Source organism: Paenirhizobium naphthalenivorans (assembly GCF_007992095.1).
GTDB lineage: Bacteria > Pseudomonadota > Alphaproteobacteria > Rhizobiales > Rhizobiaceae > Allorhizobium > Allorhizobium naphthalenivorans.
In genome coordinates this window covers 1-114,332 of record NZ_BJZP01000007.1, presented here as the reverse complement: position 1 = coordinate 114,332, position 114,332 = coordinate 1, and the positions used below count along the sequence as shown (strand labels likewise).

Annotated in this window: 105 protein-coding genes, 7 tRNA genes and 1 pseudogene (1 of these 113 running past the window's edge); 39 read left to right on the top strand and 74 right to left on the bottom strand. The window is 60.9% G+C overall.

Annotated elements, in window-relative coordinates; translation table 11 throughout:
* The 9 genes from bamA to RNA01_RS09330 all read right to left on the bottom strand — a co-directional run.
* Positions 1-1,877: the 5' portion of an outer membrane protein assembly factor BamA gene (gene bamA, locus RNA01_RS09370; protein WP_147179735.1), read on the bottom strand. The gene continues 478 nt to the left of window position 1, outside the view; the window shows 1,877 of its 2,355 coding nt (coding positions 1-1,877); its start codon is at positions 1,875-1,877; its stop codon lies off the left edge, out of view.
* 215 nt (positions 1,878-2,092) lie between these two features.
* Positions 2,093-3,226 (bottom strand): RIP metalloprotease RseP, encoded by a 1,134-nt coding sequence (rseP, locus tag RNA01_RS09365; RefSeq protein WP_147179733.1) that lies wholly within the window; start codon positions 3,224-3,226, stop codon positions 2,093-2,095.
* Between the two features lie 31 nt (positions 3,227-3,257).
* A complete protein-coding gene (locus RNA01_RS09360; RefSeq protein WP_147179731.1) occupies positions 3,258-4,091 on the bottom strand; it encodes a phosphatidate cytidylyltransferase in 834 nt (277 codons plus the stop codon).
* Between the two features lie 8 nt (positions 4,092-4,099).
* Positions 4,100-4,843 (bottom strand): isoprenyl transferase, encoded by a 744-nt coding sequence (locus RNA01_RS09355; RefSeq protein ID WP_147179729.1) that lies wholly within the window; start codon positions 4,841-4,843, stop codon positions 4,100-4,102.
* A gap of 49 nt (positions 4,844-4,892) precedes the next feature.
* Positions 4,893-5,453 carry a ribosome recycling factor gene (gene frr / locus RNA01_RS09350; protein WP_147179727.1) on the bottom strand — a complete coding sequence of 187 codons (561 nt, stop codon included), beginning with the start codon at positions 5,451-5,453 and terminating at the stop codon, positions 4,893-4,895.
* Between the two features lie 53 nt (positions 5,454-5,506).
* Positions 5,507-6,229 carry a UMP kinase gene (gene pyrH / locus RNA01_RS09345; RefSeq protein WP_147179725.1) on the bottom strand — a complete coding sequence of 241 codons (723 nt, stop codon included), beginning with the start codon at positions 6,227-6,229 and terminating at the stop codon, positions 5,507-5,509.
* A gap of 101 nt (positions 6,230-6,330) precedes the next feature.
* Positions 6,331-7,257, bottom strand: a complete 927-nt coding sequence (gene tsf, locus RNA01_RS09340) for a translation elongation factor Ts (protein WP_147179723.1) — start codon at positions 7,255-7,257, stop codon at positions 6,331-6,333.
* A 264-nt stretch (positions 7,258-7,521) separates the two neighbouring features.
* Positions 7,522-8,289 (bottom strand): 30S ribosomal protein S2, encoded by a 768-nt coding sequence (gene rpsB, locus RNA01_RS09335; RefSeq protein ID WP_147179721.1) that lies wholly within the window; start codon positions 8,287-8,289, stop codon positions 7,522-7,524.
* Between the two features lie 198 nt (positions 8,290-8,487).
* Positions 8,488-9,312 carry a cell envelope integrity EipB family protein gene (locus RNA01_RS09330; protein ID WP_147179719.1) on the bottom strand — a complete coding sequence of 275 codons (825 nt, stop codon included), beginning with the start codon at positions 9,310-9,312 and terminating at the stop codon, positions 8,488-8,490.
* Between the two features lie 118 nt (positions 9,313-9,430).
* On the opposite strand from RNA01_RS09330, the gene RNA01_RS09325 reads away from it, so the two are divergent.
* Genes RNA01_RS09325 through RNA01_RS09310 form a run of 4 tightly spaced genes read left to right on the top strand, consistent with a single transcriptional unit; the run spans position 9,431 to position 12,321 of the window.
* Complete coding sequence (locus RNA01_RS09325; RefSeq protein WP_147179717.1) at positions 9,431-9,901, top strand: RidA family protein; 471 nt, start codon at positions 9,431-9,433, stop codon at positions 9,899-9,901.
* Positions 9,898-10,626 carry a glycerophosphodiester phosphodiesterase gene (locus RNA01_RS09320; RefSeq protein ID WP_147179715.1) on the top strand — a complete coding sequence of 243 codons (729 nt, stop codon included), beginning with the start codon at positions 9,898-9,900 and terminating at the stop codon, positions 10,624-10,626. Before RNA01_RS09325 ends, RNA01_RS09320 begins: the two co-directional genes overlap by 4 nt.
* A 10-nt stretch (positions 10,627-10,636) precedes the next feature.
* Positions 10,637-11,836: a GNAT family N-acetyltransferase gene (locus RNA01_RS09315; RefSeq protein ID WP_147179713.1), complete on the top strand. Its 1,200-nt coding sequence runs from the start codon at positions 10,637-10,639 to the stop codon at positions 11,834-11,836.
* 59 nt (positions 11,837-11,895) lie between these two features.
* Positions 11,896-12,321: an HIT family protein gene (locus RNA01_RS09310; protein WP_147179711.1), complete on the top strand. Its 426-nt coding sequence runs from the start codon at positions 11,896-11,898 to the stop codon at positions 12,319-12,321.
* Between the two features lie 81 nt (positions 12,322-12,402).
* Here RNA01_RS09310 and RNA01_RS09305 read toward each other — a convergent pair whose 3' ends face one another.
* The 9 genes from RNA01_RS09305 to cysE all read right to left on the bottom strand — a co-directional run bounded on the left by RNA01_RS09305 (position 12,403) and on the right by cysE (position 19,991).
* Positions 12,403-13,257, bottom strand: coding sequence for an urea carboxylase-associated family protein (locus RNA01_RS09305; protein ID WP_147179709.1), 855 nt, complete (start codon positions 13,255-13,257; stop codon positions 12,403-12,405).
* 107 nt (positions 13,258-13,364) lie between these two features.
* Positions 13,365-13,700 (bottom strand): AzlD domain-containing protein, encoded by a 336-nt coding sequence (locus RNA01_RS09300; RefSeq protein ID WP_147179707.1) that lies wholly within the window; start codon positions 13,698-13,700, stop codon positions 13,365-13,367.
* Positions 13,697-14,455 (bottom strand): AzlC family ABC transporter permease, encoded by a 759-nt coding sequence (locus RNA01_RS09295; RefSeq protein WP_147179705.1) that lies wholly within the window; start codon positions 14,453-14,455, stop codon positions 13,697-13,699. The genes RNA01_RS09300 and RNA01_RS09295 overlap by 4 nt, the downstream gene beginning before the upstream one ends.
* A 118-nt stretch (positions 14,456-14,573) precedes the next feature.
* Positions 14,574-14,990 carry a nuclear transport factor 2 family protein gene (locus tag RNA01_RS09290; RefSeq protein WP_147179703.1) on the bottom strand — a complete coding sequence of 139 codons (417 nt, stop codon included), beginning with the start codon at positions 14,988-14,990 and terminating at the stop codon, positions 14,574-14,576.
* Between the two features lie 206 nt (positions 14,991-15,196).
* Positions 15,197-17,671 (bottom strand): ATP-dependent Clp protease ATP-binding subunit ClpA, encoded by a 2,475-nt coding sequence (clpA, locus tag RNA01_RS09285; RefSeq protein ID WP_147179702.1) that lies wholly within the window; start codon positions 17,669-17,671, stop codon positions 15,197-15,199.
* Between the two features lie 9 nt (positions 17,672-17,680).
* Positions 17,681-18,028 carry an ATP-dependent Clp protease adapter ClpS gene (gene clpS / locus RNA01_RS09280; RefSeq protein WP_147179700.1) on the bottom strand — a complete coding sequence of 116 codons (348 nt, stop codon included), beginning with the start codon at positions 18,026-18,028 and terminating at the stop codon, positions 17,681-17,683.
* A 253-nt stretch (positions 18,029-18,281) separates the two neighbouring features.
* Positions 18,282-18,626 (bottom strand): phasin family protein, encoded by a 345-nt coding sequence (locus RNA01_RS09275; protein ID WP_147179698.1) that lies wholly within the window; start codon positions 18,624-18,626, stop codon positions 18,282-18,284.
* Positions 18,627-18,819: 193 nt separating this feature from the next.
* Complete coding sequence (locus RNA01_RS09270; protein ID WP_147179696.1) at positions 18,820-19,023, bottom strand: DUF3126 family protein; 204 nt, start codon at positions 19,021-19,023, stop codon at positions 18,820-18,822.
* Between the two features lie 146 nt (positions 19,024-19,169).
* Positions 19,170-19,991, bottom strand: coding sequence for a serine O-acetyltransferase (gene cysE / locus RNA01_RS09265; protein WP_147179694.1), 822 nt, complete (start codon positions 19,989-19,991; stop codon positions 19,170-19,172).
* 73 nt (positions 19,992-20,064) lie between these two features.
* Here cysE and RNA01_RS09260 point away from each other — a divergent pair, with 73 nt between their 5' ends.
* On the top strand, positions 20,065-20,868 hold the full coding sequence (locus RNA01_RS09260; protein ID WP_147179692.1) for an enoyl-CoA hydratase-related protein: 804 nt from the start codon (positions 20,065-20,067) through the stop codon (positions 20,866-20,868).
* A 33-nt stretch (positions 20,869-20,901) separates the two neighbouring features.
* On the opposite strand, the gene RNA01_RS09255 is transcribed toward RNA01_RS09260, so the two are convergent.
* The gene (locus RNA01_RS09255) at positions 20,902-21,687 is read right to left on the bottom strand and encodes an alpha/beta fold hydrolase (protein ID WP_147179690.1); all 786 of its coding nucleotides are present in this window, start codon (positions 21,685-21,687) and stop codon (positions 20,902-20,904) included.
* Positions 21,688-21,851: 164 nt separating this feature from the next.
* Here RNA01_RS09255 and RNA01_RS09250 point away from each other — a divergent pair, with 164 nt between their 5' ends.
* Positions 21,852-22,097, top strand: coding sequence for a zinc-finger domain-containing protein (locus tag RNA01_RS09250; protein WP_147179688.1), 246 nt, complete (start codon positions 21,852-21,854; stop codon positions 22,095-22,097).
* Between the two features lie 29 nt (positions 22,098-22,126).
* The gene (locus RNA01_RS09245) at positions 22,127-23,293 is read left to right on the top strand and encodes an FAD-dependent monooxygenase (protein WP_147179686.1); all 1,167 of its coding nucleotides are present in this window, start codon (positions 22,127-22,129) and stop codon (positions 23,291-23,293) included.
* A gap of 32 nt (positions 23,294-23,325) precedes the next feature.
* Here RNA01_RS09245 and RNA01_RS09240 read toward each other — a convergent pair whose 3' ends face one another.
* Entirely contained in the window at positions 23,326-24,516 is a 1,191-nt protein-coding gene (locus RNA01_RS09240; RefSeq protein ID WP_147179684.1) for a cystathionine beta-lyase, read from the bottom strand.
* 358 nt (positions 24,517-24,874) lie between these two features.
* Here RNA01_RS09240 and RNA01_RS09235 point away from each other — a divergent pair, with 358 nt between their 5' ends.
* From RNA01_RS09235 to RNA01_RS09220, 4 genes are all read left to right on the top strand, one after another.
* Entirely contained in the window at positions 24,875-25,903 is a 1,029-nt protein-coding gene (locus RNA01_RS09235) for an amino acid ABC transporter substrate-binding protein (protein WP_147179683.1), read from the top strand.
* 98 nt (positions 25,904-26,001) lie between these two features.
* Positions 26,002-27,213, top strand: a complete 1,212-nt coding sequence (locus RNA01_RS09230) for an amino acid ABC transporter permease (protein WP_147179682.1) — start codon at positions 26,002-26,004, stop codon at positions 27,211-27,213.
* Between the two features lies 1 nt (position 27,214).
* Entirely contained in the window at positions 27,215-28,369 is a 1,155-nt protein-coding gene (locus tag RNA01_RS09225) for an amino acid ABC transporter permease (protein ID WP_147179681.1), read from the top strand.
* A 15-nt stretch (positions 28,370-28,384) separates the two neighbouring features.
* Entirely contained in the window at positions 28,385-29,158 is a 774-nt protein-coding gene (locus tag RNA01_RS09220) for an amino acid ABC transporter ATP-binding protein (RefSeq protein WP_147179680.1), read from the top strand.
* Positions 29,159-29,313: 155 nt separating this feature from the next.
* Here RNA01_RS09220 and RNA01_RS09215 read toward each other — a convergent pair whose 3' ends face one another.
* From RNA01_RS09215 to RNA01_RS09190, 6 genes are all read right to left on the bottom strand, one after another.
* A complete protein-coding gene (locus tag RNA01_RS09215; protein WP_147179679.1) occupies positions 29,314-30,072 on the bottom strand; it encodes a nuclease in 759 nt (252 codons plus the stop codon).
* Positions 30,073-30,267: 195 nt separating this feature from the next.
* A tRNA-Arg gene (locus tag RNA01_RS09210) sits at positions 30,268-30,344 on the bottom strand.
* A gap of 61 nt (positions 30,345-30,405) precedes the next feature.
* Positions 30,406-30,711, bottom strand: a complete 306-nt coding sequence (locus tag RNA01_RS09205) for an ETC complex I subunit (protein WP_147179678.1) — start codon at positions 30,709-30,711, stop codon at positions 30,406-30,408.
* A gap of 302 nt (positions 30,712-31,013) precedes the next feature.
* A tRNA-Pro gene (locus RNA01_RS09200) sits at positions 31,014-31,090 on the bottom strand.
* 195 nt (positions 31,091-31,285) lie between these two features.
* Positions 31,286-31,732, bottom strand: coding sequence for a DUF192 domain-containing protein (locus RNA01_RS09195; protein WP_235916541.1), 447 nt, complete (start codon positions 31,730-31,732; stop codon positions 31,286-31,288).
* Between the two features lie 40 nt (positions 31,733-31,772).
* Entirely contained in the window at positions 31,773-32,351 is a 579-nt protein-coding gene (locus tag RNA01_RS09190) for a cold-shock protein (protein WP_147179676.1), read from the bottom strand.
* 185 nt (positions 32,352-32,536) lie between these two features.
* On the opposite strand from RNA01_RS09190, the gene gloA reads away from it, so the two are divergent.
* From gloA to RNA01_RS09170, 4 genes are all read left to right on the top strand, one after another.
* Positions 32,537-32,977, top strand: a complete 441-nt coding sequence (gene gloA / locus RNA01_RS09185; protein WP_147179675.1) for a lactoylglutathione lyase — start codon at positions 32,537-32,539, stop codon at positions 32,975-32,977.
* Positions 32,978-33,117: 140 nt separating this feature from the next.
* Positions 33,118-33,885, top strand: a complete 768-nt coding sequence (locus RNA01_RS09180; protein WP_147179674.1) for a hypothetical protein — start codon at positions 33,118-33,120, stop codon at positions 33,883-33,885.
* Between the two features lie 248 nt (positions 33,886-34,133).
* Positions 34,134-34,208 (top strand) — tRNA-Glu (locus tag RNA01_RS09175).
* A gap of 212 nt (positions 34,209-34,420) precedes the next feature.
* Positions 34,421-34,495: transfer RNA gene (locus RNA01_RS09170), tRNA-Glu, on the top strand.
* 62 nt (positions 34,496-34,557) lie between these two features.
* Here the strand turns inward: RNA01_RS09170 and recJ are convergent.
* From recJ to RNA01_RS09150, 5 genes are all read right to left on the bottom strand, one after another.
* Positions 34,558-36,360 (bottom strand): single-stranded-DNA-specific exonuclease RecJ, encoded by a 1,803-nt coding sequence (recJ, locus tag RNA01_RS09165; RefSeq protein ID WP_147179673.1) that lies wholly within the window; start codon positions 36,358-36,360, stop codon positions 34,558-34,560.
* A gap of 143 nt (positions 36,361-36,503) precedes the next feature.
* Positions 36,504-36,674 (bottom strand): hypothetical protein, encoded by a 171-nt coding sequence (locus RNA01_RS23665; protein ID WP_170253405.1) that lies wholly within the window; start codon positions 36,672-36,674, stop codon positions 36,504-36,506.
* Between the two features lie 166 nt (positions 36,675-36,840).
* The gene (locus RNA01_RS09160; protein ID WP_147179672.1) at positions 36,841-38,160 is read right to left on the bottom strand and encodes a homoserine dehydrogenase; all 1,320 of its coding nucleotides are present in this window, start codon (positions 38,158-38,160) and stop codon (positions 36,841-36,843) included.
* A 63-nt stretch (positions 38,161-38,223) separates the two neighbouring features.
* A complete protein-coding gene (locus tag RNA01_RS09155) occupies positions 38,224-39,441 on the bottom strand; it encodes an LL-diaminopimelate aminotransferase (protein WP_147179671.1) in 1,218 nt (405 codons plus the stop codon).
* 229 nt (positions 39,442-39,670) lie between these two features.
* Positions 39,671-40,081, bottom strand: coding sequence for an SHOCT domain-containing protein (locus tag RNA01_RS09150; RefSeq protein ID WP_235916539.1), 411 nt, complete (start codon positions 40,079-40,081; stop codon positions 39,671-39,673).
* A 115-nt stretch (positions 40,082-40,196) separates the two neighbouring features.
* Here RNA01_RS09150 and RNA01_RS09145 point away from each other — a divergent pair, with 115 nt between their 5' ends.
* From RNA01_RS09145 to sthA, 5 genes are all read left to right on the top strand, one after another.
* Positions 40,197-42,089, top strand: coding sequence for a PHA/PHB synthase family protein (locus tag RNA01_RS09145; protein WP_147179670.1), 1,893 nt, complete (start codon positions 40,197-40,199; stop codon positions 42,087-42,089).
* Positions 42,090-42,134: 45 nt separating this feature from the next.
* Positions 42,135-42,893 (top strand): DNA/RNA nuclease SfsA, encoded by a 759-nt coding sequence (gene sfsA, locus RNA01_RS09140; RefSeq protein ID WP_147179669.1) that lies wholly within the window; start codon positions 42,135-42,137, stop codon positions 42,891-42,893.
* Complete coding sequence (gene map, locus RNA01_RS09135) at positions 42,894-43,730, top strand: type I methionyl aminopeptidase (RefSeq protein ID WP_147179668.1); 837 nt, start codon at positions 42,894-42,896, stop codon at positions 43,728-43,730.
* A 3-nt stretch (positions 43,731-43,733) separates the two neighbouring features.
* Positions 43,734-44,588, top strand: coding sequence for a RadC family protein (gene radC, locus RNA01_RS09130; protein WP_235916537.1), 855 nt, complete (start codon positions 43,734-43,736; stop codon positions 44,586-44,588).
* Positions 44,589-44,725: 137 nt separating this feature from the next.
* Positions 44,726-46,129: a Si-specific NAD(P)(+) transhydrogenase gene (gene sthA / locus RNA01_RS09125; RefSeq protein ID WP_147179667.1), complete on the top strand. Its 1,404-nt coding sequence runs from the start codon at positions 44,726-44,728 to the stop codon at positions 46,127-46,129.
* A gap of 308 nt (positions 46,130-46,437) precedes the next feature.
* Here the strand turns inward: sthA and RNA01_RS09120 are convergent, their stop codons facing one another.
* The 5 genes from RNA01_RS09120 to RNA01_RS09100 form a co-directional block, all read right to left on the bottom strand.
* Positions 46,438-47,757, bottom strand: coding sequence for a hypothetical protein (locus RNA01_RS09120; RefSeq protein WP_147179666.1), 1,320 nt, complete (start codon positions 47,755-47,757; stop codon positions 46,438-46,440).
* Between the two features lie 228 nt (positions 47,758-47,985).
* On the bottom strand, positions 47,986-49,467 hold the full coding sequence (gene tig, locus RNA01_RS09115) for a trigger factor (protein ID WP_147179665.1): 1,482 nt from the start codon (positions 49,465-49,467) through the stop codon (positions 47,986-47,988).
* A 183-nt stretch (positions 49,468-49,650) separates the two neighbouring features.
* Positions 49,651-49,735, bottom strand: a tRNA-Leu gene (locus RNA01_RS09110).
* 321 nt (positions 49,736-50,056) lie between these two features.
* Entirely contained in the window at positions 50,057-50,659 is a 603-nt protein-coding gene (locus RNA01_RS09105) for a GDYXXLXY domain-containing protein (RefSeq protein ID WP_147179664.1), read from the bottom strand.
* The gene (locus RNA01_RS09100) at positions 50,656-51,759 is read right to left on the bottom strand and encodes a DUF2157 domain-containing protein (RefSeq protein ID WP_147179663.1); all 1,104 of its coding nucleotides are present in this window, start codon (positions 51,757-51,759) and stop codon (positions 50,656-50,658) included. Before RNA01_RS09100 ends, RNA01_RS09105 begins: the two co-directional genes overlap by 4 nt.
* Before the next feature lie 644 nt (positions 51,760-52,403).
* Here RNA01_RS09100 and RNA01_RS09095 point away from each other — a divergent pair.
* The 3 genes from RNA01_RS09095 (at position 52,404) to trmFO (ending at position 54,503) form a co-directional block, all read left to right on the top strand.
* On the top strand, positions 52,404-52,550 hold the full coding sequence (locus tag RNA01_RS09095) for a DUF1127 domain-containing protein (RefSeq protein WP_147179662.1): 147 nt from the start codon (positions 52,404-52,406) through the stop codon (positions 52,548-52,550).
* Positions 52,551-52,796: 246 nt separating this feature from the next.
* On the top strand, positions 52,797-52,940 hold the full coding sequence (locus RNA01_RS09090) for a DUF1127 domain-containing protein (protein ID WP_147179661.1): 144 nt from the start codon (positions 52,797-52,799) through the stop codon (positions 52,938-52,940).
* Between the two features lie 147 nt (positions 52,941-53,087).
* The gene (gene trmFO / locus RNA01_RS09085) at positions 53,088-54,503 is read left to right on the top strand and encodes a methylenetetrahydrofolate--tRNA-(uracil(54)-C(5))-methyltransferase (FADH(2)-oxidizing) TrmFO (RefSeq protein ID WP_147179660.1); all 1,416 of its coding nucleotides are present in this window, start codon (positions 53,088-53,090) and stop codon (positions 54,501-54,503) included.
* A gap of 6 nt (positions 54,504-54,509) precedes the next feature.
* On the opposite strand, the gene RNA01_RS09080 is transcribed toward trmFO, so the two are convergent.
* The 5 genes from RNA01_RS09080 to yajC all read right to left on the bottom strand — a co-directional run bounded on the left by RNA01_RS09080 (position 54,510) and on the right by yajC (position 59,309).
* The gene (locus RNA01_RS09080) at positions 54,510-54,968 is read right to left on the bottom strand and encodes a hypothetical protein (RefSeq protein ID WP_147179659.1); all 459 of its coding nucleotides are present in this window, start codon (positions 54,966-54,968) and stop codon (positions 54,510-54,512) included.
* Between the two features lie 83 nt (positions 54,969-55,051).
* Positions 55,052-55,915, bottom strand: a complete 864-nt coding sequence (locus RNA01_RS09075; RefSeq protein ID WP_147179658.1) for a phytoene/squalene synthase family protein — start codon at positions 55,913-55,915, stop codon at positions 55,052-55,054.
* A gap of 8 nt (positions 55,916-55,923) precedes the next feature.
* Positions 55,924-56,328 carry an Mth938-like domain-containing protein gene (locus RNA01_RS09070; RefSeq protein ID WP_147179657.1) on the bottom strand — a complete coding sequence of 135 codons (405 nt, stop codon included), beginning with the start codon at positions 56,326-56,328 and terminating at the stop codon, positions 55,924-55,926.
* A 3-nt stretch (positions 56,329-56,331) separates the two neighbouring features.
* Positions 56,332-58,890, bottom strand: a complete 2,559-nt coding sequence (secDF, locus tag RNA01_RS09065; protein WP_147179656.1) for a protein translocase subunit SecDF — start codon at positions 58,888-58,890, stop codon at positions 56,332-56,334.
* A gap of 71 nt (positions 58,891-58,961) precedes the next feature.
* A complete protein-coding gene (yajC, locus tag RNA01_RS09060; RefSeq protein WP_147179655.1) occupies positions 58,962-59,309 on the bottom strand; it encodes a preprotein translocase subunit YajC in 348 nt (115 codons plus the stop codon).
* 210 nt (positions 59,310-59,519) lie between these two features.
* Between yajC and RNA01_RS09055 the strand changes: the two genes are divergently transcribed.
* Positions 59,520-60,392 carry an ATP-binding protein gene (locus RNA01_RS09055; protein WP_147179654.1) on the top strand — a complete coding sequence of 291 codons (873 nt, stop codon included), beginning with the start codon at positions 59,520-59,522 and terminating at the stop codon, positions 60,390-60,392.
* Between the two features lie 56 nt (positions 60,393-60,448).
* Here the strand turns inward: RNA01_RS09055 and RNA01_RS09050 are convergent, their stop codons facing one another.
* The 14 genes from RNA01_RS09050 to RNA01_RS08985 all read right to left on the bottom strand — a co-directional run bounded on the left by RNA01_RS09050 (position 60,449) and on the right by RNA01_RS08985 (position 76,687).
* Complete coding sequence (locus tag RNA01_RS09050) at positions 60,449-62,011, bottom strand: LysM peptidoglycan-binding domain-containing M23 family metallopeptidase (protein WP_147179653.1); 1,563 nt, start codon at positions 62,009-62,011, stop codon at positions 60,449-60,451.
* 142 nt (positions 62,012-62,153) lie between these two features.
* On the bottom strand, positions 62,154-62,795 hold the full coding sequence (locus tag RNA01_RS09045) for a protein-L-isoaspartate(D-aspartate) O-methyltransferase (RefSeq protein WP_174824543.1): 642 nt from the start codon (positions 62,793-62,795) through the stop codon (positions 62,154-62,156).
* 8 nt (positions 62,796-62,803) lie between these two features.
* A complete protein-coding gene (gene surE, locus RNA01_RS09040; protein ID WP_147179651.1) occupies positions 62,804-63,577 on the bottom strand; it encodes a 5'/3'-nucleotidase SurE in 774 nt (257 codons plus the stop codon).
* Positions 63,578-63,593: 16 nt separating this feature from the next.
* A complete protein-coding gene (gene serS / locus RNA01_RS09035; RefSeq protein ID WP_147179650.1) occupies positions 63,594-64,877 on the bottom strand; it encodes a serine--tRNA ligase in 1,284 nt (427 codons plus the stop codon).
* 105 nt (positions 64,878-64,982) lie between these two features.
* Positions 64,983-65,801, bottom strand: coding sequence for a twin-arginine translocase subunit TatC (gene tatC, locus RNA01_RS09030; RefSeq protein WP_147179649.1), 819 nt, complete (start codon positions 65,799-65,801; stop codon positions 64,983-64,985).
* Positions 65,798-66,448 (bottom strand): Sec-independent protein translocase protein TatB, encoded by a 651-nt coding sequence (gene tatB, locus RNA01_RS09025; RefSeq protein ID WP_147179648.1) that lies wholly within the window; start codon positions 66,446-66,448, stop codon positions 65,798-65,800. The genes tatC and tatB overlap by 4 nt, the downstream gene beginning before the upstream one ends.
* A gap of 150 nt (positions 66,449-66,598) precedes the next feature.
* Entirely contained in the window at positions 66,599-66,796 is a 198-nt protein-coding gene (locus RNA01_RS09020) for a twin-arginine translocase TatA/TatE family subunit (protein ID WP_147179647.1), read from the bottom strand.
* 5 nt (positions 66,797-66,801) lie between these two features.
* The gene (locus RNA01_RS09015; RefSeq protein WP_147179646.1) at positions 66,802-67,935 is read right to left on the bottom strand and encodes an ABC transporter ATP-binding protein; all 1,134 of its coding nucleotides are present in this window, start codon (positions 67,933-67,935) and stop codon (positions 66,802-66,804) included.
* Between the two features lie 94 nt (positions 67,936-68,029).
* Positions 68,030-68,692, bottom strand: a complete 663-nt coding sequence (gene scpB, locus RNA01_RS09010; RefSeq protein ID WP_147179975.1) for an SMC-Scp complex subunit ScpB — start codon at positions 68,690-68,692, stop codon at positions 68,030-68,032.
* 79 nt (positions 68,693-68,771) lie between these two features.
* Entirely contained in the window at positions 68,772-69,635 is an 864-nt protein-coding gene (locus RNA01_RS09005) for a segregation and condensation protein A (RefSeq protein WP_147179645.1), read from the bottom strand.
* Positions 69,635-70,663, bottom strand: coding sequence for a beta-N-acetylhexosaminidase (gene nagZ / locus RNA01_RS09000; protein WP_147179644.1), 1,029 nt, complete (start codon positions 70,661-70,663; stop codon positions 69,635-69,637). Before nagZ ends, RNA01_RS09005 begins: the two co-directional genes overlap by 1 nt.
* A gap of 120 nt (positions 70,664-70,783) precedes the next feature.
* Positions 70,784-73,582 carry an SPOR domain-containing protein gene (locus RNA01_RS08995; RefSeq protein WP_147179643.1) on the bottom strand — a complete coding sequence of 933 codons (2,799 nt, stop codon included), beginning with the start codon at positions 73,580-73,582 and terminating at the stop codon, positions 70,784-70,786.
* A gap of 66 nt (positions 73,583-73,648) precedes the next feature.
* The gene (gene argS, locus RNA01_RS08990; protein WP_147179642.1) at positions 73,649-75,409 is read right to left on the bottom strand and encodes an arginine--tRNA ligase; all 1,761 of its coding nucleotides are present in this window, start codon (positions 75,407-75,409) and stop codon (positions 73,649-73,651) included.
* 60 nt (positions 75,410-75,469) lie between these two features.
* Complete coding sequence (locus tag RNA01_RS08985; protein ID WP_147179641.1) at positions 75,470-76,687, bottom strand: deoxyguanosinetriphosphate triphosphohydrolase; 1,218 nt, start codon at positions 76,685-76,687, stop codon at positions 75,470-75,472.
* Positions 76,688-76,892: 205 nt separating this feature from the next.
* Here RNA01_RS08985 and erpA point away from each other — a divergent pair, with 205 nt between their 5' ends.
* Positions 76,893-77,225, top strand: coding sequence for an iron-sulfur cluster insertion protein ErpA (erpA, locus tag RNA01_RS08980; protein WP_147179640.1), 333 nt, complete (start codon positions 76,893-76,895; stop codon positions 77,223-77,225).
* 65 nt (positions 77,226-77,290) lie between these two features.
* On the opposite strand, the gene RNA01_RS08975 is transcribed toward erpA, so the two are convergent.
* Complete coding sequence (locus RNA01_RS08975) at positions 77,291-78,793, bottom strand: nucleobase:cation symporter-2 family protein (protein WP_147179639.1); 1,503 nt, start codon at positions 78,791-78,793, stop codon at positions 77,291-77,293.
* Between the two features lie 207 nt (positions 78,794-79,000).
* On the opposite strand from RNA01_RS08975, the gene xth reads away from it, so the two are divergent.
* The gene (gene xth / locus RNA01_RS08970; protein WP_147179638.1) at positions 79,001-79,789 is read left to right on the top strand and encodes an exodeoxyribonuclease III; all 789 of its coding nucleotides are present in this window, start codon (positions 79,001-79,003) and stop codon (positions 79,787-79,789) included.
* 12 nt (positions 79,790-79,801) lie between these two features.
* Here the strand turns inward: xth and exoR are convergent, their stop codons facing one another.
* From exoR to RNA01_RS08935, 7 genes are all read right to left on the bottom strand, one after another.
* Positions 79,802-80,629, bottom strand: a complete 828-nt coding sequence (gene exoR, locus RNA01_RS08965; RefSeq protein ID WP_284727905.1) for an exopolysaccharide production regulator ExoR — start codon at positions 80,627-80,629, stop codon at positions 79,802-79,804.
* A 509-nt stretch (positions 80,630-81,138) separates the two neighbouring features.
* Positions 81,139-82,308 (bottom strand): OmpP1/FadL family transporter, encoded by a 1,170-nt coding sequence (locus tag RNA01_RS08960; protein WP_147179637.1) that lies wholly within the window; start codon positions 82,306-82,308, stop codon positions 81,139-81,141.
* A gap of 417 nt (positions 82,309-82,725) precedes the next feature.
* Positions 82,726-85,566 carry a valine--tRNA ligase gene (locus tag RNA01_RS08955; protein ID WP_147179636.1) on the bottom strand — a complete coding sequence of 947 codons (2,841 nt, stop codon included), beginning with the start codon at positions 85,564-85,566 and terminating at the stop codon, positions 82,726-82,728.
* 116 nt (positions 85,567-85,682) lie between these two features.
* Entirely contained in the window at positions 85,683-86,519 is an 837-nt protein-coding gene (locus RNA01_RS08950) for a PopZ family protein (RefSeq protein WP_147179635.1), read from the bottom strand.
* 146 nt (positions 86,520-86,665) lie between these two features.
* Complete coding sequence (locus RNA01_RS08945) at positions 86,666-88,000, bottom strand: TolC family outer membrane protein (protein WP_147179971.1); 1,335 nt, start codon at positions 87,998-88,000, stop codon at positions 86,666-86,668.
* Positions 88,001-88,307: 307 nt separating this feature from the next.
* The gene (locus RNA01_RS08940) at positions 88,308-88,979 is read right to left on the bottom strand and encodes a protein-L-isoaspartate O-methyltransferase family protein (RefSeq protein ID WP_147179634.1); all 672 of its coding nucleotides are present in this window, start codon (positions 88,977-88,979) and stop codon (positions 88,308-88,310) included.
* A 142-nt stretch (positions 88,980-89,121) separates the two neighbouring features.
* Positions 89,122-89,448 carry a hypothetical protein gene (locus RNA01_RS08935; protein WP_147179633.1) on the bottom strand — a complete coding sequence of 109 codons (327 nt, stop codon included), beginning with the start codon at positions 89,446-89,448 and terminating at the stop codon, positions 89,122-89,124.
* 234 nt (positions 89,449-89,682) lie between these two features.
* Between RNA01_RS08935 and RNA01_RS08930 the strand changes: the two genes are divergently transcribed.
* Positions 89,683-89,982: a hypothetical protein gene (locus RNA01_RS08930; RefSeq protein WP_147179632.1), complete on the top strand. Its 300-nt coding sequence runs from the start codon at positions 89,683-89,685 to the stop codon at positions 89,980-89,982.
* Between the two features lie 14 nt (positions 89,983-89,996).
* Here RNA01_RS08930 and RNA01_RS08925 read toward each other — a convergent pair.
* The 3 genes and pseudogenes from RNA01_RS08925 to RNA01_RS08915 all read right to left on the bottom strand — a co-directional run bounded on the left by RNA01_RS08925 (position 89,997) and on the right by RNA01_RS08915 (position 91,771).
* Positions 89,997-90,070: transfer RNA gene (locus tag RNA01_RS08925), tRNA-Cys, on the bottom strand.
* A 340-nt stretch (positions 90,071-90,410) separates the two neighbouring features.
* Positions 90,411-90,617: pseudogene (locus RNA01_RS24430) on the bottom strand (DapH/DapD/GlmU-related protein); the annotation flags it as partial.
* An 866-nt stretch (positions 90,618-91,483) separates the two neighbouring features.
* Positions 91,484-91,771, bottom strand: coding sequence for a hypothetical protein (locus tag RNA01_RS08915; protein ID WP_147179630.1), 288 nt, complete (start codon positions 91,769-91,771; stop codon positions 91,484-91,486).
* Between the two features lie 160 nt (positions 91,772-91,931).
* Between RNA01_RS08915 and RNA01_RS08910 the strand changes: the two genes are divergently transcribed.
* Together RNA01_RS08910 and RNA01_RS08905 are read left to right on the top strand one after the other, a co-directional pair.
* A tRNA-Asn gene (locus RNA01_RS08910) sits at positions 91,932-92,006 on the top strand.
* Between the two features lie 148 nt (positions 92,007-92,154).
* Positions 92,155-92,379 carry a hypothetical protein gene (locus RNA01_RS08905; protein WP_147179629.1) on the top strand — a complete coding sequence of 75 codons (225 nt, stop codon included), beginning with the start codon at positions 92,155-92,157 and terminating at the stop codon, positions 92,377-92,379.
* Positions 92,380-92,551: 172 nt separating this feature from the next.
* Here the strand turns inward: RNA01_RS08905 and RNA01_RS08900 are convergent, their stop codons facing one another.
* Positions 92,552-93,433: a diguanylate cyclase gene (locus RNA01_RS08900; RefSeq protein ID WP_147179628.1), complete on the bottom strand. Its 882-nt coding sequence runs from the start codon at positions 93,431-93,433 to the stop codon at positions 92,552-92,554.
* A 318-nt stretch (positions 93,434-93,751) separates the two neighbouring features.
* Here RNA01_RS08900 and RNA01_RS08895 point away from each other — a divergent pair, with 318 nt between their 5' ends.
* The 4 genes from RNA01_RS08895 (at position 93,752) to sseA (ending at position 98,647) form a co-directional block, all read left to right on the top strand.
* Positions 93,752-95,212 carry a cryptochrome/photolyase family protein gene (locus tag RNA01_RS08895; RefSeq protein WP_284727904.1) on the top strand — a complete coding sequence of 487 codons (1,461 nt, stop codon included), beginning with the start codon at positions 93,752-93,754 and terminating at the stop codon, positions 95,210-95,212.
* Positions 95,213-95,409: 197 nt separating this feature from the next.
* On the top strand, positions 95,410-96,450 hold the full coding sequence (locus tag RNA01_RS08890) for a cysteine synthase A (protein WP_147179626.1): 1,041 nt from the start codon (positions 95,410-95,412) through the stop codon (positions 96,448-96,450).
* Between the two features lie 5 nt (positions 96,451-96,455).
* The gene (locus RNA01_RS08885) at positions 96,456-97,193 is read left to right on the top strand and encodes an alanyl-tRNA editing protein (RefSeq protein WP_147179625.1); all 738 of its coding nucleotides are present in this window, start codon (positions 96,456-96,458) and stop codon (positions 97,191-97,193) included.
* 20 nt (positions 97,194-97,213) lie between these two features.
* Complete coding sequence (gene sseA / locus RNA01_RS08880) at positions 97,214-98,647, top strand: 3-mercaptopyruvate sulfurtransferase (protein WP_147179624.1); 1,434 nt, start codon at positions 97,214-97,216, stop codon at positions 98,645-98,647.
* 41 nt (positions 98,648-98,688) lie between these two features.
* Here sseA and RNA01_RS08875 read toward each other — a convergent pair whose 3' ends face one another.
* A complete protein-coding gene (locus RNA01_RS08875; protein ID WP_235916532.1) occupies positions 98,689-99,534 on the bottom strand; it encodes a DUF4344 domain-containing metallopeptidase in 846 nt (281 codons plus the stop codon).
* A 169-nt stretch (positions 99,535-99,703) separates the two neighbouring features.
* Here RNA01_RS08875 and RNA01_RS08870 point away from each other — a divergent pair, with 169 nt between their 5' ends.
* Positions 99,704-100,177, top strand: a complete 474-nt coding sequence (locus RNA01_RS08870) for a DUF1203 domain-containing protein (protein WP_147179623.1) — start codon at positions 99,704-99,706, stop codon at positions 100,175-100,177.
* Positions 100,178-100,291: 114 nt separating this feature from the next.
* On the opposite strand, the gene ald is transcribed toward RNA01_RS08870, so the two are convergent.
* Positions 100,292-101,410 (bottom strand): alanine dehydrogenase, encoded by a 1,119-nt coding sequence (gene ald / locus RNA01_RS08865; RefSeq protein WP_147179622.1) that lies wholly within the window; start codon positions 101,408-101,410, stop codon positions 100,292-100,294.
* Between the two features lie 154 nt (positions 101,411-101,564).
* Between ald and RNA01_RS08860 the strand changes: the two genes are divergently transcribed.
* The 3 genes from RNA01_RS08860 to RNA01_RS08850 all read left to right on the top strand — a co-directional run bounded on the left by RNA01_RS08860 (position 101,565) and on the right by RNA01_RS08850 (position 104,625).
* Positions 101,565-102,026, top strand: a complete 462-nt coding sequence (locus RNA01_RS08860; RefSeq protein ID WP_147179621.1) for an Lrp/AsnC family transcriptional regulator — start codon at positions 101,565-101,567, stop codon at positions 102,024-102,026.
* Positions 102,027-102,140: 114 nt separating this feature from the next.
* The gene (locus tag RNA01_RS08855) at positions 102,141-102,476 is read left to right on the top strand and encodes a PilZ domain-containing protein (protein WP_147179620.1); all 336 of its coding nucleotides are present in this window, start codon (positions 102,141-102,143) and stop codon (positions 102,474-102,476) included.
* A 154-nt stretch (positions 102,477-102,630) separates the two neighbouring features.
* Positions 102,631-104,625, top strand: coding sequence for a bifunctional 2',3'-cyclic-nucleotide 2'-phosphodiesterase/3'-nucleotidase (locus tag RNA01_RS08850; protein ID WP_147179619.1), 1,995 nt, complete (start codon positions 102,631-102,633; stop codon positions 104,623-104,625).
* 41 nt (positions 104,626-104,666) lie between these two features.
* Here RNA01_RS08850 and RNA01_RS08845 read toward each other — a convergent pair whose 3' ends face one another.
* A complete protein-coding gene (locus tag RNA01_RS08845) occupies positions 104,667-105,635 on the bottom strand; it encodes a LysR family transcriptional regulator (RefSeq protein WP_147179618.1) in 969 nt (322 codons plus the stop codon).
* Positions 105,636-105,778: 143 nt separating this feature from the next.
* On the opposite strand from RNA01_RS08845, the gene RNA01_RS08840 reads away from it, so the two are divergent.
* Positions 105,779-106,396 (top strand): FMN-dependent NADH-azoreductase, encoded by a 618-nt coding sequence (locus RNA01_RS08840; protein ID WP_147179617.1) that lies wholly within the window; start codon positions 105,779-105,781, stop codon positions 106,394-106,396.
* Here the strand turns inward: RNA01_RS08840 and RNA01_RS08835 are convergent.
* The 4 genes from RNA01_RS08835 to ilvA all read right to left on the bottom strand — a co-directional run bounded on the left by RNA01_RS08835 (position 106,393) and on the right by ilvA (position 112,759).
* Positions 106,393-107,661 (bottom strand): GGDEF domain-containing protein, encoded by a 1,269-nt coding sequence (locus RNA01_RS08835; protein ID WP_147179616.1) that lies wholly within the window; start codon positions 107,659-107,661, stop codon positions 106,393-106,395. The genes RNA01_RS08840 and RNA01_RS08835 overlap by 4 nt on opposite strands.
* A gap of 1 nt (position 107,662) precedes the next feature.
* Positions 107,663-110,881 carry an ammonium transporter gene (gene amt, locus RNA01_RS08830; protein ID WP_235916530.1) on the bottom strand — a complete coding sequence of 1,073 codons (3,219 nt, stop codon included), beginning with the start codon at positions 110,879-110,881 and terminating at the stop codon, positions 107,663-107,665.
* A gap of 234 nt (positions 110,882-111,115) precedes the next feature.
* Positions 111,116-111,439, bottom strand: a complete 324-nt coding sequence (locus RNA01_RS08825; protein ID WP_147179615.1) for an HlyU family transcriptional regulator — start codon at positions 111,437-111,439, stop codon at positions 111,116-111,118.
* A 69-nt stretch (positions 111,440-111,508) separates the two neighbouring features.
* Entirely contained in the window at positions 111,509-112,759 is a 1,251-nt protein-coding gene (ilvA, locus tag RNA01_RS08820) for a threonine ammonia-lyase (RefSeq protein WP_170253404.1), read from the bottom strand.
* Positions 112,760-112,857: 98 nt separating this feature from the next.
* Between ilvA and RNA01_RS08815 the strand changes: the two genes are divergently transcribed.
* Positions 112,858-114,312: a TrkH family potassium uptake protein gene (locus RNA01_RS08815; RefSeq protein ID WP_147179614.1), complete on the top strand. Its 1,455-nt coding sequence runs from the start codon at positions 112,858-112,860 to the stop codon at positions 114,310-114,312.
* Positions 114,313-114,332: the final 20 nt, after the last annotated feature.

The window sequence follows — 114,332 nt, the reverse complement described above, 5'->3', positions numbered from 1 at the left end:
ACACGGCCGTAGACCTTGTAATACTCGGAATCACCACCGATCCCAGCGTATTCATGCGTGAAGCTGGCGTAAATGCCTTCGCGCGGCATGGTGCGGTCATCGAGCGTGTTGTAGACCACAGAATGACCGATGATCGACTGCCTCCAAGGGCTGCCCTCGATCAGATCGATATAAGGAGCCGACATGCTGTCGTCGCCGGTATAGGGCAGACCGTCCGCACCGTAGGCACCGTCTTCCGTGTACTTCAATTCCTTATAGGTGTAGCGAACAGTCGTCGCCAGCTCTTCGGTGATAGGCGCCGTTACGCGCACCGTTCCACCGGTCTCCTCATATTTATAGTCAGAGTTGCTGCTGGTCTCGTTGCGGAATAGATCGAAGCCCGCGGCCAGACGATAACCGAGGAAATAAGGCTCAGTGAACGAGAAGTTGTAGGTCCGGCTGCTCTGCAGACCGCCACCAACGGCAACGCGGATAAACTGACCGCGACCGAGGAAGTTCTTCTCTTCGACAGAAGCCTCCAGCATGAGACCGTCGCCACCGACCGAGTAGCCTGCACCGACACTGAAAGCGCCTGTCGGCTGATCCACGACATCAACGACAACCACGACACGATCCGACGCACTACCCGGCGCAGTCGAGATATTGACCGAGGTGAAGTATCCCAGAGCCTCAAGACGTCGCTTGGCGCGGCTAATGGTTTCCTGGTTGAACGCATCACCTTCGGAAATGTCAAACTCGCGGCGAATGACATAGTCACGAGTACGCGTATTGCCACGGATCTCGATACGCTCGACGTAGGCGCGCTCGCCCTGATCGACCATATAGGTCACGCCAATCGTATTGTTCTCGAAGTTGCGATCGCCACGCGGAACCACCCGGGCGAATGGATAACCTGCGGAAGAAACACGCCGAGAGATAGCCTCCATCGACTTCTGAACGTCGCGAGCGCTATAGGTATTACCCGCGCGCGTTTCGACCAAACGCTCCAAGTCGGCACCATCAACACCTTCAACAGTGGATTCGACCGAAATATTGCCAAACTTATAGCGCTGCCCCTCATCCACCGTAATGGTGATGGCATATTCGTTACCCGACGCATCCAAGGCCACATCCGAAGAGATGACACGGAAGTCGGCGTAGCCGTGATTGTAATAGAACTGGCGCAACGCCTCTTCATCAGCGCGGAGCTTGTCCTCGTTATAGACATCCTTGCGAGTCAAGAAGGACAGCATGTTAGAGCGCTTGGTCTGAATGACCGAAGCCAGACGGGTGTCGCCATAAGCACTATTCCCGACGAAGGTGATCTTGTCGATCTTGGTGCGGTCACCCTCATTGATGACAAACGCCAGATTCACGCGCCCCTCAGCCACAGTAACAACCTGGGTCGTAACCTCAACGTCGCTACGACCAATGGCGGCATACGCCTCTTTGATACGCGCGATGTCGGCCGACACCAGACTTTCGCTATACGGACCCATCGGTTGCGTCTGCACGAAACCGCGAAGCTTATCATCCTTGATCTTACGGTTGCCGTTGAACACAACCTGATTGATCAATTGGTTCTCGGACACGCTGACAACGAGCGTACCACCAGACACGGAAATGCGCACATCCGAAAAGAATCCGGTCGCGTAAAGACGCTTCACCGACTCGTCGATATCGGCATTGGAAAAGCTCTGACCAGGCTTGATGGTGATGTTGGAGCGCACCGCATCGACACCGACACGCTGGGCACCGCGGACCTCAATACGCTGGATCACGGCAGCTTCGGCAACTGCGGCCGATGCGAGTACAGCCATGCCTGCGCCCGAAGAAACGACACCAGCAGACAGCGCGACCGCCGATACCGCGTTCAAAAATCTTGAACCAGCCTTCATGTGTATTCTCAACCTTTTTCCATTGCCCCGCAGTCGCAGACGACTCCGGCCCTGTGTGGTTTTAACGGCTTTTATCCTACAAGCAAGTACGGAGGTTAAATTCCATTTACTTCATTTACAGGCGTGACCCAATCGCCACTGTGACTTTGAAACATCGTAAACAAATCCTCTCCAACGCAACAAACCGACCTCGTCTGCGGCGCTCGCACCCTGGCCTAGCCGATTAACCGGCTGATATCGTTCCAGGTTGCAAACACCATAAGCGACAGGATCATGACCAGGCCAATGCGAAAGGCGATTTCCTGAGCGTTCTGCCCGACGGGCTTGCCGCGAATTGCCTCAAGCGCGTAGAGGACTAGATGGCCGCCGTCAAGGACCGGAACTGGCATCAAATTGAGCAGCCCCAGGGAAACCGAGAGAACGGCCGCGAGATTGACCAGCGCGACGATGCCCAAGCTGGCCATCTGGCCCGAGGCCTGCACGACCCGGACCGGACCGCCCAGCTGATCCGCATTCATCCGCCCGGCAATCAGATTCGAGAGATAGTCAAAGGTGCCGGTGACGATATGCCAAGTCTGTAACACGCCCTCGCCGACCGCCTCCACCGGCGTCAGCTCCACAATGCGGAAATTACCGCTCTGCTGGTTGGTGACGATGCCGATCTGGCCGACTTCCATCTTGTTGCCGAACCGGTCGGTGGTCACTGTACGGCGCGGCACCATATCGAGCGCGATCTCACCGCCATTGCGCCGGACCGTCACGACTACCGGGATCTCTGGCCTCATACTGATATAGCGCACGACGTCGTCGAACGTCTCGATGTGGCTGCCGTCAAGCGCCACAAGAAGGTCGCCCGGCTGAACGCCGGCTTCATATGCGGCGCTGTCAGGCTTCACCTCGGCGACAACAGGATCGGCGACCGGCTTGCCCTGAGTGCCGAACATGACAGCGAAAATGGCGATCGCGGCGATGAAGTTGGCGATCGGACCTGCAGCTACCGTGACCGCGCGCTTCCATAGCGCGGCGCCGGCCAGAGTCTGCGCACGCTGTTCCGGCGTCATCACCGCCAGTTCGTCGCCGTCGGACAGGCTCGCTGCATCGGCGTCCCCATAGAAACGCACATAGCCGCCGAGCGGAACGGCGGACAGTTTCCAACGCGTTCCGTGCTTGTCGGTAAAACCGGCAAGCTCAGGGCCGAAGCCGATCGAGAACGCGACAATGCGGATTCCCGACCAGCGTCCGGCAAGATAGTGGCCAAGCTCGTGCACAAAGACGAGTAGAGACAGCACCACAACATAGGGAAGGATATAGCCGGCGAGAAAGCCGAAGAAGGCAGAAACGTGATCCATCATTCGATCCTATTCATGGCGCCAGCCGGCCCTAGAAGCCGAAAAAGAAAGCACCGAGAGAGTCGACAGCCCCCATGCCGACAGCAGAGAAGCCTATCGCAAGAAAGAATGCGGCGAAACAGGCAAATACGAGTGCATCGACCCGGTCCATCACCCCGCCGTGACCTGGAATGAGGTGACTTGAATCCTTCACGCCGAACCGGCGCTTGATGAAGGATTCAAACAGGTCACCGATCTGGCCGGAGACCGAGAGGAAAAAGGCGAGAAAGGGTACCCAAAGATCGATCGACTGGAAAAAGGACAGTGCCACTGCAGTGCCTCCCAGCACGCCGGCAACCGTTCCGCCGATTGCGCCCGACCAGGTCTTGCCCGGCGATATGCGCGGCGCGAGCTTCGGGCCGCCGATGGCGCGTCCGACGAAATAGGCGAGGATATCGGTAGACCAGACGACCGCAAAAACGAAGATCATCGCCGCGAGACCGAGTTGATCGTCGCCACGGATCGCCGAAAGCGCGATCGCGCTCAGCCCCGAGTAAAAAATGCCGCCGGGCTGCCACCAACTCCAATGGCCGGTCAGCGCCGGCAGCACGGCTGTCAATGCAAGACCGGCAAAGAGCGGAACGGTCAGATCCGGTGCACCGAACAGCATGTTGGCGACAATCGCGGCGAGAGAGAGCCAACCGAAAGCGTGGCCCCGCATGCTCCGCTCGGCCAGTTTGGTCATCGACGACCATTCGTAATAGACGAGCAAGCCGATAGCGCCCGCCAGGATTCGAAAGGCCAGGCCGCCGAACCAAGTCGCCGCCAGAACGACAATGACCATGACGATGGCGGAATAGACGCGGAGTGTCAGTTCACGGCTCATGATTGCGCCTACGATCCCAAGGCCACTGCCGTGGCCGACAGACCGCCGAAACGACGGTCGCGGGCACTGAAGCGCTCGAGGGCGGCGAAAAACACCTCGCGGCTGAAATCTGGCCAAAGCTCGGGCACGAACATCAACTCGGAATAGGCCGCTTGCCACAGCAGGAAGTTCGACAGGCGCTCCTCGCCGCTGGTGCGGATGATCAGATCCGGGTCGGGAATATCGGCCGTATCGAGGTTTTCGTCGATCATCTGCGCGTCAATCTGCCCGGCCTGCAACCGACCGGCAGCGACTTCGCCCGCAAGTCGCGCCGCAGCCCGAGCGATCTCATCACGGGCGCCGTAGTTGAAGGCGATCACCACCGTCAGTCCGGTATTGTCACGTGTCGTCTCTTCCGCCTCGAGCAGAAGGGAGCGAATGTCGTCGCGCAGAGTGCTGCGGTCACCGATGATGCGAATACGCACGTTCTCCCGGTGCAGTTCGGCGAGGTCGCGGCGAATGAAGGTCTTCAGCAGGCCAAAGAGATCGTTGATCTCGGACTCCGGCCGGCGCCAGTTCTCCGAGGAGAAGGCAAACAGCGTGAGATAGCGAATACCGACCTCAGCCGCCGCCCGCACCGTTTCGCGCACCGCCTCGACGCCCTTGCGATGGCCGAAGGTCCGCGGGAGCCCACGCGCACTTGCCCATCGCCCGTTGCCATCCATAATGATCGCAACATGCTCGGGTACGGCGCGGTTCTCAGCTGTCGACATATTCGGTCCGGTTCAAGGCATCCAGGGCGGGCAAAACGAAACGCGCATGCTAGATCTGCATGATTTCCTTTTCCTTCTCGACGAGCAAGCGGTCGATATCGGAAATCGTGTCGTCGGTCATCTTTTGCACCTTCTCGGAAGTGGCGCGGCTTTCGTCCTGACCGATTACGCCGTCTTTCTCGGCCTTTTTAAGGCCGTCCATGCCGTCACGGCGAACATGGCGAATCGCCACCTTGGCCTTTTCGGCATATTCGTGGGCGATCTTGACCAGCGACTTGCGGCGCTCTTCGTTCAGTTCCGGCAGCGGGATGCGCAGGTTCTGGCCGTCGACGATCGGGTTGAGGCCTAGATTGGCTTCGCGGATGGCGCGATCGACGGCGTTGACCATCGACTTGTCCCAGACAGAAATGCCCAGCATACGCGGTTCCGGCACGGTGACATTGGCGACCTGGTTCAGCGGCATCCGCGAACCGTAGGCCTCAACAGTTACGGGATCGAGAATATTGGCGGACGCACGGCCGGTGCGCAGCGACGCGATGTCATGCTTGAACGCATTGATCGCGCCATCCATGCGGCGCTTGACGTCGTTGAGATCGATACCTTCGCTCATGATGAACTCCTCTTTGTGTCCGGACTACAGACCGATGCGCCGGTCGCCTGCCCTCAATTGTCGCTGACGATGGTCTTGCAACCACCGCCCGAAAGGATTTCGCCGAACCCGCCCTTCTCGTGAATAGAGAAGACGATGATCGGGATGGAATTTTCGCGCGCCAAAGCCACGGCCGCGACATCCATCACAGCCAGCCCCTTCTCCAGCACCTCGCTATGGGTGAGATGGTCGAAACGTGTGGCCGTCGGATCCTTCTTCGGGTCGGCCGAATAGATACCATCGACCTGAGTGCCCTTGAAGATGGCCTCGGCGCCAATCTCGGCGGCGCGCAATGCCGCGGCGGAATCGGTTGTGAAGAACGGATTGCCGGTGCCACCAGCGAAAATCACCACGCGACCCTGTTCCAGATGGTGGAGGGTACGCAACTGGGTGAAGCTCTCGCAGATCTCCGGCATGGCGATGGCCGACAGCACAACGGTGTCAATGTCGAGCTTGCGCAATGACGTCGCGAGCGCCAGCGCATTAATGACGGTCGCCAGCATGCCCATGTGATCGCCGGTCACGCGGTCGCCGCCCTTGGAGGCGACGGCCACGCCGCGGAAGATGTTACCGCCGCCAACCACGACTCCAACCTCCACGCCCATCGCCCGTGCTTCGGCGATATCGCTGGCGATCCGATCGGCGACCGCAACGTCGATGCCGAAGCCCTGACCGCCCATCAGGGCTTCGCCGGAGGCTTTGAGAAGGACGCGTTTATAGAGTGGCTTGGAAGTCATGCTGTATCCTCGATAATTCTGAAGCCGGATACACGAAGGGCACCGCGTTGTCACGCGATGCCCCGACTTTTCCCTAACAAGGTCGTTCGATGAAAGAACGATCAGCTTTTGGCGACAGCCGCAACTTCGGCAGCGAAATCGCTCTCTTCCTTTTCGATGCCTTCACCGAGCAGGAGGCGTGCCATGCCGGTTACTTCGATCGACGCGCCGGCGAGCTTTTCAGCGTCCTTGACGGCCTGACCTACGGTGATGTCAGGGTTCATGACGAATGCCTGCGACAGCAGCGCGACCTCTTCGAAGAACTTGCGCATGCGGCCTTCGACCATCTTCTCGATGATGGCGTCCGGCTTGCCGGAAGCGCGTGACTGCTCGATGAACACGTTGCGTTCGCGCTCGGCGACAGCTGCGTCAACTTCTTCCGAACGGATGGCGAGCGGGTTGGTCGCAGCGATATGCATGGCGACCTGCTTGCCGATAGAGGTCAGGACTTCCTTGTCACCAACCGACTTCAGCGCAACCAGAACGCCGAGCTTGCCAAGTCCGTCGCCGGCGGCGTTGTGGACATAGGTCGCGACGACACCGTGGTCGACCTCCAGCAGAGCGGCACGACGCAGGGACATGTTCTCGCCGATGGTGGCGATTGCGTCCTTGATGGTGTCGGCAACCGACTTGCCCGAAGCCGGGTAGGTGGCGGCGGAGATCGCATCAACCGAACCGTCGGTGGTCAGCGCAACAGAAGCAACGCCACGGACGAGATCCTGGAAGGCGTCGTTGCGGGCAACGAAGTCGGTTTCGGAGTTGACTTCGACGACGACGGCCTTGTGGCCGGCGCTGGCAATGCCGATGAGGCCTTCAGCAGCGGTACGGCCAGACTTCTTGTCGGCCTTGGCGATGCCCTTGGCGCGCAGCCAGTCGATCGCGGCTTCGATGTCACCGTCGTTCTCGGTGAGCGCCTTCTTGCAGTCCATCATGCCTGCGCCGGACTTTTCGCGCAGTTCCTTAACCAGTGCTGCAGTGATTTCAGCCATTGTGTGCCTCTTGTCTGTTCAGGCGGTGCCAGTCATCCGCGGGATGCCTGGACTGCACCCTGTTTGGGGGACGAAATGTACCCGGAAATGTGACAGCGTGATGAAGCAAAGCCATCACGAAAAACGATCTGCCGCCTTGTTGACCCGGCAAGCCTGGGCGGCCGAGCATCAAGGGGGCAAGGCCGCCGGGAAGCTCAAGGCCTCCAGGCGGCCGATCCCAATCGGGAAAACCGGCCGGGCCAAAGGCCCAGCCGTGCGGCACCCTTAGGCGCCGGCTTCTTCTGCAAGCGCCGGCTCGACCGGAGCTTCGGCCGAGGCGCCGATGTCACGGCCCGAAGCGCCCTGCTGGCGTGCGATACCGTCGATGGCGGCGCGGGCGATCAGGTCGCAGTAAAGCGAGATGGCGCGCGAGGCATCGTCGTTACCCGGGATCGGATAGTCGATCAGGTCCGGATCGCAGTTCGAATCGATGATGGCGACGACCGGGATGCCGAGGCGCTTGGCTTCGTCGATCGCGATCTTTTCCTTGTTGGTGTCGATGATGAACATCAGGTCCGGGGTGCCGCCCATGTCACGGATACCGCCGAGAGCCTTGTCCAGCTTCTCGCGTTCACGCTCGAGGTTCAGGCGCTCCTTCTTGGTGAAGCCAGAGGCTTCCGAGTTCAGGATCTCATCGAGCTTGCGCAGGCGCTGGATCGAATTCGAGATCGTCTTCCAGTTCGTCATCATGCCGCCGAGCCAGCGCGAGTTGACATAGTACTGGGCCGAACGCTTCGCCGAATCGGCGATCAGTTCGGAAGCCTGACGCTTGGTGCCAACGAAGAGCACGCGGCCGCCACGGGCGACGGTGTCAGACACGACCTGAAGGGCGCGCGACAGCATCGGAACGGTCTGAGCCAGGTCAATGATGTGAATATTGTTACGATCGCCGAAGATGTACGGCTTCATCTTCGGGTTCCAGCGGTGCGTCTGGTGGCCGAAGTGAACGCCAGCTTCCAGAAGCTGACGCATGCTAAAATCAGGCAATGCCATGCCTTTTCTCCTTTTCCGGTTTAACCCCCGCGAGACAAACAGCACCTCTTTCGAGGATACCACCGGCGGAACCTCCCGGATTTCTCCCGGTCGATCCCAAGCCTCGCGTGTGGAATGAGGCTGGCCATATAGCGACTTCCAAGGGAAATCAAGGGAATTTCGGCCAAAATCTGGTTTCAGCCGACCGCCTCGTTGTTTTCAGCGGCAGTCGCCCGAACCAAGCACCTCCAGCTTCGTCAGTTTACCTGTCAGCACGAAATCCCCGTAGTCGAGCGTCAAATCGCGGGAGACACCATTCTCGTAAAGCTTGAAGGACTGGGTGTAGATCGGGAGGACGTCGCCTGTCGCCTTCTCGTCAAAATAGGCGATCGATACCGGCCAATAGGCCTCTCCCGCAAGGAGACCCACGGACTTGTCCGCCGCCTCGACAGCAGTCGGCTTGTGCGACGGACCAACGACGGTCGTCGTCAGATAGCTCTTGTCGCCGTCTTCCGAGCCATCGAAGATGCGGGCCTCGAACAGCGCCTTGCCATTGCGCGCATTGTCGATCAATTCCAGCATGTGCTCGGCCGGGAAACGGCTGTCGGCCAGTTCGACCGCCCGCGGTGTCGGCTCCTCGATCTCGATCTTGACCTTGCCGTTTTCGTCGGCTGCCGCCCCGCTCACGTCCTTGTCCATCTTGTCATCGGTAAAGGACTTGGTTTCGAAGCGGAACTTGCCAGCGACCAGATCCTCGAAGGTCATGCTCTGCTGATCCGTAACGCGAACCTGCTCGCCGGTGTCGATGCGGGTGACAAAGCGGAAATTCGTCGTGTAGCCGTCACATTTCGAACCGCTGAACTCGTAGACCATGCGACCATGCATGCCCTCGATGCCGGATCGTTCGGAGGCGCGTTCGAGCTGGATGTCGTAGACCGCCCTATGCGGAACGAGACCGCCGGCTGCCGCCGCATTGGCAGTGGCGGCCGTCAGGCCGACGGCGCCACCGGCTACCAAAAGCACGGCTAAGCTCGAACGAAACATCGACATCCTCCTGTTGCACATGGCCGCGATGTTATAAGAACAGTTCCGGCAAAAGCGAGACAAGCTTTTGGTCGCAACAAGATTCTCTCAATTATTTTATGCAGACCGGGAAACGCACATGTCCGATACGATAGACGGCCGCCTCAAGACCATGGGTATCACCCTGCCGGAAGCGGCAGCACCCGCCGCCAATTATGTCCCTTACGTGATCAGCGGTAACCTTCTCTATCTGTCCGGCCAGTTGCCGATCGAAGGCGGCAAGATCGCCGTCACCGGGCTCGTCGGTACGGACGTCGCCCTGGCCGATGCCCAGCGCGCCGCAGAACTCTGCGCCATCAATATCCTTGCCCAGGCCAAGTCCGCCCTTGCCGGCGATCTCGGCCGGATCGCGCGCGTCATCAAGCTCAACGGCTTTGTCGCCTCGGCTCCCGGCTTCACCGAACAACACTTGGTCATCAATGGCGCCTCGAACCTGATCGCCGGCGTTCTCGGAGATGCCGGCAAGCATGCGCGCGCTGCCGTCGGCATGGCCGCGCTTCCGCTCAACGCCTCGGTCGAGATCGATGCCATCCTGGAGATCAGCCTGTGAGCGACGCCAGTTGGATCAAGGATCGTCCGGTCGCCCATCGTGGCTTCCACGACATGAACAAAACGGTATGGGAGAACACGCTCTCTGCCTTCCAGCGAGCCATAGACGCCGGATTTGCCATCGAATGCGACATCCAGCTTTCGTCCGACAGCGTACCGATGGTGTTCCATGACCATGACCTGCAGCGTCTGTGCGGCATTGCCGGCGAAGTACGCGAGCGCACCGCCGGCGAACTTGGCCTGCTCTCCATCGGTGGCACCGGCGACAAAATCCCGACGCTCAAGAAGGTGCTCGCACTGGTCAAAGGACAGGTGCCGCTGGTGATCGAACTCAAGGGCATCAATGCCGAACAGGACGACGGCCTTGCCGAAGCCGTGCTCGAGGTGCTGGAAGGCTATCAGGGCAAGGTGGCGCTGATGAGCTTCGACTATTGGCTGCTGCGGCAGCTTAAGGCACTGAATTGCCCTTACCCCGTCGGTCTGACGGCTGAAGGCGTCAAGCCGGAGCAGTTCACCGCGCATGAGGAGGCGATGCAGCTTGGCCTTGATTTCATCTCCTACTGCGTACCGCACCTTCCCAACAGCTTCGTTACGGCGCAGCGGGAACGCGGAATTCCGGTGATTACCTGGACGGTCAGGGATGAAACCATGCGTGCGCATACCTATACTTATGCGGACCAGATGACCTTCGAGGGTTTCGACCCCCGTGAGGTCGCCAGCGTATAACGAGAGCAGTATGCCGGGAGACATGACGATCCGGATTGAAGGATCCTTTTGCCAGATTGCTCCTGGACGCTGGGCCATGCTTGGTGGAGGCAGCCGCGGCGCGGACGGCTACAATCCGTTCGCCTCGCACGCCTTCCTGTCATCCCTTGAGGACTCGGGCTCGGCCGTGGCCGAGAGCGGCTGGCTCGGTCATCATCTTCTACTCGAAAACGACGCCGGCGAATTGCTCGGCGCTATTCCCTGCTACCTGAAGAGCCATAGCCGCGGCGAATATGTTTTCGACCAGGGCTGGGCCGACGCCTTCGAGCGGGCCGGCGGGCGTTACTATCCGAAACTGCAGAGCGCCTTCCCGTTCACCCCTGCAACGGGGCCGAGATTGATGGTGGCGCAGGGCCATGATCCTGAGAAGATCAGGCCATTGCTCGCGGCAGGCCTGCGCCAGGTGACCGACGAACTCGGCGTGTCTTCCGCGCATGTCACCTTCCTGCCGCAGGACGAGTTGCCAGCCTTTGCCGCCGGCGGTTATCTGCATCGCACCGACCAGCAGTTCCATTTCCTCAATCCCGGATACCGCGATCACGACGATTTCCTCGACACGCTCGCCTCGCGCAAGCGCAAGGCGCTGAAAAAGGAACGCCGCGCGGCGCTGGAGAACGGTATCTCGATTGACTGGCTGACCGGCTCCGACCTCACGGAGGACATCTGGGACCAGTTCTTCGCCTTCTATATGGACACCGGCAGCCGCAAATGGGGCAAACCCTATCTGACCCGGGACTTCTACTCGCTGATCGGCGAGCGCATGGCCGACGACATTTTGCTGGTGATGGCCAGACGCGAGGGACGCTATGTGGCCGGCGCAATCAACTTCATCGGCGCCGACGCCCTTTACGGCCGGCACTGGGGCTGCATCGAGGACCACCCCTATCTGCATTTCGAGGTCTGCTATCATCAGGCGATCGACTTCGCCCTGTCGCGCGGACTGAAGCGGGTCGAGGCGGGCGCGCAGGGCGAACATAAGCTGGCGCGCGGCTACCAGCCGGTCACGACCCATTCAGCGCATTATATTGCCCACCCAGGCCTGCGTCAGGCCGTGTCCGATTATCTCGCGCAAGAACGGCGCGAGGTCGAGCAAATGGCCGAGATCCTTGGCGAACATACTCCGTTCCGCCGCGGCGAACGGCAGCAACGCGATGGCGAGAGCGACGAATAGGCCGCTTGATCATCGCGCGCCCGCTGCCTTAACTACGGTCAAACCTCAGGAGATTCCCTATGACCAGCCCCGCCTATGATCCGAACAACATCTTCGCCAAGATCCTGAAGGGCGAGATCCCGTCCGTGAAGCTCTACGAGGACGACGACACACTCGCCTTCATGGATGTCATGCCCCAGGCGACCGGACATCTTCTGGTCATCCCGAAGACCGGATCGCGCAACCTGCTCGACGCCGATCCGGCGGTCCTCGTCAAGCTGATCCCGGTGGTACAGAAACTCGCCAACGCCGCCAAGCAGGCCTTCGAGGCCGACGGCGTTTTCGTCGCCCAGTTCAACGAAGCAGCAGCCGGCCAGACCGTCTACCACTTGCATTTTCACGTCATCCCGCGCCACGAGGGTGTGCCGCTCAAGCCGCATTCCGGCAAGATGGAAGACATCGAGGTGTTGAAGGCCAACGCAGAGAAGATCAAGGCAGCGCTCTAAGCGCGAGCCTGCCCCGCCTTCCCCACCACTCAAGAGTCGCGGAAGGCGGCGAAATCCCCTTAACCGTGACCACTCCTTACCTCACTCCGGATCGCGATAGCCGTTGCGCTCCGGGAATGGCCAGTCCTTCAACAGGTCCATGTCCGGCCTGAAAACCTCGACCTTCAGCGGATAGCAGATGGCGGTATCACTCGAGTGCTGGGCGCTGCAATCGCCGCCCGGGCACGCCGACAGGCCACCCAAGAGATCGATTTCGGCGAAGAACTCGATGTAGTCACCCGGACGCACCGGGCTTGCCTTCATGAAGTACTGGTGCGTGTCAGCAGTAAACCCCGTGCACATGAAGACATTCAGCACGTCGTGCACCAAGGGCTCTGCCTCCGCGAATGACATGCCTTTTGCACCGGCCAGCGCGCGGGTCAGGTTGGAATGGCAGCAATGGTGATAATCTCCGCCCGACAGGAGCCTGCTGGTGTAGGGATCGCAGCGGGTGCCGATCACGTCGTGAACACTGCCGCCAAATTCGTCGAAACCGTACCAGCCGAGTGTGTCGTGCGTGATCGTCGCCATCGGACGCAAATTGGGCAAAGTGCTCCACAGGCGGTTTCCGGTTGTCACATGCGTGGCATGCAGCGCCCGTGTCTTGCCGCTGAAGAAGCGTTCGGTCAGATCATCGGCGTTCCACAGATTAAGGTCGCCGACCTGGGGACCGTCGATACTCAGAATGCGAAAGAAATGCCCCTTGGGGACAGAAAAGGTCGCGCCCTCGCGCGGCGGCACCACGATATCGCCGATCTTCTCCAGCGTGGTACGCAAGCGATCGATCAGATCCATATCAGGCTCCGGCAGCGTTCCGTTCGGATAGCAGATCACGGGCTTGACCGCGCGGCGTTCGGCGGCATCGGCGGGGGCTTCTAAAGGCCTGGACGACGACATGGCATTTCCTGTGGTTGCCGAATTCACTTTATCTCACCACCATGACATGGGCGGGATCGCAGCACGCGTTCGATTGCGTCTCGCGCCTTGCCCCACAGCGGCGGCAGTCAAAGAATCGCCAGCCCGAACGAGAGCAAAGCGAGTGGCACAACCACACCAACCACAACCTTCTGGCCGCTAACCAGAAAGGCGGCAAAACCGATGATCGCTGCGCCAAGGCGCAGCCAGAGTGGGGAGTCGGCCAAGCTTCCAGTCGGGAAGACGATCAGCTTGGCGGTCACGGCCATGACCAGCGCGGTGGCGACCGCCCTCACCCAGCTCAACGCCTCCGAGCCTTCGGCGAGACGGTTTCCGACGAGGACGCCGAGCCAGCGCCATAGATCGGTGGCAAACCACCCGGCGAACAGGATGACGCCATAGGGCCAGAGATCGGCGGCGGTCATGGCTCATCTCCCTTCCCTGCGCCGGTAAACACGCGCCGGCGCATCACGTAGCGGTCAATCAGATAGGCAAGCGTTCCGCCGCCGATGCCGGCGATCAGGATATCTATTCCGGGGGTGAGAACAGCGAGCAATGGCCCTGCCAAGACGCCGATAACAAAGGCGACCCTCACCACGGAATGGCGGGCAGAAGCCCAGATGGAACCGACGAAATAAACCGGCGTCAGGAAGAACAGGACGCCGGCGACAGCCGGCGGGAAGGTCGCGACCAATCCGTAGCTCAAACCGACAAGGATGGTGTTGGCGGCAACGAGCGTCAGGCCGAAACCGGCGAAATAGGCGACGCGCGCCGGACGCGGAACGTTCTTCAGCGAGCCCGTGGCAAAGACCCAGGCCGTAATGGCGACGAAATGCGACAGGACCAGCAAAAGCCAGGTCGGAGTGCGAGGGCCGCGCAGTTCCGGCACAAGCGAGGCGACCATGGGCATCATGCGGATGGAAGAAAGCGTGACCGCCAGAAACATCGCCAGGACATTGGCGCCGCTCGCCATCATGCCAATCAGGATCATCTTTGCCGGCAACGCCCAGATCATAGCCGTCATGAACATGGCCTCGCTGCGACTGATACCCGATTCGAGCGCAAAGGCGCTGAAGCCGACAAAGGAGGTCATCAGGATGAAGGCCGGCAGGGAGAAAATGCCGCGCGCACCCGCAAGGAACCAGCGCAAGGAGGCGACATCGGTTTGGGATGATGGCATCGGCAGATCCGGCGCAGGAGGTAACGGGACGGCCAGACGACCGGAATGACTAAGAGACAGGACGTATACCGCCGATATCCGGCTCGATACAGAGGCTTTCGCTACCGTCCGGATGTTGCTACCGCATTCCGTCCGGCCCGCCGCTGACGGTGATCATCAGCCAACCATTGCCTCGACGCTTGTAGACCTCGGTCCAACGTCCGCCGACGTGCCTTGTGGTTCCGTCGTCCGCTTCCACATCGGCCTCGTAGCTGTAGTGGACAACGCCGACCTCCTGGTCGAAGATCGTGATTTTCAGCGGCTTCAGCCGATAGCGCAGCACGCGCGGCGTCCCCGGCCCGACCGAGGCGACCGCAGCCTCGTAATCGTGGACAAGGTCGAGGCCGGTCACCCAGCCCGAATAATCGCGATGCAGCAGCTTGCGGACAGGACCTGCCTCCCGGCGGCGTGCGATTTCCCAAAGCTCCGTCACATGCTCCCAGAGGTCACGCTCATCCTGCGAAAAGTGTTGCGCTCCCTGTTCCTTGATATCCATCCTGCCACCCCGCTTTATCAATTCTCCCTGGTCGAACGCTAGCGCTGCGCCGATGCTTGTCGCAAGGCCGATGGATCCCATTCGAGGAACATTCACGAGAACGTCACCATCAAATGGAAAACCCCTCGCGGCATAGCCGCGAGGGGGCATCTATCAATCTTGTCAATGAACGAAAAAGACCCGCCGCAAGCTCGCGGCCAAGGCGCCTACTTCTTCTTCGGCACCTTAGGCACGGAGCTGCGTTTGGCCACCGTCTTTTCGGAGGTCGCCTGGTCCGCACCGCTGGCTGCTTTCGGCTTGGACCTGGCCTTACGAGGCTTGGCCGAAGCCTCGCCTTCGCTCTCGACCAGTTCGGCCTCGGGCTTCGGCTTGACAGGAACGGCATCGGAAAGCGCCTCGAGATCGAGCACGTCCGCCCCGTTCTCGTCCTTCTTCACGCCGACCTTGACCAGGCCGCCCTTCTTCAGCTTGCCGAACAGGATCTCGTTGGCGAGCGGTTTCTTGATGTACTCCTGAATGACCCGCGACAGCGGCCGGGCGCCCATCTTCTCGTCGTAGCCCCGCGTCGCAAGCCATGCGATCGCCTCCTCGGAGAGGTCGAACGTGACATTGCGCTCGGACAACTGAGCTTCCAACTGCATGACGAACTTCTGCACGACCTGATGGATGACCTCGGTCGGCAGCGGCGCGAACTGGATGATCGCGTCGAGACGGTTGCGGAATTCCGGCGTGAACAGGCGGTTCAGCGCCTCCTCGTCCTCACCGGTACGCTTGGACGAGCCGAAGCCGATGGCGGCCTTGGCCATTTCCGCAGCGCCCGCATTGGTCGTCATGATCAGGATGACGTTGCGGAAGTCGATCTTCTTGCCGTTGTGGTCGGTCAGCGAGCCATGGTCCATCACCTGCAACAGGATGTTGTAGATGTCCGGATGGGCCTTCTCGATTTCGTCGAGCAGCACGACACAATGGGGATGCTGATCGACGCCATCGGTCAAGAGTCCTCCCTGATCGAAGCCGACATAGCCGGGAGGTGCGCCGAGCAGACGCGAAACCGTATGCCGCTCCATGTATTCCGACATGTCGAAGCGCAGGAGTTCAACGCCGAGCGAGGCAGCGAGCTGTTTGGCGACTTCCGTCTTGCCAACACCGGTCGGGCCGGAGAAGACGTAGGAACCAATAGGTTTGTTCGGTTCGCGAAGGCCGGCGCGGGCCAGCTTGATCGCTGTCGACAGCGCCTCGATCGCCGCGTCCTGGCCATAGACGACCGAACGCAGTTCCTTATCCAGGTTGGCGAGAACCATCTCGTCGTCCTTGGAAACGGTCTTGGCTGGAATGCGGGCCATCGTCGCGATGGTCGCCTCGATCTCCTTTTCGGTGATCAACTTGCGGCGCTTTGACGCCGGCAGCAGCATCTGCGCCGCACCAGTTTCGTCGATCACGTCGATCGCCTTGTCCGGAAGCTTCCGGTCGGAAATGTAACGGGCCGAGAGCTCGACCGCCGACTTGATCGCCTCGTTCGTGTACTTCAGCTTGTGATAGTCCTCGAAATAGGGCTTCAGGCCCTTCATGATCTCGATCGCATCCTCGATGGTCGGCTCGCTGACGTCGATCTTCTGGAAACGGCGAACGAGGGCCCGGTCCTTCTCGAAGAATTGGCGGTACTCCTTGTAGGTGGTCGAACCGATGCAGCGGATCGCACCCGAAGAGAGCGCCGGCTTCAGCAAGTTCGACGCATCCATGGCGCCGCCGGAGGTGGCACCAGCGCCGATCACGGTATGGATCTCGTCGATGAACAGCACGGCGCCCGGATAGTCCTCAAGCTCCTTGACGACCTGCTTCAGACGCTCCTCGAAGTCGCCGCGATAGCGGGTGCCAGCCAGTAGCGTGCCCATGTCGAGCGAGAAGATCGTCGCGTCCTTCAGCGCGTCGGGAACCTTGCCCTCGACGATGCGCTTGGCCAGACCCTCGGCGATCGCCGTCTTGCCGACGCCCGGGTCGCCGACATAAAGCGGATTGTTCTTGGAACGGCGGCAAAGCACCTGGATCGTCCGGTTGACCTCGTTGTGGCGGCCGATCAGCGGGTCGATCTTGCCGTTCTTGGCCTTCTCGTTGAGGTTCACGCAATAGGCCTTGAGAGCTTCCTGCTTGGTCTTGGTGCTTCCCTCATCCTGCTCCCGGGCCTGCTTGGCCTCCCCCTCGCCTTCCTCGCTGCCACGGGGCGGACGGGTTTCCGAGGTACCGGGACGCTTACCTATCCCGTGGGAAATGTAGTTTACCGCATCATAGCGGGTCATCTCCTGCTCTTGCAGGAAGAAGGCTGCATGACTTTCACGCTCTGCGAAGATGGCGACCAGCACATTGGCGCCCGTTACCTCCTCGCGGCCGGACGACTGGACGTGGATCACCGCACGCTGGATGACACGCTGAAAGCCGGAGGTCGGCTTGGAGTCCTCGTCGTAGCCCGTCACCAGATTGGCGAGTTCGTTGTCGACATAGTCGGCCACCGTCTTTCGCAAGACGTCGAGATTGACATTACAGGCGCCCATTACGGCGGCGGCATCCGCGTCGTCGATCAAGGCCAGCAGCAGGTGCTCAAGCGTGGCATATTCATGATGCCGCTCGTTGGCGTAGGTTAGTGCCTGGTGCAGCGCCTTCTCGAGGCTGGGAGAAAATGTTGGCACGTCAGTTCCTCACTTCTTTTCCATGACGCATTGAAGCGGATGCTCATGCTGCCGGGCGAAGTCCATCACCTGGCTTACCTTTGTCTCGGCGACTTCATAGGTGAAGACACCGCATTCCCCGACACCATGATTATGCACATGCAACATGATGCGAGTGGCTGCCTCCCTGTCCTTCTGGAAGAACCGCTCCAGTATGTGGATCACGAACTCCATCGGGGTATAGTCATCGTTGAGAAGCAGAACACGGTACAGGTTGGGCTTCTTCGTCTTGGGCTTGGTACGCGTGATCACCGAGGTGCCACGATTGGCATTATCCCCGTCCCGCTGGCTTTGCATGACGACCGGCTTGGCGATCATTTCTGTTCATTCTCCACTTGTCCGGCCGATATGCCGAAGACGCAACGCGACGGACAAACACTCAGCTCTGTAAGGTAGTTCATAATTCGGTGATTTTAAGCCCCCCCGCGCATAGCGCAAACAGATTTGCGCAGCAGTGGGGCGAAGCAGGCTCAAAAAGGTGCATGAGGCTTATACGAGCCCGTACAAATGGCAAGACCGGCCGCGCAAGCGCGGCCGGTCTTCAAGCATTCAGGAATATGGAAGCCGGAGATCAGGCTGCGGTCGACATGCCCGTCGCCTTGGCGACCGGTGCCTCATAAGGTTTGTAGACCGTCTTGCCGAGGTCGGCATACATTTCGCTCATCTTGGTCGCCTCGGCGACGAAGCGCTCGTAGGACGACTTCATGAAATTGGATTGCAGTTCGAAGGCGGTTTCGATGCTCTTGGCGCCCGACAGCGCTTCCATGAAGGCGCTGACGTCTTCGAAGGACTTCTTGGAGTATTCCGATGCTTCTGTCGCGATCGTCTGAAAACCTTTGGCCACTTCCGAATAATTCTTCAACATGGCGTCCATGGCTTCCTTGCCCTTCTTGTTGGCTTCGTCGAGATTGATCATGCCAGTGCTCCTTCGGGTCCGTTTCATTCGGTGCCCACATACATAGCAGCTGCACAAAATTACTCAAGTGTCTTGTGCGGCGCGACATATCGTTATGGTTGCAATCGAAAACAAAAGAAAGGCCGACCGGACAACGGTCGGCCATGCTTCCTTGAAAAGGAAAACATATATCAGCGCGCCTGCAACCGCTGGCTTAGAGATCGACGTCGAGGATCGCCATCGAAAAATTATAGGACAAATCGCCGTCCTCGTCGTCGCGGAAAACCACGCCGAGAAACTCATCGCCGGCATAGACTTCGGCCGAGTCGTCCTTGCGGGGACGAGCCTTAACCACCATGGCCGGGTTGAACATCCGCTTGAAATAGGCGTCGAGTTTCTTGATTTCTTCGGGCTTCACGATCCAGTCTCCATCGGGGGTCAAATTCGGCCCGCTTGTCGCATGCGCCGTCCGCCGCTGTAAAGACGCAAAGGCCATTCTTTGCCAAGCAGTATCCGACAGACGTAATGGGCAGGTGCCCGCGGCGTTGCAGACACCCGGGCAAATCAATCGGCGGCCAGCATCTGGTCCATCGAGCGCGCCGGCTCGGCGCAGCCTGCCTCACCGACGACACGTGCCGGAACGCCTGCCACCGTCGAACCGCGCGGCACAGGCTTAAGCACCACCGAGCCGGCGGCGATGCGCGAGCAGCAGCCGACCTCGATATTGCCGAGCACCTTGGCCCCTGCTCCGATCAGCACGCCGTCGCCGATCTTCGGATGGCGTTCCGCGCCTTCCTTGCCAGTGCCGCCGAGGGTAACGCCATGGAGGATCGAGACATTGTCGCCGATCCGGGCAGTCTCACCGACCACAAGGCCAGTCGCGTGGTCGAGGAAGATCCCCTTGCCGATCCGCGCGGCCGGATTGATGTCAGTCTGGAAGACGCTCGAGGCGCGGCTCTGCAGGTAGAGGGCGAAATCCCGGCGGCCATGGTTCCACAGCCAATGGGCCAGACGATGAGTCTGGATCGCGTGGAAACCCTTGAAATAGAGGACCGGCTCCATGAAACGGGTGCAAGCCGGATCACGGTCGTAGACAGCCTGGATATCGACGCGCATGATCGAGCCCCACTCCGGCCAGTCGCGCAGCATCTCGTCAAACGTCTGCCGCAGCAGGATGGCCTGCAAATCGGGATGATCGAGACGTTCGCAGATCCGGTAAATTACGCAATCTTCGAGCGAGCGGTGGTTCAGCACCGTCGAATAGAGGAACGCGGCCAGCAACGGATCATGGTCAGCCGCGGCCCGCGCCTCAATGCGCAGACTGTCCCAGATCGGATCCATGGACTGCACATGTTCTCTCTTGAGGATTTCGCCTTTTGCGGCCATTGCCGGTCTCCTCGTTTCCTGTTCGAACGCATTATATAGTCGATCCGTGAATCAACATAAATGGGCCTCCCTAATGAAACGCACCCACGACTTCGCCTCCGGCAGGATCCGCGTCGCCAGCCAGGCCGGCACCGGCCTCTTGCTGATCGACAATCCAGAACGGAAGAACGCCGTAACCGCCGCGATGTGGCGGGCCATTCCGGACGCAGTTCACTGGCTCTGCAACGAGGGGGAGGCAAGGGTCATCGTGATGATGGGCGCCGGCAGTAAGGACTTCAGCGCCGGCGCCGACATTTCTGAATTCCCGACCGTACGAAAAGACACCGCGACAGCCAGGCTCTACGAGAGCGAAAACAGCAAAGCCTTTGCGGCGATCCGCAACGCCCGCGTGCCGGTGATCGCCGCGATTCGCGGCATCTGCTACGGCGGTGGATTCGGACTTGCCGCCGCCTCCGACCTGAGGATCGCAGCAGAGGGAGCGGCCTTTGCTGTTCCGGCCGCCCGGCTTGGCCTCGCCTATCCGGCCGATGCGATGCAGGATTTTATCCAGTCCCTCGGCGCGCAACTGGCGCGCAAGGCGCTCTATACCGGCGCCCCCATGGGCGCCGACGAGCTTTTCGCTCGTGGCTTCCTACTTGAGGTCACCGCCCCTGACGCGCTCGAGCCGGCAGCACTGACGCTCGCAGAGACGATTGCCGGCAACGCACCGCTGTCGGTGCAGGCATCCAAGCTTGCCATTCGCGCAACAGGCCAGCAGGACGAAGACCTGATGCGCGAAGCGGAAGTGATCGGCGCAGCGACCTTCGATAGCGCCGACTATGCCGAGGGTCGCGCCGCTTTTGCACAGAAGCGGCGGCCGCAGTTCACCGGCCGCTGACCGCCAAGGCAGAACGCAAGGCGACGCGCCTTCTCAGCCGTCCGAAAGATTCCGATAGAAGTCGATGACTGCCTTCTTGAACACCTTGTCGCCGACGGCAAGCATGTGATCGCGGTTGGGAATGTCGATCGCGGTCGCATTGGGCATCAAGGCCGCCAACGCCTCGGGCGAGCCGGCAATGTCGTCCTTGGTGCCGACCGCGATCAGCGTCGGCACATCGACCTTGGCGATGTCGGCGCGCTCGACCAACACCCGCGACGTCTTGATGCAGGCGGCAAGCGCAAAGCGATCAGAATGGGTCTGGTCGGCGAAGGCGCGGAACATGCGGCCACGCGAATGGGTGACATCCGAGATAGAAGGCGCCAGCAGCGCCTCGGCGATCGGATCCCAGTCGCCGACGCCATCGCAAAGCCCAATGCCGAGCCCACCGAGCACAAGCGAGCGGACGCGATTGGCATGCTCGATGGCGAGGAAGGCCGAGATACGCGCGCCCATCGAATACCCCATGACGTGAGCCTGCTCGATGCCCAGGTGGGTTAGAAGCGCCGCCGCATCACCGGCCATCAGCGACGGGTGATAGGCATCCGGGTCATGAGGCCGGTCGCTGGCGCCATGGCCGCGATTGTCGATGGCGATCACCCTATAGCCCGCCTCGCCGAGCGTCTTCAGCCAGCCGGGATAGACCCAATTGACGCTCGCCGTCGAGGCGAAGCCATGGATCAGCAGGACAGGATCGCCCGCCGGATCGCCTTCGTCGAAGTAGGCGAGTTGAAGACCATCGTGGTACAGAAGCGAAAATGGAGGGGCGTCGAGATTCATCAGTTTTTCCTTGCGGCATCGGGTTTGCGCCACACTATAAAATGCGTACGACCGGTCAAACCCGATCCGTCGATTTTCTGTGGGCGGCCGGCGCGTTTGGCTCTACACATTCTTGTCGAACGGCGATATGGTCCGCCGCGTTGAATGGCAGAGCGGAGACGAATATGGCCGGGCACAGCATTCCCCATTTCCAGAACGACGGCGGTCATCAGGTGATCGAGATCGGCGTGAAGGAATTCATGTGCACGGGCGCGTCCGCCCCTTTCGATCATCCGCATATCTTCATCGACATGGGACATGACAACGAGAAGGTCTGCTCCTACTGCTCGACGCTCTACCGCTACAATCCCTCGCTCAAGGCCGAGCAGACCAACCCACCGGGCTGCGTCTACCATTTCAAGGCTGCGTAATCCGTCCTCCTCCATGATCGGATAGAATCATGTCGATCAAGAGCGCCGCCGTCATCGGAGCCGGGATGGCTGGGTTGACGGCCGCCTTGTCGTTTGCGCGCCATGGGATCCGCAGCGAGATCTTCGAGCAGGCTCCGCAGATCACCGAAGTTGGCGCCGGCCTGCAGATTTCTCCCAATGCCGCGCGCATCCTCGCCAAACTCGGCGCGCTGCCCGAGATCGAACGTCACTGGTGCGAACCAAACGAAGTGCGTCTTGCCTCGGGCGTGACGCTAAAACCGCTCGCGGCGGTCGCCACCGGGGCGTTCGCCCGCAAGCGCTGGGGCGCTCCCTACGGTGTCCTGCATCGCTCCACGCTGCAGCAGGCATTGCTGACGCAGGTCCTGCACAATCCCCTCTGCCGCCTCCACCTCGGCTGCCGGCTTGAGCAACCGGATGCAGAGACAATCGGGCGAATGACCGGTTCGCCGCCCGAACTCATTGTCGGGGCGGACGGGGCATGGTCGACTGCGCGCAAGCTGGTAGCAGGCAGCCCACAAATCCGTTTTTCCGGCAATATCGCCTGGCGCTTCACCGTGCCATCCGCTGGCGCGCCGTCCTTCCTCGACCCAGTCAACGTCACCGCCTATCTCGGACCGAATACGCATCTGGTCGCCTATCCACTCAAGGAGATCGACGGCTTCAACATCGTCGCGATCGCGGCTGGAAACGACCCCGGTGAAACCTGGAGTGCCGTGGGCAGCGCGGCCCAGCGCGCGCTGTTGCTGCGCCAGTTCGCCGGTTGGAACATTGAAATTTGTACCCTGCTCGCCTCGTTCGGAAATGCGACTTTCTGGCCTCTCTACGAGGCCTTGGACGGTCGCTGGCAGAATGGCCGAGACACCGTGCTGATCGGTGATGCGGCTCATGCGATGATGCCGTTTTCAGCCCAAGGCGCCGCCATGGCGATAGAAGACGCTTTCGAACTCGCCGGAGAAGTGTCGGGCGCCCTGCCTCTGCCCGAGGCGCTTGCCCACTTCGAGACGAACCGCAAAGCACGTGCGGCCCGTGTGCGCCAACGCGGCGCCTTCAACAAGTTCGCCTATCACGCCCGCGGACCGGTGCGGCTCGGTCGCGACATCGTTTTGTCGCTACGCTCGCCGCAGAGCCTCGCCGGTGATCTCGACTGGCTTTACGGCTATCGCGCCAAGGGCTGAGGCCTCAAACACTGAGGCCTCAAAGGCGCCGCTCAAACAGCGGCGGCGGCCTTGAAGCCCCGTTCGAGGTCGGCGACGATATCCTCTATATTTTCCAGTCCGATCTGCAGGCGAATGACCGGCCCTTCGGTTGGCGCTTTGCGGATCTTGCGATCGTCGAGATTGACCATGACCGCCAGGCTCTCGTAGCCGCCCCAGGAATAGCCGAGCCCGAACAGCGACAATTCATCGAGGAAGGCGCGCGCCTTCGGCTTGAACTTTTCCGGTGCATCAGCGGAAAGCACGAAGGAGAAGATGCCGCTAGCGCCCTTGAAGTCGCGCTTCCAGATGTCGTGACCGGGAAAACTCGGCAGCGCCGGGTGCAGCACCCGCGCCACGTCATGACGACCCTCCAGCCACTGCGCCACGGCAAGGGCGCTGCGGCCATGGTGTTCGAGCCGCAGGTTCATCGTCCTCAGACCGCGCAGGATCATGTAGGAATCATCGGGCGAACCGCATACGCCCAGCGTGATGGAGGCTTCCTTCAAGCGCTCCCAATGGGCCGCATTGGCGGAAACCGTACCCATCAGGATATCGGAATGGCCTGACGGGTACTTGGTCGCGGCATGCATGGAAATGTCTGCACCGAAATCCAACGCCCGGAAATAGAGCGGCGTCGCCCAGGTGTTGTCGATCGTCACGACGCAGCCGTGCTTGTGTGCCACATCAGCTATCGCCCGGATGTCCTGCATTTCGAAGGTGTTCGACCCCGGAGCCTCAGTGTGCACCAGCTTGGTGTTCGGCCGGATCATCTGCTCGATACCAGCGCCGAGCTCCGGATCGTAATACTCGATCTCGACACCGAGCCGCACCAGCATGGTGTCGCAGAAATGGCGGCAGGGCGAATAGACCGAATCCACAATCAGCGCATGGTCGCCGGCCGAAAGATAGGCGAGGAAAGGTACGGTGATCGCGGCAAGGCCCGTCGGCACAAGAATAGTGCCGGCCGAGCCCTCAAGCTCGTCGATCGCCTCGCACAAAGCGTCCGTCGTCGGCGTGCCGCGGGTGCCGTAAGTGTATTTCTGGCCCCGTGTCTCCATGGTGTGAACGTCGGGAAACAGCACGGTCGAGGCATGCACGACCGGCGGATTGACGAAACCGTGAAAACTCGAGGGGTCATGACCGATATGGCAAAGCTTCGTATCCGTGCCAGCTGCCGCCAGCATGTCTTTCCTGTCCTTCATGAAACCTCTAGCTCTCTGATTGTGCACTCGTTAGTGGCGAGTTTTGAAGACAGTGCGCTTTGCGGTCAAGCCGAGTTTTGTCACCCGGCCATTGTTGGAAAACGAGATCCAAAGCGTTTGCAGACGATCCAATTTTAATCACTGACTGACCGCAAACGGGCATTTGTGCCTGTTTTTCCAGCTAGATTAGCGAATTGCCGCTTTTCGCCGCAATTTGCGACCTCAAGACTTGACCGTCGATCCATTTAAGATTGTGATAGCTTGGCTCGCACCGGGAGGCCTGTGGGCCGGCCTGCTGCGCCAATCATGTGGCGTGCGGCGGTCGAGAGGAAAAGAAAACGGAAAAAGGTTGGGAAAAATGAACAAGAATCTTCTGTCAGTCGCACTGGGCGCTGCAGTCCTGGGACTTGGTGCGGCAGCGGCATCTGCCGGCACGCTCGATGACGTGAAGGCCAAGGGTTTCGTCCAGTGCGGCGTCAACGGCTCTAATCTCGCCGGCTTCGGCGCGCAGGATTCCTCCGGCAATTGGACCGGCCTAGACGTCGACCTCTGCAAGGCCGTCGCGGCTGCCGTCTTCGGTGACGCAACCAAGGTAAAATACACTCCGCTTTCCGCCAAAGACCGCTTCCCTGCCCTGCAGTCCGGCGAAATCGATATGCTCGCTCGCAACACCACGTGGAGCACGAGCCGCGATTCACAGCTCGGGTTCGACTTCCGTGCCGTCAACTACTACGACGGCCAGGGCTTCATGGTGAAGAAAGAACTCAACGTGAAGTCGGCGCTTGAACTCAGCGGCGCTTCGATCTGCGTTCAGTCCGGCACCACGACCGAACTCAACCTCGCCGACTATTTCCGTGCCAACAACATGGAATTCAAGCCTGTCGTGTTCGAAGCCCAGGATGAGGCCGACGCAGCTTACAATGCCGGCCGCTGCGACGCCTATACCACCGACGCCTCGGGCCTCTACTCGATCCGCCTGAAGATGGCCAACCCGGACGACCACATGGTTCTGCCGGAAATCATCTCGAAGGAACCACTCGGCCCGGCGGTTCGCCAGAACGACTCCAAGTGGTTCGACGTCGTCAGCTGGTCGCATTACGCCATGGTCGCTGCTGAAGAATTCGGCATCACCCAGGCCAATGTCGAGGAAATGAAGAAGTCTGAGAACCCGGACATCAAGCGCTTCCTCGGCGAAGAGGAAGGCTCCACTCTCGGCGCAGATCTCGGCCTGCCGAAGGACTGGGCGGTACAGATCATCAAAGCCGTCGGTAACTATGGCGAGGCCTTCGAGCGCAACGTCGGCCAGGGTTCTCCGCTCAAGATCGCGCGCGGCCTGAACGCCCTGTGGAACAAGGGTGGCCTGCAGTACGCTCCGCCGATCCGCTGATATAAAATCCGAAATCCGAGAAGGCGGCGAAATCCGCCTTCTCCTTTCAGTCGAGAACACCCAGCCAAAAGGGTGGACGAAAGACAGGGGAATTATCGATGACTGTCACCGATGCCCGAACCCAGGGCGGTGATGACCGTCCGAAGGTGTCACTTCTTTATAATCAAGCCTTCCGACGCGTCGTCTATCAAGTACTCACAGTTCTGGTCATCGTTTGGGTGATCTATTTTGCCTGGACCAACGCCGCGCAGAACCTCGCCCGCGCCAATATGACGTCCGGTTTCGGCTTTTTGAGCAGTCGCGCAGGGTTCGACATTGGCCAAGCGCTGATTTCCTACACGAGCGACTCGACCTATTTTCGCGCGCTGGAGGTCGGCCTGATCAACACCCTGGTCATCGGCTTCTTCGGCATCATCACGGCAACCATCGTCGGCCTTCTGGTCGGTATCGGCCGGCTGTCGCACAACTGGCTGATTTCGCGCCTCAGCACGGTCTATGTCGAAATATTCCGCAATATTCCGCCGCTGCTCGTCATCTTCTTCTGGTATCTCGGCGTTCTCGCGCTGTTGCCGGCGATCCGCACGATCTTCCAGCACGTCAAAGACAATCCCGGTGCGATCTTCTTCATTTCGAATCGAGGCATCTATATGCCCGCGCCGGTATTCGCGGAGGGATCCGGCTATGTGGTCGGCGCGCTTATGGCCGGCATTGTCGCGGCGATCGTCTACACGATCTGGGCTAACCGACGCCAATTGGCGACCGGCATACGCCCACCAGTTCTCTGGGTAAACCTCGCGCTGGTTGTTGCTCCGCCACTTGCGGCTTTCTTTCTGCTCGGCGCGCCGGTCTCGCTCGACTATGCCATTCCGGGATCGTTCAACATGCGTGGCGGCATGGTCATCGGACCGGAATTCCTGGCCCTTTATCTCGCCTTGTCGCTCTACACCGCTTCGTTTATCGCCGAAATCGTACGCGCCGGTATTCGTGGCGTCGCCAAGGGCCAGACCGAAGCAGCCTATGCGCTTGGCCTCCGACGCGGACAGACGACCCGTCTGGTTGTCCTGCCACAGGCGCTGCGCATCATCATTCCGCCACTCACCTCGCAGTACCTGAACCTGATCAAAAACTCCTCACTCGCGGTCGCGGTCGGCTATGCGGACCTCGTCGCGGTCGGCGGCACCATCCTCAACCAGTCCGGCAAAGCCGTGGAAATCATCGCCATCTGGATGATGATCTATGTGACCATCAGCCTGCTGACGTCGCTGTTCATGAACTGGTTCAATGCAAAAATGGCCCTGGTGGAGCGCTGATATGGATACACTCCCCTCCTTCGTCCGACACGACTTCCTGCCCGCAGCGCCAGCACCGCGCAAGGAATCGACCGTGATCGGCTGGCTGCGCAAGAACCTCTTCGCTTCAGCAAGCGATACCATCCTGACGATCGTGGCGATCGTCACCATCGTCTACTTCCTGCCGGGCCTCATAGACTGGCTGTTTGTCTCCGCTGTGTGGACCGGTGCCGACCGTTCGGTCTGCACCACCGCGGTCCAGGGCGGCATCCAGCCGGACGGCTGGAGCGGCGCCTGCTGGGCCTATGTCAACGATCGCTTCGTACAGTTCATGTTCGGCTCCTATCCGCGTGGAGAGCTCTGGCGACCGCTGCTGGTGGCCCTGCTCTTCATCGCCACACTGATTCCGTTCCTGATCCCCAAGGTTCCGCGCAAGGGCCTCAACGCATTGCTTCTGCTGATCGGCTTGCCGCTGGTCGCCTACGTGCTTGTACTCGGCGGCTGGTTCGGCCTGTCCTATGTGGAAAGCTCACTCTGGGGCGGGCTGATGGTGACGATGATCCTGTCTTTCGTCGGGATCGCCGTCTCGTTGCCGCTCGGCATTCTTCTGGCGCTGGGACGGCGTTCGGAAATGCCAATCGTCAGGACCGCGTCTGTCGTCTTCATCGAGCTTGTCCGCGGTGTGCCGCTGATTACGGTTCTGTTCATGGCCAGCGTGCTTCTGCCGCTGTTTCTGACACCAGGCAATAATATCGACAAGTTCCTGCGCGCGCTGATCGGCGTTTCGATCTTTGCCTCGGCCTATATGGCCGAAGTCATTCGCGGCGGGTTGCAGGCCATTCCGAAGGGCCAGTACGAGGCAGCCGATGCGCTTGGTCTCGGCTATTTCCACAAGATGACCTTCATCATCCTGCCGCAGGCGATCAAGCTGGTCATACCCGGCATCGTCAATACTTTCATCGGTATCTTCAAGGATACATCGCTCGTCACCATCATCTCGATGTACGATCTGCTCGGCATCGTGAAGGCCTCGTTCGGTGATTCGGGCTGGCAAACGCCGGTGACGCCGCTCACAGGTCTGATCTTCGCCGGCTTCATTTTCTGGGTTTTCTGTTTCGGTATGTCCCGCTATTCGGGCTTCATGGAACGGCACCTCGATACCGGCCACAAAAAATAACGACAGGGGAAAAAAATGGCTGAAGTCCAACCCACAAAGATGACCGTCTCAGACACCGACGTGGCGGTCGAGATCGTCAACATGAACAAGTGGTACGGGGATTTCCACGTGCTGCGCGACATCAACCTGAAGGTCATGCGCGGTGAGCGCATCGTCATCGCCGGGCCATCCGGTTCCGGCAAGTCAACCATGATCCGCTGCATCAACCGGCTGGAAGAGCACCAGAGCGGCCATATCTCGGTCGACGGGATCGAGCTGACCAACGACCTGAAGAAGATCGACGAAGTGCGCCGCGAGGTCGGCATGGTATTCCAGCACTTCAACCTCTTCCCGCATCTGACGATCCTCGAGAACTGCACGCTGGCGCCGATCTGGGTGCGTAAGATGCCAAAGAGGAAGGCGGAGGAGATCGCCATGCACTTCCTCGAGCGGGTCAAGATTCCTGAGCAGGCGAACAAATATCCCGGCCAGTTGTCCGGTGGCCAGCAGCAGCGCGTGGCAATCGCCCGATCGCTATGCATGAACCCGAAGATCATGCTGTTCGATGAGCCAACGTCGGCACTCGATCCTGAAATGATCAAGGAAGTGCTCGACACCATGGTGGGTCTTGCCGAAGAAGGCATGACAATGCTGTGTGTCACTCACGAAATGGGCTTTGCCCGTCAGGTGGCCAACCGAGTGATTTTCATGGACCAGGGACAGATCGTCGAGCAGAATTCTCCGGCCGAATTCTTTGACAACCCGCAGCACGAGCGCACCAAGCTCTTCCTCAGCCAAATCCTGCACTAGGATCGGCGAGACCACGCCCATGACGAAAGCCCGTGCGGTCTACGCCTCGCAGGCTTTTCCTTTGAGACAGACCGCTTTGAAGCACCAGCTTTGGCACTCTCGCCGTCCGCCCGGTCGGCGTTGGGCCCATGGCTCCGAAGCAGACTTTCAGGCGCTTAGGGACACCAGCTTTGCCGTTTGCCGAAGCGCGGCTGGGCGAGGCCCTCCGAGACCAGCACCGCCCCAAGCGAGCGGCCATCGCGCGTGACGACGCGCATCAGCGGACCTATGGCCGGCACATTCTGCCCCTTCAGCTCGGAGAGATCAAAGCGCCCGGCGTTGAGCAGTTCACGCAGCCGGACCTTGGCGGCGAACCCCTTGTCGCGCTCCTGCTGGCATTTGGCCTCCTCGGTCCCCGGAGCCACGACATCAGCGAGCAAGATCCGGCCCTTGCGGAACCAGAAGCTGTCACCTGAGGCGACACAATTGTCGAGACCGGAGGTACCGCAGAAGTAAAATTTTCCGGTGAAGCCCTTGCCGTCCTCGGACGGATCGCCGGGACGACCGCCGGGCACGGGCACCGCAGCGGGGGGCGTGACCGCCGTAACGCCGATCGGTGCCGGCGGGACCGGCCCAACTTCTCGCTTGTCCACTGGCTTCGACGGCTTGGCCGTGGCGGGCTCGGTCCTGGGTTGCGGCGTGACAGACCTGGCGACGACGGCATCCGCCGGCCTGTTTGCCGCACGCTGCGGAGCTTTCGGCAGATAGCTGGCGATCAGGCCCGGCAGATGCTGGCGATTGTCATAGGCAACGATCACGCCGGCGACGACCACCAGCGCGACCAGCCACGGCCAAAGCCCCCCAGCGGAAGATTTCTTGCGGGCTGGGCTGCTGCGCTTGCGCGGCTTGCGCCTGTTATTGCCGGTAGTTGCCATGGAAAGCCCTCTTATCGACGGCTGCGAATTGCCTCGGGGACTCGAGTTGGCAGCCACATTATCGAGGCCGCCGGACGAATCCCGCAGCGCGAATCATGCTCGACCAGCGATAGCCGATTTCGCCATCGAAATGCCAGTCGTGAGTGGATTCAGGGGCGACCCGTAAAACGGGTCTGGTATGGACAAAAGGAAGATTGGCGACCCCTGCAGGACTCGAACCTGCGACAACCTGCTTAGAAGGCAGGTGCTCTATCCAGCTGAGCTAAGGGGCCTTGTCGGCCATGGAGCGATCGCCGGCAATGGCTGCCGTGCGGTCGCCGGCCGCTTTTCCGATCAGTGGGTCCAGGGCTGCTGTCGGCTGAACTTGAAATTATCGGTGTAGGACACGACCTGGCGCTTGGCTTCCTTCGGCTGAAGGACCCGGTATTCGATACCCTCGCGCTGCGCATAGGCCTCGGCCTGTTCCTGCGTCTCGAAGGTCAGCTTGACCTGCTGACGGGTATCGGCCGAGCTCGTATAGCCCATCATCGGGTCGATCTTGCGCGGAATGGCCTGGTCGAATTCGAGAATCCACACATGCGTCTTCGCCTTGCCGGACTGCATCGCGGTCTTTGCGGGGCGGTAGATCTTCGCAGACATGTCGCATCCAACTCCAAAGGGACGGTCAGGAAGGCCCTGCCCCGTCGAGATCATGGCACGCGCCACGGCATCGCCGTGGCAGAAACTGGTTTGAAGCGGCGCCTGCGCGCCTGCTCCCGCCGACCGACGCAGTGCCGGAAGACTGTCTCCGTCGTAGCGACGATCGTCGCAATTTTCAAGCGGAACATCCCGGATGAACGCGCTATCCGCCTTCATCAAGGCAGCCTCGGCAACAGAGACGGATCATAGGTATGGGAGACGCCGAAGGAAAGGCTCAACCGAATCCTCGGTTGCTATTACCATGGTCGGAGTGGAGAGATTCGAACTCCCGACCCTCTGGTCCCAAACCAGATGCGCTACCAGGCTGCGCTACACTCCGTACCGGTAATGGCAGCGGAATACACGGTTCGACCGGAAGCCGCAACAGCAAAAAGGTGTTTTCCAACGTGGGCGCGCATGCGCAGGTCATCCTAGAGCGCCGTACATCTTTTTCAGACAGGACGATGACATTCTAACACTTTGAAATAACGCATCATTCCAGAAGAAAAACGATTCAGTTTTTCTGGCCGGTGCGCTAGTCGGAGATGCCCTTCGAGGGTGTCAGCGCAACCATCGCCCCTGCGCCGATACCGAGTTCCTCGGCGCGGCCGCCACGGATTTCCAGCACATAGCGCACAGGCGAACGCGATGCGATGATCGCCTCGGAATAGGGCGAGGTTCGGCTCACGACGCGCATTACGCGCCCGTCCGGAGCGATGAACAGCATATCGAGCGGCAAAGGCGTGTTCTTCATCCACATCATCACCTCGCGCGCCATGCCGAAGTCGAAGATCATGCCCTGATCGGCATCCAGATGCTCGCGGAACATAAGCCCGTGTTCACGCTGATCCGGCGTGATCGCCCATTCGATATCGAGCGTAACGTCCTTGCCCGCGGTCGTGCGAATAGTCAGCGGCGCGCGGTCGAAATGCGGTGCTTCAGCGGCCGCCGGCCAGACAAAAGTCCATAAAAAAAGCGCCATAAAAGCGCTTTTCATTCTTCGAGCGATCATCGCCAAGGTCTCAGTGCGCCCGGACCGAAGGGGCCGGATTGTCGGGATGGATTTCAGCCGCCATCAGCCCCTTGTCACCCGGTCCGAAGCGAACCAGAACAGTCTGGCCCGGACGAAGCTCGGTCAGACCGAATCGGCGCAGCGTTTCCATATGGACGAAAATATCCTCGGTCCCTTCGCCGCGCGTCAGGAAGCCGAACCCCTTGGTGCGGTTGAACCATTTGACCAAGGCTCGTTCGAGACCACTGGTCGGCGTCACCTGCACATGGGTACGCACTGGCGGCAGCTGCGAGGGATGCACCGCAGTCGACTGGTCCATGGAAAGGATGCGGAAGGTCTGGTAGCCACGCTCACGCTTCTGGATGAGCGCGACGATGCGGGTCCCTTCCAGAATGGTCTGATAGCCGTCGCGCCTGAGGCAGGTGACATGCAGCAAAACGTCCTGCATGCCGTTGTCAGGCACGATGAAGCCGAAACCCTTGGCGATATCGAACCATTTGACGACGCCGGTGATCTCGATCAGGTCGACAGCTTCGCTGGAAAGGTCTTCGAACCCCGCGAGCCCTTTCGGTGAAATCCTGTCCGCCATTTCCCAAAGCCCCTCGAAACGCGTCACATTGCAGAGTTAATTGATTCTTGACTAGAAGATTAACATTCGAGCAATGGATCAACGCAAGTCCTAGTTTCAAATATACCCAAATGCTTTCTGCCCCTGCAGGCTTGCTCGAAACTGTCGGCTGCCCCATATCGGTGTGAAACCAAAGGAGGACCTGCATGCGCTATCTTCACACCATGGTGCGCGTCAAAGATCTCGACGCCTCGCTCAACTTCTACTGCAATATCTTCGGTCTGACCGAGATCCGCCGGATGGACAGCGAAAAGGGACGCTTCACGCTGGTCTTCCTTGCCGCGCGTGACGACATAGAAAGGGCCCGCGCCGAGATGGCACCCTGCCTCGAGCTGACCTACAATTGGGATGCGGAGGACTACACGGGCGGGCGCAATTTCGGTCACCTCGCCTACGAGGTGGATGACATCTACGCCATCTGCCAGACGCTGATGGCTGCCGGTGTAACGATCAACCGACCGCCGCGCGATGGCCATATGGCATTTGTCCGTTCGCCGGACGGAATCTCGATCGAAATCTTGCAGAAGGGCGAAAGCCTGCCCCCCGCAGAGCCCTGGGCTTCCATGCCGAACACCGGCGCCTGGTAGCCCCCCCGCCTCGCGCAAGATTGCGGCGCTAGACCCATGCAACACGAGCCCGCCGGCCTGCGGCGGGCGGCAGGCTCAGTCCGTGGCCAGACTCATCCGGCTCGACTAACGCCCGTCATCGGAAATGCAAAGGTCAGCCTATGTCGCGCAGCATCCAGTTCATCCGGGGCGGTTCGATCACCCGTCTGGCGCTTCCCGCCGTCGCCACCCTCGTGCTCGCCTCGTGCCAGACCACGGCCCCGAACAATACCGCCGAGGGCGATGCTGCACTGCCAGAGATCGCGACTGCCGCCGGCCCCAATACACAGCGTAATACCGACAAGGTCTATAGCGATCCGCTGGTCGTCAGCGCAGCAACATCCGGCGCCCAGACGGCGGGACGGTCAGCGGCCCAGGCACCGGGCGCTTCGGGTGCTGATTCGACACTTGCGGCCTATGCTCCCGCCGATCTCAGTCAACTGACCATGCAGCCGACCGCCGTTAACGCCAGTCGCAACAGCCTGTTTTCAACAGCCCCTGCAGATGCCGCCGGCATCGCGGATGACCAGACGACGGCTAGCGCAGTAACCAGCACCTCCGCCAGCATCGTCGCCACCGCTGACCTGCCAACGCGGCAGGTCAGTCCGATGCGCAAAAGCCTGTTCAGCGCCGAACTGCGTCAGCCGGCGCCACCGGAGATCGACCCGGCGGCCCTGCCCGTCGAATCAGCCGCCGAGCAGCCCATCTATTCCGCCGAGAATCAGCCGATCTACAACCAGTCCGCCACGGACGGGTCCTTGCCGGCGAGCCAGCCGCAGACAACACAGGCGCAGCCTGCGGTCGCTTGGGATCCAGCGGAACCCGAACAGCCCCAAAAGCGCAAGTGGCTGGCGTCACTCAAGGAAATGTTCGGCAAGAAAAAGGACTAGGCGAACGGTTTCTACGGCGCCTCGGCGCACTCCGTTCTTGCTCGCAAAAGCCGCTAATCAGGCGAAAATGGCGGTCATACGACATTCCCGCAGATCTTTCCATTCTTACACAAGCACCTGAATTCCTTACTCTATCGCAGAAATTCACCGACTGGCTCAGGCGCTGTCACATTTTTTGCAAGAAAACAGAAATTGCCGCTTGCGGGAATAAAAACAGCTGACTATAAGGGCGCCACAACGAAGCGCAGGCGCCCTTCGTCTATCGGTTAGGACACCAGATTTTCATTCTGGTAAGAGGGGTTCGACTCCCCTAGGGCGTGCCACTTCTTTCTTATTTCTCTCCATTCAGATTTATGCAAACCACGACCGGCAGAGCGTTCATTGCGTTTGCTCGCGCCTTTCGCCGCGCTGTTTCGGCCGCTACGGCCGAGTTTTCCACAGCCCGAAGAAATTCGAAATTGGAATGAAAAAACAGCAAGATTCCGCTTGCGGGTTTTCCGCACCCTGACTATAAGGGCGCCACAACGAAGCGCAGGCGCCCTTCGTCTATCGGTTAGGACACCAGATTTTCATTCTGGTAAGAGGGGTTCGACTCCCCTAGGGCGTGCCACTTCTCCTTAGGTGAACTTTCCACACAATTTACCTTACGTTAGCTGCACCGCCGACTGGCGTTCAGAACGCCTTGGCCGCGTCGAGCACCCGCATCTGCACGCGCCGCGTTCCCTGCCAGTGATCGGCACTCAGCGTACCGGCGACATGGATTTGTGTTCCGCGTCCGTTGAGCAGGAAATCACCAAGCGCCGTCTCGGCGGCACGGAAGGCTATGCCTTCGAGTCTGGCGCCATCGGCCGCCTCCAGCGTGATCTTCACATGCGTTGTCCCAACCGGCCTGGCATCTCGCAAGCGATGTGCCGGCACAGCAAAGACCGGCTGCGGATGACCGGAGCCAAACGGCCCCGCTTCCTCCAACTGATCGATCAACGCGATCGTTGCGCCCGAAGCGCCCAGCGCACCGTCGATCTTCAGCGTCTGATTGGCCGCAAGGGCCGCCACCTGTGCGGCGGAAGTCTCGTCGAAGAAGGTTCGCAGGCGGCCGAGACTGGCCCGCTCGACGGTCAGGCCCGCCGCCATGGCGTGGCCGCCCCCTTTGATCAATAGCCCCGAATCAACCGCCGCCCGGACCATGCGGCCGATATCGAATCCGCTGATCGACCGCCCTGAGCCCGAGCCCTTACCATTTAGATCAAAGGCGATAGCGAAGGCCGGTCGCTTGAACCTTTCCTTCAGCCGCGCGGCAAGCAGGCCGACAATGCCGGGGTGCCAATTGTCGCGCGCGGTGACGATCACGGAGGCGCCCTCACCGTCGCCATATTCGGCCAACGCCTCAGCCTCGGCTTCGGCCAGCATGACCTGCTCCATGGCTTGGCGTTCGCGATTCAACTCATCGAGTTTGTGGGCGATTTCTTCCGCCTCTGCGGCGTCGTCGAGGGTCAGCAACCGGCTACCGAGCGCCGCGTCGCCGATACGCCCGCCGGCATTGATGCGCGGTCCGACAAGGAAGCCGAAATGATAGGGCGTGACCGGACCACCGATGCCGGCAACCCGCAGGAGCGCCGCAAGACCGACATTCTGCTGATGGCGCGCCGCGATAAGCCCCTTCGTCACATAGGCACGGTTAAGGCCCTTCAACGGCACAACGTCACACACGGTCGCCAGCGCCACGAGATCGAGCCAGGCGAGCAAGTCGAGCGAACGGGCCTGCGGATGGCCATTCTGCCGCAAAAGACGCAGCGTCGCGACAAGTACGAGATAGACGACACCGGCCGCACAGAGATGCCCCTGCCCCGACAGGTCATCCTCGCGATTCGGATTGACCAGCGCAAGGCATGGCGGCATTTCGTGGCCCATCTGGTGGTGATCGATCACCACGACGTCGATGGCGCGCTCCCTGGCGACGGCTAGCGCCTCCAGACTGGTCGAGCCGCAGTCAACGGTGACGATCAGGCGGGCGCCGCGATCGATCAGTTGGCCGATCGCGGCGGGGTTCGGTCCGTAGCCCTCGAAAATGCGGTCGGGAATGTAGATCTCCGCATTCAAGCCGAAGTGATGGAGAAAGCGCCACAGAAGCGCCGACGAGGCCGCGCCATCAACATCATAGTCGCCAAAGATCGCCACCTGCTCGCCGCGGCGAATCGCCTCGACCAGCCGTTCCGCCGCCATCTCGCAATCGGTGAGGCGATAGGGATCAGGCATGAGATTGCGAAGGGTTGGATCGAGAAAGGCCGGGGCGTCGTCGACCGCGACCCCGCGACCCGCCAGGACCCGTGCCACGAGTTCCGGCAGACCATGCAATTGGCTCATCGCGAGCGCGCGGTTCTGACCGGCCTGATCCAGTCGCGACACCCAGCGCTGCCCCGAGACGGAACGGTCGACGCCGAGAAATGCGCGGGGAACGGGATCGACGGGTTCTTCCATGCGTGCCTATCTGTCCTTAAAGCCTCATTTCCTTCTACAGATCCCAGGCTAAATGAACAGCCCCGCAGCGCGCAGACGGAAAGGGCTGCGACAGGAATTGAGGTAGGGCGCGACCAATCTTCACGTCCACCCAAATCAACCACTCAGGACAAAAGCCAGGCGACGAGCACAAAGGGCACGGGCATCAGAGAGACATAGAGCAGAATCACGGCCCAGTTACATGTGCCCTCAGCATCGTCACCACCCAGCCACCAGCGTTCAATGCCGGCACGGCCATGGCCGCTAGTGAGGTCGCATTCGCCCTTTGGGATCATCAAGCCCCTCCCGAACTCAAAACCGCCGATAGCATACAATACACGCTTCGCGGAAAGGATGTGAGGGGCGCACTGGAAAATCTCTGCCAGAATTCACACTAAACAGTGAAAATGATCCTCTCCGGGGCACCGCTCCAAAGACCAGCCTCCCCGAAGCACGATAAGATCAGGCGGTTTTTGGGCGCTCGATGCGGATGATCTGGGGCTCGCCGACAAGATAACCTTCGCCCTTGATCGCCGCCACGGCCTTGCGGACCGCGTCTTCCATCGTCGCGTGCGTGACGAGAATAATGGTGACCGGCGCACCGGCTGCCCCGTTCTCCGAGCGCTGCACGATCGATTCCAGCGAAATATTGTTGTCCGCCATCTTGGTCGCGATGCTGGCGAAGACGCCCGCGCGGTCGACGACCGTGAGGCGGATGAAATATCCGCCCTCATGACTGCGCATCTGCGCCTGGCGGTAGGGTTCGAGCAGATGCGCCGGGCGGCCGAGCACCGGTACTTGCTGGGCGCCCGGACGGCTCTTGGCGATGTCGGTAATGTCTCCGAGCACGGCGGACGCCGTGGCGTTGCCGCCGGCACCGGGGCCAACCATCAGCAGTTCACCGAGAATGTCGGATTCAAGCGCCACCGCATTGGTCACGCCATCGACCTGCGCGATCACCGAATCGAGCGGCACCATGGTCGGATGGACACGCTGCTCGATGCCGGTCTCGGTACGCTGTGCCACGCCCAGGAGCTTGATGCGGAAACCCAGATCACGGGCTGCATGAATGTCCTCGATCGAAATATTGCTGATGCCCTCGAGATAGATCTCATCGACAGCAATCTGGCTGCCGAACACGAGCGTCGTCAGGATCGACAACTTATGCGCTGTGTCATTGCCCTCGATGTCAAAGGTAGGATCGGCCTCGGCATAACCGAGCCGCTGGGCCTCCTTAAGGCAGTTCTCGAAGGTCAGGCCTTCCTTTTCCATTCGTGTCAGAATGTAGTTGCAGGTTCCGTTCATGATGCCATAGACGCGGGAGAAATTATTGCCCGTCAGACTTTCGCGAACGGCCTTAATGACCGGAATGCCACCGGCAACGGCTGCTTCGTAATTGAGCAGCAGGCCTTTTTCCTCGGCAAGCTTGGCGAGTTCGACGCCATGGCGAGCGAGAAGCGCCTTGTTGGCGGTGATGACATGCAGGCCGCGCTTGAGCGCCGCACGGACCGAATTGTCAGCCGTGCCTTCGGCACCACCGACGAGTTCGACGAAAACGTCGATATCACCCTTTTCCGCCATTTCGACCGGATCGTCGAACCAAGTGATCCCGCTCAGATCGACGCCGCGATCCTTGTTGCGATCGCGCGCCGATACCGCGGTGATCCGGATGGCGCGGCCGCAGGACACGGCCAGCTCGTTGCTGCGCTGCTGGAGAATACGAGCCAACGATGCACCCACGGTGCCGAGCCCCGCAATGCCAATCTTAAGGGCATCAGCCATAAATCAAATCCTGCCATTTCTAAATCGGAAGAAAGGCGGCCACGAACGGGCCGCCTCGGAAAATCAGCGATGCGCGTTGAGCGGGATCACGTTGTGCAAGGTCTCGTCGGCGGTCGACATGAACTTCTTGATGTTGCGGGCCGCCTGACGGATACGATGCTCGTTCTCGACCAGCGCCAGGCGAACATATTCGTCGCCCATCTCGCCGAAGCCGATCCCTGGAGCGACCGCAACGTCAGCCTTTTCAACCAGCAGCTTGGAGAATTCAAGCGAGCCGAGATGACGGAACTTTTCCGGAATCTTCGCCCAGGCGAACATGGTGGCGGCCGGCGGTGGAACTTCGAATCCGGCCTTGCCGAAGCTGTCGACCATGACGTCACGACGACGCTTGTAGATGTTGCGCACTTCGGCGATGTCGGTCCCATCGCCGTTGAGGGCATGGGTCGCAGCCACCTGGATCGGCGTGAAGGCGCCGTAGTCGAGATAGGACTTGACGCGGGCCAGCGCAGCGATCAGCCGCTCGTTGCCGACGGCAAAACCCATTCGCCAGCCGGGCATGGAGAAGGTCTTGGACATCGAGGTGAACTCGACCGCCACATCCATGGCGCCCGGAACCTCGAGCACCGACGGCGGCGGGTTGCCATCGAAGTAGATCTCCGAATAGGCAAGGTCGGAAAGCACGATCAGCTCATGCTTCTTCGCAAAGGCGATGACGTCCTTATAGAAGTCGAGGCTCGCGACGCGGGCTGTCGGATTGGACGGGTAGTTGATGATCAGCGCCAGCGGCTTCGGGATGGAGTGACGCACCGCGCGCTCGAGCGGCGGAAAGAAGGTCTCGTCCGGCTCGACCGGGATCGACCGGATGACACCACCGGTCATCAGGAAGCCAAAGGCGTGGATCGGATAGGTCGGGTTCGGGCAAAGGATAACATCGCCGGGCGCTGTGATCGCCTGGGCCATGTTGGCAAAACCCTCCTTCGAGCCGAGCGTCGCCACCACCTGGGTATCGGGGTTGAGCTTGACGTTAAAGCGGCGGGCGTAATAGCCCGCCTGGGCACGGCGCAAGCCGGGAATGCCCTTTGACGCGGAATAACGATGGGTACGCGGGTCCTGGACCGCCTCGCAGAGCTTGTCGACGATCGCCTGCGGCGTCGGTAGGTCGGGATTGCCCATGCCAAGGTCGATGATGTCCGCGCCCGCCGCTCGCGCGCTCGCCTTCAAACGATTGACCTGTTCGAAAACGTATGGCGGCAGACGCCGGACTTTATGAAACTCTTCCATCTTCAACCTCTGGAACCGCGCGGACTTGACCGCGGCAGGCGGGTTCGTTTTGCCTGTTGAAAGCCCGTCCCGCAACGAACCGCATAACCGGGACGGGCAAAGTATAACGCATGGAGCAGGATCGCGGCAAATCTTGGCGCAAATGCGCCCACACCGACATGAACCCGCAGAGGAAACCTCCTGTCCCACCTATTGTTGCTTTGCGTAAAAAGCCGGGCAAAGGCAAGCGCTATTTGGCGATCTGCGCCTGCACGTCGGCGCCATGCTCCACCGCAAGTTTGCGCAAGGCGATGAGCCGGCGCCGGTATTCGGCTTCTGAGATGGTGCCGGCCTTACGCGCCGCGCCGAGCGCCGAAAGCTTGGCCTGCAGCGCGGCAGCCTCCTCATTGCCCATCTGCACATTGGCGGCGGTGAGCGAGCCGGAGAAATCCGGATAGCCATCCGGCGAGCGCGAAAGGGCCGATGCAGCGGCCGGCGCATCAGGATCGGCAACGGTCACCTCGAGACTGGCCACGCGGGCCGGAGCCACGGCGGCAGTACCGGCCGGTGTCGTGCAGCCTGAAAGACCGGCGAGAAAGCCAAGCATGGCAAGCCCATGCAGCGTTCGCGTTGGCGCCATTACCCAAGTATCAGCGATCATTATCGAATCCAGACGCCGGCAATTCGCCCGGCATGCTCAAGCCATCGTATCGTCACATGGTCCATGTCAGACTATGCTTTCGTAACTATGGAACTTGTAGTCGTTTTCATGCAGGATGCGCAATTGCAAAAGACAGCACGAGAATGATCCTGGGGAGGACGTTTTGACCAGCACAGGCGAAGGCGCGGCACAGGGTGGCACGAAGGCAGCGGGCTTCGATCCAAGTTTAATCGAAGCCTATGTCGTCAAGGACCCGCAAGCCCTGACGATCAACGTGGCGAAGGCGCTGGAGAACCTCGGCAAGGCGGCCTCGATCTGGCTAGAGCCACGCGAACGCGGCGAACTCGTCGACCCCGTTTCCGAACCCATGGCCGAACTGGTCAAGACCATGTCCAAGGTTGCGGAATACTGGATGTCCGACCCCAAGCGGACACTCGAGGCTCAGACTCAATTGCTCGCCGGCCTATTCGGCATGTGGACAAACTCGCTTGCGCGATTCTCCGGTGAGGCCGACGCCCCCCCCGCCCCACCGATCAAGGACAAACGCTTCACCGACGAGGACTGGCAGCGCAATCCCTTCTTCGACTTCCTGCGGCAGGCCTATATCATCCTTTCAGACTGGGCCGAGAGAATGGTGACGCAGGCAGAGGGGCTCGACGAGCACACCCGCCACAAGGCGGAATTCTATATGCGCCAGATCACCTCCGCTCTGTCGCCGAGCAATTTCGTCATGACCAATCCGCAGCTCTACCGCGAGACGGTCGCCAGCCACGGCGCAAATCTCGTCAAGGGCATGCATATGTTGGCCGAGGACATAGCCGCCGGCGGCGGCGACCTGAGAATCCGCCAGACAGATACAAGCAAGTTCAAGGTTGGCGAGAACATGGCGGTGACGCCGGGCAAGGTGATCGCCCAGAGCGAGGTTTGCGAGATCATCCAGTACGAGGCAGCAACAGACACCGTGTTGAAGCGACCGCTGCTGATCTGCCCGCCATGGATCAACAAGTTCTATATCCTCGACCTCAACCCGCAGAAATCCTTTATCAAATGGTGCGTCGAGCAGGGGCACACCGTATTCGTGATATCCTGGGTCAACCCGGACGAGCGGCACGCCAACAAGGACTGGGAGGCCTATATCCGCGAAGGGGTCGATTTCGCCCTCGACGCGGTGGAGAAGGCGACGGGCGAAACCGAGGTCAACGCCATCGGCTATTGCGTCGGAGGCACGCTGCTTGCCGCCGCACTTGCCCTGCATGCGCAGGAAGGCAACAAGAGGATCGCCAGCGCCACATTATTCACCACCCAGGTGGATTTCACCTATGCCGGCGACCTCAAGGTCTTCGTCGACGAGGGACAAATCGGCAGCATTGAGGACCGGATGAAACCCTCCGGCTATCTCGACGGCTCGAAGATGGCAGCCGCCTTCAACATGCTGCGGGCCTCCGAGCTGATCTGGCCGTATTTCGTCAATAATTATCTGAAGGGCCAGGATCCCATGCCCTTCGACCTGTTGTACTGGAATTCCGATTCGACCCGCATGGCGGCGGCGAACCATTCCTTCTACCTGCGCAACTGCTACCTCAACAACACACTCAGCCAGGGCAAGATGCAGCTGGCCGGCAAGACGTTGTCGCTCAAGGACATCAAGATCCCGATCTACAATCTCGCCACCCGCGAGGACCATATCGCCCCGGCGAAATCGGTCTTCGTCGGCTCCAGCCTGTTCGGCGGACCGGTCGAATACGTGCTTTCGGGCTCGGGGCACATCGCCGGCGTCGTCAACCCGCCCGACAAGCAAAAATACCAGTACTGGACCAATGGCGCGGTCAAGGGCTCCTACGAAGACTGGGTGGCAGGAGCCAAGGAAACCCCCGGTTCCTGGTGGCCACACTGGCAGCGCTGGATCGAGGCGATGGACGACGCGCGCGTTCCCGCCCGCAAGCCGGGCGGCGAGGCGCTCAACGCCATCGCCGATGCGCCAGGCTCTTATGTACTTGCCCGTGTCTGAGGCAAAAACCTTGCGCCGCTCGGCAAAGAGCGGCACAAGCCGGCCATGATCTTCGATCCTCCCCTTATCCCCGCCCGGCTGGTCCGCCGCTACAAGCGCTTCCTGTTCGACGCAGTGCTCGACGACGGCCGGGAGATCACCGGCTTTTGCCCCAACACCGGCTCCATGCAGGGGCTCACGGCACCGGGCTCGCGCATCTGGCTTTCGGAGCACGACAGTCCGAGCCGCAAATACGCCCACGCCTTCGAGCTGATCGAGGCGGAGGGCACCGTGGTCGGCGTCCACGCTGCGATGGCCAACCGGCTGGCGGAAGAGGCAATGCGCGGCGGCCTTGTCGCCGATCTATCCACCTATCCGACTCTTGCCCGCGAACAGCGCTACGGCGCCAAGTCGCGAATCGATTTCCTGCTCTCGGCGCCCGACCGGCCGGCGGCTTACGTCGAGGTGAAAAACGTCCATTTCGTCCGCCAGGCGGGTCTTGCCGAATTTCCCGATACCGTCACCAGCCGCGGCGCCCGACATCTGGAAGAACTGATCGAGATCGTGCGTGGCGGGCAAAGGGCGGTCATGCTCTACCTGGTACAGCGCGACGACTGCGAGGCCTTGCGTATCTGCGCAGATCTTGACCCGACCTATGCGGCGGCATTTCGCCGCGCGACGCAGGCCGGCGTCGAGGCCTATGCGGTAAAATGCCGGGTAACGCCCACGGAAATCGTGCCGCTCCGGTCGATCGTCATGGACGAACCGGGCCTTGCTGCATTATGTACGACAAAGACAGCATTTCCCACGACCGAAAGCGGATAAATGGTAACCTATATCGAAGCGGCGACCGCCCCGCTCAAGAACACCGGCGCGATCAGGCTCTATAACGCTGAGGATTTCGCAGGCATGCGCAAGGCCTGTCAGCTGACGGCGCGTTGCCTCGACGAACTCGCACCCATGGTCAAGCCGGGTCTCACGACCAATGCGATCGACCGTTTCGTCTTCGAATTCGGCATGGACAACGGCGCGCTTCCGGCGACGCTGAACTATCGCGGCTATACCAAATCGGTCTGCACCTCGATCAATCATGTCGTCTGCCATGGCACTCCCGACGACAAGCCGCTGCGCGAGGGCGACATCGTCAACATCGACGTCACCTATGTGCTGGACGGTTGGCATGGCGATTCGAGCCGCATGTATCCGGTCGGTGAGATCAAGCGTGCCGCCGAGCGCCTGCTCGAAGTCACCTATGAATGCCTGATGCGCGGTATCGCCGCCGTACGCCCCGGCGCCCGCACCGGCGCCATCGGTGAAGCGATCCAGACCTATGCCGAAGCCGAGCGCTGCTCGGTGGTACGCGACTTTTGCGGTCACGGCGTCGGCAGACTGTTCCACGACAGCCCGAACATCCTGCATTACGGCCGCGCCAATGAAGGCCCTGAAATGAAGGAAGGGATGATCTTCACCATCGAGCCGATGATCAATCTCGGCCGCCCGCATGTGAAGGTGCTGGCTGACGGCTGGACGGCGGTCACCCGCGACCGGTCGCTGACGGCGCAATACGAACACGCTGTCGGCGTCACCGCCACCGGCTGCGAGATTTTCACCCTGTCGCCGGGCGGCTTCGACCGACCGGGTCTGCCGCCGCTCAAGGGCTGATTGATGGCAAAGCCCCCTGCTCCCGGTCCCCGCGACGACGAAGACGAGATCGCCTTCGACCTGCCGGGGCCGGAGGAAGGGGACGATGCCGGGCCAGACGATGAACGCGGCTTTTTCGCCGAGCAGGCGGGGAAATCCGGAGCGATCAGGAAACGCCCCACAGCGACCGACACGCCCGAGGGCGGAGATGCCCACTATCACGGCCACCGCGAGCGCCTGAGGCAACGCTTCCGCGAGAGTGGCGATACGGCCCTTGCCGATTACGAAATCCTCGAACTCCTGCTCTTCCGGCTTATCCCCCGGCGAGACACCAAGCCGATCGCCAAGGCGCTGATCGCCCGCTTCGGTTCACTCGCCGGTGTCTTCGGCGCCCAGTCGGCACTGTTGCAGGAGGTGAAGGGCGTCGGCGAGACGGTGGCACTCGAGCTGAAGCTGATCGCCAGTGTCGCCCAACGCATGCTGAAGAGCGAGATTCGCGGCCGCCAGGTGCTATCCTCCTGGTCCTCTGTCATCGATTATTGTCATAGCGCCATGGCCTATGAATCGACCGAGCAGTTCCGCATCCTCTTTCTCGACAAGCGCAATGCGCTGATCGCCGACGAGGTGCAGGGGCGCGGCACGGTCGACCATACGCCAGTCTATCCGCGCGAGGTGGTCAAGCGCGCGCTCGAGCTCTCGGCGACCGCCATCATCCTCGTCCACAACCACCCCTCCGGCGACCCGACCCCCTCGCGCGCCGACATCGACATGACCAAGATGATCATCGACACGGCCCGACCCTTGGGAATCACCGTACACGACCACATCATCATCGGCCGTGACGGCCATGCGAGCCTCAAGGGCCTCCGGTTGATCTGAGCCGGGACAGCTCAGCCGTTCCCTTGCCGCACCGCAACAAACGATAACGAAACGGTTAGGATGGCCTGTTAGTCTCGCCGCCGGGGCAGATCGCGCGGGGCGACCAGACTTGCGCCCGACATTCGGGGACTTCAGGCATGAACCAATATGATTTCGTCGTCATCGGCAGCGGACCGGCGGGACGCCGCGCGGCCATCCAGGCCGCCAAGCTGAACAAGAAGGTTCTGGTGATCGAAAAGGGCACGCGGGTCGGCGGCGTCTCGGTCCACACCGGCACCATCCCCTCCAAGACCCTGCGCGAGACGGCGCTCAATCTGACCGGCTGGCGCGAGCGCGGCTTCTACGGCCGTTCCTACCGCGTCAAGCAGGAGATCTCGGCGGAAGACCTGCGCCGTCGCCTGCTGATCACGCTGGACCACGAGGTGGACGTGCTCGAACACCAATTCGCCCGCAACCGGGTCAGCCAACTGCGGGGAGCGGCCCATTTCATCGACAAGAACACCATTGAAGTGGTGAAGGACGACGGCGAGATCATCCGGGTCGAGGCCAATGCCGTGTTGCTGGCCGTCGGCACCCGCCCCTATCGCCCCGCCCATATCCCCTTCGATGGCGTATCGATCATCGACAGCGACGAGATTCTCGAGATCAAGGAGGTGCCGCGCTCGATGGTGGTGATCGGCGCTGGCGTCATCGGCATTGAATATGCGACGATCTTTTCCGCCCTCGACACCGTCGTCACCGTGGTCGAGCCGCGCGACAGCATGCTCGAATTCCTCGACAAGGAGATCGTCGAGGACTTCACCTACCAGCTGCGCGACCGCAACATGAAGCTGATCTTCAGCCAGACGGTGGAGAAGGTCGAGAAGGAGCCGGGCGGCAAGTGTCGTGTGACGCTGGCCAACGGCCGCGCCATGATCGCCGAAATGGTGCTGTTCGCCGCCGGCCGGGTCGGTGCGACCGACAGCCTCAATCTGTCAGCCTGTGGCCTGGAGGCAGACAGCCGGGGCCGCATCAAGGTGGATGCCGGCACCTTCCAGACCGCCGTTCCCGGCATTTACGCGGCCGGAGACGTGGTCGGCTTTCCGTCGCTGGCGTCCACCTCGATGGAACAGGGCCGCATCGCCGCGCGCCACGCGGTCGGCGCGCCGGCGCACGAGCCGCCGCAATATTTCCCCTACGGCATCTATGCCGTGCCGGAGATCTCGACCTGCGGCTTGACCGAAGAGGAAGTGCTCGAGCGCGGCATCCCTTACGAATGCGGCGTCGCGCATTTCCGCGAGACCTCGCGCGGCCATATCATGGGCCTCGACAGCGGCCTGTTGAAGATGATCTTCTCGCTGAAGACCCGCCGCCTGCTCGGCGTCCACATCGTCGGCGAAGGCGCGACCGAACTGGTCCACATCGGTCAGGCGGTGCTGAACCTCAAGGGCACGGTGGAATACTTCGTCGAGAACACCTTCAACTATCCGACGCTCGCGGAAGCCTACAAGATTGCAGGTCTGGATGCCTGGAACCGGATGGGGGAATTGAAGGGGGCGTGAGGGATGGGGGGCCACTTGGGTTTTGTTGGCGCCACGACGGCTGTTACTCAGGAGCGGACATAAGCGAGGCAGAGCAACGTGGCGGGTTCGCGCCTTCATCTCGGCCATTAGAGCTTGCACTTGTGACGAACGCTGTGATTTGTTCGAACTTAAGATCGGCCAATCCTGCTCTGGCACGACGTCCATGGCGCTGTAGCAGTTGTCTCACCACACCTCTGGAGGGCACGGGCCGCTTCTGGCCCGAGTCACAGGATCCAGGGAGTTTGCGCCACCGTCTCACCTAATCGCTGGCTTCGACTGTGCCGCGTCTAATCTCGAAACGCCTCGAATACCCCCCCCTTTATGCCGCCAACAAAATCCTCACGTGATAATGAGACACGACCGTAGGGGATTTCAGCCTCGAATGTTTCAAGCTTCGCGATACTCGCCTTGAGTCGCACGACGGCGTTCAGGCTTATGGCTTGCTCAAGCAAATGCATAGCGTACACGATGAACATATCCTCGGCCTCGCCCGCTTCGCCAGGATTGTTGACATTCAGCTTGACCTTTAGAGTTGTGGCTGCGTGCTCGGTGCCTTCAACATAGTAAGCTAAATTGTTCGGAAGGTTCAGACCGCTCCCGATCTCCCTCATAGAGCTGGCTGCGAACCATTCGTCGTCAAAGCTGTGTTGATAGTGCCCAGTGGCCACGCCATAATCAGCAAGGAACTGCATCGCCAAATAGGGTGACCAGCCGAAATTGGGCTGCACGACCGGCGGAGCAGCCTCTCTCTCCTTCAAGGTCAGAAGAGCGTCCAATGAGTGTTTTAGTTCGGCCCGATCCCTTGGCCGGGAGGCTTGCATCGCCTTGCGCCAGCGCTCCAGCAGTTCGAGGTCGCCCCTTATGCGCGAGATAGCCAGCCATCGTGCGTAAGGCACAAGGCTTTTGTCGATGCCAAAGACCGAGATTGTCGCGAATGCATCCGAATAAGCGATGTACGCTCGCCATGTGTAAAGGAATGGAATGAACCCCAGCGACAACAGGATTGGGATTGCAAGCTCAAGAGCATTCGCGAGCGTCGCGGTCTCACTCCAGAGTTGATACGTCTTCCAAAGGCTAAAACTTATATACGAGAAACCGACAAGCGCACTGATGCTTGCCATCAATCTAGCAACTGGGGCATGCTCGGCCTTTTGATTTGCCATCATGCCCAAGAGCGCGATCACGGTAACAAACGGGAGGGCAACTACCTCCACCCAAAGTGGAAAGCTATAGAGTTCGGTGATGAAGGTGAGCAGGCCCGCAACTGATAAGATCTCAGCGGTGAATTTGCCAAGTCCGGCTTTGCGGCCTTTGGCCATGGCCGCCTCGAACATTGTGACGAATGCAAATGTGAAGAGCCACACGATTGTCGTCTTAAGATTGGCGACCGACCACCATCCCAAGCGCTCCAGCAGATATATCTCGGCGGCCGCATAGGCAGCCCCGGTCGCCAACGGGATCAGCAACATGGGCTTGAGGATTGCCTGAAAAACGCTGCCGAGACTTTCTCGCGTTGACTTCTGAATCAACACAACCACGAGAAAGACGGCCAGCCAGATCGCAGAGGCAATCTCGCGTGTGGTGATCGAAGCGATGGCGGTGTTCATGTCTCGATTGGACACAATCTTAAGATGGATGGCAATCTGTCTTTACAACGATATTCTTTCGAAGTGCGACGGCGTAAGGGCTGGCTCCGCCCACACCAGTTGCGCCTGCTTTCCCGGATACTCACGCCGATCCGCCAGTCCGCTCCCGGCCCCATGGCCGCCCCCCACCACGCAAAAAGGCCGCCCCACCGGGCGGCCTTTCCACATGTCCAATCTACAATCCGAAGCTTACTCGGCGTCGCCTTCGGCGGCCTTCTTCTTCGGGGCAGCCTTCTTCTTCGGAGCGGCGTCTTCGCCTTCAGCGGCGTCGTCGGCCTTGGCGGCTGCCTTCTTCTTCGGGGCTGCCTTCTTGGCCGGCTTGTCGCCGTCTTCGGCTTCGTCGTCGGCCAGCAGCTCTTCCTTGGAGACCGGCTTGTCGGTTACCGAGATCTCGCCCAGCAGCTTGTCGATGACCTTCTCTTCGAAGATCGGAGCGCGCAGCGAGGCGGAAGCGCCGGGGGTGTTGCGGAAGAAGTCGAGAATCTGCTTCTCCTGGCCCGGGAACTGCTGCAGCTGGGCGTAGAGTGCGCGCTGCATTTCGTCCTCGGAGACTTCGACTCCACCCTTTTCACCGATTTCCGAGAGAACGAGACCCAGACGAACGCGGCGCTCGGCCAGCGTGCGGTATTCGGTGCGGGCTTCTTCTTCGGTCGTGTCTTCATCGGCGAAGGTCTTGCCGGACTGGGCGAGATCGGTGTTGATCTGGCGCCAGATGTTCTCGAACTCGGCCTCAACCAGCTTTGCCGGAGTCTCGAACTTGTAGAGCTCGTCCAGCTGGTCGAGGATCTGACGCTTGACCTTCTGGCGGGTGACGTTGCCGTACTGGCTTTCGATCTGGCCGCGGACGATTTCCTTCAGCTTGTCGAGCGATTCGATGCCAAGCTTGGAGGCCAGCTCATCGTTGAGCTCGATAGCTGCAGGTGCTGCGACGTCCTTGACGGTGATGTCGAAGGTGGCTTCCTTGCCGGCGAGGTTCGCGGCCGGGTAATCGGCCGGGAAGGTCACGGTGATGACCTTTTCGTCACCGGCCTTGAGGCCGACCAGCTGCTCTTCGAATCCGGGGATGAAGCGGTTCGAACCGATGACCAGTTCGGCGTCCTCGTCCTTGCCGCCGTCGAAGGCAACGCCATCGACCTTGCCGAGGTAATCCATGGTGACGCGGTCGCCTTCGGCGGCCTTGCCTTCCTTGGTTTCAAACGAGCGGGCGCTTTCGGCGATCTTCTCGATCTGCTCGACGACTTCCGCATCGGTGACTTCAACCACTTCGCGGGTGACCTTGATGCCGTCGACCGGCTTCAGTTCGATCGGCGGGATGATCTCGTAGGACAGCGTGAACTCGAGGTCGGCCTGGGCGGACAGGATCTTTTCGGCTTCGGCCTCGTCCTCGGTCATGGCGATTTCCGGCTGGGTCGCCGACTTTTCGCCGCGCTCCGACAGGATCTCGGTCGGCTTGTCGCGGATGATCTCGTTGACCAGCTCGGCCATGATCGACTTGCCATACATCTTCTTCAGGTGACCGACCGGAACCTTGCCCGGACGGAAGCCGTTGATACGGACCTTGTCCTTGGCGTCGGCCAGGCGCTCGTTCATGCGAGCTTCCATGTCCTTGGCCGGAATGACGACCTTGATTTCGCGCTTCAGCCCTTCAGCGAGCGTTTCGATAACCTGCATGTTCTTACCTTCATGTCGTGGCGGCCGTGCTCGGACAGCCGGTTGTTTCCCTGAGCACGACGCCGGAATCTTCTGTTCCCGGACGTGGCTTCGGCGCAATCGTCAAGCATTCCTGCCAAGCAAACGGTGAAAGGAGTGGCGGGGCTTACCCGGTCCGTCTCGCACCGACCCGCTCGGCAAATCTGGTGCGGGTAGAGAGACTTGAACTCCCACGCCTTGCGGCACCAGAACCTAAATCTGGCGTGTCTACCAATTTCACCATACCCGCGTCCTAAGAAATGCATGCAGCTGTTGCGCATGCCCCTCCGGAGCGCGCGTCTCTATATCACCCGTTTTTGCCCACGCAAAGGAAAAATGACAGTGCGTCGGCCAGACAATCAGCGGCTATGTCTCCAACCTCTGTCCAATGGTCGGCGTCGCGCCGCTCGATACCGAAGGCGAGATCGCCGCGCTTGCCCCTCCCAATCGAAGGTGTGGCGACCTGCATGGATGCCACCCGAGCGCCAGGGTGCCATTCAAGAGCCGGCGCTCGCGTGGGCAAAGGCTCACCCGCTTGCGGCTTGCATGACAAGTCCGGCCCTGAGGGCGCCTAGTAAAGCGCCTCCTGAAAAAGGGGCTCACCGTCGATCCTGAGTTCGCGGATCTGGCTTTGACCTCCCTCGCCTACCCGGACGGCGACCGAAACCTCACCATCGTTGCGCGCCGTCTCGATCGCCCCGCCCTCGCCTTCCGGCACGTAGAAGCGCTCGATGCCATAATCGACCCGCAGGCTCGCGGCCCCCTCGGCGGTCAGGTCTGCGGCGCCGAAATAGCGAAAACGCTGGGTCTGAAGGACGACGCTGCCCTGCTGCGCACCCAGCGGCCCGAAGGAGGCTTCGTCCACAACCCAGTATCCGTCCGCACCCGGCCTGACTCGCACCCACATAGACTGCCATCCGGCTTGCGCCGGGCGCGGACCGGTGATGCGCGACACGGGAATGGTGGAAATATCGTAGGCCAGAATCACATAGTCACCGCGCAAGAGGTCACGCGGATCGACCGGCGCCGTTTTCAGCACGATCTCCTGCCCGGACCGCAGAAGGTTTGCCCGATTCTCGACCATCGAGCCGAGCACCGCGGTCTGCGCCAGCGCCAGGCCGAGACCGATCGCCAGATAGCGCCAGCCGGTCACGCTCTTTTTCCCCACGCTCATGGCCGCACCTCCGTCACCCGCTTGGCAAACAGTTTCTCCAGGCGCACCACGACCCCGGCCAGCACGGCGACCACGAGGCCCGCGAGCAGGAAAAAGGCCGATGTACCGAGCATGGAATCAATCGTAACGAAGGAAAGATAGAGGACCTCGCAGGCGAAGGCCGTATAGGCCAGATAGCGGACCGCGCCATTGTCGCGCCCATCAAGCGCCAATGCCAGCAGCGATACGGCAATGGTGACGAGGCCGAGACCCGCAAGGGCACGTCCCTCCGTCCAGTCGAGATGCAACAGGCAAAGCCCCATCAGCGCCAGTACGAAGGCGTAAAAGGCGGGTGCCGCACCCTGGCGACGAAGGGCATCGGAAACAGGTGACAACGGTAGGGTCGCAGCCAGGAAGAGAACCATTCCGCCCGCCGCATAGGCGGCTGCGGTTTCCACCTCCGGCCACAGCGCGTAGATCCAGCCGAGCCAGGCGATGAGCAGCAAATAGACAAAATGACCGGCCCGTCCGGCGCCGGTCCAGCGGCTGAGAACGCCGAGGACGAGGCTGGCCAGCAGCGGCCACCAGCCGAACAGCACGTGCCACTCCGCATCGAATTCATCAAGATAGGCGCCAAAGACGGCGAAGGCGAGAAAACCGGCCATGACCGTGAGCGCGCTGGAGCGGAACGCCGCCGCCGACAAAACGGTCATGGCGAACCACAAGAGCATGGCGTCGAAAGCGTCACCCGACAGGTGATAGAGTTGGCCGATCAGCGCGATGGCACCGCCGAAACAGGCACTTCCCAGCACCAACAGCGCACCACCGAAACGATCCGCGCCGCGACCAAAGGCCAGCGCAGCGCTCCCATGGAAGATCCAGATCAGCGCGACGATGCCGCCGACTTTGGCCAATCGGGGAATCTCCTCCCAGTTGGCGGCGATAAGGAGCAGGATCGACGCGGCCACAAGCACCGCGGCGAGGATCATCAGAACGCCGCCGACACTGAAGGACGAGCGTCGAGAATCGACGTCACTCAGCAGCGCATCGGCCACCCCCTGATCAATCAGACCTTTATCGACCCACAGATTGAGATCCCGCTTCAGTTTTCCGCGATACATGCCGTCTCCGTCTCCCGAGGGCCAGCCCGCCGCGACAAAATCACCGGCCAAACTGAGCGCCCAATCCGCTTTCTAACTATTGGCTTCTGTTTCAGCAAAAGACAATCGGGCGGACCGGCACAGCGACGGTGACAGTGACGCGCCCTCCTTTATGCACTTCACGCATAGCTTCCATGACGATATTGCACTGCACAAGAGCAACAATTGAGCCTAATGTGAACTTCAACAGAGCGCGAGGGAAATTACTTCTTCTGCTCAAGCGGCGGGCTTTCGCCGATATGACCTTCGACCCTGCGCACTCCTCCTCCCAGCGCAGCGTCGATTTGACTGACGGCACTCCTCCTCCCAGTCGTCAGTCTGTCAAAATGACGCTCACCGGATCCTCCTCCCCCGGTGAGCGTTATTTTTTTGCCCTTACTTCATGTCAGTGCCCTCACGAGCGCTCCGGACCGAACGGCGGCGTAAAGTGCCCTCTCGTGCCGCAAATTGCGCCACTCTGCTGGACATTAGCCACGCCCCATGCGCCTTTCGCATAGGTGTCATACGATGATGGGGCTACCGCCCCTTCGCACCGCAGCATATATTCAGATCATCGAATTCAGGCAGGCTCCCAAGGGAAGCCGCCACCAGAAAGGAGTAAGACCATGAACATCGCTCGCTCACTCAATAACTGGCGCAAGTATCGTCAGACCATCACCGAACTCGGCCGCATGTCGGACCGAGAGTTGCGCGATCTCGGCATTGGCCGCGATGATATCCGTCGCGTGGCACGTCACGCCATCACCGGCTGATCTCCGGCTTCATCACCGATCAAAAGGCCTCCCCCCTGCGGGAGGCTTTTTTTTGTAAACTCTGCGCAATAACGACTGCCCATTTCCTCGCCACTGCCGCTTAATGCGCCATTCTATGCACAATTGCATGGCAGTCGCCTATATTTTGCACTGCACATTATTGTTTTACGGGCGTATAAAACAGTCAATCGCTGATGTGGAAGAGACCACGGGATCAGCGCAAAGAATTAATCTGAGGAAACGACCATGAACCCGATGCGCATTGCCAAGAACTGGATGAGCTACCGCCGTACGATGGCTGAACTGGGCAACCTGTCCAATCAGGCCCTGTCCGATATCGGCATCACCCGCTACGAAATCCGCAATATCGCCGCTCGCTCCTTTCGCTAATCGCAAGGGTTGAGCAACCGGTGATCAAAGACGGCGCCACGAGGCGCCGTTTTTTTGTTTTCAGGCTTGAGGATCAGGCGCTTGTTCAAGCCCCTTGCCGGGGGGAAAGGATTGGCCAGTCTTCGGTCCCATGATAAGCAGCACGCCATGATGAAAACCTCTCTCTCCCCCATTCATGTCGTTGGCGGCGGCCTTGCCGGTTCGGAGGCTGCCTGGCAGGCGGCCGAGGCCGGCGTTCCGGTCATTCTGCATGAGATGCGCGGCGTGCGCGGCACAGAAGCGCACAAGACCGACAGCCTAGCCGAACTCGTCTGCTCCAATTCCTTCCGGTCCGACGATGCGACCTCCAATGCCGTCGGCGTCATCCATGCCGAAATGCGGCTCGCCGGCTCACTGATCATGGCCTGCGCCGACAAACACCAGGTTCCGGCCGGCGGCGCCTTGGCGGTTGATCGCGACGGCTTTGCCGAGGCGGTCAGCCAGTCGATCGAAGCTCACCCGCTGATTACCGTGGTGCGCGAAGAAATTACCGGTCTGCCGCCCAAGGACTGGGGGCTTACAGTCATCGCCACCGGCCCACTGACCTCACCTGACCTGGCCGACGCGATCCGTGGCGAGACCGGAGAGGATGCTCTGGCCTTTTTCGACGCCATCGCGCCGATTGTCCATCGCGATTCGATCAACATGGACGTCTGCTGGTATCAATCGCGCTACGACAAAGTAGGCCCTGGAGGTACCGGCAAGGACTACATCAATTGTCCACTCGACGAGAGCCAATATAATGCCTTCATTGACGCGCTGATCGCCGGCGATGCGGTCGGCTTCAAGGAATGGGAGGGTACGCCCTATTTTGACGGCTGCCTGCCGATAGAGGTCATGGCCGAGCGCGGTCGCGAAACGCTTCGCCATGGGCCGATGAAGCCGATGGGCCTGACCAATGCCCATAATCCCACCGTCAAGGCCTACGCCGTCGTGCAACTCCGTCAGGACAATGCGCTCGGCACACTCTACAATATGGTCGGTTTCCAGACCAAGCTGCGTTATGGCGCGCAAGCCGAGATCTTCCGGATGATCCCCGGCCTCGAGAACGCCGAGTTTGCTCGCCTCGGCGGACTGCACCGCAATACTTACATCAACTCACCCGTACTGCTCGACCCGTCACTGCAGCTGAAGAGCCGGCCTGGTCTGCGCTTCGCCGGTCAGATCACCGGTTGCGAGGGCTATGTCGAGAGCGCTTCGATCGGCCTTCTGGCCGGGCGATTCGCCGCCGCCGACAGCAAGGGCGAAGTCGTCTCGCTGCCGCCGGAAACGACGGCCATGGGCTCGCTATTGCGCCATATCACCGGCGGCCATATCGTCAGCGACGAAGAACCCGGCAAGCGCTCGTTCCAACCGATGAACATCAATTTCGGGTTATTCCCGGAGCTTTCGCCCGGATCGATAGTCAAACCGGAGGGTATCAAGCGCTTCCGCGGCAAGGACAAAACGATCATGAAACGTCAGTTGATGTCCGAGCGGGCGCTCGCCGACTGCAAGGCCTGGCTGACCTCCGGCCTCGCGTGAGGCGGCTCAGACGGTTGGGACGGCGCCGGGTGGCGGGTCAAGCTCGGCACTGTTCACATAATTACCGAGCAACCACAGAGAAACTTCTGCCGCTTCCATCGGCGTCGCGAAGGTGAATTCGCCGTTGTGGAAGGGTGCGTCGAGGAATTCTATGGCGAAGCCGCGACCGCTCGGCAGGTCGCGGACCCGCACCGTCCCCGGCTCGATCATATGGCATGCGTAGTGGCTGCGCATGTTACGCATGAAGCCGGCCTTGTTGTCATGCAGCCGCACGAACACTGCCCGACCATCCGCCGTCGTATGCAGGCTGCGGATCGCCTCTTGCGGGAAGGCGCGACCGAACTCGACAATCGCCAAACCTGAATCATGCAGATCCTCGTCCTTCGCCCGCTTGGCCATACGGGTCGCATAGAAGGCAAACACCGCCAGCAGCACTAAAATCACGATCCAGGTAATCGAAGCCACGCCTTGTCTCCTGCTGTAGCCGGATGCCGCCGGCCCCTTCCGGAAAAATGGATAGCAACCGAGCCTTGCGCGAATGTGGCGCCTTAAAAACTGCCCTTTACGCTGGCGCTGAGCATCCGCAACTGACGCCGCCATTGCGGCTGGCGCAAGCCGGCATCCAATACATCGGCGCCGCGCTTTTGCGCGGCAAGAAGAACCCCCTCGGCCAGGGCCACGGTCAGATAGGCCGGCACCAGACTGCGCGGCGGTGGACCGGCGTCGCGCGCCTTGCGCAAATGATCGCGCCCGAGCCCGGCGAAGGCCTCGACGGCCGCGGAGATGCGCACCTTGTCCTGTCCGGCCAAAAAGCTGTCTCGATCAAGCCCGACCGCCGACAGGATCTCCAGCGGCAAGTAAAGCTGGCCGCGCGCCCGATGCGTCGGCAGCAACAGCAAAGCACCGGCAATCGCCTGCGCCACACCGGCATGCCCCGCCACCGTCGCCGTCCCGGCTGCTGCCTCAGGATCGAGGACCACGCTTGCCAATTGTATCAACGCCGCCGCCGTTTCGCCGGCATAGCCCTCGAACATGGCGCTGGCTTCCATCGGGTCATCATAGAGATCGAACACCCTCGCATCCAGCATACCGTTCAGGGCGGATACCGGCAGATGATGGTGATGGATCGCCGCCAGCAGCGCGGCTGCAATCGGATTTGCCTCGGTCGCGCCATGGGCGGCTCCCGCCAGCAGATCGCGCCAGTATTGCAGGCGCACCTCACCTGGCAGTGGTTCACGGACAAGGTCACGGATCCGGGCAATCTCGGCATTGAAGGCATAAAGCGCCGCCACCGCGTCGCGCCGGTCCGCCGGCGTCAGCAGGCAGGCAAGATAGCGGTCGCGATCCGTCTCGCGCAGGCCCGACAGTTCAAGAACCCCGCCTCCAGTCTTGGCATCAGTCACGGCATTCATCCTGTCGTTCAGACGGCGATCACTGCGGCAGCGACAGCCCGCTGTTCGGCGAGCATAATGTTGAACGTCCGCACGGCGGCCCCTGTTCCCATCGGATCGCTGGCAATGCCCCTGGCCTTGAGCACCGCCTTGAGTTCGGCCGGCAAGGGCCGTAACTGCTTGCCTGTACCGACGAGAAGAACCTCGATCTCAGCCGCGTCGTCCAGCACTCGGGCGAACTTCGCGACCGTCAGCGGTTCCGTCTCCTCCATCTCCCATCCATAGATCCCGGAAGGCAGCAGAAGCAGCGAGCCGCGATGCGACATGTCAGCAAAGCGGAACCCGCCATTGCCGTAGGCGTCGATCGGAGCCCGGCCGGGGAAATGCGCCTGCCGGACCACAATCCCCTTGCCGCTGGGCGCGAACGACGACATCGCTTAAGCCTCGACCTTGCCCGAAACCGGTCGAGCCGCTTCGACTTCCGCATCCCGCTCCTGGAAGGTCTCCGGACGCAGTTTGAAAGCGATCAGCACCGGACCGGCAATGTAGATTGACGAGAATGTACCGATCATCACGCCGAAGAGCATCGCCAGCGTGAAGGATGCGATCACCTCGCCGCCGAAGAAGTAGAGCGCCAGAAGCGCAAGCAGCGTCGTCGAGGCGGTCAGCACGGTACGCGACAGCGTCTGGTTGATCGAGGTATCGATCAGCACGTCAAGCGGCATTTTCTTGTACCGCCTCAGGTTCTCGCGCATTCGGTCGTAAACGACGACGGTATCGTTGAGCGAATAACCGATGATCGTCAGAATCGCCGCGATACTGGTCAGGTTGAACTCGATGCCGAGGAAGACATAGAGACCAAGCGTCAAAATCACGTCGTGCAATGTGGCGATGATCGCTCCGAGGGCAAACTGCCATTCAAAGCGGAACCAGATGTAGACCAGGATGGCAAGCAGAGACGCGACAACGCCAATGGTTGCGCTCCACGTGAGGTCGGCCGAAACGGCCGGACCGACGACTTCCACACGCCGGAAATCGTAAGCCTCCTCGAGTTCACCACGCACAAGCGAGATCGCCGACTGCTCGGCGTTCTCGCCACCCTCCTGCGCCTGGATGCGGATCAGCACGCTCGCCGGATCACCGAAGCCTTGGGCCTGCACTTCGCCGAGATTAAGTTCACTCAGACGATCACGAATGTCGGAAATATTGGCCTGTCCCGAACGGGCCTTCACCTCGATGATGGAGCCACCCTGAAAGTCGATGCCAAGGTTCATACCCAGCGTCGTGAAGCCTATCAGCGAAGCAAGTGCCAACACACCGGCGCCGGCGAAAACATAACGCCGGATCGCCATGAAGCGAATGTTCTGTGTATCGAACATGGCGGTACGCACGCCCTTCGGCAGATGCTTCGGCCGCTGCCAGCGGAACCAGAAAGCCATCAGCCAGCGCGTCATGGTGAAGGCCGTGAAGACGGTCGTAAGAATACCGATCGCCAGTGTTACGGCAAAACCCTTGACCGGGCCGGAGCCGAGGAAGAACAGCACGGCGGCGGCAATCAGCGTCGTCAGGTTGGCGTCAACGATCGTGGCGAAGGCCTTATTGAAGCCGACTTCGATCGCCTGGTGAAGCGGTCTTCCGCTCTTGGCCTCCTCACGAATGCGTTCATAGACGAGCACGTTGGAGTCGACGGCCATGCCCATGGTGAGCACGATACCGGCGATACCAGGCAGCGTCAGCGTCGAACCGAGCAGGGACAGAAGCGCTATGATCATAACGATATTGGCAGTCAGAGCGATATTCGCCATGACGCCGAACGAACCGTAAAAGCCGAGCATGAAGAGAACGACGAGCAAAGCGCCGATCGCGCTGGCAATCATACCGGCATTGATCGAGTCCTGACCAAGGCCCGGGCCGACGGTGCGCTCTTCGACGACGGTCAGGGTCGCCGGCAGAGCACCCGCACGCAGCAGCACCGCGAGGTCGTTTGCGCCCTCAACCGAGAAATTGCCGGAGATCTGACCTGAACCACCGATAATCGGCTCGCGAATGACCGGAGCAGAGATCACCTGGTTGTCAAGAATAATGGCGAAGGGACGGCCGACGTTCTGCTGGGTCGCCTGAGCGAAACGCTGAGCGCCCTTGCTGTCGAAACGGAAAGTGACGACGGGTTCGTTGGTCTGCTGGTTGAAGCTCGCCTGCGCATCGACGAGGCTTTCACCCGACACGAGCGCGCGCTTCTCGACCAGATAAGGAACGGCCGGATCGTCCATTGAATAAAGGACCTCGGCGGTTGCCGGCGGGCGCCCGTTGATCGCCTCCTCTACCGGCATGCTCATGTCGACCATATGGAAAGAGAGCTTGGCGGTCTGGTTCAACAAGGCCTTGAGGCGCTGCGGATCGGTGAGGCCCGGCACCTGAACGATGATACGATCACTGCCCTGACGCTGGATCAGCGGTTCGGTCGTGCCGAGTTCGTCGACACGGCGGCGCACCACCTCCATCGACTGAGTGAGCGCCGAACTCGTGCGATAGTCGATCCCCTCCTCGGTCAGGTTGAAGCGCAGCAACGTGCCATCTTCCTGCAACGCCACTTCGTGGATCGTGCCGCCCGTCAGCCCGCCTACGCTCACGGGAGCTGTGAGGTTGGAGAGAGCCTCCTTGGCTGCCTCGACTTTGTCGGCATCGCTGATGCGAACCTGGACCTGCTGGCCAACGCCGGAAAGGCCGGTGTAGCGGATACCGGCATCACGCAGGGCCGCGCGAATATCGCCCACCGTCGTCTCCAGCCGCTCCTTGATGATGTCAGCCTTCTCGATCTTCAGCATGATATGGGAACCACCCTGAAGGTCGAGTCCAAGGGTGACCTTCTTGGCAGGCACCCAGGAAGGCAAGGCCCGGAGCTGCTCGTCGCTGAAAAGATTGGGCATGGCCACAAGCACGCTCACCAGGACGGTGAACCAGATGAAGAACGTCTTCCAGCGCGAAAAATACAGCATGAAACTCTCGGGGTCGGATGGTTCGGCAAAGCAAAACGACCGGCGGAGCCGGCCATTTATAGAGTGTGATATCAGGCCGCGGTTTCGGTCTTTACCGGCTCGCCCTTGACCCGCACTTCGGCGATGTAGCTGCGCATCGCGCGGACCTTGACGCCCTCGGTGAGTTCCACTTCGACTTCATTGTCGTCAACTACCTTGCTGACCTTACCGATCAGACCACCACCCAGCACAACCTGGTCGCCGCGACGGATCGCCGAAAGCGTCTCGGCGCGCTTCTTCATCTGCTGGCGCTGCGGACGGATCAGCAGAAAATACCAGATCAGCATGAGCGGGGCGAAGAGGAAAAGCATTTCAAGGCCGGAACCGAATACACCACCGGCGGCGGCGCCGTCCTGAGCGAAGGCTTGCGTGAAGAACATGGAAAACTCCCTAGACTGCGATGTTCGCGGGCAGCCTTGCCCCCCGCTTCAGGTCGCCGGAATATAGTGACCGGCCTTTCGATTGCAACAGAAACAGCGCTTCTCAGTACCGTTTTACAGCCTCTTACCCTTTCGGCTGCGAAAAGGCCATGCTACCGCCAGGCAAATCGCTGTCAGCTGGTCTGACGGCCTCTGCCGAGGAGACTCCTAATGTCTGATGAATTGAACCAGCAACTGCTTCTCGAATTGCGCCGGCTGACAGTTGCGGTCGAACGCCTCGCCGGCCCGGCGCCAGCGGAGAACGACTGGTCAGCTGCCGATTGCTTCGTCTGGGCGCCGCTGCGCAGTCACCTGCAACCGATCCAGCGACCAAACCGTGTGGCCCTGTCACTGATCCGCGGCGTCGATCATGTGCGCGACATCCTGCATGAGAACACGCTGCGCTTCGCCGAGGGCTACCCAGCCAACAATGTCCTATTGTGGGGCGCGCGTGGCATGGGCAAGTCCTCCCTCGTGAAGGCCGTGCACGCCGACATCCGCGCCCAGACGGGCGTGTCGTTGAAGTTGGTCGAGGTGCATCGTGAGGACATTGCGTCACTGCCCGAACTGATGGATCTGCTGAAGGAAACACCACACCGGATCATCCTGTTTTGCGACGACCTCTCCTTTGACCATGACGACACAGCCTACAAGTCGCTCAAGGCAGCGTTGGATGGCGGCATTGAGGGGCGCCCGGACAATGTTCTCTTCTACGCGACATCAAACCGCCGACACCTTTTGCCGCGCAATATGATGGAGAATGAACAGTCGACGGCAATCAACCCGTCGGAGGCGGTCGAGGAAAAAGTCTCGCTGTCCGACCGTTTTGGCCTGTGGCTCGGTTTTCACAAGTGCAGCCAGGACGACTATCTGGCGATGGTCGATGGCTATGCCGCGCATTTCAGCCTGCCACTCGAACGCGACGAGCTTCATCACGAGGCGCTGACATGGGCAACCACCCGCGGCGGACGCTCGGGCCGCGTCGCCTGGCAGTATATCCAGGACCTCGCCGGCCGGCTCAGGATCACGATGGATCGCCCCTGAACGAGAAAAGGCCCGAGAATACCGGACCTTTTCACCGCTTGCCTGGGACGCAATACCTATTCCAGGTAAGTGATCGGATTGACTGGGGTCGCATCCTTGCGAACCTCGAAGTGCAGCATCGGGCGTTTGACGTTGCCGCTCATGCCGGAGGTGGCAAGCTGCTGGCCGCGCTGAACCTTCTGGCCCCGCTGGACCGAGAGCGCGTCGGCGTGACCGTAGACAGTGACCGTGCCATCGTCATGACGGACAAGGACGGTGTTGCCGAGTTCCTTCAGGCCATTGCCGGCATAGATGACCACACCGTTCTCTGCCGCCTTGACCGGCGTGCCCTCAGGAACGGAGATGTCGATGCCGTCATTGCGCTTGCCGTCGACATTGGCGCCATAGCCGGCGACGACCGCTCCGCGCACAGGCCAGCGATACTTGCCGATGCCGGTCGCCTCAGGCGCGGCTTCCTTCGGATCGACCGACGCCACCTCACCAACCGACTGCGTCGTGGCTGGTGCTTTGTATACGGCCGGTGCATTACCCTTGGCGTCCGCCTTTCCAGCCGGAATCGTCGCGGTTTTGAGCGGGTCGGTGGCGGCCGCGGGGGCTGCGGACGCGATCTGGCTCGAGGCACCTCCGGCCGGAATCTTCAGCGTCTGACCGATACGGATATTGGCCGAGGTGAGCCCGTTGGCAGCCTTCAGTTTGTCGATCGGGGTGCCGGTCACCTTGGCGATCTTGGTGAGAGAATCCCCCGGCTTCACGACATAGCCCCCCGGAGCGAGCCCTTCGCCAGCGCCGGCAACTGCCTTGCCGGTGGCACTGGAGGCACCGGTTATCGACTTATCGCGCGGACTGGGCGCCGTCGGCAGCACTGCGACCTTCTGCTCGGGCCCTGACGGCAGGCTCGGCTTCTTGCCGCCATTTGGCAGAACCGAAGCGTCAGCCGCCGCGCGGGCGGCGTTCGCCTGGTTGGTATAGCTCGGGATCAGTACCAGTTGGCCGGAGGCGGCATCGCTCGCATGTGTCAGGCCGTTGGCCTTGAGGATCTCCTTCTCAGGCACACCATAGCGCTTCGAGAGCGTGGCGATCGTCTCGCCTGGCCTCAACGTCACGCGTGCCGCATTGCCCTTGCCCCAGCCGCTGCTGGCCTGGGTCGCCCCTGTGGTGAGCCCGTCGCTGGCAGTGGGCGCAGCAAGAACCGCGGCCTGCCTCTGCGCAGGTGCACTGGGGAAAGGCTGGGCAAGCGCTGCGGCGCGTTCCGCCGAGGCCGAGGAGCCAGCGGGGGCGGCAAGCTCCGCGCGCTGAACTGCGACCGGCGCGGCAGCCGCGCGTGCCGCCGACGACGGCGTATAGGCAGGCTGCCTCGGATAAGGTTGCGAAAGTGCCTGCTGACGGTTTGTATAGTCAGGCTGACTTGTCGCCGACATACCGCCGACATTGGCATAGGGCACCGGCGAGCCGCCGATATTGCGGCGAGGAATAGAGGCCGTCGTCAGATTGTCGGTTGAGAAGACCGCACTGAAGCGCGAGGCATCGGAACTGCAGCCTGTGGCAGCGCTGGCAAGCAACATCGCCACAAGGATACGGGCGACTGGCATTCCGGATTTCGGCGATACACTCATACGCATAACTCGACCCACATATTACGCAACTTGATGTGGGTATAATTAAAGCGCGTTAGTGTTACTGGCCGGTTAACCCCATGGAATCGTCGTGAACTATTTTCGAAAAGCTGCACATGCGCCGGAGACGATCCCCCTGGGCCCGCCGTCAGAGGAAGGACGCGACCTTCGGCACCAGCGGCAAATACGGCACCTCGAACAGGTCTTCCCGGTCGAAACGGCTCCCTGTCTTGGTCAGCCGCACCATGGTGCAGGTCTCCTCCCCGGTCATCAAGGGTGCGAGCAGAACCCCGCCGGAAACCAACTGTTCGGCAAGGAAGCGCGGCATACTCGGAAAGGCCGCGGTTGCCAAGATCCGGTCAAACGTCCCCTCCCCGGTCAATCCGTTGCTTCCGTCCGCCTGCCGCAAAACAACGTTGCGCAGGGCCAGACTGTCCAGCCGGCGTTGCGCCGCGCCGATGAGCATCTTGTAGCGATCGATCGACATGACCCGCTCGGAAATGCGGCCGAGCACAGCTGCAATGAATCCGCTGCCCGTGCCAATCTCGAGAACCCGCTGACCGGGCTTGACATGGAGATTGGCGAGCAGGCGCACCGCCAGGTCAGCGCCCTCGATGAAGGCGCCGCACTCAATCGGAATGGAGCGGCTCGAATAGGCCTGTTCGGCAAATTGCGGCGGAACGAAAAGCGAGCGCGGTGTCTGCTCGACCGCTGTCAAAAGGTCAAGGTCGGAAATCCCCTCGGCCCGCAACCTCAGCACCAAGGCCGCAAAGCCCTCTTTCTCCACCATTCCGGGCTTCAATCAGCAGCCCCGAAGCCGAGCGCGCGGGCAATGCAGTCCTGCGCGGCATAATCGGTCATGTCGAGCTTCAGCGGCGTCACCGAGATTTTATCCTCCTTCAAGGCCTGAAGATCTGTCCCTTCGCGGAACTTGTTGCCGCGATCACCGAAGCGCAGCCAGTAATAGGGAAAGCCGCGACCGTCGGCGCGCTCTTCGACCTCGAGACCGAAATCGAGCTTGCCCTGTGACGTCACCTCGATACCTTTGACTTCGGCCGGAGCGCAGCGAGGGAAGTTGACATTGAGAAACGTCCCCGGCGGCAGTTCGGCCTTGACCAGTTGGGCAAGCAGCTTGGGCGCGAGCGTCTCGGCCACTTCCCAGGGGATGATCCTGCCGCCATTGTCATATTCGTAAAGCTGGCTGAGCGAAATCGAGCGGACGCCCTGCAGTGTGCCTTCGATCGCGCCGGCCACGGTGCCTGAATAGGTCACATCGTCGGCCACATTGCCCCCCGCATTGATGCCGGACAAAACAAGGTCCGGCTTTTCCGGCATGATTTCGCGGATCGCCATGATGACGCAGTCGGTCGGCGTACCACGCAGGGCATAGCGCTTACTGTCGATCTTGCGCAGCCGCAGCGGCTCCGACAGCGTCAGCGAATGGGCAAGGCCGCTCTGGTCGGTTTCAGGCGCGACGACCCAGACATCGTCCGAGAGTGTTCGGGCGACACGCTCGAGAACCGCGAGCCCCTCGGCATGGATGCCGTCGTCATTGGTCAGGAGAATACGCATAATATAACTTTTTGCCTCAAGCCGCTTTTTCAATCTTCTTCAGACCGCCCATGTAAGGCAGCAAAACGTCTGGGACGGAGATCGAGCCATCCTCGTTCTGGTAGTTCTCCATGACCGCGATCAGCGCCCGGCCGACCGCCGTGCCCGAACCGTTCAGCGTGTGAACGAAAGTCGTACCCTTGCCGTCCTTGCCACGATAGCGTGCGTTCATTCGGCGGCCCTGGAAGTCGCCGCAAACCGAGCAGGACGAGATTTCGCGATAGGTATTCTGTCCCGGCAGCCAGACTTCGAGGTCATAAGTCTTGCGTGCGCCGAAGCCCATGTCGCCGGTGCACAACGTCATGGTGCGGAAATGCAGGCCGAGGCGCTTCAGCACCTCCTCGGCGCAGGCAGTCATCCGCTCATGCTCGTCGATCGAGCTTTCCGCATCGGTGATCGATACAAGTTCGCATTTCCAGAACTGGTGCTGGCGCAGCATGCCACGCGTGTCGCGACCGGCCGAGCCGGCCTCAGAGCGGAAGGACGGCGTCAGGGCCGTAAAGCGCAGGGGCAGCTTTTCCTGTTCGAGGATCTCCCCCGAAACGAGGTTGGTCAGCGTCACCTCCGCCGTCGGAATCAGCCAGCGGCCATCGGTGGTCTTGAACAGGTCTTCGGCAAACTTCGGCAACTGGCCGGTGCCGAACATGGCCTCATCCTTCACCATCAGCGGCGAGGAGACTTCGGTGTAGCCGTGCTCGCTGGTGTGCAGGTCGAGCATAAACTGGCCGATCGCCCGTTCGAGTCTGGCCAGCGGACCGGTCAGAACCGTAAAGCGCGAACCGGAGAGCTTGGCGGCACGCTCGAAATCCATAAAGCCGAGGGCTTCACCCAGTTCATAATGTTTCTTGGCCGGATGGTTCCAGCCGGGCTTCTGGCCGACAACGCGCTTGACCACATTGTCATGCTCGTCCTTGCCGACCGGCACGTCGTCGAGAGGAATGTTCGGGACACGCGACAGCTGGTCTGCGAGTTCGGCCGTCAGTTGACGCTCGTCCTCTTCCGCGCCCGGCATGACGTCTTTCAGATGGGCGACCTCGGCCTTGAGCTTTTCGGCCAGCTCCATATCCTTGCGGCCCATGGCCGCGCCGATCTCCTTGGAGGCGGCATTGCGGCGGGCCTGCATGTCCTGCAGCGATTGCACGACAGAGCGGCGCTTTTCGTCGAGGGCGATCAGGCTGGCGGCCAGAGGCTCTGCACTACGCTTGGCCAGCGCCGCATCAAGGGCTTCGGCATTTTCACGGATCCATTTGATATCAAGCATCGTCGTTCCAGGTCATCTCTCGTGATCGTCGGATCGGACCCGGCGGGCGCCCTGTCCGGCCCCATGGATGCATGCTCGGGAGTGGAGGAGAATGAACGGCGCGGCTCAGGCGCTGTCCTGCTCGTCCGCCTCGTCCGCAACAACCGAAGTTTCGGCGGCCCGGCGACGCTCCACGAGTCGCGCAGCATAGATGGCTACCTCGTAGAGAAGGATCGTCGGCAAAGCAAGACCGATCTGGGAGACCGGATCGGGGGGAGTCAGAACCGCCGCGATGACGAAGGCCACCACGATGAAATACTTACGCTTCTGCGCCAGCCAGGCGCTCTCCAGGATGCCGACCCGAGCCAGCAGCGTGGTGACCACCGGCAACTGGAAGACAAGACCGAAGGAAAAGACCAGCGTCATGATCAGGCTGAGATATTCCGACACCTTTGGCATCAGCGAGATCGCCACTTCTCCTTCACCCGGCGCCTGCTGCATGGCGAGGAAGAACCACATGACCATGGGCGTGAAGAAGAAATAGACCAAGGCGCCGCCGAGCAGAAAGAGGACCGGCGAGGCGATCAGGAACGGCAGGAAGGCCTGACGCTCGTTCTTGTAGAGACCGGGCGCCACAAACTTATAGATCTGCGCGGCAATCACCGGAAAGGCGATGACCAGCGCACCGAACATGGACACTTTCACCTGGGTGAAGAAAAACTCCTGCGGCGCGGTATAGATCAGCTCGGCTTTGCTAAGATCGAGACCGGCCCAGAGCACTGCCCACTTGTAGGGCACAACCAGCAGATTGAAGAGCTGCTTGGCGAAGGCGAAGCAGACAATAAAGGCCAGGAAGAATGCGGCCAGCGCCCACATCAGGCGGGTGCGCAGTTCGATCAGATGCTCCAGCAAAGGCTGCGGCTTGTCGTCGATGTCGCCGCTCATGCGGGCTCCTCGCTCTTCGGCTTACGGGGCTTTTTCGGCGCGGCCGGCTTCTTTTCCCCGGCGTCGGTGGAGGCAGGCTTGGCGCGGCTCGCCTTGGCCGGCTTTTCTCCTGCAGCCTTTTTCACCGACTGAACAGCGTCGCCTGGAGCCTTGGCCTTCGCCTTGCGAGGCGTCACCGTCTTGGTGGGCTCGATGGTCGGGGCCGCGGTCGGCGCGGGATCGGGCATCGGATGGGCGAGTTCGTCAGGCAGGCCGGCCAGCGGTGACGGCATTTCGGGGAATGATGCAGGCGGCGTTGCCTCGGACTCGGGAGAGGTTATGCCGGCAGCGGCCTTCGCGTCCGCTGTCGTCGCCTTCTTCAGGTCCGATTTGATCTCATTGCCCATCTGCCGCAGCGGATTGATCACGTCGCGCAAAGCGCTCTTCGGATTGAGGCCACGGACATCCTCGACCGATTTGCGCAGGTCATCGAGCTCGGCCTCGCGCAGCGCCTCGTCGAACTGAGCGCGGAATTCACCCGCCGTACGACGCAGCCGCGACGTCATCTTACCGAAGGCCCGGATCATCGGCGGAAGGTCCTTCGGACCGACCACCACAATCAGGATCACCGCGATGACAAGCAACTCGGTCCAGCCAATATCCAGCATTCAACGGGCTCCTGAAGCCTTTTCCGGGGCCGCGCATCATGACCGACGCGCTCTCCACCCCCTATCCCGCCTCCCGGTCCCCTTCCCTCTCGGCCTTGCCGACACGGATGGGGATCGACCAGACCGGCCGCCTGGCGGCCGATTAAGGGCTTACTTCGTTTCGTCGGCCTTGTGATCGACGGTCTTCTTCGGTTCCGAAGCATCGGCATCGTCGTCCGACATGCCCTTCTTGAAGCTCTTGATACCCTTGGCAACGTCGCCCATCAGTTCCGGGATCTTGCCACGACCGAACAACAGAAGAACAATGGCCAAGACGATCAGCCAATGCCACATGCTAAAAGAACCCATACCCGTCACTCCATGATTTTCGTTTCCCCGATGTAAGGGGTTTCGGAGTCTTTTTCAAACACCAAAATGTCTTGTGGATCGACCGAGATCCTCGCATCGCGCAATCCAGTCGGCAGCATGTCGGCGCGGATGCGCGCTCGCACCGGACGCTCGCTGCCGGGTATGGCAAGTTCCAGCAGTTCGACCACTCCAAGAAAGCGGCGCGAGACAATGCGCGCCGGGATGACGCCCCGCTCCACGCTCACATTGACACCGGAAAGCCGGACGGCGACCGCAACGGCCCTGCCATCCGCCAGCCCGGCCGCATCCGCGACGCCGAGGGGCGTTTCCACACGGCCGTTACGGACCACGCTGGAGAACTCGTTGATCTCCGAGAAAAAGGAGGCGGCAAAAATATCACCCGGCCGGCGATAAAGATCATCGGAAGTCCCGACCTGGACCAGCTTTCCGTCGCGCAGAAGCGCGATCCGGTCTGCCATGCGCATCGCTTCCTCGGCATCATGCGTGACCACAACCGCTGTCGCCCGTGTCTCCCGCAAGATTGCCAGCGTATCGGCGCGGATGGTATCCTTCAGGCGGGAATCCAGCCCGGAAAACGGCTCGTCCATTAGCAACACGCCCGGGCGCGGCGCCAGTGCACGGGCAAGCGCCACGCGCTGCTGTTCGCCACCCGAAAGCACGTGCGGAAATTTGTCGGCGTAGTGATCGAGCCCGACCCGCTCCAACGCCGCCATGGCTTCTGCGCGCGCCTCGCGTGCCGACATGGCCGTCAAACCGAAGCGGACGTTCTCCACGACGCTCATATGTGGAAAGAGCGCGAAATCCTGAAACATCAGACCAATGCCGCGCTGCTCCGGCGGGACGAAAACGTCGGGACCGGCCACTGCGCGGCCATTGAGCAGCACGCGTCCAGAAGACTGCGCCTCGATGCCCGCAGCGATTCGAAGAAGGGTCGTCTTGCCCGAGCCGGACGGACCGAGCAGACAAAGCACTTCGCCGGCCTCAGCCGTCAGCGACACCCCCCGCAGGGTCTCACGGCCGTGGTAGCCGTGGCGAATATCCTCGAAGCTCAAACGGGCCGCGAAGGTGACGCCAGCGGTCCGCCTCGATTTATCGCTCTGCGTCGTCTGCACGCTCATTCCAATATCCGACTGGCCAGTGACGAGGAATGCTGGAGCCCGGAAACGCCCGCAGCAGATCCGGACATCGCCGGGTTACCATTTAAACCTGAAGCTATTCGTCTGGTTCTCCACCCGGAGTCAAGAGGCCAAGCTCCTCAAGGTCGAGCTGGGTGATCGGATCCTCATCCTCAGAAAGATCATCGTCGGTAAGCGGCAGCGGAATGCTGAAGTTCGCCGGAATGCGTCCAGACAAGAGTCCTGCCCCCTTCAGCTCATCGAGACCCGGCAGGTCGCGCAGCTCCTCGAGGCCAAAATGATCCAGGAAATCGCGGGTCGTGCCGAGCGTGACAGGCCGGCCCGGCGTACGGCGGCGGCCGCGAAAGCGGACCCAGCCAGCTTCCATCAACACGTCGAGCGTGCCCCTCGAAGTCTGCACGCCGCGGATCTCCTCGATTTCGGCCCGGGTCACCGGCTGGTGGTAGGCGATGATCGCGAGGATCTCAAGCGCCGCCCGCGATAGTTTCCTGACCTCTGTTTCATCCCGACGGATGGCAAATGAGAGATCGGCAGCGGTGCGGAAAGCCCAATAATCATCGACCTGCACGAGGTTCACGCCGCGCGGGGCATATTCCGCTTTTAGCTGGCGCATGATCGCACCAACATCCATGCCGCGCGGCAGGCGCTCGGCGATGAAAGTCTCCGACACCGGCTCGGCCGAGGCAAAGACCAGTGCCTCGGCTACGCGGACCGCCTCACGCTCGGCTCGCTCACGCATGGGATCGCGCACTTCGGGCTCCGCCTCGCCCTCGTTCTCGGGAAAAAAATCCCCGTCCCGCGTCGCGCCCATCATCTCTTTACTCCACAGCCTCCGGTTCGCCGGCTCGCGGGCCGCTGCGCAAATATATCGGCTCGAAGGCGCTTTCCTGACGGATTTCCAGTCGGCCCTCGCGCACGAGTTCTAGCGAAGCAGCAAACGCGCTGGCGATCGCGCTCACCCGCTCGACCGGCGTCGTCAGATAACGCAAGAGAAACTGGTCGAGTGCCGTCCAGTCGCCGATATCGCCGATCATACGTGTCAGGATTGCGCGTGCGTCGGCGAGCGACCAGACGCGACGGCGGGCGATCGTCACCTGCGTCGTCGCCTGACGCTGACGCAGTGAGGCGTATGCGGTCAGCAGATCGTAGAGGGAGGCCTCGTAGGCGTTGTCGACACGCGTCGGCACATGCTCCGGCGCACCGCGCGGATAGACATCGCGGCCGAGCCGGTTGCGATTGATCAGCCGCGTCGCCGCCTCACGCATCGCTTCCAGCCGCTTCAGCCGGAAAGCCAGCGTCGCCGCCATTTCCTCGCCCGAAGGACCTTCGTCCTTGGCTTGCTGCGGGATCAGCAGCCGTGATTTCAGATAGGCGAGCCAAGCCGCCATGACCAGATAATCGGCAGCCAGTTCCAACCGGATGCGCCGGGCGCTCTCGATAAATTCAAGATATTGCTCGACCAGCGCCAGCACCGAGATCCGCGCCAGGTCGACCTTCTGGTTACGCGCCAGGAACAGCAGGAGGTCGAGCGGCCCCTCGAATCCCGCAACGTCGATCACCAGCGCCGGCTCGCCGGTCAGTCGTTCGGCACCCGCCTCTTGCCAGAGGCTGTCCATCGGCGTTGGCGCGCTGACGCCGCCAGGCTTCGACGGAGATTGGGGAATGCCGACCGGGGGCGCCATCAGGCTGTCGCTCGCAAACTGTCGAACTCGGCGCGGATCGCTGCCTCCTCTGCCGCGTCGGTGGTGCCGAACGCCGCCTCGACCGCATCGGCGCGCGCCCGCGCCTTACCGGCGAGCAGCGGCACTTCGGCCGCCACCGCGCGCATCTCGCCCATCAGACCGTTGCAATGAAGCACAACATCGCCGCCGCCGGCGACAATGGCAGCAGTACGCTCCCCAAGCGTGCCCTTCAGGGCGTTCATCGACACATCGTCCGACATCAGCAGCCCGTCAAATCCGATAGATCCACGAATGATCTGGTCGATCACTATATTAGACGTCGACGCCGGATGATCCGGATCGATGGCCGAGTATACCACATGCGCGCTCATCGCCATCAGTTCGTTGTGGAGCCGCTTGAACGGCGGGAAATCGTGCGCTTCCAGTTCTGCAAGCGGCGTGTTGACAACCGGCAGCTCGTGATGTGAATCCGCCATGCCGCGACCGTGCCCCGGCACGTGCTTCATCACCGGCAGGACGCCGCCGGACTTGAGGCCCGCCGCGGCCGCCTCGCCCATAGCCCCGACGGTCTCCGGGTCATTGCCATAGGCGCGGTCACCGATGACGTTGCTCGCGCCTTCGACGGGGACGTCGAGTACTGGCAGACAATCGACATTGATGCCGAGGCGGATGAGATCGAACGCATGGAGACGCGACATCAGCCAGGCGGCTCGCAGACCTAACGTACGGTCGCGTCGATAGAGCTCGCCAAGCTCGGCGCCGGATGGATAGCGAGGCGCGATCGGCTCCCTGATGCGCTGGACCCTGCCGCCTTCCTGGTCGATCAGGATCGGGGCATTGCGTCCGCCGACCGTGTCGCGCATCTCGGCCACCAGATCACAGATCTGCGCCGGTTCCTGCAAATTGCGGGCAAAGACGATGAAGCCCCACGGCTGTTCGTCGTGATAAAAGGCCTTCTCTTCGGCCGTCAGCGAAAGGCCGCTACAGCCGAGGATCATTGCTTTTGCGGGCATGGGTGTCTGGGTCATGGGCGAATCATAAGAGGGCTAGGATTAAAGCCGAAGCGGCGGTTTTGGCTCATACACAGGAAAAGAGGCGGAAACCGTTGGTTCCCGCCTCTTTTTTCGCTTTTGCGCGGCGCTGGCGCCCTACTTCGCCACGAGGCAACTGCCGCCAGCCGCCTTGTAGCGCTCGCACAGTGCCTGCGCCTCGGCCTTTGTCCCGGCCGAGATGCGCACCCGGTAGTAGGTTCCCTTCCCGGCGATATCGGCCTGCTTGATCTCGTGGGCCCGACCGCCGATGACGCTGGCGAACTTGGCGGACACATTCTTGTACGACTTCTCCGCTTCCGCCTGCGACGGCAAAGAAGCAACCTGGATATAATAGCCGCCCGCAGCGGGGGCCGGCTGAGTTGTCGCGGATTCGCTCGCCGCCGGAGCGGCGGCCGGGGCCGCCTGGACTGGCGCGGTCTGGACCTGAGCGGCAGGGACCGGCTTTGGCTGCACGGCAGCTTGGCTCGATGCAGGCGTTGCAGGCCGTGCCATCGGTATAGGACCGGTCGGAGCATCGGCCGGTGCCACGATGCTCGCAGGTTCCCCAGTTGTCGACGGTGCGGCAAGGGCGGGTTTATCGGCTCTGGTCGTTGTGGCTGGCGCCGTTTCGGCCGGGGAATTCAGCGTCGGCGCCGGAGCCTCTGGCGCTTCCTGAGCCACCAGAGTGCCGTCCGGACGGACGATCATCGTGCGCACCTTGCGCGGAGTGATCGTCGCTGGCTGGTCGGTCGCCGCCGGCGCCTGCTCGGCTCCGCCCTGGTCAGGCAGGAGCCGCGGATCTTCGGTCTCGCCGACCGGCGTGCCAAGCGCCTCGGCCCCAGTGTCGGATTCGCCCTCAAGCGGCAGGTTTTCCGGGATCAGCGTCTTTTGCACGACGTCGACCGGCTCCTCGCTCGCGGAAATCAGGCTCTCCTGTTTCGGATCGGCGACGGGAGCGCCGGCGACGCGGTCATAGACCGCCTTGTCCTGGTTTGGCACAGACTTACCGCCGGGATTTTCCGGCACCATCTTGACCGGGTCCTTGTCGGCCAGGATCACCGGCGGCTCGCCGGAGGACATCATCGAGCCGGTGGAGCCGCTCAGCCAGTAGTAAAGCGCACCACCGCCCAGAAGCACGGCCACAGCGGCACTGCCCGCCATCAGCATGTTGCGCCCGCCAAGGCGCGACAGGCCCTTCGGCTCCATCGGAATGGCGATACGGCCGGTACTGCTGGCGGGATAATCGGAGGGACGGTCCAGTGTGTGTCGGAAATCCTCTTCAAGGGCACGCTCAAAAGCGTCGAAGTCGTCCATCGGCGGCAACCCGCCATTGGCGCTCTTGGCCGCCTGCGGCTGGGACGCAGCCGGAGCGGCCGCAATCGAAGCCGGTGAAGGCTGCGCGGCCGCGACAGGTGTAGCCACAGGCTTCTGCGGTACTGCAGCGGGCGCGACAGGCGGCTGTTCGAACAAATTCGCCAGTTCGCCGTCGAGGTCGAGATCGTAATCGTGCGTATAGGAGGCCTGGGCCGGCTTGCTCTCAGGCACCGGCACTTCGGGCACGTCCATATGGGCGATCGCCTCGACGTGTTCCTCCTGCTCCGAAATCTCTGACGGATCGAAAGCCAGCGGCTCGTCGGCAAAATCGAACTCGGGCAAGGCCGGAGCGGCCGGCGGCGCCTTGGCTTCAACAGCCACTGGACGCGCCACGGGCGGCGCTGCCGCGACCGACGGCATGGCCGGGGCAGACACAGCAACAGGTGTCGGCGCAAGTGCCGCAGGGGTCGCCAGCGAAGGCACAGGCTGCTTGACGACCGGCGTCAACGGAGCGGCAGGCTCTTCGAAATCCACTTCGATCTCGGAGAGATCAAGTTCGAGATCATCGAGGTGAAGATCGAATTCTCCATCGACGAAGGGGTCAAACTCCTCCTCCGCGAGCGGCGGGCGAACATCAGCGAGCGGCTCCAAGCGCCCGACGGGCTCAGAGACCGCAGCAAGCCGAGACGCCGCCAACGGGGGCTCGGCGGAAACCGGCTCATCCTCGCTGACAGCGAGATCATCAGCAAAAGAGAAATTGAACGGCGGGTCGGAGCGCACGGCAGATTCCGGTGCCGCAGACGAAAGCTCCACCGAACGCTCGGCAGCGTTCGCAACAAGATCATCAAGACCGAACGGATCGACGCCCCGATGCGCGGGAGCGGCCGGCACGACCGACGATGGACCGGACACATTGTTGCTCCATTCGAAGCCTGCGTCGGCAAAAAAGGCATCCTCGGCCGAAGCCGCTTCACCAACAGCGGCCGCCGCAGCGACTTCGACCTGTGGCTCCGGTTGCGGCTCTGGCGCGACAAACTGTGGCTCGCTCCGGACCGCAGGCTGGGCGGAAAAATTAGCCAGCGGCAGGCGTAGCCTAGGCTCGGAGACGGGCTCTGCAACCGGCCAGCGCTGCGATTCCTGAGGCTCGGAAACGGCAAGCTCCAGCTCGTCGGCGAGATCAGTGGACAAGAAGGACTCGGCCGGCGCCTCAAAAGTCGGCTCCGTCGGACGCTCTGGCTGGGATTGTGGCTCGGCAGGCATCGCCTGGACTTGCGCGACCGGCTCGACAACCTGTTCGGGATAGAAGACGTCTTCCAAGTCCTCGATGTCGTCGAGCGGCGCGGGCGACAGGGTGGCGGCAGATTCAGCGGCGAACGATCGCTCGTCACCGCGTACCGGCGCATCATACACTTCAAACTCGCGAAGCAGTTCATCCTCGAGATTGAAAATCTCGGCCTCGGGCTCTGCAGGGCGCGTCGGCGCGGCATCACGCTCAACGGGCGACTCGAAGCCGACGATCCGGGCAAGTTCCGCCAACGGATCGTCGTCAGCGAAACTATCACTCCCCAATCGACTGCTGAATGCGGCCTGTTTTTGTACCATTACTTGATCCACTCACCCTACGCGACTCGACGCTTGCCAGTGCATTGTGGGCAAATGGTGACGTTGCTATCGCATTTCTACCGGAGCTGTAGTGCCCGTGATGGACAAACCGGACTTCAAAACGGAGGCGACAGCACGCACCAGCCCAAGCCTGGCGAGCGTCAATTCTCTATCTTTATCGTTAACAAAGCGTAATTCGGGAAAATCCTTACCCTTGTTCCAGTGACCGTGGAAGGAACTTGCCAGATCATAGAGGTAGAATGCCAGACGATGCGGCTCCTGCGACTGGGCTGCACCCTCGACCACACGCGGATATTCTGCGAGCTTGGCAACCAACTGAAGCTCCGCCGGATCCGAGATCTTCCCCGCCACGGCAGCGGCCAAATCAGCGCCATCGACGTCCAGATCAGGGAAAGCCTCCCTTGCCTGCCGGAACACCGACATGCAACGCGCATGGGCATATTGCACGTAGAAGACCGGATTGTCCTTCGACTGTTCTGTCACCTTGGCGAAGTCGAAGTCGAGCGGCTCGGAACTCTTGCGATAGAGCATCATGAAGCGGACCGAGTCGCAGCCGACCTCTTCCACCACCTCACGTAGCGTGACGAAGTCGCCAGAGCGCTTAGACATCTTCACCGGCTCGCCATCGCGGTAAAGCTTGACCAACTGGCACAGCAGCACGGTCAGCTTGGTCTTGCCTTCAGATACAGCCCGCGCCACAGCTTCCAGCCGCTTTACGTAGCCGCCATGGTCGGCGCCGAGAACGTAGATCATCTCCGAATAGCCGCGGTCGAACTTATCCTTGAAATAGGCGACGTCGGCGGCGAAATATGTATAGCTTCCGTCCGACTTCACCAGCGGCCGATCAATATCGTCACCGACCTCGGTCGAGCGGAACAGAGTCTGTTCTCGATCCTCCCAATCCTCCGGCAGCTGCCCCTTCGGTGGCGGCAGCGTACCGCGATAGACATGCCCCTTGAACGTCAGATCATTGATCGCGGTGCGGATCTTTGCAGCGCCGTTGGCATGCAGCGTGCGCTCTGAGAAGAAAACGTCGTGATGAACGTTGAGCGTCGCGAGATCGTCGCGGATCATCGCCATCATCGCGTCGATGGCGCGTTCCTTGACGATCGCCATCCACTCGTCTTGCGGCATGGCGCGCAGCTTGGTGCCATATTCCTTGGCCAAGACCTCGCCGACCGGAACGAGATAGTCGCCCGGATAGAGCCCCGGCGGGATCTCGCCGATCGCCTCGCCGAGCGCCTCGCGGTAGCGCAGGAAGACCGAACGCGCCAGAACCTCGATCTGCGCGCCGGCATCATTGATGTAGTATTCCTTGGTCACCTCATAACCGGCGAAAGCCAGAAGGTTGGCGAGCGCATCACCGACAACGGCGCCACGGCAATGACCGACATGCATCGGACCGGTCGGATTGGCCGAGACATATTCAACATTGACCTTGCGATCCTTGCCCAGAGCCGAGCGGCCGAAATCCGAGCCTTCGGCGATCATCGTGGCGAGCAAGCGCTGCCAGTAGCCGGTCGAAAGACGGATGTTGATGAAGCCGGGCCCGGCCACGTTCACCTCGGCAATGTCAGTGTCTTCCTTCAGCTTGTCGCCGATCACCTCCGCAAGCGCCCGAGGATTGGTGCCGAGGGCCTTGGCCAGCACCATGGCTGCATTGGTCGCGGCATCACCATGACTCGGATCACGCGGCGGCTCCACGACGATGCGACCGAAATCGAGGGAGGAGCGCTTCTCCTTGATGCTGTCGATCTGCTCGAGCGCGTTTTTGATTCTCGTTTCGAAGTCGGCGAAAAGATTCATGTCCTGATACCCGCGCAAGCAGTTCGATAGCCCGCAAATGGAGTGGAATTTCTGCGCTGCCTATCGCAAATCGGGAGTCTGGTCAAACAACTCGCTGTGGGTGCGCACCGCATAGGTGTCGGTCATCCCCGCCAGGAAGTCGCCCACATGGCGCGCCTTGGCCGGCTCGCTCAGGCCCGCGATGTGGTTGACCCAGTAGTGGCTCTTCATCAGCGCAGGGTCTGCCATGTAGGCCTGGAACAGATCGGTGACGATTTGCGCGGCTCCGGCGCGGATGCGCATTATGTCGGGATGGCGATAGATGCGGCTGAACAGCAGCGCCTTGATCTGCCGATCGGTCTCGGCCATCTCCTCGGAGAAGGTGGCGATGGTGTGATCGGCACCGCGGATGTCGGCGGCATTCCGCGGCTTCAAGTGGGCAAGCCGTTCCTGCGCCACGCCAATCACATCCTCGACCATGCGTGTGATCTGTCGGCGCATGATCTCGTGGGTGAAGCGGTCCGGGTCGAGATGCGGATAGCGGTCGCGCACCTCCTTCATAAGCCCGGCGAGGAAAGGCACCCCCTCCAGCATGTCGAAGCTCAGATAGCCGGAGCGCAGGCCATCGTCGATGTCATGGGTGTTATAGGCGATGTCGTCGGCGATCGCCGCGACCTGGGCCTCTAGCCCGGCATAGCTCGCCAGTTCGAGATCATGGATTTCGCAATAGTCGAGGATCGGCTGCGGCACCGGTCCGCGCGCGCCCTCGCCTGTCTTCGTCAGCAGCGGGCCATTGTGCTTGACCAGCCCTTCCAGCGTCTCCCATGTGAGGTTCAACCCGTCGAAATCGGCATAGCGCCGTTCAAGCTTGGTGACGATCCTGAGCGACTGGGCGTTATGATCAAAACCGCCGAACGGTTCCAACACCTCATGCAGGGCATCCTCACCGGTATGGCCAAACGGCGTGTGGCCGAAGTCGTGGACCAGTGCCACGCCCTCGGCGAGATCCTCGTCGAGTTTCAGCGCACGCGCCAAGGCCCGGGCGATTTGCGCCACTTCGATCGTATGGGTGAGCCGGGTGCGGTAATGGTCGCCATCCGGACCAATGAAGACCTGGGTCTTGTGCTTCAGCCGGCGAAAAGCGGTGGTGTGGACGATGCGATCACGGTCACGCTGGAAATCCGATCGGGTCGGGCTGCTGCCCTCGGGGAACAGCCGGCCGCGCGTAGACCAAGGATCAGTCGCGTAGATCGCGCGTTCGCCCGTTCCGAAACCCAAAGCACTTTTATCAATCGTCATGTCGCGTCCTGCTCGCTCCCCATTGACGCCATCGGTTCGCCTTCATACCTATAGCGGGCAATGCTGCAAGGCTTGCCCCTTATAGCACGCGCCGCCAAGGCAGCCGGCACTATCTCGGGCAGATTGCCCCCATTGCATGTCAGAACATTGAATTTTCTGGCGTTCCAGCAGTTTTCCACGGGCCTTGAACCCGTCAGGAGGCGAAATGAGCACCGAGACTGTTACCCTTTCAGAAGCTGCGGCGAAGCGAATCACCAAGATTATCGCTAGCGAAGCCGATAAGAGCGCGCTGCGCGTGTCCGTCGAAGGTGGCGGCTGTTCTGGCTTTTCCTACAAATTCGACCTCGACCAAGGGCCGAAGGGCGATGATCTGGTCATCAGCCGCGACGGCGCGACCGTTCTGATCGATCCGATGTCGCTGATTTATATGGCGGGCTCCCAGATCGACTTCGTCGACAACCTGCTTGGCCAGTCCTTCCAGATCAACAACCCCAACGCGGTCGCCAGTTGCGGCTGCGGCACCAGCTTCTCCGTCTGATCGACTATCGACACGCAGGGCCGAAAGCCGGCCGGGCGAGTGCCCCGCCGGCCTTTTCGTTGCACTCAGTGTCCTCCGTCCGACGCCATGGCCGCCTTGCGGCTTTGCTCGGCGCTCGCCCCGGATGCACCATTGAAGAAGACATTGAGCAGAACCGCCACGATCGAGGCGAGCAGGATTCCCGAATCGATCAGCGGATGGATGGCATGGGGCATCCACTGTTTGAAGTTTGGCGCGACCAGCGGGATCATGCCGAAGCCGACCGACACAGCCACGATGAACAGGTTGTTGCGGCTCGAGGTGAAGTCGACGCCGGACAGGATGCGGATACCGGTCGCGGCGACCATGCCGAACATCACCAGCCCCGCCCCGCCGAGCACTACCGTCGGCAGAGATTCGACCAGCGCCGCCATTTTCGGCAAAAGGCCTAGCACAATCAGGATGAACCCGCCCGCCACGCAAACGAAGCGTGAACGGACACCGGTCACCCCCACCAGACCGACATTTTGCGAGAAGCTGGTATAGGGAAACGTGTTGAAAATGCCACCGATCAGTGTGCCGAGACCATCGGTTCGCAAACCCGCTGCCAACATGGGCTGGGTCACCGGCTTACCAGTCATCTCGCCGAGCGCCAGGAACATGCCAGTTGATTCGATCATGACCACCAGCATGACGATGGTCATGGTGACGATCAGCACCGGGTCGAAGATAGGCATGCCGAAATGGAAGGGCATGACGGGAGCGAACCAGGCGGCGATCGCCACCTTGTCGAAATGCATCATCCCCGCCGCTGCCGCGACGATACCGCCGATGACGATACCAAGCAGGACCGAGATATTGGCGAGGAAGCCCTTGGCGAAGCGGGCGATCGCCAGGATGGAGACGAGCACGATTGCCGAAACGGCAATGCCAGAAAGCGGCGCATAGGCGGGATTCGGCACGCTCGGAGCAAGCGCCAGCCGGGCTGGAATCTCGGGAACCGGTCCGCCTCCAGGCACCGCAAGCGCCTTCACAGCGTCAAGCCATTGCGCATGCGCTGGATCGACCACACTTGGCGCCGTCGGACCGAACGGATTGCCGAAAATCCAGTTGATACCGATGCGCATGAGCGAGACGCCGATCACCAGGATAATGGTGCCGGTGACAACGGGCGGGAAGAAACGCAACAGCCGGCTGACCAGCGGCGCGATCAGCATGGCAATGAGACCTGCACCGATGATCGAACCAAAGATCAGCCGCGCACCGTCCGGTCCGCCCGAAATATTGGCCATCGCCACCATGGGACCGACAGACGCAAACGTAACGCCCATCATCACCGGCAGACGAATCCCGAACCATTGCGTTACGCCCAGCGACTGAATCAGCGTGGCAATGCCGCAGGCGAACAGGTCTGCCGAAATCAGGAAGGCCACGTCCTCCGGCGGCAGTTTGAGTGCCCGGCCAATAATCAGCGGCACGGCTATGGCCCCGGCATACATGACGAGCACATGTTGAAGGCCGAGCATGCTCAGCCGCGACAGCGGCAGAACCTCATCGACCGGATGGACCTTTCCAGCAGCTTCAGACATCTTTTCTTGATCCCCTCTTCGTTTGCTATCTGCCCGCCGATGACGGCGACCTAGAACAAGCGCGTCATTTTCCCCTCGACGCGCTCACCGATGTAAGGATGAGCCTGTTGCAAGGATTGTCAAAGCGCGATGGCTTGAAACCCGCAAAAGCGGTGGAAAAACTGCGGCGATCGGCTAAGTAAGAATGAAGACAAGGGAATCTCGCCAATGAAAATTGCCACCTGGAACATCAACGGCGTCAAGGCGCGGATCACCAATCTCTGCGAGTGGCTTCAGAGCTCGGCGCCGGATATCGTCTGCCTGCAGGAAATCAAGTCGGTGGACGAAGGCTTTCCGCGCCTCGAGATCGAGGCGCTCGGCTATCATGTCGAGACCCATGGCCAGAAGGGTTTCAACGGTGTGGCTATTCTCTCCAAGACCAGGCCCGACGAGGTCAACCGCGGCCTGCCCGGTGACGAAAGCGACGAACAGGCGCGCTTCATCGAAGCCGTTTTCTCCGTCGAGAGTGGTGTTGTCAGGGTCTGCTCGCTCTATCTTCCGAACGGCAATCCGCCAGACGACCCAGTCAAGTACCCCTACAAGCTTGCCTGGATGGAACGCCTGAAGGCCTTCGCCGCGAACCGGATGGCGCTTGAGGAGCCGCTGATCCTCGCCGGTGACTACAACGTCATCCCGCAACCTCATGACTGCCGCGATCCGAAGCTCTGGGAGGGCGATGCGCTTTTCCTGCCGCAAACCCGGCAGTCCTTCCGCCGGCTGGAGAATCTCGGCCTGACCGATGCAATCCGCGCCACCAGCGACGATCCGCTACTCTACTCGTTCTGGGATTATCAGGCCGGCGCCTGGCAGAAGAACAACGGCATCCGCATCGATCACCTGATGCTCTCGCCGGAGGCCAGCGACCACCTGACGTCGGCATCGATCGAAAAGCACGTGCGCAGCTGGGAAAAACCGTCTGACCATGTGCCGGTGACGGCGATCTTCGATTTCGCCTGAACAGCGATCAGCTTATTCAGCCTGATTGTAGACCTGCGGCGCAAGTGCCACAGCCACGCGGCGGTCCTGCTCGTTGGCGATCGAGAATGCCTGCTCCTGCAACTGCTGCATCCAGCCACAGTCCTTCGGCGGACATTTGTCGAGCGCTGCCGTCAAGAATGCGAGACCTCGCACCGTTTGGCCCTCATCGAACAGCACACTGCCGAACACCGACATCGCGCCGGGATGGCCGCTTTTCCGCGCCAGATTGAGCCATTTCTTGGCTTGCTGGACATTCGCCTTTCCGCCCTCGCCGGCCAGGATCATCCGTGCCAGCTGGAACTGCGCCTCCGGCACACCGAAGGTCGAGGCCGCCTGGAAGTATAGTTGACGCGCCTGCGTCAGATCGATCTTCACCGGGCTGCCGGGAATGCCCTGGCGATAATAGCGAGCCAGAGACAAGAGCGCATTGACGAAGAAACCCGTATCCTCGGATCCCGGCTCCACCCCTTGGTTGGCAATATCAGCGTAGATCTTGAAAGCGGCGAAATCATCCTCAACCACACCGTCGCCATCGGCATACATGTTGGCGAGCGCCCAGCGCGAGCCGGTATGACCCTTTTCGGCGGCATAGCGGTAAGCCTCGACAGCCTCCTGCTTCTGCCCGTTCTTGTAGGCTTTGAAGCCGAACTTGAAGAGGTCGAAGGGCCCGGATTCCTTGCTCACCCCGGAATTCATGTCAAAGGCATTTCCGGCCGTTCCCGGCATGACGAACAGGAAAGCGGAGAGAAGCAATAGCGCCGGAGACTTCCAGTCTGTTGTCTGCATAATTCCGTATTTCTTCCACAAAACCACAGACATCAATGCATCCCTCCGCTTGATGCCGAAGGTGCACCCCTGTCTGTTGAACATTTGAGCTCGAAACCGTGAACAAGCGGTTCATTGCTCCGCCCGCAGGGCAGGCTTTCTATCGCGTCGCCTGCATGATCTCCATCCCCGGCGACGGACTGAAGCCTAGGAGAGCTTTCTGGCAAGACTACGACTGCCAACTGTTCGCCATTGTCAAAGGCGTCAGAATCCGCTCCTAAACGATATGACTCGCCAACTGCGATTGATTTCCGGAGATAATTTCCAACGACCTGTCCCATGCTTACTCACGCCACGCTTACCGGAAGCAGAACCCCACGTTTCATGGGATGATCGCTGCACCTCGTTTGTGGCGGGAAGTGGACAAAATTGGTCGCTGCAAGCCGAGTCGGTGAGGATTCAGCTCCTGTTGCAAATGCGTCACATTTCCTTGAGCGTAATCCCGAAATGCAGAGAGCCCGGCGTGCCGGGCTCTCAATCGCGTTCCCCTCAATCCCCAAACCTCAGAAGACGATCTTGTAGTTTGCCGTGATGGCATAGGCCCAGTCGGCGCTCGCCGTCGCGTCATAGGTCGCGTCCTTGGCGATCGACTGGCTCCCTTTGGTCAGATAGCTGACAGCGCCGCCGAAGCGCACGTCGCCCGGCCCCGCCTTGATGGAAACGCCGGCGCCGACGGTCCAAGTATCGCTATAGATGTCCGCGCCCGTGGCCACACCCTTATCCCAGGTCAGATTGATCGTGCTCGAGAACTTCTCGTTGAAGGCATGGCCGACACCAGCCTGAATCGTCCAGCCGTCTTGCCAGTTGTAAATGTCCTGCTGCGGCGAATAGAGCCCCGGCACCGGCGTCCCAAGGCTGTAGTCGAGCGACTTCATCACGCTCCAGTCGGTCCACTTGACCGAACCATAAACCAGCCACCCAGGAGCAACGCCGCTCTGTAGCGAGAGTTTCAGCGACTGCGGCAAGGTGCCGGAACCAAATGCGTCCTGCAGGCCCCAACCCGGCCGAACAGCAGGATTCCAATCGAATTCACCGTCATCAGCGTTATGCTCGACCTTCGACCGGTACATCAACTGCGCGCGCAACGCGTATTCCGGAATATCGTAGGCGACACCGACGCGATAACCGAAGGCCTCATGATCCTGAAGGTGCAGGTCACCAACGTATGCATTGGCTGTATATTCAAAGTCCTGGAGGAATACGCCGCCGAGCACGTGGAAACGACCCTTGCCAGCCTGCATGTTAACGTCACAGGTCGCGCCATATTCGTTGGTTATAAAGTCTTTGTGGCTAGCACCCGAGCCACCGGCAAGCAGGCTCGCCAGCTGCGCTTGGGGGCCGTAGTCCGCATCCGCGCCGAAGGGCTGGGTATAGGTCAATGCGCAAGCGAGGTTATCGGCAAGCTTGATCTTCGCGGCGATACTCGGAATCCAGTAGTTCTGCGAGAAATCGTCATCCGTCCCGTTGACGGTAACACCGCCGACGCCGATCGTCTCATAGTCGCGCCGCGGAGAAACCAGGGTCGCCCCACTACGTGCGACATACTCGCCCTCTTCGAAAAGAATGTCGGTGTCGGCTTCACCGCGGTTCCAACCGCCCGCATGCGCAGAGGTTGCCAGAGCGCTGACACCCAGCAAACACAGAATCGCCGTCTTCTTGAGTTCCAATGCCATCTCTCTCCCCACTTGCTGGCAAAACAATGATTTGCAGTGTAGCCGGGTCTCAGAGAATGACAATCTTGCAGCGCCGCGCCCAATTTGGAGCGACGACCAACGTTTTTACGTAAGCATGTTTACGTGCACGTAATAATTCCTACTTTTTGGATTTTTTTTCCACGGAAACCAACAAAAACACCTTTTCTCGGTATTTTCTTCCAACCTCTCGCGCCAACGTTGCACAACTGCCACAAAGATCAAATTGTGTGCAATTATCACAACCAAACCGACATTGAGAAAACAGCCAGATTCAAGGCCGGTGCAACGAAAAATGCAGGCCAGAAGGCCTGCATTCGAGCTTGAAGCGTACCAAAAATCCGGCCGCAACGGGAATCACTGTATTGGCGGCGGCCGAAACTGCCGCTGCAGTGTTGATCAGCCCGCCTCGACCACCCGCTCCAGTGCGGTATCGAGACTCGCCTTCTGCTGTTCCAGTTCCTGATAGCGTTCGCGCTCAGCGGCAACGACCTCCGGATTGGCGTTGGCGACGAACTTCTCGTTGGCGAGTTTACCGGCGATGCGCGCCATTTCCTGGTCGACCTTGCCAATCGCCTTTTCGAGACGCAACTTTTCCGCGCCCAGATCAATCAAGGTGCCGAGCGGCAGGCAGGCTGTCGCCTCGCCAACGACAATCTGGGCCGCGCCCTTCGGCGCTTCTTCGGCAAGCGCAATGCCCTCGACGCGGGCAAGGCGCCTGATCGAAGCCTCGTGGCGTATCAGACGGTCCCGCGTCACGCCATTCGCACCAACGACAACCAGCGGCGCGATCGCGCTCGGCGGCACGTTCATCTCGGCGCGGACCGAACGAATACCCGACACAAGATCAACCAGCCAGTTAATGTCGGCCGCCGCCAAGTCATCCGAAAATTCAGGCGTGGGCCAATCCGCGTGGCACAGAAGCGTGTCGCGCGCCTTGCCCTCACCGGCCGTATGGGCCCACAACTCTTCGGTCATGAACGGCATGAACGGATGCAGGAGCTTGTAGGTCTCGTCGAGCACGTAAGCCGCGCAGGCCTGAGCTTCCGCTTTGGCGAACTCGTCCTCGCCGGCAAACACCGGCTTCAGGAGTTCAAGATACCAGTCGCAGAAGCTGTTCCAGACAAAGCGATAGAGGCTGCCAGCGGCATCGTTGAAGCGGAAACCGGCGATAGCCTCGGTAACGTCGTGTTCCGTTCGGGCCAGTTCCGTCAGGATCCAGCGATTGATGGCGAGCGTGGTTGCTTCCGGCAGGAAGTGCGGATCGCTTTTGGCGCCATTCATCTCGGCAAAGCGCGTGGCGTTCCACAGCTTGGTGCCGAAATTGCGGTAGCCGGCGATGCGGGCTGGGTCGAGTTTCACGTCGCGGCCCTGCGCCGCCATGATGGCGAGCGTAAAGCGCAACGCGTCAGCACCGTATTCATCGATCAGATCCAGCGGATCGATGACGTTACCCTTCGACTTCGACATCTTCTGACCGTTTTTGTCCCGAACCAGCGCATGGACATAGACGGTGTGGAAGGGCTCGATCGGCGTGCCGATCTCATCCTTCATGAAGTGCAGGCTCATCATCATCATGCGAGCGACCCAGAAGAAGATGATGTCGAAGCCGGTCACAAGCACGTCAGTCGGGTAGTATTTTGCCAGTTCCGGCGTCTCGGCCGGCCAGCCGAGCGTCGAAAAAGGCCAGAGCGCCGACGAGAACCAAGTATCAAGAACGTCTTCATCCCGCGTCAGGATCTCGCCCGGCGCGAAGTCCTCAAGCTTCTCCTGAACCCAGGCCTTCCACGGACCCTCATGGGCCAGATAGTGCTGGACCGCGGCGTCGAGCGCCTCTTCCTCGGTCTTTTCGACGAAGACCTGGCCGTCGGGACCATACCACGCCGGTATCTGATGCCCCCACCACAGCTGGCGCGAGACACACCAAGGCTGGATGTTCTCCATCCACTCGAAGTAGGTCTTTTCCCAGTTCTTTGGAACAAACTTGGTACGCCCCTCGCGCACGCTCTCGATCGCCGGCTTGGCCAAGGTCTTGGCGTCGACATACCACTGTTCGGTCAGCCGCGGCTCGATCGGCACGCCGCCACGGTCGCCGTGCGGGACCATGTGCTTGTGCGGCTCGATCTTGTCGACCAGGCCTTCAGCCTCGAGGATCTCGACGATCTTCTTGCGCGCGGCAAAGCGATCCATACCTTCGAGTTCGCCCCAGACCATTTCCTGTTCGCGTGTCGGCGTCAGGCCTTCGAGGAATTCCTCGTCGCCGACGATGGCGATCGTGGCCTCAACGGTCAGCACGTTGATGGCGCGCAAGCCGGTCCGCTTACCAACCTCGAAGTCGTTGAAATCATGGGCCGGTGTCATCTTGACCGCGCCTGTGCCCGCGGTCGGGTCGGGATATTCGTCGGCGACGATCGGGATCTTGCGTCCGACGATCGGCAGGATGACGTGCTTGCCGACGATCGCCTTGTAGCGTTCGTCATCCGGATGGACGGCAATGCCCGTGTCGCCGAGCATGGTCTCGGGACGCGTGGTGGCAACGACAAGATAGTCGCGTGTCTCGTATTCGGTCGGCTTCCCCTCTTCGTCAAAGGCGACTGGATGCTGATAGGTGACGCCCTCTTCCAGCGGATAGCGCAGGTGCCAGAGATTGCCATTGACCTCGACCTGTTCGACCTCGAGGTCGGAGATCGCGGTTAGAAGTTTCGGATCCCAGTTGACCAGCCGCTTGTCCTTGTAGATCAGGCCCTGCTTGTAGAGCGTGACGAAAACCTCGCGCACGGCCTCGGACAGGCCTTCGTCCATGGTGAAGCGTTCACGCGACCAGTCGCAGGAGGCGCCGAGGCGCTTCAGCTGGTTGAAGATCAGACCGCCCGACTCGGCTTTCCACTCCCAGACCTTCTCGATGAAGGCTTCGCGTCCCATTACACGGCGATGCTGTTGGGTCTCCATCAGCTTGCGCTCGACCACCATCTGGGTGGCGATACCGGCATGGTCCATGCCCGGTTGCCACAGCACATCCTTGCCGCGCATCCGCTCGAATCGGATCATGATGTCCTGCAACGTATTGTTGAGCGCGTGCCCCATATGCAGCGAACCGGTAACATTCGGCGGCGGGATCACGATCGTGAACGTATCCTCGCCCGGCTTGGCGTTGGCGCCGGCGCGAAATGCATCCGCTTCCTCCCAGGCCTTGGCGATTTTCGGTTCGACGGTGGCGGAATCATACGTCTTTTCGAGCATTTTCTGACCAGACTTCGAGGTTCTTGTTGCACTTGGTAAACAGGATGGCCGGTGGCGAGTCAATGAAAAAGCCGCCCCGGTGGCGGAGCGGCTTCAAAGCTGAACGCACACAGAATTCAGCGGCGGGGGCCGCGAGCCACACGTTCAATCTCTTCCCGCACGAGGCGTTCGACCAGCGTCGGCAGATTGTCGTCCAACCATTCCTGAAGCATTGGCCGCAGCATCTCCTCGGCCATTTCGTCGAGCGAGCGGCGCTGCTGACCATCGATGGCCGCGGCCAATTCACCGAACGAGCGCGACACTTGCTCCACCGTCTCTGCAGACACCAGGGCCTTGAGGTCCTGGCCGGCCTCGGCGTGAACCGGCATGGAACGTTCGGCTTCCGGCAAGGGTTGGACGAGTGGAGACGTCGCGGCCTCGACATCAGCCATGGCAGCGGCTTCAAACTCGGCCTCTTCATCGATCTCGGCTTCCGACTGCCCGGGCATCGGCACTTCGAGCCGCGGCTCGACCGGACGCGATGTGGCGGCGCGAAGGTCTGCCATACGGCTGGTCATCACTGGGCTTTCGGCACGTGCCGCCGGGCCGGCGTCCTCTGCGGGCGGCGCATCGGCGAATACAGGACGCTCGACCCGCTCCGAAGCAGAACGGACCCGTGCTGCAAGATCGGCAAGCGAAATATTCTTGACCCTTTCGCCATCCGCCGCAGGAGATGCCGCTACAGGGCCCGTGGCAACCGTCGGACCGGGATCGTTGGCAGCCACCATTTCCGCGGACGCATAGGTGTCTTCGTCGTCGATGGTCAGGCGGATGTCACCATCATCCTCGTCGCTGTAGCCCGACGGCAGCGAAGCGGACTGACTGCCACCCGGATCATTGCTTTCAATGATCCGGCGGATCGAGGCCAGGATCTCTTCCATGGACGGTTCACGCGCTACATTTGGCTGGGCCATATTCATCCCCGTTGATCCCCGATAAACGCCCTACGGCCAAAAGCCGGGTCGATTTCGAATCACCTTAGGATACTCGCCCGCCGAAAAAAATCACGCCTGGACCACTAATTCCCAGTGATGCACAGCTTTGTTGCACGGCGAAAGATCTAGCGGCCGTCCACTGTGCGCAGGCCGAACCAAGCATCCTTGACCGCCTCATAGTGGTCTTCGGAGCGATACTCCGCGACGGCAAGCCCCTGACTCTTGATGGTCAACCGGCCAGATGCAGCCAGAACGCTATAACTCGCCACGACGGAATTGCGCTGGTAGCCAACAAGGCTTTCCTTGGCCTCGAGCACAGTCTGCTGGGCGTTGAGCACATCGAGCGTCGTTTTTTGACCGACGTTGCGTTCCTCGATCACGCCCTGCAACGCCAAATTGGCGGCGGCAAGCTGTTTGCGGGCAGCCGCAATCGCAGCAATCGAGGCCTCCATCTGCGCATAGGCGGAGGTCACCTGCTGCTGCACGCTGGCCCGCGCGGAATCGACCTTGATGCGCTGCTCACCGAGCGTTTCCTTGGCTCTGCGTATACTGCCAAATTCGGCGCCGCCCTGATAGATCGGAATCTTCAGTTGGGCGGTCACGGAGGCCGCCGTGGCGTCCGGATTGGAGTAGCCTGGAGGCTCGTTGGTCCAGTTACGTGCGACGTTGCCCTGGACCACGACTCCCGGGAGCAACGTCCCCTCGGCCGACTTAACCTGATACCCTGCGGCATCAACGGCATGGAGTGCCGCCAGCACGTAGGGATGTTCGCGAATACCGATGGCAACGGCCGAATCGACACTCGCTGGCAGGGCCTTGCTGGCGGGCGACGGCTGCTTGATGCCCTTGGGCGCTTCGCCCACCACCTGGACATAGGTCGCCTGGCTCTGTTTCAGCTGCGCGATCGCCGCTGCCAACAACGCCTGGGCGCCAGCCAGTTGGGCTTCAGCCTGGCTCACGTCCGTGCGTGTCCCCTCGCCGACCTGCAGCCGGGCATTGGCGGCATTCAGTTGCTCCTGGAGGAAGGCGAGGTTCTGCTTGCGAATCACAACGATCTGCTGGTCGCGCGCTACATCGGCATAAGCCTGGGCCGCGGCGAGAAGAATACTGATTTCCTGCGCCCTCAGGCTCTCGCGATTAGCGAAGACACCGGCCTCGGCAGCGCGGACATTGTTCAGCGTCTGGAAGCCGTCGAAAATCTGCTGGGTGATCGATATGCCAATGCTCTGAGTATTATACCCGAAATCAGGGCTTGACGGCTGTCGAACGTCGCTGACACTGACGGTACTCGCGGAGGCAGTCGCAGCAACTTGTGGCCGCATGCCAGCCTTGGCAATCGTCACAGTCTCATCGGTCGCCCGCAGCGCGGCGCGAACCGCATTGAGATCCGGATTATTCTCATAGGCCTTCGCCATGGCGCCAAACAGCGTCTCTGCCGATGCGGTTGTGGGCAGGAGCATGAGAACGGGCGCGAGAGCGGCGGCGAGAGCGGTTTTCCAAATAGTCGACACAGGTCACTCCACATCTATGATCGGCCCGCTCCGGATGAGCCAGCCCCCGGCCAACGGCCTCAGGCGCGACGCGCAGCCTGCGGCGCCGACAGTTCCATCCCCTAGATGAACCGGCAAGGCTTGCGCCGCAACGGCATCACCACGCCGCGCCTAGCGAAACCACCATGCCGTTGCCCAACGGCAACATTTTCATTCACATCTGATTAAATCAATTCCGGGCACACACCAGTCCCCGGAAAAACGTCGCAATGGCCGATCAAAACACGAACTCGGCCGCCTTGCGGAAACCCGGCAGCGGCTTAACCGCCGCATTGAAGAACTCGGAGTATGAACAGCTGCCCGAAGCGCGAACGTAAAGGCGCGCACGGGCCGCGTTACCATAACCGACGACGGCTACGAGCCGGCCACCCTCGCGCAACTGGTCGAACAGGCTCTCCGGAAGCTCCTCGACAGCGCCATTGACGAAAATCACGTCATAGGGGGCCTCGGCCGCGTAGCCTTTTGCCAGCTCGCCGGTGACGACCGCGACATTGTCGTAACCGAGCTCAGCGAGTGTCGAGGTTGCCTTGGCCGCCAGCGATTCGTCGCTTTCGACGGCCACAACGGAGTCGGCGATCTGTGACAGGACAGCCGCCGCATAGCCGACGCCACAACCGATCTCGAGTACTAGATCATCCTTGGTGATGGCGGCGAGCTGAAAGAGCTTGGCAAGCGGCGACGGCTCCATGATGAAGCGTGCCGGCTGACCGTTGGCAGCCGGCGCAACCTGCATGTCCTCATCGATATAGGCGAGCGGCCGCAGGTGGGTCGGAACGAAATCCTCGCGCGGCACGCTGAGGAATGCGTTCAGCACGGAATGCGACGTAACGTCGGTCGTGCGAATCTGGTTGTCCACCATCTTGATGCGTGCTGCGGCAAAATCCATCATGTCAGTCGTCCCACTCCGGCCGGGTTTGTGTCAGCTGTCTTAATTGCAGGCCGGGCGGCTTTCAAGCCGAGTCGTGGCGATGGGAACAGAATATCGCCCCAAGGAAGTTGGGACGACAACTTGGCCAATGGTGTGGCGGCCCTTAGTCTTCGATCGAATAGACATCCGTCTCGCAGAAATCGATCTTCCTGCTGACGGACTCAAAGCTGTTATCCTCGAATACGGCCCTGGTCGAATAGACGCAAGCGTCGGCGCCCCTGGCAATCGTCAGCTTGCGCGACTTGCCACCCCAGAGGCCTTTCTTGTTGAGCAACTCAAGCCGCTTTCCGCCACCCTGAGGCGTCGCGTAGAACTGCACGATCATGTTCGGTGTGTGGTTTTCCAGCGTAAACGTCAGGTTTTCGGCAGCGGCTGCGAGCGGGGTGAACACGCTCGCGGCGATCAAGGCGGTGAAGGCAATATGACGCATGGGGAGACTCCTGGTTGCTGTAACGCAGGCATTACCCCGCCAGCCTTCCCTGGCAAGCGACAAGATCGACCAAAACTGTACCGATCTCCGCGAAAGAATCGATCTGCACAATTTTGGTCGGCTCCGAAGGCCACACTGACTGGTGGTCGAACACATATGCGTGATGCGGATGAACTTTTCAGCCACTGATCCCGTTCTCAGCTTGGAGAAGACAAAAGAGGAAAGGCGACATCCATGACCATCCTGCTGATCATTGCAGCCTGCCTTGCCGTGATGGTCGTGACCACCATTCTGGCGCTCCACGCCCTCAACAGGGCCTATGAGGCACTTTACCGGGAAGAGCGCATGCTCAATGCGGCGGCCGTCGAGCGGAAGCACCCATCCGCCCTTCCCGAGCGAACCGGATCGCAACAACCCCTGCGCCGCGCGAATCTCGTCTCGCCCGCCTTTGCCGGTCGACGTCTGGTTAGATGGAGTTCCTTAAGGCAACGAGGACAGCAAGCCGACACGCTCCACTTGCCACGCTCACCATAGACTTGCTGGAAAATTGGAGGCCTCGCCCGGAATCGAACCGGGGTGCAAGGATTTGCAGTCCTCTGCGTAACCACTCCGCCACGAGGCCGTCCGTTTGCTTAAAAGCGAGTGGTGGCGGGGATTTAGACGGGAAGTGAGGAAACAGCAAGAGGAAATTTCTGAAATACGCCCTTTAGTTCTGAGAAATGATGTTGCCGCTGGCTTCTTCGCCAACCTCTTTTGCCCAAGAACGCCGGACCGGTCCCCTCCAGGCACCAATATCACATTGCGGCTTTCGTGCGATGCGAATGGCGCTATAGCACCGCCACATCAGCAGCCGTCCACCACTTCGATTCGAATGGTCGCAGGCGTTCGATGTTGGCCTCCAGCCAATCGAGACATCCACTGACGTCATCAACCGATCCATCGAGCTCATAGATATTGAAGCGCCACCACTGGACGGCAAGAAGACGCTCGATCGTGCGATCGTCAAAGCGCCTGCGGATCATCCTTGCGGGAACTCCACCAACGATGGAATACGGCTCGACATCTTTGTTGACGACCGCGCCGGCAGCCACAACGGCGCCATCACCGATGCTCAGCCCTGCCCGGATAAATGCGCCATAGCCGATCCACACATCATTGCCGATTGTCGTATGCGGTCGATCGACAAAACGGACAGGCTTCAGTGCATCTGACGGAGCATGATCGGCGCCACTGCATGAAGTTACGTTGCCACCCCACCGTGCTGCTCGTCAGGAATTCCGTGGGATGCTCGGCCATGCCAATCTTCACGCCAGGCGCGATCGAACAGTATCGTCCGATTGTGGCATTGGCGATCTCCGGCGAAGGCAGCAGAGTGAATGCACCGACGCTTACCGGGTAAACCGGATGAAAGGTCGCCGACATGTTAGAGGGCGCCTCCCACCGACTTTTCTCTGCAACTTTTACCCTGACGCCAGCGGGAGGGCGGAACCCAAGCTTTTCCAGCTTTTTCTTTCGGTCCGGCGTCAGTTCTATAACGATACTCATACAACCATCATATGTGTTTTTGAATGCTTGTCATCCGCTCCGACGCCCCACCGCAGATGACCAAGTAGGCCCGAACAAGCCGAATAAGCAGGATAGCTCGAGATGCCGTCGCGACGACAAGACACAGTGACACGCTTTCCCGCACCGCGCCCCATGGCGCGGCTTGTTCCATAGTGATCGCGACCAGCGCATCATGGCCGCAATCGCTCGAAGGGACGACAACGGGAAATTCTCCATTGACCAACGTGTGACAGGTTAAAGACGTGAAGGGTTCCGCCTGCGGCCCTCTCCGCATAGACGAACCACGCGGCAATTTGGTGGTCAACCAGATTGCGCGAGAAACACCCGCCCTCGCCCCAACACCGTCAGCCTTGAACTCCACCAACCCGCACCAAGCCATCCACTTGCCCAACAACGAGTGGTGGGCGCCGCCCGAAATGAATCGAGACATAGCGCAAAGGCATTCTCCCATCCCTTCCGATTGATCGGCTCAGTGCTTTCCGGCGCGGTTGACGCTCGGATAGCGCTTGCGCCACCAGATTGCCATGCGCCGCCGTCGACGACGCACCGAGGCCAGATCATGTGATAGGACCAAAACACCGAGTGGCACCATCCAGAATCCGAGAACGGGAAGAAAACCGAGAAGTCCACCGCCGATCAGCGCCGATCCGGTCGCGACGCGGCCGGCTTTGGTGCGAGGGAAAGGCAACTCATAGCGACCCAGAACGATGCGTCCTCGATCAGCGTCGATAAAATATTTTCGTTTCCGACGAACCATTGGAATCCTTTGCGCACCGGCCTTCCGGCACACTTCTCGAATGTTCAGAAGATGGGATTCCCACAAGATAAAGCAAGCGGGTTACATTTTTTTTGAAAAATCGCTTGGCAAATCGAACGAGCATTTGTATTACCCCGCTCACACCGCGGCAAGCGGCTGTTCCCTGGTAGCTCAGCGGTAGAGCATTCGACTGTTAATCGACAGGTCGCCGGTTCGAATCCGGCCCGGGGAGCCATCTAATTCGAGGCCTGCGCTTAAAAAGCGCAGGCCTTTTCGTTTTGAACAGCTCATTTTGACAACACCCGGTCCGTTCGGGAAACTTGCTCTTCACTTTTGCCTGATATCGATTCCGTCATGTTGCTCGATTTCAGGAGAGAACTTATATGTGGCTACAGCTTCATGATGGGGACGGCTTTCCCTTCTTCGTGAACATGGACAATGTTGTCGATTTCCGGTGGTATGAGCGAGAAAAATATACCTGCCTTCTGACAACCGCCCCGGTAGCCGAAAAGCTGCACCGTCTTTATGTCCGCGAGAGCGCCGCCGAAATCATGAAGATGCTCACCGGCGAGGTCAAACACTCGCCACGTATTACAGCCGCCTCCTGACGATGGCCTTCGCAGCAAAACGCCCCGACTGACCGTTGGTGAGACCGCCTGCGCAACGGCATCGCGTGGAAGCGTTGCGACCATCTTTGCTTACCGTTTCCGCCTCCCATGGCAAGAGTCACGGGAGTCGTGGAGACCGCCGTCAGGTTGGCCCCTCGCGTTCGAAAGGGGTTTAGCCCATTGAACCATCCCAAGTGATGACACGGTTTCGTCCCTGCGCCTTGGCCATATAAAGGGCCTTGTCGGCGCGGTCGATCGAGCGCTCCACAGGCTGTTTCTGGTCCAAATCAGCCACTCCGACGGAGGCGCTGATGTGGAACGCCTGCTTGCATTCTACCTCGAACGGCAAGGCAGTGACCTCCTCGATCACCCGGCTGAGGAGGTCACGCCCCGCCGCGACGTCGGTATCTGGAAGACAGATCAGAAACTCCTCGCCGCCGTATCGATAAAACTGATCACAAGGGCGCAGGTGCTCCATGACACACCGCGCAACGCCAATCAGAACCTTGTCGCCGAGCATATGGCCATATTCGTCATTTATGGTCTTGAAGTGATCCAGATCGAGCATGGCCACAGAGCAGACGCCGCCCCGGCGGATAAGTTTCTGTTGCTCACGAAGTGCGCTTAGCATTCCGGCCCGACTGGGCGCGCCAGTCAAAGGGTCGAGATTGAAAAGCGCCTTCCGCAGATCCTCCCGGACGGTTGCGATCTCTAGGTTCATGTCCTTGAGGGCGGCGACGAACCGCTGGTAATCGGCTGGTGCGACGGCTACGCCGCTGCGCGACGCTTTCAAGAGCTTCGTCGCACATTGATGCATACGCTCATGTTCCATGCCGATCTCCCGAAATCCCGGATGACTTCCCAGAGCGACGGAGCCCGTTTGATAATACCAATGGCCGAATGCGCAGAGACGGTGGGCATCGGAACGCAAATCCGCCTCGTCGGGTACGGCACGGCAAATCAATGTGCCATACAACCTTTCCGCCCATTGCTCGTGACTGTAGGACGCCTGCTCCAGTTCCCTCAGCGCCATGCGCATGAAGTCGTCGGTCATTTTAAGCACTGCCACCCTCCCCAGTTTTTGTCCGCTAATGCCGCGCGGCCCATACACGCGTCGCCCGCATCAGATCCCCTTCACGCAGCTTTGCGGCGGAATGGCTCTTGCCGAGAAGCCCCTTAGGCATGGTGGCCCACGAAACGCTACGGAGAAGCGGATGCTCTGCTCGAAATCAGCGCTCCGATCAGACCCGGGCGATGACATCTTGCACCCGCTGTTCTGCCAAGCAATGCACTTTCTCTGCACAGAGGTGTGATCCTGCCGCTCCCTTCCAGCGTAGAGATACGAAAGACTGAGGCAGAGCGGTGAAGTATGATGACGAAGCCCCACAATAACCCGATCATCGTCTGGTTCCGACGAGACCTTAGGCTCAAGGACAATGCGGCGCTTGCCTGTGCGGCGGAATGCGGGCGCCCGGTCATCGCCGTTTACGTTCATGAGCCATCCGAGATGGGTAACAGGTCGCTCGGCGCCGCGCAGGCTTGGTGGCTGCATCATTCGCTCAAAGGCCTGGCGGCTGCGCTCGAGGGCATTGGCAGCCGTCTGGTCCTGCGCAGTGGCTCGGCCGATGCCGCTCTCGGCGCGCTGATCGCCGAAACGGGCGCGACCAGCGTCTTCTGGAATCGCCGCTACGATCCGAGTGGGATCGCGGTAGACTCGTCGCTGAAGGAAGAACTGACGCGAACTGGGCTGACCGTACGCAGCTTCTCCGGCCAGCTTCTGCATGAGCCGACGTGCCTGAAGACCGGCGCCGGCGGCCCCTACCGTGTCTATACGCCCTTTTGGCGCGCGCTCGAAGCATCCGGCGGGCCGCCCGAGCCGGTTGCGGCCCCCTCCTCACTTGCCACACCGGAAAGATGGCCTCTCAGTGAGTCGTTGGAAAATTGGCATCTTGTGCCGGGCAAACCAAATTGGGCAGCCGGGTTTTCGACCGTATGGACACCGGGAGAAGCCGGTGCGCATGACAAGCTGGCGCGCTTCCTCGCCGAGGGCATCGATGGCTACAAGGCCAAACGCGACTATCCGGCACTGCGCCACACATCCGAGCTCTCGCCACATATTGCGCTCGGCGAAATTTCACCGGCCAGCGTCTGGCATGCGACGCGCGGGCTGACCGAACGGATTGCGGCAGAGGACGTCCTCCATTTTCGCAAGGAACTCGCCTGGCGGGATTTTTCCTATCATCTCCTTTTCCATTTTCCCGATCTCGCCACGAAGAACTGGAACGCGCGCTTCGACGCCTTTCCCTGGGAGAACACGCCGGAGCTTTTCGAGCGGTGGGCACGCGGCCAGACAGGCTATCCGATCGTCGATGCCGGCATGCGCCAGCTCTGGCGCCACGGCACCATGCACAACCGCGTGCGGATGATCGTCGCCTCCTTCCTGATCAAGGACCTGATGATCGACTGGCGGAAGGGCGAGCGCTGGTTTCGCGATACTCTGGTCGACGCCGATCCCGGCTCGAATGCAGCAAGCTGGCAATGGGTGGCAGGCTCCGGCGCCGACGCATCGCCATTTTTCCGCATCTTCAATCCGGTCAGCCAGGGCGAAAAATTCGACATCAACGGCGACTATGTCCGCACCTTTGTGCCGGAACTGGCAAGGCTCGGCTCCGCCTTCATACACCGGCCGTTCGAGGCGCCGAAGGCCACCCTTTCTGCAGCCGGAATAGTCCTCGGCGAGACCTACCCCTTGCCGATCGTCGACCACGGCAAGGCGCGAGCGCGCGCAATGCTGGCCTACCAGTCGCTGCCGCGCGCCGGCGGGAACGGCTGAACCAGCCGCGAGGCTGGCCCGGAGGTTGGCCTGGAGGCGCTCGCTCCGTTCGGCACGCCGGTCCACGAGTCAGGGCATTGTCGTCTGGCATGGTTTTCCCCCGACCGCCGTGAGGTTGAAAACCGTTTCCTTGCTATCTGCCGCTTGTGCCGGGAAAACTCGCCGCTTAATCTTCTGGCAAAGAGAAGGCAGACCCGATGACATTCCATCCATCCGTTCTTGAGGCGATCGGCAACACACCGCTCATCCGACTTAAGGCCGCATCACAGGCGAGCGGCTGCACCATCCTCGGCAAGGCGGAGTTCCTAAACCCCGGACAATCGGTCAAGGACCGGGCAGCACTGTTCATCATCCGCGACGCGGAGCGGCGCGGCCTGCTGCGCCCGGGCGGCGTGATCGTCGAGGGCACGGCTGGCAATACCGGCATCGGGCTGACCCTGGTCGCCAAAGCGCTTGGCTATCGCACCGTGATCGTCATTCCTGAAACCCAGAGCCAGGAAAAGAAGGACGCACTCCGGCTGCTCGGCGCAGAACTCGTCGAGGTGCCAGCGGTGCCTTACAAGAACCCCAACAACTACGTGAAGCTCTCAGGCCGCCTCGCCGCCGAGCTTGCCAGCACCGAACCGAATGGCGCGATTTGGGCCAATCAGTTCGACAACACCGTCAATCGCGACGCCCACATCGCCACGACGGCGCGCGAGATTTTCGACCAGACTGGCGGTGAGGTTGACGGTTTCATCTGCGCCGTCGGTTCGGGCGGCACACTGGCGGGCACCGGCATGGGGCTACGCCGTCTCCGGCCCGAGGTGAAGATCGGCCTTGCTGATCCGGAAGGTGCAGCCCTCTATGAATATTATAAAAATGGCGCGCTGAAATCATCCGGCTCCTCCATCACAGAAGGGATTGGCCAAGGCCGTATCACCGCCAATCTCGAAGGTTTCACCCCGGATTTCGCCTATCAGATCCCGGATGCGGAAGCGCTCGATATCATTTTCGACCTAGTCGAACATGAGGGGCTCTGCCTCGGCGGCTCATCCGGCATCAACATTGCCGGCGCGATCCGCCTTGCACGCGATCTCGGACCGGGCCATACCATCGTTACCGTACTTTGCGACTATGGCAACCGCTATCAGTCCAAGCTGTTTAATCCGGAGTTCCTGCGCTCCAAGCAACTGCCGGTACCCGCCTGGATCGAGAGGTCCGTCGATTACGCCGTACCCTTCCAACCGACAGAGTGAGATCCATGCCGACCACTGCCCTTTACCGCGATGACTTCTACCTAGCCACAGCAGAGGGCGTGGTCACCAGGATCCACCAGGACGGGGCGATCGAACTCGACCAGACCTGTTTTTATGCCACGTCCGGCGGCCAGCCGGGCGACACAGGCCTGTTCGAACGGCAGGATGGCTCGAAGATCGCCATCGCGCTGACCCGTCACGGCGAGACCAAGGACGTCATCCTGCATCAGCCGGCCGAGGACCAGGCGGCACCGTCGGTCGGAGAAAAGCTGGTGCTGCATGTCGACTGGCCGCGCCGCTACAAGCTCATGCGGATGCACACGGCCTGTCATCTACTCTCCGTCGTCTGCCCCTACCCGATCACAGGCGCCGCCGTCGGCGAAGATGAGAGCCGGGTGGATTTCGATATGGGCGAGACAATCGACAAGGACCGCGTCACCGCCGACCTGATGAAGCTGGTCGGCGAAAACCACCCGATCTTCCTCCAGTGGATCACTGATGAGGAGCTCTCCGCCAATCCCTCCATCGTCAAGTCGAAGAATGTGCGCCCGCCGGTCGGCATGGGGCGCGTCAGCCTTGTCTGCATCGGCGAGAATTCGAGCGTTGACAGTCAGCCCTGCGGCGGCACACATGTCTCCGAGACCCAGGAGGTCGGGGCGATTCACATCGCCAAAATCGAGAAAAAAGGCAAGGAGAACCGTCGGTTCCGTATTCGTTTCGGCACCCCGGAGGCCTCCGCCTGAAAGAGCATTGGGAGAAGCGCATGCCTGCGGAGAGAAGCCGTTTCGTCGTGTCCGCCGATTGGGTGGAAAAGCAGCTCGGCGCGCCGGAATTCAAGATCATCGACGCATCCTGGTACCTGCCGGCACAGGGCCGCAACGGCGCGGTCGAATACGCCTCCGGTCATATTCCCGGTGCCGTTTTCTTCGATCAGGACGCGATCGCCGACCAGACCACCGGCCTGCCGCATTCCCTGCTTTCGCCTGCGAAATTCGCCGAGGAAATGGGCCTCCTCGGCATTGCCGCGACTGACACCATCGTCGTTTATGATGGCCCCGGCGTATTCTCCGCGCCACGTGCCTGGTGGATGTTGCGAGTGATGGGGGCCCGCAAGGTCTATATCCTCGACGGCGGCATCGACGCCTGGAAGGCCGAGGGCCGGCCGCTCGAGACCGACCTGCCGGAGCCTGCACCAGTCACCTTCGACTTCGACTTCGACCGCAGCCGCGTCACCTCCTTCAACGAGATGCTCGACCTTGCCGAGAAGGGTGTACGCCAGATCGCCGATGCGCGTCCGGCCGGCCGCTTCACCGGCGAGGAAGCCGAGCCGCGCGCCGGCATGCGCTCCGGCCACATCCCCGGTGCGCGCAGCGTTCCAGCCTCATCTCTGTCGGAAAACGGCCATCTCAAGGACCTGCCGACGCTGCGTTCGATCTTCACCGAGGCAGGCATCGATCTCACCCAGCCTGTCGTCACCAGTTGCGGCTCAGGCGTAACTGCCGCCGTTGTAACGCTGGCGCTGGAGTCACTCGGCCATAGCGACAATTCGCTCTATGACGGTTCCTGGTCGGAATGGGGCGGACGCGATGACACGCCGGTCGCGACGGGACCCACAGCACCGGTTCCGACCACGGCACACGGACCGATCACCGCCCATGTCACGCGGCTCGAAATGACTGCGCCACCGAAGGCGAGCCTTGCCGTGCCGGTCAACATCCAGACCGCGATCATGCGCACGCACGAGATCCCGCTGCCCTTCTACCGCTTCCTGCACCGCCAAGTCGGCGCGCGCTGGCACTGGTACGAACGCATCCGCATGACCGACGGCGAGCTGAAGGCGATCATTCTCGGCCCAAAGGTCACGATCTCCGTTCTCTACGTCAATGGTGCTCCGGCCGGTTTCTTCGAGCTCTCGCAGGAAAGCGACGATGTCGTCGAGCTGTCCTATTTCGGCCTGTTCGAACATGCGCTCGGCCTGGGGCTTGGCAAGTGGTTCCTGCTTCAGGCGCTCTACACCGCCTGGCAGCTCAATCCGCAGAAGGTGACGGTCATGACCAACACGCTCGACCATCCGCGCGCGCTACAGCTCTACCAGCAGTTCGGCTTCTCACCGGTCGAGACATTCGAGGCGACTGTCGACCCAATCAGCGAGTCCGAGCTTTTGCTGATGATCCGTCGCGACGGTACCACGCTCTGACATCATCAACCCGGGCGGCACTTCCTGCCGCCCGGAGCGCCTCAGTTCTTGGCGGTCTGATCGCGCTTGAAGTAATCGTCAATCAGGACGATGTGATCCACCGCCAGTTCGTAACAATAGGTGATTTCCCGCGCTTGCGGATCCCAGAAGGCGTTGGCGACCCCGCAGCTTTTTGCCGTCAGCTTGATACCGTCGTTGAATCGGTATTTGGCGCCGACCGATTGCGCGACATTTTCCAGCACGCCGGCCTCTTTCAGCAGATTGGCGAAGAAATCCATGGTCTCGTCACCCGTCGGCTCGTAGATGACGGTCATGCTGGAAGCCGGGCCTTGGCTGATATAGTGGGGTTCTAGCAGTCCGAACCAGCTTGCCTTCGCACGCTCATATTCCGCTGCACATTCCTCACGTCTTGATTCCGGAAACTCGATGGAGTCGGCGAATTCCTTGAAGAATTCCGGATCCGCACCAGTCATCATGCAGACGATCTGATAGGCCCGCTGGCGGTCGAGAGCGTGAGTGTCGAGCAAATCCGTATCGGTCAGATCCCGCTCTTTGGACTCGTCGCTCAGGAACCAGCCATCGGCAGCATCCTGGATCGCCACGTCGAGAGCCTCGTCATCCGCCTCGAGCAGCAGGATCGACGACAGAGCATCGACGGCGTCCTCCTCGCGTCCGAGCACCGGCAGACCGAATTCGGAAATCAGCATATGGCCAGCTTCGTGAAACAACGTGAAGATCGCGTTGTTGACGACGAAGACCCGGGCCTCCTCAATCTGCTCGGGTGTCGGCCTGCTTTCGTCTTCCGCCCGCGCTGACGAGACCATCGCCAGCGTCCCACCGAGCAAGGCAAGCGCTGCCCACAGCGCCCGTTTCATCCGTGCCGTCATACCATTCCCCCCACTCCAGACATTCCGAAAGAGCAGAGCAAGGCTAAGCTGATCCGATGCGACGGGGAAATGCCCAAATATGGGTGCATCTCATGAAATATCGGCAGGAAACGGGTGGCCCGGCGGGAGGCTTCGTTCGATGGAAGGGAGCAACAAACAGGAGCCCTTTATGACAGCGATCCATTTCACCGCCATTCCCACCAGCGCCGCCGAAGATCTCTGGGACGGCGGTCTTGACGCCTACGGGCTTTCGCCCGAGCGCCGCATCACTCATGGCGGTGGCTATCCCTGCCGTCACTGCCTCGACTTCATCGCCGAAGGCCAAGCCTACTTGACGCTCGCCTACCGCCCCTTCCCGGCACTCCAGCCCTATGCCGAAACCGGGCCGATCTTCCTCCATGCAGAGCCTTGCGCGCGCTTTGAGGCGGGCGAGATCCTGCCGCCGGTATTGACCGATAGCCCGGATTTCATCCTGCGCGGCTACGACCGTGACGACCGCATCGTCTACGGCACGGGTGCCGTTACCTTGAGGGAAAATATCGAGGCCCGGGCCAATGATCTGCTTTCACGCGATGACATCGCCTATGTCCACGTGCGCTCGGCGCGCAACAACTGCTACCAGTGCCGGATCGACCGTACCTGACAGCATACGAAAAAAGGGGCCGGCCGATGGGATAGGCCGGCCCCTCACCCGCAATCAAGCAATACGAAGCGGACCTGACGCAATGCTCTGCGGATAGAAAGTCGGATCGACGTCTCAGGCGACGTTGAGCACCTGTTCGGGGGCATGCATCTCGTAGCCAAGCGCCTCGGCGACGGGACGGTTGGTGATGCGACCGCGATGAACGTTGAGCCCGTTGCGCAGATGGCGGTCCTCAGTGATGGCCCGCAGACCGCGGTCGGCAAGCGCCAGCCCATACACCAGCGTGGCATTGTTCAACGCATGTGCCGAGGTGACCGGCACTGCGCCCGGCATGTTGGCGACGCAATAGTGCACCACGCCGTCAACCACATAGGTCGGATCGGAATGGGTGGTTGCGTGCGAGGTCTCAAAACAGCCCCCCTGATCAATCGCCACGTCGACAATCACCGATCCGGTCTTCATGCCCGACAACATCTCGCGGGTAACGAGCTTTGGTGCGGCGGCTCCTGGGATCAAGACTGCACCGATGACCAAATCGGCAGCGAACACTTCGCGCTCCAGGTCGTCGATCGTCGAGTAGACGGTATGGATGCGCCCGACGAACAGATCGTCAAGCTGGCGCAGGCGCGGCAGCGAGCGGTCGATGATGGTGACGTCTGCGCCGAGACCGACGGCCATGCGCGCGGCATGCAGCCCAACCACGCCACCGCCGATGACGGCAACCTTGGCCGGCAGAACACCCGGCACGCCGCCGAGCAGAATGCCGCTGCCGCCATGCGCCTTCTGCAATGCGGTCGCGCCCGCCTGGATGGCAAGACGGCCGGCTACTTCCGACATCGGCGCCAGCAACGGCAGGCCACCGCGCTCGTCGGTCACCGTTTCATAGGCGACGGCCGTCACGCCGCTCTCGAGCAGGCCCTTGGTCTGCTCCGGATCGGGCGCCAGATGCAGGTAGGTGTAGAGGATCTGACCTTCATGCAGTTGAGTCCACTCACCCGGCTGCGGTTCCTTGACCTTGACGATCATGTCCGACCTTTCGAACACGTCTTTGGCTGATGCCGCGATCTGCGCACCGGCCGCGGCATAGGCGTCGTCATCGGCACCGATACCGGCACCGGCGCCGGTCTCGATCAGCACGTCATGGCCGTGAGCCACGTATTCGCGCACAGCTCCGGGCGTCAGGCCGACGCGATATTCGTGATTCTTGATTTCCTTGGGGCATCCAACGCGCATTTTTTGTTCCTCTCGTGCCGACTTGCCGCCGGTCATTGATCAAGGCGCGAATTCAAGCACCTGAGGCCGGAAAATGTCCTTGCGAATTCAGCTTGCAGAGCGCCATTTTTCGAGGATTATTGCGTATTCTAGGAAAGCGTCGCAGGTTCTTCGAATGTCTGATCTCGACACCATCGATCTTGCCATCCTCAAGGCACTCCAGCACAACGGCCGCATCACCAACGCGGAGCTTGCGCAGAAGGTCGGCCTCAGTCCCTCGGCTTGTTCGCGGCGCCACGACCTACTCGAACGCTCGGGCATCATCAGTGGCTATCACGCGCGCCTGTCGCACAAGGCGCTTGACTACAAGATGGTCGCCATCGTCCACATCTCACTGTCCGGCCAGTTCGCCAAGACACTGTCGGAATTCGAAGCCGCGGTGAAGAAATGCCCGAACGTGCTGGTCTGTTACCTGATGTCAGGCGAATACGACTACATCCTGCGGGTCGCGGCCAAGGATCTTGAGGACTACGAGCGCATTCACCGCGACTTTCTCTCGGCACTGCCCCATGTGGTGAGGATCAATTCGAGTTTCGCACTGCGCGAGGTGATCGAACGCTCGAATGTCGGACTATAGAGCGGGAAAATCCCGACAAGAAAGACCGAAATCGCTCGCATTTGAGTGTTTGGTTTGAGGCGGCAGCAAGGCTTTTGCGCCATTCTGCGCCAAATTCGACACATGGGGGATACGATGCAATCCAGACTGGCGATCGAAGTCCGCAAGGCCGCGCGAAGCCGCTGCCGTCTCACCGGCAAGGTCCGGCATTTCAACCAGGAAGCCGAAGGTCGCATCCTCAACATTTCGCGAACCGGTATCGCCATAGAACTGAAGGGCAGGCTGCATGCCTCGACGGGCAGCAACGTACTGATTCAAACCGACGACATCGGCCTGATCGAAGGCACTGTGCGCTGGGCACGCAACGGCTTCCTCGGCGTGCAGATAAAACAGAACAGCAACACGCTGGCGCAGATGTCTGCCTATTTCCGCCACTTCCACCGGGAAGTGCGGCCGGTGCTGACGCGCTAACGACCAGAATCGGAGCGGTCCGAGCGACGGCATTCGATCGGTCACGCTCGTTGTAACGCCGTCTGCCCGTGTCGCACCCCTGTCTTTTTACAGATGCACTCCTTCGCAAACAGACCTAGTCTCAACGTCGAGACCTTCTTGCCAAGGAGCCCCCATGTCGTCCCTGATCGACCTCCACCCGATGTCGCGCCGTGCATTCCTCGGCGGCTTTGCCGCCGCCACGGCACTGATCACGCTTCATCCCTTCGCCGTGCGCGCCAACGGCAATGCCGCCCAGGCGCATCTCCGGCTGATGGAAACGACCGACATCCATGTCAATGTGATGCCGTACGACTATTACGCCGACAAGCCGAACGACACGATGGGCATCGCCCGCACCGCCTCGATCATCGACCGGATCCGCGCCGAGGCTGGCAATTCCATGCTGGTCGACAATGGTGATCTTCTGCAAGGCAATCCGATGGGCGACTACATGGCCTACAAGAAGGGCATGAAGGCGGGCGACCTCCATCCGGTCATCAAGGCGATGAACGTGCTCGGCTATGATTGCGGCACACTCGGCAACCACGAGTTCAACTACGGCCTCGACTTCATGTTCAACACGCTCGGCGGAGCGAACTTCCCGATCGTCTGCGCCAATCTCACCAAGGGCCAGCTTGCCGCCAGTCCGAAGGACGACGCGCTGCACTTCAAGCCCTATGTCATCGTCGAAAAAATGATCAAGGACGGGACCGGCGGCCAGGCGCCGATCAAGGTCGGGTTCATCGGCTTCGTGCCGCCACAGATCATGCTGTGGGACGCCAAAAACCTGGAGGGCAAGGGCCAGACCCGCGACATCGTCGAGGCGGCGCGCGCCTGGGTGCCGGTGATGAAGGAGGAAGGCGCCGATCTCGTCATCGCCCTTTCCCACTCAGGCATCGACGGCAAGGGGCTGAGCGAACGCATGGAAAATGCCTCACTCTATCTAGCAGAAGTGGAAGGCATCGACGCGATCTTCACCGGCCACCAACATCTGGTCTTCCCGGGGCCCAAAGATTTCGTCGGCATCGAGGGCGTCGATCCGGTCAAGGGCACGCTGCTCGGCAAGCCGGCGGTCATGGCTGGCTTCTGGGGCTCGCATATGGGCCTGATTGATCTTCTGATCGAGAAAGAGGGCAAGGGCTGGAGGATCGTCGATTTCACCTGCGAGGCCCGACCTATCTATCACCGCGACGAGAATCGTAAGGTCATCGCCGACGTCACCGATAAGGCCGAGGTCGTCGCCTCGGTCACCGAGGAGCACGCAGCCACCCTCGACTATGTCCGCACCCCGGTCGGCAAGACATCGGCGCCGCTCTACTCCTATTTCGCCCTCGTCGCCGACGATCCCTCCGTTCAGATCGTCTCCAATGCCCAGACCTGGTATATCAAGGACATGCTGAAAGACGGGCCTTACAAGGACCTCCCGGTGCTTTCGGCCGCCGCCCCGTTCAAGGCCGGCGGACGCGGCGGCGCGGACTATTTCACCGACGTCGCGGCTGGCGACATCGCCATCAAGAACGTCGCCGACCTCTATCTCTATCCCAATACCATGCAGGCCGTGGCGATCACTGGCGAGCAAGTCAGGAACTGGCTGGAGATGTCAGCCGGCATGTTCAACCAGTTGAAGCCGGGCGAGAAGGACCAGCCACTGATCAATTCCGCCTTCCCTTCCTATAATTACGACGTGATCGACGGCGTCACCTACCAGATCGACCTGTCGCAACCGGCGAAGTTCGACAAGGACGGCAAGGCCGTCCACCCGGAAGCCAACCGGATCGTCAACCTGATGTTCGACGGCAAACCGATCGATCCGGCGCAGAAATTCGTCGTCGCCACCAACAATTACCGCGCCGGCGGTGGCGGCAAGTTCCCCGAGATCGCCGCCGACAAGGTGGTCTTCGTCGCGCCTGACACCAACCGCGACGTGATCGTCCGCTACATAATCGATAAGGGCGAGATCAATCCGTCGGCCGATGGCAACTGGTCGTTCGCACCGATGGCGGGCACGACGGCGATCTTCGAGAGCGGTCCGAAGGGCCGGCAGTATGCCGCGGCGGTCAAGGGTGCAAAGATCGAGGAGGCCGGTGACGGCGCCGAGGGCTTTGCAAGGTTCCGGCTGCTTCTCTAAGGACAGCGCCACTGGTCGCGGGGGCGTCGAAGGCCCCCGCGTCAGCCGGCTCCGGCCGGCGCGCGGAACATGACATCGTCGTCCAGCCGCAACGCATCCGACACCGAGGTCGGGCACTGCGCCAGTGTCGCGCCGAACTGGTCCACCAGCCATTTGGCCGCCGGTCCCGGCGGGCTTGCCGCCGGCCAGCAAGCGAAAATCGGATAGTCCACCGTCTCATAGGCATCGACGTCGAGGCGGACCAGCAGGCCGCTCGCCAGTTCGTCGCGCATCATCGCCACCGGCACGCCGCCCCAGCCGAGCCCGCCGACGATCAATTGCTTCTTCGTCGCCATGTCGCTCACCCGCCAGGTGCGGCGCGAAAAAACGTTGAAGTCGCGGCTGTCGCTCGGTGCAGTCGAATCGGAGACGACGATCTGGATCTCATCACGCACGTCTGAAACCGAAAGACGCCGTCCGAGCTTGGCCAAACCATGGCCGGCAGCGGCCACCGGGGTCAGGAAGGAAACGCCGATCCGCTCGCCGGTAATCCCCTCCGCCGGCATCTCCATCGAACCGCCGATGCCGACATCGACGGCGCGCTGGGCGAGCAGTCGGCTGACAAGGAAGGGATTACCGACAGAAAGACGCAGCCGAACGGTCGGAAAGCCCTGCTGGAAGGAGCGTAGCACATTAACCAGGATCGCATCTGGAACCATCACGCTGACGGCGAGCTTCACCTCGCCTTCGAGCCCCTCGGTCAGTGTCTTGCTTCGCGCTCGCAGGGCATCGAGATCGGCGAGCATGCGCCGCGCATCCTCAAGGATCGCCCTTCCCGCCTCGGTCAGGACGGGTTGACGTGAACCGCTACGCTCAAGCAAGGTCAGTTGCAATTGGGCCTCGAGATTGCCGATCGTGTAGCTGATGACCGACTGGGCCCGATGGAGATGGCGAGCCGCGGCGGAGAAACTGCCGGTCTCTGCGACGGCGACGAAAACCTGCAATTGGTCGAGGGTGGGATTGGGTAGCACAGCTCCATCCATTCTATCGATGAACTTAATTCATATTATCACAGTTCAATCGATAGGAAACGCGGATTATCTGTGGCGAGCCGTTTGAGGTCAGCTCCCAGGGCCGCCGGCGGTACAGCCATTCCACTGCAAAGGTTTTACACATGTCCTCCATCCTCCTCGTGACCGGCAGCACGCGCGGCGACGATTCGCTCTCCAGCAAGATCGCCCGCCAGCTCGCCGACGACCTTGCTGCCAAGACCACCGGCGCATCCGTCGTCGAACGCGACCTCTCCCACGCGCCCCTGCCCCATATCGGCGCCGACTTCTCCGCTGCCATTCGTCTCGCGCCGGAAGACCGCACCCCCGCACAGGCGGAGGCCATCGCCGTCTCGGACGCCGCGGTCGACGAACTGCTCGCCGCCGACACGATCGTGCTTTCGACCGGCTTCATCAATTTCGGTATCTCGTCGATCCTCAAGTCCTGGATCGACCACGTCGCCCGTGCTGGCCGCACCTTCCAGTACTCCGAAAACGGCCCAGTCGGTCTGGCGACTGGCAAGAAGGCCTATCTGGTGATCGCCTCGGGTGGCATCTACTCATCCGGCCCCGGCGCAGCGCTCGACTTCGCGGAACCCTATCTGCGCTCCGTCCTCGCCTTCCTCGGCGTCACCGATGTGGAGACGATTCGGATCGAAGGCATTGCCTATGGCCCCGAAGCGGCCGAAAAGGCGATTTCCGAAGCCGGAGAAAAGGCCCGCGAACTGGCCCGCGCCGCCTAATCCGCTTGCTCTGCCGGCCGCCCGACCACCCGGTTGCGGCCGGCATTCTTGGCCATATAGAGCCGCTCGTCGGCCTCGGCCAGAAGGATGTTGAAGCTGCTGCCGTCCTCCGGCGCAGTGGCCACGCCGAGACTGATGCTCATCGCCTCACCCGCCCTGTTGCGAATTGTCTCACTGATCGCGGCGCAGACGTGCCGGCTACGCGACAACGCTTGCTCATGGTCGGCATGGGGCAGCAGGATGACGAATTCCTCGCCGCCGTAGCGAAACAGATGATCGTCTGCGCCGATCCCCTGTTGCAAGGCATTGGCGATCTGGCGCAGCAAGTCGTCGCCGCTCAAGTGTCCGAACCTGTCGTTGATCGATTTGAAGTGATCGACATCGACAATCACCAAGCTGATAGCCACGCCGGAGCGCAATGATTCGCGCACCAGACGCGGCGCCTCGATCTCCATTCGGCTGCGGTCGTAGACGCCGGTCAGCACGTCGCGCCCGGTGCGGGCCAGGAGGTCTTCGTAGCGCTCGCGGAAGGTCAGGTCGCTGAAAATATCGCGGATAGGTCGGCGCGACTGCAGCGCGCCATTGCCGCGAAAGACAAACTGATAAAGCGCGAACAGACCGGCATAGAGGGCGACGGCGACCATCTTCGCCTTCCAGCCACCCCATAAAACCGCGGCCGGCGCGTCGTAAAGCTGACTGAGCAGAGCGTAGAATCCGACCTGATCGAAGCTCAGCATAATTGCGCCACTCAGGCCAAAACGCAGAATCGCGCGCCGCGGCAGGAATTTGCCGAGCCGTTCGTAGAGCAGAATGATCCCCAGCGCGTCGACATAGAGCAGGGTCGTGCCCCAGAGCATCAACAGGCCCATGTCGCTGAGAAAGCCCATGTCGGCGACCTGGCTAGCGGCCGGTTCGGTTGTCTGGTGCAGCATGAGCACTTGTGCGATCACCAGGGTGACGAGATTGCCGAGGAACAGGCCATAGATCGGCTGACGCACAATCGAGGCGTCCTCCTGGATATAGAGCATCAGGATCATCATCAGTTTGCCGGCGAAAAACACCGAAGAACCCGGCGACACGACTCCGAAGGGCAGAGAGACATAGAACACGGCAGCGAGATAGGTCTCGACGAAATGCATGACACCGAGCGCGGTCAGGAACACGCCGAGGCCTATCCGGTGACGAAGATGCAGGAGAGCCGTCATCACGGCGAAATAGAGAACCGCCTCACAGACGAACAGGACGAGGTTCCAGTTTTCCACCATGTCAGCCGGCCACCCTGTCTATGGTCGCCGCCGGTTGCTTCAGTCGTTCCTGGGCCGTAAGCCCGGTCAGCACCGCTGCGACAGCCTCCGATACGCTCGTGGCGAGGCAGGAGATCGGTTGGGGCTTTCCGAGCAGATAACCCTGCATTTCGTCACATCCGGACCGGGAGAGGAACAGTGCCTGCTCGAACGTCTCCACCCCTTCCGCCACCACCCGCATACCGAGGCTGGTGCCGAGATGAATGATGGCGTGGACGATCGCGGCCGCACTCTCCTCCTCACCGCAATTGCTGACAAAACCGCGATCGATCTTGATTGCGTCGAATGGAAAGCGGCTGAGGTAACTGAGCGAGGAATAGCCTGTGCCGAAATCATCGAGGGCGATGGTGAAACCGTCCTCCTTGAGCGCGGTCAGCAGCATCAGAGCCCGCTGATCATCGTCGATCAGTACGCTTTCTGTGATTTCCAGCTCCAGCCTGTCCGGTGCTACCCCAGCCTCAAGCACGATCTCGCTCAGCCGCTGGTGGAAATCGCCATGGCGAAACTGTAACGGACTGACATTGATCGACAGCCTCTCGACCTCTGTTTCCGCGAGGACCCTGCACGCCTCGCGAATGACCCATTCGCCAAGCGCGATGATGCGGCCCGATGCTTCGGCAACCGGGATGAAATCCACAGGACTGACCAGCCCGCGCTCGGGATGGTGCCACCGGATCAGCGCCTCATAGGACGTAATTTCCGCCGTCCTTGCCAAGACCCGCGGCTGCAAGAAGAGCTCATACTCGCCATTGAGAAGGGCGGCGTCCATGTCGACCTCCAGCGCCCGGCGTTTCTCGATCAGCTCATTCATGCCGGCCCGGAAGACTTCGAAGGTGTTTCGGCCGGAGTTCTTGGCATGATAAAGCGCAATGTCTGCACGCCCGATCAATTCCTCCGCGCTTTCGGCATGTTCCGGGCAAAGCGCGGCTCCGATGCTCACCCCGCAACGAACCTTGTCGCCACCATCGATTTCAAATGCACTGCGGAAGGCATGGACGAGCCTGTGGCAGACATCTTCGACCTGGGCATGAAAATCGATATTGCTCAGGATCACGGCGAATTCATCGCCGCCGAGGCGCGCGGCGATGTCGTGCCGCCCTAGAATCGACTGCAACCGTTGCGCCGTCTGGCGAATCACCGCATCGCCGGCCGGATGGCCATGCACGTCGTTGATATCCTTGAAGTGATCAAGGTCGACCATCACGAGTGCGCAGCCACGGCCCTGATGCGCCGCCAACACGCTCTCGGCCAGCTTCTCGTTGAACAGCGCCCTGTTCGGCAGCCCGGTCAGCGGATCATGCAAGGCAAGGTAGCGAATGTGGTTTTCCGCCAGCTTCCGCTCCCTCAGGTCGACCAGGCAGCCAATTCGCATGGCCTTGCCACGGTAGACGATGTTGCGGCCTCGCGCCTCGATCGGCACGACTTCTCCGTCCACACGCCTCAGATTGATCTCGCGGTTGAAGTCGCGGCCAGACGAAACCGTTTCATTCATCTCGACAAAATCGGCTTGCGGCAGGAAATCAAAGATAGAACGGCCGATCATTTCCGGCAGCGTGATGCCGATCAGCTCGGCGAGTCGCTGGTTGCCGTCGATGATGATACCGCTCTCATGAATGACGATCGCCTCGGAGGTCGCATTGGCGAGTGCCGTGACGCGTTCCGACTCCTCATGATCCCGCCGGAGCGCCCGTAACTCCTCGCGTGATCGCTCCTCGATCTCGATATTGTCCATCAGACTGTTGAACAGCGCGGTCAGCTTCTCCGCTTCGTCTCCTGCGACCACCGGCAGGCGGTGGTGCAGATCAGCTGTGCCGCCGACGAGATTGGCAAGCGCCGCTTCCACATGACCGACGCCCAGACGGCTGCCGTGCTCCGAGACGTTCAGCCCGATCTCCTCGATCTCGACTGTGACGCGGATGCGCATGAATCTGTTGAGCACGGCAAAAAGCAGATAGCCTAGACAGAAGGACCAGTAGAAATTCAGCGCGGCGCCGAAGACCTGGATATAGAGCTGATCGAAACGCGAGCCCGCCGGCAGCCGCTCGACCGGCGCCAGAAGCGCAAGCGCCAGCGTTCCGGCAACACCGGCGAAGGCGTGAACCCCAATCGCGCCAACGGCGTCGTCGATCTTGAATCGGCGTTCGAGCAGGTCGTTACCGTAGACCGCCACCATCGAACCGATGGCGCCTATGACCAAGGCGCCGCCAGGTTCCAGGACGTGACAACCGGCCGTCACCGCCACCAGCCCGCCCAGCATGCCGGAAAGCGACTTCTCCGGCAAAACGACCCCATCCTGGACATGGCCGATGACATAGCCGATGCAGGTGCCGATTCCCCCAGCCAGCACGGTGTTCAAGATGATCGGCGCGACCTCGGTCGAGGCATGGAGCGTCGAGCCACCATTGAAGCCTATCCAGCCGAAGAACAGCAGGAGAGCACCGGTGGTGGAGAGTACCGGGCTGTGGCCGGCGATACGGATCGGCCGGCCAAGCGGATCAAAGCGGCCGAGTCGCGGACCGATCACCAGGCAGGCAGCAAGCGAGATCCAGCCGCCGGTGGCGTGCACCACCGTCGAACCGGCGAAATCGACAAAGCCAAGGTTGCCAAGGAAGGCGCCGGAATTCGGCGCAAGTGCGGCACCCCAAGCCCAGTGGACGAAGATCGGATAGATCAACGCTGACAACACCAGCGACCCGATCACGTAGGCCACAAGTTTCATCCGTTCGGCCACGGCCCCGGAAACGATTGTGGCCGCCGTGCCGCAGAACATCACCTGGAAGACGAAGAAACCCGCCTCCCAGTCATCAACTGACCCCAGCAGGAAATAATCCCCATCGATGCCGATCGGCAGCCACGACGAGGCGCCGAAGGCCAGCATGAATCCGACCGCAGCGAAACCGACCACCGCAAAGGCGAAATCAAGAAGGTTCTTCTGCGCGACGTTGATAGAGTTCTTCGATCGCACCATGCCGGCTTCGAGCAGCAGGAAGCCGACCTGCATCATCAGCACCAGAGCCGCGGCGGTCATCACCCAGACAAGGTCGACGCTTTGCTCCGTCGCCAGTTTCACCGTCTCATCTGCCAGCGCACCACCAGCAACAACGGCGCAGGCCACCGCGCCCATAAAGGGACGCAGCCATCCGGACACAAACGGTCGAAGGCGCCTGAAATGACGTTTCACAGGGAGATCCCGAAATTATGCACTGCACCATAGAAGCGAAAATCACTTAACAATCAGTGATCGCTTTAACGGATTTTTCAGCATGTCGGGCATTCGGGGCGTGAGGGTTCCTGCGGCGACCTCCAGCGCATCGTCGCGGACGAAAAACGTCTCTGCTTTCTGGCCAATGCGCTGTTTCACAGTGTTAGCGCGGCCTTTGCACGCCTGAAAAGGCGCGCGGCGCTTTAGTCGGCGTCAGACGTTGCGCGACTTGGCGCCATCGGCAAACAGCGATGCGCCGTTCTGGCCGATGATCTGCCGGGCCTTGCGGAAAGTGCAATCCAGGGCGTCCTGTTCCGACGTGAAGACGTCGGCGCGGATGAAGACGCGCTCCAGCGTTTCACCGTCCACCTGTTTTTCGATCCGACCGGCAAGCCTCAGATGGCTGCCCTCGCGGATCGGACTGGCATGGATCAGGCAATCCTGATGAACCTGCGGTTCGGCAACCGGGCCGGCCGAAGCCTTTTCCGCTTTGGGGCCGCCGGCAAACAATGAGAAGAGGTTGGACAAAATCGACATGCGGTTTGCCTAGCATATTCCTGGAGCGGCCGAAAGCCCGGCCGCCGCGCCCCTCCATCGTTGGCCGGATCAGATGATCAGGTTGGCGAGAATCTCGTTCTCCGTAATGTCCTCATAGCCGAGGCCGGCAGCCTCAAAGCGGGAAAGGAGATCAGCAAAGCCCTTGCTATCCCGCGTTTCGATGCCGATTAGGATCGAACCAAAATTGCGGGCCGACTTCTTCAGATATTCAAAGCGGGCGATATCATCGTCTGGCCCGAGCAGATTGAGGAAATCGCGCAACGCACCAGGACGCTGCGGCAGGCGCAGGATGAAGTATTTCTTCAGGCCGGCATAGCGCATCGCACGCTCCTTGACGTCCGGCAGCCGCTCGAAGTCGAAATTGCCTCCGCTGACGACCGCAACGACCGTCTTGCCTTCGAGCCTGTCCCGTCCCAGCCGCTCGAGCGCGGCGATCGACAGCGCCCCCGCCGGCTCGAGCACCACACCCTCGACATTGAGCATTTCGGTGATCGTCACGCAGACGGCGTTTTCCGGGATTAGCATCACCTGTTCAGCGGGGAAGCCCTTCAGCGCAGAAAAATTGAGGTCGCCAATCCGTGCCACGGCCGCGCCATCGACGAAATTGTCGACCTTCGGCAGCGTGACGATCCGACCCTGCTCAAGGCTCTTTTTCAGGCTCGGCGCCCCGGCCGGCTCGGTAAACAAAAAGGACTGCGGCGCAAATCGGCTGGCCAGGTAGCCGGTGAGGCCGGCGGAAAGGCCGCCACCGCCGACCGGCACGACGAATAGATCCGGCGTCACGCCTTCCGGCAGTTGCGCGACGATCTCCGCCGCCACCGTCGCCTGCCCCTCAATGATGTCCTCATGATCGAAGGGCGGCACCATGAAGCCCCCGATCGCCTCCACATGCTCGCGGGCCGCGGCGTAGCATTGGTCGAAAATATCGCCAAACAGGCGAATGGTGATAAACTCACCGCCGAAGGTACGGGTCTTGTCGATCTTCTGTTGCGGCGTGGTCACCGGCATGAAGACAACACCCGGCACGCCAAAATGACGGCAGGCAAAGGCGAAGCCTTGAGCGTGGTTGCCGGCCGAGGCACAGACGAAGGTCTTTCCCGCCGCACCGTCAGCGACGATCTTGCGCAGGAAGTTGAAGGCCCCGCGAATCTTGTAGGATCGGACCGGCGTCAGATCCTCGCGCTTGAGGTAGACACTCGCGCCATATCGGCCACTCAGATATTCGTTAAGTTGCAGCGGGGTTGGCGGGAAAAGCTCTCGCAGCGCTTCAACCGCGGCCTCTACGTCCTTCTCGATCACGTCTTCCATCCGTTGAATTTTCACCACGGTCCCGCTATGGCATAGAGACGTGGCGGAGACAAAGCTTCTTTGCGCGGCAACCAGATCGGGACATTTTCTTGAACGCCAGCCTCCTCCGTTCCGTCATCTACATCGCCGCCCTATGCGGCCTGTACCTTTCGACCGCCATGCTTGTTCCGGCCATGGTCGACCTCTATTACGGCCACTCTGACTGGCGCGTCTTTGCCACCTGCGCCTTCATGGTCGGTGGGATCTCGCTGATGGCGGCCATGGCGACGCGCGGTCCGCCGCCGATCTTCAGCAGGCGCCTCGGCTTTTTGCTGGTCAATGTGCTGTGGGCCGTGTTCGCCCTCGTCGGCGCCATTCCGTTCATGTTCTCCAGCCCCCACCTCAGCTTTGCCCAGGCGCTGTTCGAAGCCATGTCGGGGATCACCACCACCGGCTCCTCCGTCATCTCCGGCCTCGACACCATGCCACCCGGCCTCTTGATGTGGCGCTCGCTAATCGCCTGGCTCGGCGGCATCGGCATCGTGGCCCTCGGGCTCTTCGTCCTGCCCTTCCTCAGGGTCGGCGGCATGTCCTTTTTCAAGATGGAATCGTCCGACACCAACGACAAGCCGTTTGCCCGGCTGGCGACTTTCACGCGGGCCTTCATGGCGATTTACGTCGGCATTACCTTATTATGCGCAATTGCCTATGATTCTGCCGGCATGAGCCATTTCGATGCCATCAACCATGCCTTCTCAACGGTGGCGACGGCGGGCTTCTCAACCCATGACGCCTCGTTCGGCTATTTCCAGAGCGATGCGATCCTGTGGATCGCGACCTTTTTCATGACACTCTGCAGCCTGCCCTTCTCGATCCTGATCGTCTTTGCCGTGCGTGGACGACTGGACGCCCTGCGCGACCCGCAGATCCTCGTCTTCCTCGGCTATGTCTCTGCTTTCGCCATCTCGACCGCGATCTACAATCATTTGGCGAACGGCGTCGCGATGACCGATGCCCTGACTCATTCCTACTTCAACTTCGCCTCGCTCCTGTCGACCACCGGCTTTGCCAGCCAGGACTATCTGCTCTGGGGGCCTTTCGTCGTGATGGCGGCCTTCTTCGCCACCTTCATGGGAGGGTGCTCCGGCTCGACCGCCGGCGGCATCAAGGCCTATCGATTCGTCATCCTGTTCAACGTCATCACCACCGGCCTCAAGAAGCTGATCTACCCGAATGCCGTCTATTCTGTGCGTTACGGCAAGCAGACGGTCGATGCCGAAACCCAGCGTACCATCTTCCTGTTCTTCAGCGTCTTCACCTTCCTGTGGGTCATCGGCAGCCTGGCCATGGCCGCGCTCGGTTATGATTTCACTACAGCGGCCTCGGCGGTCATTACAGCGCTGGCCAATGTCGGCCCCGGCGTCAGCACGCTGATCGGACCATCAGGCAATTTCGCCACGATGAATGACCCAGAACTCTACCTGCTCGCACTGATGATGCTGCTCGGCCGCCTCGAGGTCCTGTCCGTGCTCGTCCTGCTCGTTCCGATTTTCTGGCGCACCTGACGAAACCCTTGACGATGCCG

Excerpts from the sequence above, each read along its gene's own strand:
- rseP (WP_147179733.1), bottom strand. The coding sequence starts at position 3,226 with ATGGATCACGTTTCTGCCTTCTTCGGCTTTCTCGCCGGCTATATCCTT.
- RNA01_RS09360 (WP_147179731.1), bottom strand. The coding sequence starts at position 4,091 with ATGAGCCGTGAACTGACACTCCGCGTCTATTCCGCCATCGTCATGGTC.
- RNA01_RS09355 (WP_147179729.1), bottom strand. The coding sequence starts at position 4,843 with ATGTCGACAGCTGAGAACCGCGCCGTACCCGAGCATGTTGCGATCATT.
- frr (WP_147179727.1), bottom strand. The coding sequence starts at position 5,453 with ATGAGCGAAGGTATCGATCTCAACGACGTCAAGCGCCGCATGGATGGC.
- pyrH (WP_147179725.1), bottom strand. The coding sequence starts at position 6,229 with ATGACTTCCAAGCCACTCTATAAACGCGTCCTTCTCAAAGCCTCCGGC.
- tsf (WP_147179723.1), bottom strand. The coding sequence starts at position 7,257 with ATGGCTGAAATCACTGCAGCACTGGTTAAGGAACTGCGCGAAAAGTCC.
- rpsB (WP_147179721.1), bottom strand. The coding sequence starts at position 8,289 with ATGGCATTGCCTGATTTTAGCATGCGTCAGCTTCTGGAAGCTGGCGTT.
- RNA01_RS09330 (WP_147179719.1), bottom strand. The coding sequence starts at position 9,312 with ATGTTTCGTTCGAGCTTAGCCGTGCTTTTGGTAGCCGGTGGCGCCGTC.
- RNA01_RS09325 (WP_147179717.1), top strand. The coding sequence starts at position 9,431 with ATGTCCGATACGATAGACGGCCGCCTCAAGACCATGGGTATCACCCTG.
- RNA01_RS09315 (WP_147179713.1), top strand. The coding sequence starts at position 10,637 with ATGCCGGGAGACATGACGATCCGGATTGAAGGATCCTTTTGCCAGATT.
- RNA01_RS09310 (WP_147179711.1), top strand. The coding sequence starts at position 11,896 with ATGACCAGCCCCGCCTATGATCCGAACAACATCTTCGCCAAGATCCTG.
- RNA01_RS09305 (WP_147179709.1), bottom strand. The coding sequence starts at position 13,257 with ATGTCGTCGTCCAGGCCTTTAGAAGCCCCCGCCGATGCCGCCGAACGC.
- RNA01_RS09300 (WP_147179707.1), bottom strand. The coding sequence starts at position 13,700 with ATGACCGCCGCCGATCTCTGGCCCTATGGCGTCATCCTGTTCGCCGGG.
- RNA01_RS09295 (WP_147179705.1), bottom strand. The coding sequence starts at position 14,455 with ATGCCATCATCCCAAACCGATGTCGCCTCCTTGCGCTGGTTCCTTGCG.
- RNA01_RS09290 (WP_147179703.1), bottom strand. The coding sequence starts at position 14,990 with ATGGATATCAAGGAACAGGGAGCGCAACACTTTTCGCAGGATGAGCGT.
- clpS (WP_147179700.1), bottom strand. The coding sequence starts at position 18,028 with ATGATCGCCAAGCCGGTCGTCATGCAAAGCCAGCGGGACGGGGATAAT.
- RNA01_RS09275 (WP_147179698.1), bottom strand. The coding sequence starts at position 18,626 with ATGATCAATCTCGACGAAGCCAACAAGAAGGGCAAGGAAGCCATGGAC.
- cysE (WP_147179694.1), bottom strand. The coding sequence starts at position 19,991 with ATGGCCGCAAAAGGCGAAATCCTCAAGAGAGAACATGTGCAGTCCATG.
- RNA01_RS09260 (WP_147179692.1), top strand. The coding sequence starts at position 20,065 with ATGAAACGCACCCACGACTTCGCCTCCGGCAGGATCCGCGTCGCCAGC.
- RNA01_RS09255 (WP_147179690.1), bottom strand. The coding sequence starts at position 21,687 with ATGAATCTCGACGCCCCTCCATTTTCGCTTCTGTACCACGATGGTCTT.
- RNA01_RS09250 (WP_147179688.1), top strand. The coding sequence starts at position 21,852 with ATGGCCGGGCACAGCATTCCCCATTTCCAGAACGACGGCGGTCATCAG.
- RNA01_RS09245 (WP_147179686.1), top strand. The coding sequence starts at position 22,127 with ATGTCGATCAAGAGCGCCGCCGTCATCGGAGCCGGGATGGCTGGGTTG.
- RNA01_RS09240 (WP_147179684.1), bottom strand. The coding sequence starts at position 24,516 with ATGAAGGACAGGAAAGACATGCTGGCGGCAGCTGGCACGGATACGAAG.
- RNA01_RS09235 (WP_147179683.1), top strand. The coding sequence starts at position 24,875 with ATGAACAAGAATCTTCTGTCAGTCGCACTGGGCGCTGCAGTCCTGGGA.
- RNA01_RS09230 (WP_147179682.1), top strand. The coding sequence starts at position 26,002 with ATGACTGTCACCGATGCCCGAACCCAGGGCGGTGATGACCGTCCGAAG.
- RNA01_RS09225 (WP_147179681.1), top strand. The coding sequence starts at position 27,215 with ATGGATACACTCCCCTCCTTCGTCCGACACGACTTCCTGCCCGCAGCG.
- RNA01_RS09220 (WP_147179680.1), top strand. The coding sequence starts at position 28,385 with ATGGCTGAAGTCCAACCCACAAAGATGACCGTCTCAGACACCGACGTG.
- RNA01_RS09215 (WP_147179679.1), bottom strand. The coding sequence starts at position 30,072 with ATGGCAACTACCGGCAATAACAGGCGCAAGCCGCGCAAGCGCAGCAGC.
- RNA01_RS09205 (WP_147179678.1), bottom strand. The coding sequence starts at position 30,711 with ATGTCTGCGAAGATCTACCGCCCCGCAAAGACCGCGATGCAGTCCGGC.
- RNA01_RS09195 (WP_235916541.1), bottom strand. The coding sequence starts at position 31,732 with ATGGCGCTTTTTTTATGGACTTTTGTCTGGCCGGCGGCCGCTGAAGCA.
- RNA01_RS09190 (WP_147179676.1), bottom strand. The coding sequence starts at position 32,351 with ATGGCGGACAGGATTTCACCGAAAGGGCTCGCGGGGTTCGAAGACCTT.
- gloA (WP_147179675.1), top strand. The coding sequence starts at position 32,537 with ATGCGCTATCTTCACACCATGGTGCGCGTCAAAGATCTCGACGCCTCG.
- RNA01_RS09180 (WP_147179674.1), top strand. The coding sequence starts at position 33,118 with ATGTCGCGCAGCATCCAGTTCATCCGGGGCGGTTCGATCACCCGTCTG.
- recJ (WP_147179673.1), bottom strand. The coding sequence starts at position 36,360 with ATGGAAGAACCCGTCGATCCCGTTCCCCGCGCATTTCTCGGCGTCGAC.
- RNA01_RS23665 (WP_170253405.1), bottom strand. The coding sequence starts at position 36,674 with ATGATCCCAAAGGGCGAATGCGACCTCACTAGCGGCCATGGCCGTGCC.
- RNA01_RS09160 (WP_147179672.1), bottom strand. The coding sequence starts at position 38,160 with ATGGCTGATGCCCTTAAGATTGGCATTGCGGGGCTCGGCACCGTGGGT.
- RNA01_RS09155 (WP_147179671.1), bottom strand. The coding sequence starts at position 39,441 with ATGGAAGAGTTTCATAAAGTCCGGCGTCTGCCGCCATACGTTTTCGAA.
- RNA01_RS09150 (WP_235916539.1), bottom strand. The coding sequence starts at position 40,081 with ATGATCGCTGATACTTGGGTAATGGCGCCAACGCGAACGCTGCATGGG.
- RNA01_RS09145 (WP_147179670.1), top strand. The coding sequence starts at position 40,197 with ATGCGCAATTGCAAAAGACAGCACGAGAATGATCCTGGGGAGGACGTT.
- sfsA (WP_147179669.1), top strand. The coding sequence starts at position 42,135 with ATGATCTTCGATCCTCCCCTTATCCCCGCCCGGCTGGTCCGCCGCTAC.
- map (WP_147179668.1), top strand. The coding sequence starts at position 42,894 with ATGGTAACCTATATCGAAGCGGCGACCGCCCCGCTCAAGAACACCGGC.
- radC (WP_235916537.1), top strand. The coding sequence starts at position 43,734 with ATGGCAAAGCCCCCTGCTCCCGGTCCCCGCGACGACGAAGACGAGATC.
- sthA (WP_147179667.1), top strand. The coding sequence starts at position 44,726 with ATGAACCAATATGATTTCGTCGTCATCGGCAGCGGACCGGCGGGACGC.
- RNA01_RS09120 (WP_147179666.1), bottom strand. The coding sequence starts at position 47,757 with ATGAACACCGCCATCGCTTCGATCACCACACGCGAGATTGCCTCTGCG.
- tig (WP_147179665.1), bottom strand. The coding sequence starts at position 49,467 with ATGCAGGTTATCGAAACGCTCGCTGAAGGGCTGAAGCGCGAAATCAAG.
- RNA01_RS09105 (WP_147179664.1), bottom strand. The coding sequence starts at position 50,659 with ATGAGCGTGGGGAAAAAGAGCGTGACCGGCTGGCGCTATCTGGCGATC.
- RNA01_RS09100 (WP_147179663.1), bottom strand. The coding sequence starts at position 51,759 with ATGTATCGCGGAAAACTGAAGCGGGATCTCAATCTGTGGGTCGATAAA.
- RNA01_RS09095 (WP_147179662.1), top strand. The coding sequence starts at position 52,404 with ATGAACATCGCTCGCTCACTCAATAACTGGCGCAAGTATCGTCAGACC.
- RNA01_RS09090 (WP_147179661.1), top strand. The coding sequence starts at position 52,797 with ATGAACCCGATGCGCATTGCCAAGAACTGGATGAGCTACCGCCGTACG.
- trmFO (WP_147179660.1), top strand. The coding sequence starts at position 53,088 with ATGATGAAAACCTCTCTCTCCCCCATTCATGTCGTTGGCGGCGGCCTT.
- RNA01_RS09075 (WP_147179658.1), bottom strand. The coding sequence starts at position 55,915 with ATGAATGCCGTGACTGATGCCAAGACTGGAGGCGGGGTTCTTGAACTG.
- RNA01_RS09070 (WP_147179657.1), bottom strand. The coding sequence starts at position 56,328 with ATGTCGTCGTTCGCGCCCAGCGGCAAGGGGATTGTGGTCCGGCAGGCG.
- secDF (WP_147179656.1), bottom strand. The coding sequence starts at position 58,890 with ATGCTGTATTTTTCGCGCTGGAAGACGTTCTTCATCTGGTTCACCGTC.
- yajC (WP_147179655.1), bottom strand. The coding sequence starts at position 59,309 with ATGTTCTTCACGCAAGCCTTCGCTCAGGACGGCGCCGCCGCCGGTGGT.
- RNA01_RS09055 (WP_147179654.1), top strand. The coding sequence starts at position 59,520 with ATGTCTGATGAATTGAACCAGCAACTGCTTCTCGAATTGCGCCGGCTG.
- RNA01_RS09050 (WP_147179653.1), bottom strand. The coding sequence starts at position 62,011 with ATGCGTATGAGTGTATCGCCGAAATCCGGAATGCCAGTCGCCCGTATC.
- RNA01_RS09045 (WP_174824543.1), bottom strand. The coding sequence starts at position 62,795 with ATGGTGGAGAAAGAGGGCTTTGCGGCCTTGGTGCTGAGGTTGCGGGCC.
- surE (WP_147179651.1), bottom strand. The coding sequence starts at position 63,577 with ATGCGTATTCTCCTGACCAATGACGACGGCATCCATGCCGAGGGGCTC.
- serS (WP_147179650.1), bottom strand. The coding sequence starts at position 64,877 with ATGCTTGATATCAAATGGATCCGTGAAAATGCCGAAGCCCTTGATGCG.
- tatC (WP_147179649.1), bottom strand. The coding sequence starts at position 65,801 with ATGAGCGGCGACATCGACGACAAGCCGCAGCCTTTGCTGGAGCATCTG.
- tatB (WP_147179648.1), bottom strand. The coding sequence starts at position 66,448 with ATGCTGGATATTGGCTGGACCGAGTTGCTTGTCATCGCGGTGATCCTG.
- RNA01_RS09020 (WP_147179647.1), bottom strand. The coding sequence starts at position 66,796 with ATGGGTTCTTTTAGCATGTGGCATTGGCTGATCGTCTTGGCCATTGTT.
- RNA01_RS09015 (WP_147179646.1), bottom strand. The coding sequence starts at position 67,935 with ATGAGCGTGCAGACGACGCAGAGCGATAAATCGAGGCGGACCGCTGGC.
- scpB (WP_147179975.1), bottom strand. The coding sequence starts at position 68,692 with ATGCGTGAGCGAGCCGAGCGTGAGGCGGTCCGCGTAGCCGAGGCACTG.
- RNA01_RS09005 (WP_147179645.1), bottom strand. The coding sequence starts at position 69,635 with ATGGCGCCCCCGGTCGGCATTCCCCAATCTCCGTCGAAGCCTGGCGGC.
- nagZ (WP_147179644.1), bottom strand. The coding sequence starts at position 70,663 with ATGACCCAGACACCCATGCCCGCAAAAGCAATGATCCTCGGCTGTAGC.
- RNA01_RS08995 (WP_147179643.1), bottom strand. The coding sequence starts at position 73,582 with ATGGTACAAAAACAGGCCGCATTCAGCAGTCGATTGGGGAGTGATAGT.
- argS (WP_147179642.1), bottom strand. The coding sequence starts at position 75,409 with ATGAATCTTTTCGCCGACTTCGAAACGAGAATCAAAAACGCGCTCGAG.
- RNA01_RS08985 (WP_147179641.1), bottom strand. The coding sequence starts at position 76,687 with ATGACGATTGATAAAAGTGCTTTGGGTTTCGGAACGGGCGAACGCGCG.
- erpA (WP_147179640.1), top strand. The coding sequence starts at position 76,893 with ATGAGCACCGAGACTGTTACCCTTTCAGAAGCTGCGGCGAAGCGAATC.
- RNA01_RS08975 (WP_147179639.1), bottom strand. The coding sequence starts at position 78,793 with ATGTCTGAAGCTGCTGGAAAGGTCCATCCGGTCGATGAGGTTCTGCCG.
- xth (WP_147179638.1), top strand. The coding sequence starts at position 79,001 with ATGAAAATTGCCACCTGGAACATCAACGGCGTCAAGGCGCGGATCACC.
- exoR (WP_284727905.1), bottom strand. The coding sequence starts at position 80,629 with ATGTCTGTGGTTTTGTGGAAGAAATACGGAATTATGCAGACAACAGAC.
- RNA01_RS08960 (WP_147179637.1), bottom strand. The coding sequence starts at position 82,308 with ATGGCATTGGAACTCAAGAAGACGGCGATTCTGTGTTTGCTGGGTGTC.
- RNA01_RS08955 (WP_147179636.1), bottom strand. The coding sequence starts at position 85,566 with ATGCTCGAAAAGACGTATGATTCCGCCACCGTCGAACCGAAAATCGCC.
- RNA01_RS08950 (WP_147179635.1), bottom strand. The coding sequence starts at position 86,519 with ATGGCCCAGCCAAATGTAGCGCGTGAACCGTCCATGGAAGAGATCCTG.
- RNA01_RS08945 (WP_147179971.1), bottom strand. The coding sequence starts at position 88,000 with ATGCTCCTGCCCACAACCGCATCGGCAGAGACGCTGTTTGGCGCCATG.
- RNA01_RS08940 (WP_147179634.1), bottom strand. The coding sequence starts at position 88,979 with ATGATGGATTTTGCCGCAGCACGCATCAAGATGGTGGACAACCAGATT.
- RNA01_RS08935 (WP_147179633.1), bottom strand. The coding sequence starts at position 89,448 with ATGCGTCATATTGCCTTCACCGCCTTGATCGCCGCGAGCGTGTTCACC.
- RNA01_RS08930 (WP_147179632.1), top strand. The coding sequence starts at position 89,683 with ATGACCATCCTGCTGATCATTGCAGCCTGCCTTGCCGTGATGGTCGTG.
- RNA01_RS08915 (WP_147179630.1), bottom strand. The coding sequence starts at position 91,771 with ATGGTTCGTCGGAAACGAAAATATTTTATCGACGCTGATCGAGGACGC.
- RNA01_RS08905 (WP_147179629.1), top strand. The coding sequence starts at position 92,155 with ATGTGGCTACAGCTTCATGATGGGGACGGCTTTCCCTTCTTCGTGAAC.
- RNA01_RS08900 (WP_147179628.1), bottom strand. The coding sequence starts at position 93,433 with ATGACCGACGACTTCATGCGCATGGCGCTGAGGGAACTGGAGCAGGCG.
- RNA01_RS08895 (WP_284727904.1), top strand. The coding sequence starts at position 93,752 with ATGACGAAGCCCCACAATAACCCGATCATCGTCTGGTTCCGACGAGAC.
- RNA01_RS08890 (WP_147179626.1), top strand. The coding sequence starts at position 95,410 with ATGACATTCCATCCATCCGTTCTTGAGGCGATCGGCAACACACCGCTC.
- RNA01_RS08885 (WP_147179625.1), top strand. The coding sequence starts at position 96,456 with ATGCCGACCACTGCCCTTTACCGCGATGACTTCTACCTAGCCACAGCA.
- sseA (WP_147179624.1), top strand. The coding sequence starts at position 97,214 with ATGCCTGCGGAGAGAAGCCGTTTCGTCGTGTCCGCCGATTGGGTGGAA.
- RNA01_RS08875 (WP_235916532.1), bottom strand. The coding sequence starts at position 99,534 with ATGACGGCACGGATGAAACGGGCGCTGTGGGCAGCGCTTGCCTTGCTC.
- RNA01_RS08870 (WP_147179623.1), top strand. The coding sequence starts at position 99,704 with ATGACAGCGATCCATTTCACCGCCATTCCCACCAGCGCCGCCGAAGAT.
- ald (WP_147179622.1), bottom strand. The coding sequence starts at position 101,410 with ATGCGCGTTGGATGCCCCAAGGAAATCAAGAATCACGAATATCGCGTC.
- RNA01_RS08860 (WP_147179621.1), top strand. The coding sequence starts at position 101,565 with ATGTCTGATCTCGACACCATCGATCTTGCCATCCTCAAGGCACTCCAG.
- RNA01_RS08855 (WP_147179620.1), top strand. The coding sequence starts at position 102,141 with ATGCAATCCAGACTGGCGATCGAAGTCCGCAAGGCCGCGCGAAGCCGC.
- RNA01_RS08850 (WP_147179619.1), top strand. The coding sequence starts at position 102,631 with ATGTCGTCCCTGATCGACCTCCACCCGATGTCGCGCCGTGCATTCCTC.
- RNA01_RS08840 (WP_147179617.1), top strand. The coding sequence starts at position 105,779 with ATGTCCTCCATCCTCCTCGTGACCGGCAGCACGCGCGGCGACGATTCG.
- RNA01_RS08835 (WP_147179616.1), bottom strand. The coding sequence starts at position 107,661 with ATGGTGGAAAACTGGAACCTCGTCCTGTTCGTCTGTGAGGCGGTTCTC.
- RNA01_RS08825 (WP_147179615.1), bottom strand. The coding sequence starts at position 111,439 with ATGTCGATTTTGTCCAACCTCTTCTCATTGTTTGCCGGCGGCCCCAAA.